Source organism: Roseibium sp. FZY0029, assembly GCF_036350355.1.
GTDB lineage: Bacteria > Pseudomonadota > Alphaproteobacteria > Rhizobiales > Stappiaceae > Roseibium.
In genome coordinates, this window is record NZ_JAZDVZ010000003.1 from 113,962 (window position 1) to 229,304 (window position 115,343).

99 protein-coding genes (2 of these 99 only partly in view) are annotated in these 115,343 nt (G+C 57.8%); 49 read left to right on the forward strand and 50 right to left on the reverse strand.

Annotated features, from left to right (window positions below; all coding sequences use genetic code 11):
* Together V1T76_RS09015 and V1T76_RS09020 are read left to right on the forward strand one after the other, a co-directional pair.
* On the forward strand, positions 1 to 475 hold the 3' end of the coding sequence (locus V1T76_RS09015; protein WP_330560336.1) for an HD-GYP domain-containing protein. 887 nt of this gene lie to the left of the window's left edge; only the last 475 of its 1,362 coding nucleotides appear in the window; its start codon lies beyond the left edge, outside the window; its stop codon occupies positions 473 to 475.
* Positions 476 to 547: 72 nt separating this feature from the next.
* A complete protein-coding gene (locus V1T76_RS09020) occupies positions 548 to 1,264 on the forward strand; it encodes an endonuclease/exonuclease/phosphatase family protein (protein WP_330560337.1) in 717 nt (238 codons plus the stop codon).
* Positions 1,265 to 1,275: 11 nt separating this feature from the next.
* Here the strand turns inward: V1T76_RS09020 and V1T76_RS09025 are convergent, their stop codons facing one another.
* The 12 genes from V1T76_RS09025 to V1T76_RS09080 form a co-directional block, all read right to left on the reverse strand.
* Complete coding sequence (locus V1T76_RS09025; RefSeq protein ID WP_330560338.1) at positions 1,276 to 2,766, reverse strand: inorganic phosphate transporter; 1,491 nt, start codon at positions 2,764 to 2,766, stop codon at positions 1,276 to 1,278.
* Positions 2,767 to 2,886: 120 nt separating this feature from the next.
* Positions 2,887 to 3,372 (reverse strand): NUDIX hydrolase, encoded by a 486-nt coding sequence (locus V1T76_RS09030; RefSeq protein WP_330560339.1) that lies wholly within the window; start codon positions 3,370 to 3,372, stop codon positions 2,887 to 2,889.
* A 124-nt stretch (positions 3,373 to 3,496) separates the two neighbouring features.
* A complete protein-coding gene (locus V1T76_RS09035) occupies positions 3,497 to 5,005 on the reverse strand; it encodes an inorganic phosphate transporter (protein ID WP_330560340.1) in 1,509 nt (502 codons plus the stop codon).
* Positions 5,006 to 5,037: 32 nt separating this feature from the next.
* Entirely contained in the window at positions 5,038 to 5,463 is a 426-nt protein-coding gene (locus V1T76_RS09040) for an NUDIX hydrolase (RefSeq protein ID WP_330560341.1), read from the reverse strand.
* Positions 5,464 to 5,637: 174 nt separating this feature from the next.
* On the reverse strand, positions 5,638 to 6,528 hold the full coding sequence (locus V1T76_RS09045) for a nitrilase-related carbon-nitrogen hydrolase (RefSeq protein ID WP_330560342.1): 891 nt from the start codon (positions 6,526 to 6,528) through the stop codon (positions 5,638 to 5,640).
* 119 nt (positions 6,529 to 6,647) lie between these two features.
* Positions 6,648 to 6,839 (reverse strand): hypothetical protein, encoded by a 192-nt coding sequence (locus V1T76_RS09050; protein ID WP_330560343.1) that lies wholly within the window; start codon positions 6,837 to 6,839, stop codon positions 6,648 to 6,650.
* Positions 6,840 to 6,924: 85 nt separating this feature from the next.
* Positions 6,925 to 8,742, reverse strand: a complete 1,818-nt coding sequence (gene recJ, locus V1T76_RS09055; protein ID WP_330560344.1) for a single-stranded-DNA-specific exonuclease RecJ — start codon at positions 8,740 to 8,742, stop codon at positions 6,925 to 6,927.
* A 10-nt stretch (positions 8,743 to 8,752) separates the two neighbouring features.
* Positions 8,753 to 9,748: a class II fructose-bisphosphatase gene (gene glpX, locus V1T76_RS09060; protein ID WP_040439531.1), complete on the reverse strand. Its 996-nt coding sequence runs from the start codon at positions 9,746 to 9,748 to the stop codon at positions 8,753 to 8,755.
* 51 nt (positions 9,749 to 9,799) lie between these two features.
* The gene (locus V1T76_RS09065; RefSeq protein WP_330560345.1) at positions 9,800 to 11,122 is read right to left on the reverse strand and encodes a homoserine dehydrogenase; all 1,323 of its coding nucleotides are present in this window, start codon (positions 11,120 to 11,122) and stop codon (positions 9,800 to 9,802) included.
* Between the two features lie 22 nt (positions 11,123 to 11,144).
* Positions 11,145 to 12,362, reverse strand: coding sequence for an LL-diaminopimelate aminotransferase (locus tag V1T76_RS09070; protein WP_330560346.1), 1,218 nt, complete (start codon positions 12,360 to 12,362; stop codon positions 11,145 to 11,147).
* A gap of 343 nt (positions 12,363 to 12,705) precedes the next feature.
* Positions 12,706 to 13,941 carry a GGDEF domain-containing protein gene (locus tag V1T76_RS09075; RefSeq protein WP_330560347.1) on the reverse strand — a complete coding sequence of 412 codons (1,236 nt, stop codon included), beginning with the start codon at positions 13,939 to 13,941 and terminating at the stop codon, positions 12,706 to 12,708.
* 140 nt (positions 13,942 to 14,081) lie between these two features.
* On the reverse strand, positions 14,082 to 14,345 hold the full coding sequence (locus V1T76_RS09080; protein ID WP_330560348.1) for a hypothetical protein: 264 nt from the start codon (positions 14,343 to 14,345) through the stop codon (positions 14,082 to 14,084).
* Positions 14,346 to 14,565: 220 nt separating this feature from the next.
* Between V1T76_RS09080 and V1T76_RS09085 the strand changes: the two genes are divergently transcribed.
* Both V1T76_RS09085 and V1T76_RS09090 read left to right on the forward strand, forming a co-directional pair.
* Complete coding sequence (locus tag V1T76_RS09085) at positions 14,566 to 16,371, forward strand: PHA/PHB synthase family protein (protein ID WP_330560349.1); 1,806 nt, start codon at positions 14,566 to 14,568, stop codon at positions 16,369 to 16,371.
* Positions 16,372 to 16,488: 117 nt separating this feature from the next.
* Positions 16,489 to 17,070: a hypothetical protein gene (locus V1T76_RS09090; RefSeq protein WP_330560350.1), complete on the forward strand. Its 582-nt coding sequence runs from the start codon at positions 16,489 to 16,491 to the stop codon at positions 17,068 to 17,070.
* A gap of 29 nt (positions 17,071 to 17,099) precedes the next feature.
* On the opposite strand, the gene V1T76_RS09095 is transcribed toward V1T76_RS09090, so the two are convergent.
* On the reverse strand, positions 17,100 to 19,388 hold the full coding sequence (locus V1T76_RS09095; protein WP_330560351.1) for a sensor domain-containing protein: 2,289 nt from the start codon (positions 19,386 to 19,388) through the stop codon (positions 17,100 to 17,102).
* Positions 19,389 to 19,768: 380 nt separating this feature from the next.
* Here V1T76_RS09095 and V1T76_RS09100 point away from each other — a divergent pair, with 380 nt between their 5' ends.
* The gene (locus tag V1T76_RS09100; RefSeq protein ID WP_330560352.1) at positions 19,769 to 20,353 is read left to right on the forward strand and encodes a DUF6653 family protein; all 585 of its coding nucleotides are present in this window, start codon (positions 19,769 to 19,771) and stop codon (positions 20,351 to 20,353) included.
* Between the two features lie 43 nt (positions 20,354 to 20,396).
* On the opposite strand, the gene V1T76_RS09105 is transcribed toward V1T76_RS09100, so the two are convergent.
* On the reverse strand, positions 20,397 to 20,921 hold the full coding sequence (locus V1T76_RS09105) for a hypothetical protein (RefSeq protein ID WP_330560353.1): 525 nt from the start codon (positions 20,919 to 20,921) through the stop codon (positions 20,397 to 20,399).
* A 139-nt stretch (positions 20,922 to 21,060) separates the two neighbouring features.
* Entirely contained in the window at positions 21,061 to 22,023 is a 963-nt protein-coding gene (gene speB / locus V1T76_RS09110) for an agmatinase (protein WP_330560354.1), read from the reverse strand.
* Positions 22,024 to 22,309: 286 nt separating this feature from the next.
* On the opposite strand from speB, the gene V1T76_RS09115 reads away from it, so the two are divergent.
* The 3 genes from V1T76_RS09115 to guaD all read left to right on the forward strand — a co-directional run bounded on the left by V1T76_RS09115 (position 22,310) and on the right by guaD (position 25,020).
* Positions 22,310 to 23,263, forward strand: coding sequence for a cation diffusion facilitator family transporter (locus V1T76_RS09115; RefSeq protein WP_330560355.1), 954 nt, complete (start codon positions 22,310 to 22,312; stop codon positions 23,261 to 23,263).
* 95 nt (positions 23,264 to 23,358) lie between these two features.
* Positions 23,359 to 23,544 carry a hypothetical protein gene (locus V1T76_RS09120; RefSeq protein ID WP_330560356.1) on the forward strand — a complete coding sequence of 62 codons (186 nt, stop codon included), beginning with the start codon at positions 23,359 to 23,361 and terminating at the stop codon, positions 23,542 to 23,544.
* Between the two features lie 171 nt (positions 23,545 to 23,715).
* Positions 23,716 to 25,020, forward strand: coding sequence for a guanine deaminase (gene guaD / locus V1T76_RS09125; protein ID WP_330560357.1), 1,305 nt, complete (start codon positions 23,716 to 23,718; stop codon positions 25,018 to 25,020).
* 13 nt (positions 25,021 to 25,033) lie between these two features.
* On the opposite strand, the gene V1T76_RS09130 is transcribed toward guaD, so the two are convergent.
* Positions 25,034 to 26,257 carry an MFS transporter gene (locus V1T76_RS09130; RefSeq protein ID WP_330560358.1) on the reverse strand — a complete coding sequence of 408 codons (1,224 nt, stop codon included), beginning with the start codon at positions 26,255 to 26,257 and terminating at the stop codon, positions 25,034 to 25,036.
* Positions 26,258 to 26,337: 80 nt separating this feature from the next.
* Between V1T76_RS09130 and V1T76_RS09135 the strand changes: the two genes are divergently transcribed.
* Complete coding sequence (locus V1T76_RS09135) at positions 26,338 to 26,814, forward strand: helix-turn-helix domain-containing protein (RefSeq protein WP_442970101.1); 477 nt, start codon at positions 26,338 to 26,340, stop codon at positions 26,812 to 26,814.
* Here V1T76_RS09135 and V1T76_RS09140 read toward each other — a convergent pair.
* The 4 genes from V1T76_RS09140 to V1T76_RS09155 all read right to left on the reverse strand — a co-directional run bounded on the left by V1T76_RS09140 (position 26,784) and on the right by V1T76_RS09155 (position 30,181).
* Complete coding sequence (locus V1T76_RS09140; protein WP_330560360.1) at positions 26,784 to 28,199, reverse strand: MATE family efflux transporter; 1,416 nt, start codon at positions 28,197 to 28,199, stop codon at positions 26,784 to 26,786. The genes V1T76_RS09135 and V1T76_RS09140 overlap by 31 nt on opposite strands.
* A gap of 135 nt (positions 28,200 to 28,334) precedes the next feature.
* Positions 28,335 to 28,811, reverse strand: a complete 477-nt coding sequence (gene rpsI / locus V1T76_RS09145; protein WP_006935156.1) for a 30S ribosomal protein S9 — start codon at positions 28,809 to 28,811, stop codon at positions 28,335 to 28,337.
* 2 nt (positions 28,812 to 28,813) lie between these two features.
* Positions 28,814 to 29,281: a 50S ribosomal protein L13 gene (rplM, locus tag V1T76_RS09150; RefSeq protein WP_330560361.1), complete on the reverse strand. Its 468-nt coding sequence runs from the start codon at positions 29,279 to 29,281 to the stop codon at positions 28,814 to 28,816.
* A gap of 474 nt (positions 29,282 to 29,755) precedes the next feature.
* Positions 29,756 to 30,181, reverse strand: coding sequence for a PaaI family thioesterase (locus V1T76_RS09155; RefSeq protein WP_330560362.1), 426 nt, complete (start codon positions 30,179 to 30,181; stop codon positions 29,756 to 29,758).
* Positions 30,182 to 30,339: 158 nt separating this feature from the next.
* Here V1T76_RS09155 and V1T76_RS09160 point away from each other — a divergent pair, with 158 nt between their 5' ends.
* A complete protein-coding gene (locus V1T76_RS09160) occupies positions 30,340 to 31,338 on the forward strand; it encodes a hypothetical protein (RefSeq protein ID WP_330560363.1) in 999 nt (332 codons plus the stop codon).
* A 112-nt stretch (positions 31,339 to 31,450) separates the two neighbouring features.
* On the opposite strand, the gene bmt is transcribed toward V1T76_RS09160, so the two are convergent.
* Positions 31,451 to 32,479 carry a betaine--homocysteine S-methyltransferase gene (gene bmt, locus V1T76_RS09165; RefSeq protein WP_330560364.1) on the reverse strand — a complete coding sequence of 343 codons (1,029 nt, stop codon included), beginning with the start codon at positions 32,477 to 32,479 and terminating at the stop codon, positions 31,451 to 31,453.
* Between the two features lie 380 nt (positions 32,480 to 32,859).
* On the opposite strand from bmt, the gene V1T76_RS09170 reads away from it, so the two are divergent.
* The 3 genes from V1T76_RS09170 (at position 32,860) to V1T76_RS09180 (ending at position 43,761) form a co-directional block, all read left to right on the forward strand.
* Positions 32,860 to 34,398: a trimethylamine methyltransferase family protein gene (locus V1T76_RS09170; RefSeq protein WP_330560365.1), complete on the forward strand. Its 1,539-nt coding sequence runs from the start codon at positions 32,860 to 32,862 to the stop codon at positions 34,396 to 34,398.
* A gap of 370 nt (positions 34,399 to 34,768) precedes the next feature.
* Positions 34,769 to 42,379, forward strand: a complete 7,611-nt coding sequence (locus V1T76_RS09175) for an SDR family NAD(P)-dependent oxidoreductase (protein WP_330560366.1) — start codon at positions 34,769 to 34,771, stop codon at positions 42,377 to 42,379.
* Positions 42,380 to 42,405: 26 nt separating this feature from the next.
* Entirely contained in the window at positions 42,406 to 43,761 is a 1,356-nt protein-coding gene (locus V1T76_RS09180) for an aminotransferase class I/II-fold pyridoxal phosphate-dependent enzyme (RefSeq protein ID WP_330560367.1), read from the forward strand.
* Positions 43,762 to 43,833: 72 nt separating this feature from the next.
* On the opposite strand, the gene V1T76_RS09185 is transcribed toward V1T76_RS09180, so the two are convergent.
* The 5 genes from V1T76_RS09185 to V1T76_RS09205 all read right to left on the reverse strand — a co-directional run bounded on the left by V1T76_RS09185 (position 43,834) and on the right by V1T76_RS09205 (position 50,259).
* Positions 43,834 to 44,643 carry an SDR family NAD(P)-dependent oxidoreductase gene (locus V1T76_RS09185; RefSeq protein WP_330560368.1) on the reverse strand — a complete coding sequence of 270 codons (810 nt, stop codon included), beginning with the start codon at positions 44,641 to 44,643 and terminating at the stop codon, positions 43,834 to 43,836.
* 20 nt (positions 44,644 to 44,663) lie between these two features.
* A complete protein-coding gene (locus V1T76_RS09190) occupies positions 44,664 to 46,403 on the reverse strand; it encodes a capsular polysaccharide export protein, LipB/KpsS family (protein WP_330560369.1) in 1,740 nt (579 codons plus the stop codon).
* Positions 46,400 to 47,479, reverse strand: coding sequence for a capsular biosynthesis protein (locus V1T76_RS09195; protein ID WP_330560370.1), 1,080 nt, complete (start codon positions 47,477 to 47,479; stop codon positions 46,400 to 46,402). Before V1T76_RS09195 ends, V1T76_RS09190 begins: the two co-directional genes overlap by 4 nt.
* 226 nt (positions 47,480 to 47,705) lie before the next feature.
* Positions 47,706 to 49,055, reverse strand: a complete 1,350-nt coding sequence (locus tag V1T76_RS09200) for a capsule biosynthesis protein (RefSeq protein ID WP_330560371.1) — start codon at positions 49,053 to 49,055, stop codon at positions 47,706 to 47,708.
* A 73-nt stretch (positions 49,056 to 49,128) separates the two neighbouring features.
* Entirely contained in the window at positions 49,129 to 50,259 is a 1,131-nt protein-coding gene (locus V1T76_RS09205; protein ID WP_330560372.1) for a polysaccharide biosynthesis/export family protein, read from the reverse strand.
* A gap of 321 nt (positions 50,260 to 50,580) precedes the next feature.
* Between V1T76_RS09205 and V1T76_RS09210 the strand changes: the two genes are divergently transcribed.
* The 6 genes from V1T76_RS09210 (at position 50,581) to V1T76_RS09235 (ending at position 61,779) form a co-directional block, all read left to right on the forward strand.
* Positions 50,581 to 51,681: an AGE family epimerase/isomerase gene (locus tag V1T76_RS09210; RefSeq protein WP_330560373.1), complete on the forward strand. Its 1,101-nt coding sequence runs from the start codon at positions 50,581 to 50,583 to the stop codon at positions 51,679 to 51,681.
* 136 nt (positions 51,682 to 51,817) lie between these two features.
* Positions 51,818 to 52,729: a bifunctional methylenetetrahydrofolate dehydrogenase/methenyltetrahydrofolate cyclohydrolase FolD gene (folD, locus tag V1T76_RS09215; protein ID WP_330560374.1), complete on the forward strand. Its 912-nt coding sequence runs from the start codon at positions 51,818 to 51,820 to the stop codon at positions 52,727 to 52,729.
* Positions 52,730 to 53,094: 365 nt separating this feature from the next.
* Positions 53,095 to 54,951, forward strand: coding sequence for an autotransporter assembly complex protein TamA (locus tag V1T76_RS09220; RefSeq protein ID WP_330560375.1), 1,857 nt, complete (start codon positions 53,095 to 53,097; stop codon positions 54,949 to 54,951).
* A 5-nt stretch (positions 54,952 to 54,956) separates the two neighbouring features.
* Positions 54,957 to 59,303: a translocation/assembly module TamB domain-containing protein gene (locus tag V1T76_RS09225; RefSeq protein WP_330560376.1), complete on the forward strand. Its 4,347-nt coding sequence runs from the start codon at positions 54,957 to 54,959 to the stop codon at positions 59,301 to 59,303.
* 215 nt (positions 59,304 to 59,518) lie between these two features.
* Positions 59,519 to 59,872: a helix-turn-helix domain-containing protein gene (locus V1T76_RS09230; protein WP_330560377.1), complete on the forward strand. Its 354-nt coding sequence runs from the start codon at positions 59,519 to 59,521 to the stop codon at positions 59,870 to 59,872.
* 449 nt (positions 59,873 to 60,321) lie between these two features.
* Positions 60,322 to 61,779, forward strand: a complete 1,458-nt coding sequence (locus V1T76_RS09235; RefSeq protein WP_330560378.1) for an NAD-dependent succinate-semialdehyde dehydrogenase — start codon at positions 60,322 to 60,324, stop codon at positions 61,777 to 61,779.
* Between the two features lie 34 nt (positions 61,780 to 61,813).
* On the opposite strand, the gene V1T76_RS09240 is transcribed toward V1T76_RS09235, so the two are convergent.
* The 4 genes from V1T76_RS09240 to V1T76_RS09255 all read right to left on the reverse strand — a co-directional run bounded on the left by V1T76_RS09240 (position 61,814) and on the right by V1T76_RS09255 (position 68,200).
* Positions 61,814 to 64,579 (reverse strand): EAL domain-containing protein, encoded by a 2,766-nt coding sequence (locus tag V1T76_RS09240; protein WP_330560379.1) that lies wholly within the window; start codon positions 64,577 to 64,579, stop codon positions 61,814 to 61,816.
* Positions 64,580 to 64,658: 79 nt separating this feature from the next.
* Complete coding sequence (locus V1T76_RS09245) at positions 64,659 to 65,684, reverse strand: FecR family protein (protein ID WP_330560380.1); 1,026 nt, start codon at positions 65,682 to 65,684, stop codon at positions 64,659 to 64,661.
* 330 nt (positions 65,685 to 66,014) lie between these two features.
* Entirely contained in the window at positions 66,015 to 67,112 is a 1,098-nt protein-coding gene (locus tag V1T76_RS09250) for a FecR domain-containing protein (RefSeq protein WP_330560381.1), read from the reverse strand.
* A 368-nt stretch (positions 67,113 to 67,480) separates the two neighbouring features.
* A complete protein-coding gene (locus V1T76_RS09255) occupies positions 67,481 to 68,200 on the reverse strand; it encodes a glycerophosphodiester phosphodiesterase family protein (RefSeq protein WP_330560382.1) in 720 nt (239 codons plus the stop codon).
* Between the two features lie 423 nt (positions 68,201 to 68,623).
* Between V1T76_RS09255 and V1T76_RS09260 the strand changes: the two genes are divergently transcribed.
* From V1T76_RS09260 to V1T76_RS09280, 5 genes are all read left to right on the forward strand, one after another.
* On the forward strand, positions 68,624 to 69,208 hold the full coding sequence (locus V1T76_RS09260; RefSeq protein WP_330560383.1) for a YceI family protein: 585 nt from the start codon (positions 68,624 to 68,626) through the stop codon (positions 69,206 to 69,208).
* A 52-nt stretch (positions 69,209 to 69,260) separates the two neighbouring features.
* Positions 69,261 to 69,845 (forward strand): cytochrome b, encoded by a 585-nt coding sequence (locus V1T76_RS09265; RefSeq protein ID WP_330560384.1) that lies wholly within the window; start codon positions 69,261 to 69,263, stop codon positions 69,843 to 69,845.
* Positions 69,846 to 69,868: 23 nt separating this feature from the next.
* Positions 69,869 to 70,426: a YceI family protein gene (locus V1T76_RS09270; RefSeq protein WP_330560385.1), complete on the forward strand. Its 558-nt coding sequence runs from the start codon at positions 69,869 to 69,871 to the stop codon at positions 70,424 to 70,426.
* A gap of 151 nt (positions 70,427 to 70,577) precedes the next feature.
* Positions 70,578 to 72,215, forward strand: coding sequence for a fumarate hydratase (locus V1T76_RS09275; RefSeq protein ID WP_330560386.1), 1,638 nt, complete (start codon positions 70,578 to 70,580; stop codon positions 72,213 to 72,215).
* A gap of 437 nt (positions 72,216 to 72,652) precedes the next feature.
* Positions 72,653 to 73,246: a L,D-transpeptidase gene (locus V1T76_RS09280; protein WP_330560387.1), complete on the forward strand. Its 594-nt coding sequence runs from the start codon at positions 72,653 to 72,655 to the stop codon at positions 73,244 to 73,246.
* 131 nt (positions 73,247 to 73,377) lie between these two features.
* Here the strand turns inward: V1T76_RS09280 and V1T76_RS09285 are convergent, their stop codons facing one another.
* Positions 73,378 to 73,947: a TetR/AcrR family transcriptional regulator gene (locus tag V1T76_RS09285; RefSeq protein WP_330560388.1), complete on the reverse strand. Its 570-nt coding sequence runs from the start codon at positions 73,945 to 73,947 to the stop codon at positions 73,378 to 73,380.
* 395 nt (positions 73,948 to 74,342) lie between these two features.
* On the opposite strand from V1T76_RS09285, the gene V1T76_RS09290 reads away from it, so the two are divergent.
* On the forward strand, positions 74,343 to 74,813 hold the full coding sequence (locus tag V1T76_RS09290; protein WP_330560389.1) for a nuclear transport factor 2 family protein: 471 nt from the start codon (positions 74,343 to 74,345) through the stop codon (positions 74,811 to 74,813).
* A gap of 112 nt (positions 74,814 to 74,925) precedes the next feature.
* Here V1T76_RS09290 and V1T76_RS09295 read toward each other — a convergent pair whose 3' ends face one another.
* The 3 genes from V1T76_RS09295 to V1T76_RS09305 form a co-directional block, all read right to left on the reverse strand.
* A complete protein-coding gene (locus V1T76_RS09295) occupies positions 74,926 to 75,636 on the reverse strand; it encodes a DNA helicase (RefSeq protein ID WP_330560390.1) in 711 nt (236 codons plus the stop codon).
* A gap of 187 nt (positions 75,637 to 75,823) precedes the next feature.
* Positions 75,824 to 76,192 (reverse strand): DUF971 domain-containing protein, encoded by a 369-nt coding sequence (locus tag V1T76_RS09300; protein ID WP_330560391.1) that lies wholly within the window; start codon positions 76,190 to 76,192, stop codon positions 75,824 to 75,826.
* Between the two features lie 74 nt (positions 76,193 to 76,266).
* A complete protein-coding gene (locus V1T76_RS09305; protein WP_330560392.1) occupies positions 76,267 to 77,703 on the reverse strand; it encodes a cryptochrome/photolyase family protein in 1,437 nt (478 codons plus the stop codon).
* 318 nt (positions 77,704 to 78,021) lie between these two features.
* On the opposite strand from V1T76_RS09305, the gene moaA reads away from it, so the two are divergent.
* The gene (gene moaA, locus V1T76_RS09310) at positions 78,022 to 79,092 is read left to right on the forward strand and encodes a GTP 3',8-cyclase MoaA (RefSeq protein ID WP_442970102.1); all 1,071 of its coding nucleotides are present in this window, start codon (positions 78,022 to 78,024) and stop codon (positions 79,090 to 79,092) included.
* A 62-nt stretch (positions 79,093 to 79,154) separates the two neighbouring features.
* Here moaA and V1T76_RS09315 read toward each other — a convergent pair whose 3' ends face one another.
* Both V1T76_RS09315 and V1T76_RS09320 read right to left on the reverse strand, forming a co-directional pair.
* Complete coding sequence (locus V1T76_RS09315) at positions 79,155 to 80,333, reverse strand: multidrug effflux MFS transporter (protein ID WP_330560393.1); 1,179 nt, start codon at positions 80,331 to 80,333, stop codon at positions 79,155 to 79,157.
* 422 nt (positions 80,334 to 80,755) lie between these two features.
* The gene (locus V1T76_RS09320) at positions 80,756 to 81,910 is read right to left on the reverse strand and encodes an Mrp/NBP35 family ATP-binding protein (protein WP_330560394.1); all 1,155 of its coding nucleotides are present in this window, start codon (positions 81,908 to 81,910) and stop codon (positions 80,756 to 80,758) included.
* Positions 81,911 to 82,340: 430 nt separating this feature from the next.
* Between V1T76_RS09320 and V1T76_RS09325 the strand changes: the two genes are divergently transcribed.
* A complete protein-coding gene (locus V1T76_RS09325) occupies positions 82,341 to 83,021 on the forward strand; it encodes an SDR family oxidoreductase (protein ID WP_330560395.1) in 681 nt (226 codons plus the stop codon).
* Positions 83,022 to 83,541: 520 nt separating this feature from the next.
* Positions 83,542 to 84,000, forward strand: coding sequence for a BLUF domain-containing protein (locus tag V1T76_RS09330; RefSeq protein WP_330560396.1), 459 nt, complete (start codon positions 83,542 to 83,544; stop codon positions 83,998 to 84,000).
* A gap of 10 nt (positions 84,001 to 84,010) precedes the next feature.
* Here V1T76_RS09330 and V1T76_RS09335 read toward each other — a convergent pair whose 3' ends face one another.
* The gene (locus tag V1T76_RS09335; RefSeq protein ID WP_330560397.1) at positions 84,011 to 84,424 is read right to left on the reverse strand and encodes a hypothetical protein; all 414 of its coding nucleotides are present in this window, start codon (positions 84,422 to 84,424) and stop codon (positions 84,011 to 84,013) included.
* Positions 84,425 to 84,577: 153 nt separating this feature from the next.
* Here V1T76_RS09335 and fdhD point away from each other — a divergent pair, with 153 nt between their 5' ends.
* Genes fdhD through V1T76_RS09355 form a run of 4 tightly spaced genes read left to right on the forward strand, consistent with a single transcriptional unit; the run spans position 84,578 to position 87,883 of the window.
* A complete protein-coding gene (gene fdhD / locus V1T76_RS09340) occupies positions 84,578 to 85,441 on the forward strand; it encodes a formate dehydrogenase accessory sulfurtransferase FdhD (RefSeq protein WP_330560398.1) in 864 nt (287 codons plus the stop codon).
* Positions 85,438 to 86,091 carry a molybdenum cofactor guanylyltransferase MobA gene (mobA, locus tag V1T76_RS09345; protein ID WP_330560399.1) on the forward strand — a complete coding sequence of 218 codons (654 nt, stop codon included), beginning with the start codon at positions 85,438 to 85,440 and terminating at the stop codon, positions 86,089 to 86,091. Before fdhD ends, mobA begins: the two co-directional genes overlap by 4 nt.
* Positions 86,088 to 86,609, forward strand: a complete 522-nt coding sequence (gene mobB / locus V1T76_RS09350; protein WP_330560400.1) for a molybdopterin-guanine dinucleotide biosynthesis protein B — start codon at positions 86,088 to 86,090, stop codon at positions 86,607 to 86,609. Before mobA ends, mobB begins: the two co-directional genes overlap by 4 nt.
* Entirely contained in the window at positions 86,606 to 87,883 is a 1,278-nt protein-coding gene (locus tag V1T76_RS09355) for a molybdopterin molybdotransferase MoeA (protein WP_330560401.1), read from the forward strand. The genes mobB and V1T76_RS09355 overlap by 4 nt, the downstream gene beginning before the upstream one ends.
* A gap of 36 nt (positions 87,884 to 87,919) precedes the next feature.
* On the opposite strand, the gene V1T76_RS09360 is transcribed toward V1T76_RS09355, so the two are convergent.
* The gene (locus V1T76_RS09360) at positions 87,920 to 88,915 is read right to left on the reverse strand and encodes an MBL fold metallo-hydrolase (protein ID WP_330560402.1); all 996 of its coding nucleotides are present in this window, start codon (positions 88,913 to 88,915) and stop codon (positions 87,920 to 87,922) included.
* Between the two features lie 180 nt (positions 88,916 to 89,095).
* Here V1T76_RS09360 and V1T76_RS09365 point away from each other — a divergent pair, with 180 nt between their 5' ends.
* On the forward strand, positions 89,096 to 90,010 hold the full coding sequence (locus V1T76_RS09365) for a LysR family transcriptional regulator (RefSeq protein WP_330560403.1): 915 nt from the start codon (positions 89,096 to 89,098) through the stop codon (positions 90,008 to 90,010).
* A gap of 109 nt (positions 90,011 to 90,119) precedes the next feature.
* Here the strand turns inward: V1T76_RS09365 and V1T76_RS09370 are convergent, their stop codons facing one another.
* Positions 90,120 to 90,761 carry a glutathione S-transferase family protein gene (locus tag V1T76_RS09370; RefSeq protein ID WP_330560404.1) on the reverse strand — a complete coding sequence of 214 codons (642 nt, stop codon included), beginning with the start codon at positions 90,759 to 90,761 and terminating at the stop codon, positions 90,120 to 90,122.
* Positions 90,762 to 90,947: 186 nt separating this feature from the next.
* Here V1T76_RS09370 and V1T76_RS09375 point away from each other — a divergent pair, with 186 nt between their 5' ends.
* From V1T76_RS09375 to V1T76_RS09395, 5 genes are all read left to right on the forward strand, one after another.
* Positions 90,948 to 91,361, forward strand: a complete 414-nt coding sequence (locus tag V1T76_RS09375) for a hypothetical protein (RefSeq protein ID WP_330560405.1) — start codon at positions 90,948 to 90,950, stop codon at positions 91,359 to 91,361.
* Between the two features lie 262 nt (positions 91,362 to 91,623).
* Positions 91,624 to 92,400 carry an ABC transporter substrate-binding protein gene (locus V1T76_RS09380; RefSeq protein WP_330560406.1) on the forward strand — a complete coding sequence of 259 codons (777 nt, stop codon included), beginning with the start codon at positions 91,624 to 91,626 and terminating at the stop codon, positions 92,398 to 92,400.
* A gap of 127 nt (positions 92,401 to 92,527) precedes the next feature.
* Positions 92,528 to 93,241: an ABC transporter permease gene (locus V1T76_RS09385; RefSeq protein WP_330560407.1), complete on the forward strand. Its 714-nt coding sequence runs from the start codon at positions 92,528 to 92,530 to the stop codon at positions 93,239 to 93,241.
* Positions 93,241 to 94,068: an ABC transporter permease gene (locus V1T76_RS09390; protein WP_330560809.1), complete on the forward strand. Its 828-nt coding sequence runs from the start codon at positions 93,241 to 93,243 to the stop codon at positions 94,066 to 94,068. The genes V1T76_RS09385 and V1T76_RS09390 overlap by 1 nt, the downstream gene beginning before the upstream one ends.
* Before the next feature lie 185 nt (positions 94,069 to 94,253).
* Positions 94,254 to 95,420, forward strand: a complete 1,167-nt coding sequence (locus V1T76_RS09395) for a trans-sulfuration enzyme family protein (RefSeq protein WP_330560408.1) — start codon at positions 94,254 to 94,256, stop codon at positions 95,418 to 95,420.
* 6 nt (positions 95,421 to 95,426) lie between these two features.
* Here V1T76_RS09395 and V1T76_RS09400 read toward each other — a convergent pair whose 3' ends face one another.
* Positions 95,427 to 96,317 carry a LysR substrate-binding domain-containing protein gene (locus tag V1T76_RS09400; protein ID WP_330560409.1) on the reverse strand — a complete coding sequence of 297 codons (891 nt, stop codon included), beginning with the start codon at positions 96,315 to 96,317 and terminating at the stop codon, positions 95,427 to 95,429.
* A gap of 99 nt (positions 96,318 to 96,416) precedes the next feature.
* Here V1T76_RS09400 and V1T76_RS09405 point away from each other — a divergent pair, with 99 nt between their 5' ends.
* The 3 genes from V1T76_RS09405 (at position 96,417) to V1T76_RS09415 (ending at position 98,274) form a co-directional block, all read left to right on the forward strand.
* Positions 96,417 to 96,569: a hypothetical protein gene (locus tag V1T76_RS09405; RefSeq protein ID WP_330560410.1), complete on the forward strand. Its 153-nt coding sequence runs from the start codon at positions 96,417 to 96,419 to the stop codon at positions 96,567 to 96,569.
* A 97-nt stretch (positions 96,570 to 96,666) separates the two neighbouring features.
* Positions 96,667 to 97,548 carry an NAD(P)-dependent oxidoreductase gene (locus tag V1T76_RS09410; protein WP_330560411.1) on the forward strand — a complete coding sequence of 294 codons (882 nt, stop codon included), beginning with the start codon at positions 96,667 to 96,669 and terminating at the stop codon, positions 97,546 to 97,548.
* A gap of 15 nt (positions 97,549 to 97,563) precedes the next feature.
* Positions 97,564 to 98,274 carry a DNA alkylation repair protein gene (locus V1T76_RS09415; protein WP_330560412.1) on the forward strand — a complete coding sequence of 237 codons (711 nt, stop codon included), beginning with the start codon at positions 97,564 to 97,566 and terminating at the stop codon, positions 98,272 to 98,274.
* Positions 98,275 to 98,308: 34 nt separating this feature from the next.
* Here V1T76_RS09415 and V1T76_RS09420 read toward each other — a convergent pair whose 3' ends face one another.
* The 4 genes from V1T76_RS09420 to V1T76_RS09435 all read right to left on the reverse strand — a co-directional run bounded on the left by V1T76_RS09420 (position 98,309) and on the right by V1T76_RS09435 (position 103,406).
* The gene (locus V1T76_RS09420) at positions 98,309 to 98,809 is read right to left on the reverse strand and encodes a DUF302 domain-containing protein (RefSeq protein ID WP_330560413.1); all 501 of its coding nucleotides are present in this window, start codon (positions 98,807 to 98,809) and stop codon (positions 98,309 to 98,311) included.
* Positions 98,810 to 98,908: 99 nt separating this feature from the next.
* A complete protein-coding gene (locus V1T76_RS09425; protein WP_330560414.1) occupies positions 98,909 to 99,982 on the reverse strand; it encodes a hybrid-cluster NAD(P)-dependent oxidoreductase in 1,074 nt (357 codons plus the stop codon).
* Positions 99,983 to 99,986: 4 nt separating this feature from the next.
* Complete coding sequence (locus V1T76_RS09430) at positions 99,987 to 101,222, reverse strand: aromatic ring-hydroxylating oxygenase subunit alpha (protein ID WP_330560415.1); 1,236 nt, start codon at positions 101,220 to 101,222, stop codon at positions 99,987 to 99,989.
* A gap of 147 nt (positions 101,223 to 101,369) precedes the next feature.
* On the reverse strand, positions 101,370 to 103,406 hold the full coding sequence (locus V1T76_RS09435) for an NADH:flavin oxidoreductase (protein ID WP_330560416.1): 2,037 nt from the start codon (positions 103,404 to 103,406) through the stop codon (positions 101,370 to 101,372).
* A gap of 169 nt (positions 103,407 to 103,575) precedes the next feature.
* Here V1T76_RS09435 and V1T76_RS09440 point away from each other — a divergent pair, with 169 nt between their 5' ends.
* The 3 genes from V1T76_RS09440 (at position 103,576) to V1T76_RS09450 (ending at position 105,625) form a co-directional block, all read left to right on the forward strand.
* On the forward strand, positions 103,576 to 104,229 hold the full coding sequence (locus tag V1T76_RS09440) for a TetR/AcrR family transcriptional regulator (protein WP_330560417.1): 654 nt from the start codon (positions 103,576 to 103,578) through the stop codon (positions 104,227 to 104,229).
* 55 nt (positions 104,230 to 104,284) lie between these two features.
* Positions 104,285 to 105,148 (forward strand): helix-turn-helix domain-containing protein, encoded by an 864-nt coding sequence (locus V1T76_RS09445; RefSeq protein ID WP_330560418.1) that lies wholly within the window; start codon positions 104,285 to 104,287, stop codon positions 105,146 to 105,148.
* 66 nt (positions 105,149 to 105,214) lie between these two features.
* On the forward strand, positions 105,215 to 105,625 hold the full coding sequence (locus V1T76_RS09450) for a VOC family protein (RefSeq protein ID WP_330560419.1): 411 nt from the start codon (positions 105,215 to 105,217) through the stop codon (positions 105,623 to 105,625).
* 66 nt (positions 105,626 to 105,691) lie between these two features.
* Here V1T76_RS09450 and V1T76_RS09455 read toward each other — a convergent pair whose 3' ends face one another.
* Both V1T76_RS09455 and V1T76_RS09460 read right to left on the reverse strand, forming a co-directional pair.
* Positions 105,692 to 106,183 carry an Lrp/AsnC family transcriptional regulator gene (locus tag V1T76_RS09455; protein WP_208983979.1) on the reverse strand — a complete coding sequence of 164 codons (492 nt, stop codon included), beginning with the start codon at positions 106,181 to 106,183 and terminating at the stop codon, positions 105,692 to 105,694.
* 158 nt (positions 106,184 to 106,341) lie between these two features.
* Positions 106,342 to 106,986, reverse strand: a complete 645-nt coding sequence (locus V1T76_RS09460) for a uracil-DNA glycosylase family protein (RefSeq protein WP_330560420.1) — start codon at positions 106,984 to 106,986, stop codon at positions 106,342 to 106,344.
* 130 nt (positions 106,987 to 107,116) lie between these two features.
* Here V1T76_RS09460 and V1T76_RS09465 point away from each other — a divergent pair, with 130 nt between their 5' ends.
* Positions 107,117 to 108,673 carry a sensor histidine kinase gene (locus V1T76_RS09465; protein WP_330560421.1) on the forward strand — a complete coding sequence of 519 codons (1,557 nt, stop codon included), beginning with the start codon at positions 107,117 to 107,119 and terminating at the stop codon, positions 108,671 to 108,673.
* A gap of 60 nt (positions 108,674 to 108,733) precedes the next feature.
* Here V1T76_RS09465 and cobT read toward each other — a convergent pair whose 3' ends face one another.
* A complete protein-coding gene (gene cobT / locus V1T76_RS09470; RefSeq protein ID WP_330560422.1) occupies positions 108,734 to 109,759 on the reverse strand; it encodes a nicotinate-nucleotide--dimethylbenzimidazole phosphoribosyltransferase in 1,026 nt (341 codons plus the stop codon).
* A 107-nt stretch (positions 109,760 to 109,866) separates the two neighbouring features.
* Between cobT and V1T76_RS09475 the strand changes: the two genes are divergently transcribed.
* The 4 genes from V1T76_RS09475 to V1T76_RS09490 all read left to right on the forward strand — a co-directional run bounded on the left by V1T76_RS09475 (position 109,867) and on the right by V1T76_RS09490 (position 112,948).
* Positions 109,867 to 110,739, forward strand: coding sequence for an adenosylcobinamide-GDP ribazoletransferase (locus V1T76_RS09475; protein WP_330560423.1), 873 nt, complete (start codon positions 109,867 to 109,869; stop codon positions 110,737 to 110,739).
* Positions 110,740 to 110,777: 38 nt separating this feature from the next.
* Entirely contained in the window at positions 110,778 to 111,983 is a 1,206-nt protein-coding gene (locus V1T76_RS09480) for an alpha/beta hydrolase (protein ID WP_330560424.1), read from the forward strand.
* A 72-nt stretch (positions 111,984 to 112,055) separates the two neighbouring features.
* The gene (locus V1T76_RS09485) at positions 112,056 to 112,238 is read left to right on the forward strand and encodes a DUF1289 domain-containing protein (protein WP_330560425.1); all 183 of its coding nucleotides are present in this window, start codon (positions 112,056 to 112,058) and stop codon (positions 112,236 to 112,238) included.
* Positions 112,235 to 112,948: a retropepsin-like aspartic protease family protein gene (locus V1T76_RS09490; protein ID WP_330560426.1), complete on the forward strand. Its 714-nt coding sequence runs from the start codon at positions 112,235 to 112,237 to the stop codon at positions 112,946 to 112,948. Before V1T76_RS09485 ends, V1T76_RS09490 begins: the two co-directional genes overlap by 4 nt.
* A gap of 25 nt (positions 112,949 to 112,973) precedes the next feature.
* Here V1T76_RS09490 and dusA read toward each other — a convergent pair whose 3' ends face one another.
* The 3 genes from dusA to V1T76_RS09505 all read right to left on the reverse strand — a co-directional run.
* Complete coding sequence (gene dusA, locus V1T76_RS09495) at positions 112,974 to 113,975, reverse strand: tRNA dihydrouridine(20/20a) synthase DusA (RefSeq protein ID WP_330560427.1); 1,002 nt, start codon at positions 113,973 to 113,975, stop codon at positions 112,974 to 112,976.
* A 132-nt stretch (positions 113,976 to 114,107) separates the two neighbouring features.
* Entirely contained in the window at positions 114,108 to 114,641 is a 534-nt protein-coding gene (locus V1T76_RS09500; RefSeq protein WP_330560428.1) for a 4'-phosphopantetheinyl transferase family protein, read from the reverse strand.
* A 275-nt stretch (positions 114,642 to 114,916) separates the two neighbouring features.
* Positions 114,917 to 115,343, reverse strand: the final stretch of a protein-coding gene (locus tag V1T76_RS09505) for a cyclic peptide export ABC transporter (RefSeq protein ID WP_330560429.1). 1,214 nt of this gene lie beyond the right edge of the window; only the last 427 of its 1,641 coding nucleotides appear in the window; the start codon falls outside the window, past its right edge; its stop codon occupies positions 114,917 to 114,919.

Sequence of the window (115,343 nt, forward strand, 5' to 3'; positions counted from 1 at the left end):
GATCGCCGAGGAGCTGGGATACGGCATCCGCGACCGTCAGTTGCTGAAGCGTGCGGCGCTGCTGCATGACATCGGAAAGCTTGGTGTCAGCAATTCCGTTCTCGACAAACCAGGCAAGCTTGATGATCTGGAGTGGGAACAAATCCGGATGCACCCCGTTTACTCGGACGAAATCCTATCGAGGATCGACACTTTCAAGGAGCTTTCGCCGATTGCGCGGGGCCATCACGAAAAACTGGACGGCCGCGGTTATCCGGACGGACTGACAGCAAGCAGGATTTCCATGGAAACGCGGATCGTTACCACTGCAGATATTTTCGATGCCTTGACCGCGTCGCGGCCGTATCGCGGCCCCATGCCAATGGCGAAAGCTCTCAGCATTATGGAAGGTGACACCGGCACGGCGCTCGACCCCAAATGCTTTGCTGCGCTGAAACGGGCAACGGAACGCATGGAGCATTCCTGCGCTGCCTAAATTGAACGCACAGAAGCCCGAAACAATCTGTTACTCTTGCTTCCTTTCCCGCAAGGTCCTCACTCTGCGCTCATGCTGAAAATCGGTTCTTACAACATACAGAAATCAATAGGCGTTGACGCGCGCAGGCGGCCCGACCGGACACTCAAGGTGATCCAGGAGCTGGACTGCGATATCCTGGCGCTGCAAGAGGCCGACAAACGTTTTGGACCCCGCGAAAGCACCCTCGACAGAGATACCATTCTGCACGAAACGGACTATCGTCCCGTGCCCTTCGCCACCGGAGACAAAAGCCTCGGCTGGCACGGAAACGCCATTCTTGTGCGCAATTCCATCGGCATTCTGGATCACCGTCGGCTGGATCTGCCGACGCTGGAACCCCGTGGAGCCGTTGCCGTGGACCTTCTGGTGGCCGGTGAAAAAATCCGTGTGGCGGCCATGCACCTGAGCCTGATCGGCCACTTTCGCAAGAAACAGATAACGTCACTGATGCACCAGCTCCACGAGCATCTCGACTATTTGCCGACCGTGCTCATCGGCGATCTGAACGAATGGCGCGATTCGGCAGACAGCATCAAACTTTTTGAGGAACGCTACGAGGTGACGACACCAGGCCGGAGCTTCCCTAGCCCCCTGCCCGTCGGTAGCCTGGATCGGATCATCACCAGCCCGGAATTCATCGTCCGGCAGGCCGGTGTCCACAAATCCAAAACGGCACGTATCGCATCGGATCACTTGCCAGTCTGGGCCAACCTCACTTTGGAGCCGGCCGGACATCTACCCGGTTAGAGCCGCTGCAATCAGGCGATCAGCTTGACCATGACAAAGTAGAGCCCCGCTGACAGGACGGCTGCGGCCGGAACTGTAACGACCCAGGCGGCAATAATGGTCATGAAATGCGCCCGGCGGACAAGGTGGCGGCGGGCCTGCTCCTCGCGGTTGCGGACAGGCCTGACAACATTGCCGTTGGCCTGCATCTTGTTCACATAGTCCAGCCGCCGTTTAGAGCGTTCCGTGTACCACTCCCGAAAGAACCCAACGCCAAAAACCGCCCCCACCGCGATATGAGTCGAACTCACCGGCAGACCAAAGCCCGATGCGACAATCACCGTGATGGCAGCGGACAGCGACACGCAGTAGGCCCGCATCGGATTGAGCTTGGTGATTTGCTGGCCGACCATTTCGATCAAGCGGGGCCCGAACAGCAACAGACCGAAGGAAATGCCGAAGGCACCGACCGCCATCACCCAGAGAGGTATGCTCACCTTGGCGGCAACGTCGCCAAGTTCCGCCGTATGCACAATAGCGGCCAGCGGCCCAACGGCGTTTGCAACGTCGTTGGCTCCGTGAGCGAAGGACAGCAATGCCGCCGAGCACACAAGCGGCACGGAAAACAGGATGCGGAGCGACTGGTTGCGGTTTTCCAACCCTTCCGACTGACGCCGGATTAGCGGACGAACAATCGCCCAGACGGCGAGCCCGACGACAACCCCAAGCACCAGCGACATCGGCATGTCGATCTTCACGATCTTCTTCAGGCCCTTGAGAGCCAGATAGCTGGCAAAGGTTCCGGACATCACCCCGATCAGAACCGGAACCCATTTGCGGGCCGCGGCGATCTTGTCGTCCTGATAGATGATGAAGGTCTTGATGAAGGCCAGGAAAGCTGCGGCGATCAAGCCGCCAAGAAAGGGCGAAATGACCCAGCTTGCTGCAATGCCGCCCATCGTTGCCCAATTGACAGCGCTGAAACCTGCCGCCGCAATACCGGCTCCCATGACACCACCCACAATCGAATGGGTGGTCGAGACAGGGGCGCCGATCCAGGTGGCAAGGTTGATCCAGAGTGCGGAGGACACCAGAGCTGCCATCATTGCCGCCATAAAGACGTTGGCATCGGCAACCGAAGCAGGATCGATGATCCCCTTCGAGATCGTGCTGACGACGTCTCCACCTGCGATAAGGGCGCCGGCACTTTCGAAGACGGCCGCTATTATCAGGGCTGTCAGAAGCGTCATGGCCCGCGACCCCACGGCGGGGCCGACATTGTTGGCTACATCGTTGGCGCCGATGTTGAGCGCCATATAGGCGCCGATGGCGGCGGCCGCGACGATAATGACCGTTCCTGGCGCTCCCGACATGGAGGCACCTGCGCCAAGCGCACATAGAACGATAAAGACCAGAGCAATACCTGGCGCAATTAAACCGCGGCCAAGAGACCCGGCGGCCTCTTCCATGTAGCTCAGTTTGTCGAGATCTTTATCGAGGGTTGGCTTTTTCAAATTCGGCATGGGCGTTCCAGTCGGGAAGTCCTTTGAAGGCAAGTCTTGCAAGCCAAGCGTCTTCTGGCGCCTGCCTTAAACAATCGTCCGAAAAGGTCAACCGAAACGGCCCTAATTGGCCAATATTTCTTAGTTGGGTAAACTTTCCAGCTTTCGAAGCACCTTCGCCAAGCCAGGATCGCTGGCAAGCCGGGCAGCTTCCTGTATCGGAAGCCAACGGACGTCCCGCTCCTCCTTGTCTGGAAAACTGCTCGTCGTGCTCTCAACGTCCACCAGAAAGACAAGCACTTCGGTTCTCAAACGCAAGCCGCCTTCACCGCCCTTGTGTGACTGGAAGCTGGCAAAAGGTTTCTTCAGAGCGGTTCCGATGACGCCTGCTTCCTCGAAAGCTTCCACCGCTGCGGTGTGATGCGCATTCAGCGAAAGGATTGGCCAGCCTTTGGGAAGAATCCAGCGTTGCGTGGACTTGGTAGTCACGAGCAGAACTTCCCGCTGCCCGTCGCGCAAACGATGACACAGCGCTGCGATCTGCAATCTCGAGGGACGTCTGAACAACAGAAGAAGGTTCTGGAGCCAGGAAGTCTGCCCGTCGATTGCTGAATAAAGCTGCGCCATAGTGCCCTTTCCCGGACGTTGAGAAGAGAATCAGGATACGTCGCAAAGACACGCCTGTCCAGAAAACGCGCACTGTGTGCTGTTACTTATCCTGGTAACTTGTTTGCGAAGGATCGGGATTGTCTTACGACAAGACCAGTTTGAGCGCCGTAAAAAGCACCGCGGCCAGAAGCGCCGACGCCGGAACAGTGACAACCCACGCTGCGATGATGGTGATCAGGCTTGATCGGCGGACAAGCAGGCGTCTGCGGCGTTCTTCCCTGTTTTTCATCATCTTGCGCGGTTTCATCACGCCGCCTTCAGCAACATACTTGTTGCGATACCATTCCCGGTAAAAGCCGACACCGAACAAGGCCCCAACCGCAATATGGGTGGAGGACACCGGTAATCCGGCCCCTGACGCCGTCAGCACGGTAGCTGCCGTCGCCAATGTGATGCAGAAGGCCCGCACGGGACTGAGTTTGGTGATCTTCTTGCCGACAACGGTCACCAGGCGCCTTCCGAACAGCAGAAGACCTGCGGAAATGCCAAAAGCCCCGACGGCACTCACCCAGATCGGCACTTCGGGGTTCAGCGCTCCCAGATACCAGAACACCAGGTCCGGAAAATCGTTCGACTGGCTCATCACGATCGCCGCCAGCGGTCCGATGGCATTGGCAACGTCATTTGCACCATGGGCAAAAGACAACAGGCCTGCCGCCACCATGAGGGGCACCGCGAACAGATTGCGCAACGCGCGCGCGCTGTTTTCCAGCGTGAGCGTCTGGGCAATGATCACGTGACAATAGATTCGCCAGACGACGAAGCCGACAGTTAGCGACAGGACGATGGCGAGCCATTCTGGAACGGAAAGCAGCCTATCGGAAATTTTCAGCAGAAGGTAACCGGTGAAGGTCGCCCCCATGAGGCCTAGGAGGATGGGAAGCCAGTAACGGGCTGCTTTCAGACGGTCGGGCGTATAAACGACCCTTGTGTTGATAAAGGCCATGATCCCGGCCCCGACGAGCCCCCCCAGCACCGGCGACAAAACCCAGGAAACGGCAATTGTGGACATGGTGGTCCAGTTGATGGCAGCAAAACCGCTTGCAGCGATACCGGCCCCGACGACCCCACCGATAATCGAATGGGTTGTCGAAACTGGTGCGCCGATCACGGTAGCAAAGTTGATCCACAAGGCAGATGCAGCCATTGCGGTCAGCATCGCCAGCATGAATTCCGAACTGTTGCGGACATCACCAGGGCTCAGGATGTCGCCGGAAACGGTCGACACTACATCGGTCCCGGCCAGCAATGCGCCTGCGCTTTCGCAAACGGCGGCAATCAGCAGGGCTCCAGTGAGGCTGACGACGCGCGCGCCGACGGCCGGACCGACATTGTTGGCAACGTCGTTGGCGCCGATGTTCATTGCCATGTAGCCACCGATGGCGCTGGCAGCAACAAGGATGACGATGTGGGAGAAACCGCTGGCCGACACCTGAAATGCTGCCACACAGGCACAGATCATCAGGAAAACCAGTGCAAGCCCTGGACCGACGAGGCGCCGGCCCATGGCCTCTGCCGCCTCACTGACAAAGCTGATCTTGTCGAGATCCTTGTCCAGTGCCTTCTTTTTCAAGTCCTTGCTGGTCAGCACTCAAACACGCCTCGCTATCCCGCAGGAAATGTCTAACTGATTTGCGATTTGTGCCGCCGTAAAAACCGCTTCAGCGCCGGCTCTTCCACTGTTTCGATTGCCTTTGTGAACGGCAGCCACACCGTTTTGCGTTGTCCGAGTTCGGGATATTCCTTCAGCTGCTTTTCAAAACGGATCTTGAAGACGACCACCTTGGTACGGATCTTCAATCCGTCGGCAAGCCCCTTGAAGGATCGGAAGCTGCCAATGGCCCGTGGCTCGGCTTTGCCGACAATACCCGCTTCCTCGTAGGCCTCGATCAACGCCGTTTCAAAAGCTGGCTTGTCTTTTTCCGGCCAGCCTTTGGGCAGGATCAACCGGCCCGTGTCGCGTGTCGAAACAAGCAGGACTTCGGGTTCGGTTTCGCCCGGACGCACGCACAGAGCCGCAATCTGCAAACGGAGCGGTTTGATGAACAAACCTGTAATCCCGTGCAGCCACGATGCATCCCGCGCTGTGAGTGACTTAGCGAATCCCATCTCCACACCATGTTGTTCTGGAACATGGGTTGTATAGGGATTTCCCTTAGGGACGTCTATAGAAAAGTGCACTTGGTGCGCGCACAATTTTATTACAAATATTACAATTTGCCGTCATGCGGCCGTTACGGAAACATGATCGGCAGTCCATGCGCCCGGCCAAACCTCGGCCTTGCCTGACTTCAGCGCGCGCAGCTCATCGAGTGGAACAGAAGCGACCAGAAACGGTTCTTCGCCATTGCTTCCGGAAGTCGCGACTACCTCTGCGGCAACACCTGAAAAACCGAACTCCTCTTCACAAGGCAGATAGAGTGCGGCGCCTGAAACGTTGGTATCGTTCTGTGTTGTTCCCTTCGATGTCCCGACCACTCCGCAAACGGCAACCGCGCACATGAGTTCGACCGCCCGCGCCTTGGCACAGCCGAACACGCGGTGGTAGCCGGAGAGTTTTTCCGTCATCGACGGGACAAGAAGAAGGTCCAGGTCCTGCTTCGCCAGCAGGCTGCTGAGTGCCGGCATTTCCACATCCAGACAGATCAGGATCGCCATTTTGAGGCCATCGAGCTCGAAGGTCTTCAACTCGGCTCCCGGCACCAGATGCCAGATTTCCGGATCCTGCTCGAAGGGGGTGAGACACAATTTGTCCTGGCGGATCTCGCGACCGTCGGCCGTCAGCAGGACAGCCGTGTTGGTGAAGCCTTGAGCGGTGTGAACAGGCATCGATCCGGCAATCAGCGACACGCCGTATTTCTCCGGCAAGGGTGCAAGCTGATCGATCAGGTCCGCTCCGACTTCTGCCAGGTATTCCATTTCCCGGTCAGGCGGCAGCCCTTCCGGTTTGAAAGCCAGACAGCATTCCACCAGATATTCCGGCAGCATCAGGAGCTTCGCACCGTGTGCGGCGGCGCGTTTCAAGCCTTCTTCAATCTGCGCTGCGAAAGCAGCAACCGAAGTCGGAGCGCGGCCGAGGTTAAAAGACCAAAGTGCTACGGGATAATCTGTCATGGCGTCCGGTGTCTCGTTCAAATCAGACGCCAGACTTAAGAGCAGCCCGGGGAGCGTTTCAAGCCCCAGTCTGTCTTAGATTTCCGCAAATGCCGAAGGTTAGCGGTTTTCAGCCAGGTTCAGTCGATGAACAGTCCGATGAAGGTCATCAGGACAATCAGAAATCCGGTTCCCACAAGAGCTGCTTTCGGCTCCTGCGGCAGGGCGGTCAGTTTTGGGGAACGTCTTACTTCCCGAATCCCTTTCAGAGCCCGGTCGGTTCGCCTGTCAATTTCCGCGAAATACGGCGAAAGCTCATTCTGAGCGCGCATGCCTGATCCTCACGATTTCTTCGTAGGATCAAAGTGTAGGCCTGCTGCCTTAGCGTTTCGTTAATTTGAACTTACAGGAACGGGGTCAAAGCCGGGTTTTCTGCGGATCCGCGACATCCAGAATACGCAACTGCACCTTGGGCGTGCCTTGCCAGGTGTCGATCGAGAGCGTGCCTGCCACATGCAGCGATTGCCCCCTGCCCTGCAGGAGCATCTGGCCATGCGGTTTGTCATCCGCCTTGAAACAGATCGCCTTCAGCGCCGTTCCGTCACCCGACGTGATCGAGGCCCTGACGTGTCCCTTGCCAACCACATCGGCAAAGGAGATCCGGTGCGCGGGAAAGGCGAAGACGGGCTCTGAATGGCCGGCCCCATAGGGCCCTGCCTTTTCCAGCAGTTCGAGAAGGTCGAGATTCGCCCCGGTTGCCGTCAATGCTGCATCGATCTTCAATTCCCTGTTGGCGCTCGCGGCCTCAACATCATCTTTGAGGACATCGTTGAAGTAGGCCTCCAGATCAGCTCTTTTTTCGCTCAACACGGTCAGTCCCGCCGCCATGGCGTGACCGCCTCCTTTTTCCAGCAAACCCAGGTCGACCGCACTGCGAACGGCCTTGCCGAGATCGACACCGGGGATCGAGCGTCCAGAGCCGGTGCCTTTGCCGGTTTCGTCGAAGGCTATTGCGAAGGCCGGCCTGCGGTGAGCTTCCTTGAGGCGGGAAGCAATCAGGCCAACGATACCCGGGTGCCAGTCGTCCGAACCGGTCAGGAGCACCGCAGGATCGCGCGCCTGGATTGCCATTTCAGCTTCGGCGCCTGCCTGCTCCAGCATCACCGCTTCCATGGCCTGACGTTCGGTGTTGAGCTGGTCCAGCCGCTCGGCGATAGCGCGCGCCTCGTGTGGATCTTCCGTTGTCAGAAGCCTGGCTCCCAGAGCGGCGTCGCCGATGCGGCCACCCGCATTGATCCGTGGCCCAATCAGGAACCCGAGATGATAGGGAGCAGGCTTTCCGCTAACGCGGGCAGTGTCGGCAAGGGCTGTCAGGCCGTAGTTCCGGCGCTGGTGCATTACCGCAAGACCACGTGTGACATAGGCGCGGTTCAGCCCCTGCAAGGGAACGACGTCACAGACGGTGCCGAGTGCGACAAGATCGAGCAGAGCCATGAGATCCGGCTGCTGCGCGCCCTGGAAAACTCCGCGCCGCCGCAACTCGCGGTTCAGACCGACAAGAAACAGAAACGTCACGCCGACGGCCGCCAGATGCCCCTGCCCGGACAGATCGTCCTGCCGGTTCGGATTGACGAGCGCTTCGACAGTCGGCAGCGTTTCGCCGACCTGGTGGTGGTCAATCACCACAACGTCTAGATCAAGCTGCCGGGCGGTTTCAAAAGCTTCGAAAGACGTGCTTCCGCAGTCGAGGGTCACCAGCAGGTCTGCCCCACCCTGCCGAAGATGCTCGATGGCCGGACCGTTGGGTCCATAACCTTCGATGATCCTGTCCGGAATATGGATCACGGGATCAAGGCCAAGCCACTGCAGATATTTGGCAAAAATCGCCGAAGAGGTTGCGCCGTCGACGTCATAATCGCCGAAGATCGCAATCTTGCGGCCAGCCTGAACCGCATCCGCAACTCTCGCCACAGCGGCGTCCATGTCAACCAGGCTGGAAGGGTCGGGCATCAGCAGCTTGAGCGACGGATCCAGGAAGCCTGTCGCCTCGTCGGCCTGCACGCCGCGGGCTGCCATGACACGTGCGAGCACGTCCGGAAGGCCGTGAACCTGCGAAATCGCCATCGCGGTTCGCAGGTCGGCGGCGCTCAGACGCTCGCGCCAAGCGTTGTCATTTGCGGAACGGGCGACCCCGAGGACGAGGCGCCTGTCATCTTCTCCGGATTGTCCCAGCATTCAGCCGCGCTTAGTCCAGATGAAATTTCTCAAGATCCGTGTGCTGGGCCTTGATGTAGCGCACCGTGCCCGTGGAGGACCGCATGACAACGGTGTGCGTGGTGATGTGATGACGGCCAAAGCGGACGCCCTGCAGGAAGTTGCCGTCGGTCACGCCCGTTGCAGCAAACAGCACGTCCGGACCGGCCATTTCTTCAAGCGTGTATTTCTTCTTGATGTCCTCGATGCCCATGCGATGCGCCCGCTCGACCTGCTCTTCACGGGTGATCACGAGACGGGACTGCATCTGACCACCGATACAACGCAGCGCAGCAGCGGCGAGCACACCTTCCGGAGCACCACCGATACCCGCGTAGATATCGATGCCGGTTTCATCCGGATCGGTGGTGTGAATGACGCCGGCAACGTCGCCATCACCGATCAGGCGGATCGCAGCGCCGGTCGCCCGGATTTCCTCGATCAGCCGCGCGTGGCGCGGACGGTCGAGAACGCAGGCGGTCACTTCACTGACCTTGACGCCTTTTTCCTTGGCGACGGCTGCAATGTTTTCGGCAATCGGCGCATCCAGATCGATCAAACCGGCCTTGTAGCCCGGGCCGATGGCGATCTTGTCCATGTAGCTGTCAGGCGCGTTCAGAAGATCACCTGCCGGAGCCAGCGCAATTACCGCAAGGGAGTTCGGCAGGTTCTTGGCGCAGATGGTAGTGCCTTCAAGAGGGTCGAGAGCAATGTCGACCTTTGGCCCCTGCTTTGTGCCGACGTTTTCACCGATGTAGAGCATCGGAGCTTCGTCGCGCTCGCCCTCACCGATAACCACAGTGCCGTCGATGGGCAGCCGGTTCAGTTCCCGCCGCATTGCGTCCACTGCTGCCTGGTCGGCGGCCATTTCGTCGCCGTGACCGCGCAACCGGGCCGCCGATACAGCCGCTCTTTCGCTGACGCGGGCCAGCTCGAGCGTCAGAATACGGTCCAGGCCGCTCGACGGTTGTTTATCAGTATTGGACATCAACATCTCCAGTCTCTCCCCCCGCAACACGCCTCGGCGGGCACTCACTCGTCAATTCAGTTTTTCAATCCGGATCATCTGGGGCTGTTCGGACACGACCCCCTTTGACATGATCACGTCCAGCGCCTCTTTGATCGCCACTTCAGTCGTTTCATACGTGATCAGGATGACAGGTTGAGGCATGTCCGCATCAAATTTCACAGGAACATCCTTATTTGCATGACGTTTCTGGACAATCGATTCCAGCGAGATACCGGCTTCGCCCATACATTTGGCGATTTCGGCAAAAGCGCCAGGCCTATCGTAAACGGACAGGCGGATGTAGTAACCGCCTTCATGCAGCCGCATGCGGGCACGCTGGTAGCTGTTCAGCTCCGCCGCAGGCATGCCGAGAACGGGCGTTTCATCGCCGCGAGCAATATCGGTGAGGTCGGCAACAACGGATGACGCTGTGGCGTTGCCACCTGCCCCTGGCCCGACAAGCACGATTTCACCGACGAAGTCGCCATCCACCGCCACGGCGTTCAATACGCCGTCGATCCGTGCAATCGCAGAGGATTTCGGCACCATTGTCGGATGGACCCGCTGTTCGATGCCCGTATCGGTGCGTTGCGCAACGCCCAGGAGCTTGATGCGGAAGCCGAGCTCGTCAGCCGCCTGAATATCGGCAGTCGTGATGGAGGTGATGCCTTCGACATAAATGTCGTCACTCGAGATTTCCGTGCCGAAGGCCAGGCTGGTCAGAATGGCAAGCTTGTGCGCAGTGTCGTTGCCTTCGATGTCGAAAGTCGGATCCGCTTCTGCATAGCCGAGCCGCTGTGCATCCGACAGGCAGTCCTGAAAGCTGATGCCCTCGGCTTCCATCCGGGTCAGGATGTAATTGCAGGTGCCGTTCAGGATACCGTAGATGCGGCTGATCTCGTTGCTGGCCATGGATTCGCGCAGCGTCTTGACGATCGGAATACCGCCTGCAACCGCTGCCTCGTAATTGAGGCAGGCGTCATTGGCTTCCGCCAGCGCCGCAAGTTCCACGCCATGTCGTGCCAGCAGCGCCTTGTTGGCCGTCACAACATGAATGCCGCGCGACAGGGCAGCGCGCACGCTTTCCTCTGCCGGACCGTTGTCACCGCCGATCAGTTCGACGAAAATGTCGACGTCCGCCGTGCGGGCAAGCTCCACCGGATCGGTGAACCATTCAAATGCCGAAACATCAATGCCCCGGTCCCGTGTGCGATCACGGGCGCTGACCGCTGTCACGGTCACCGCACGCCCGGTTTTCGTTGCAATCTGTCCGCCGTGTTTTGAAAGGAGCCGCACCACGGCCGCCCCCACGGTGCCAAGGCCAGCGATGCCTACCTTCAATGCGTCTGCCATACGGAAATGAGTCCAGTTCTTATCAACCTTTGGTCCCGAGCGGGATGACGTTGTGCAGCTTTTGGTCGGCCGTTTCAAGGAAGCGGCGGATATTTCTGGCTGCCTGACGCAGTCTTTGTTCGTTTTCCACCAGTCCGATGCGGACGTAATCGTCGCCATGCTCACCGAAACCAATGCCCGGTGCAACGGCCACTTCTGCCTGCTCCAGCAGCAGCTTCGAGTATTCCAGACTGCCGAGCGACCGGAATTTTTCAGGGATAGGAGCCCAGCAGAACATGCTAGCTTCCGGTGCCGGAATGTCCCATCCGGCCCTACCGAAGGTGTCAACGACCACATCACGACGCTTCTTGTAGATTTCGCGCGTCTGACGGATGCAGTCATCGGGTCCGTTCAAGGCAGCGGTGGCGGCCACCTGAATGGGCGTGAAGGCGCCGTAATCGAGATAGGATTTCACCCGCGACAGCGCCGCAATCAGCCGCTCGTTGCCGACGGCAAAGCCCATGCGCCAGCCCGGCATGGAGAATGTCTTGGAAAGCGACGTGAACTCGACAGTTACATCCATCGCACCCGGCACCTGAAGAACCGATGGCGGTGGTGTCGCGCCGAAATAGATCTCGGAATACGCCAGGTCCGACAGAATGAAGATCTCGTGCTTGCGGGCGAATGCAACCACGTCCTTATAGAAGTCGAGATCCGCGCAATAGGACGTCGGGTTGGCCGGGTAGCACAGGATGATGGCGATCGGCTTTGGCACGGAGTGGATCACCGCACGTTCCAGCGCGTCGAAGAACCCCTGTCCCGGTTCTGCGGGAATGTTGCGGATCGAGGCACCAGCCATCAGAAAGCCGAAAGTATGGATCGGATAGCTCGGATTAGGGCTCAGAATCACATCCCCGGGTGCGGAGATCGCCTGCGCCATGTTGGCAAAGCCCTCCTTCGAGCCAAGCGTCGCGATAATCTGCGTCTCGGGATCGAGTTTGACACCGAACCGGCGGCCGTAATAAGCCGCCTGAGCCTTGCGCAGGCCACCAATCCCCTTGGATGCGGAGTAACGGTGCGTGCGCGGGTCCTGCACGACTTCCGTGAGTTTGTCGACGATGTGCTTGGGTGTAGGCAGGTCCGGGTTACCCATGCCGAGATCGATGATGTCCGCCCCCGCCGCGCGCGCCTTCGCCTTCAAACGGTTCACCTGTTCGAACACATACGGCGGCAGCCGCTTGATCTTATGGAATTCCTCCATGACGCGAATCCTTGCGAGTTGACAGTATCAGCTGCACGCCCATGCCAGGCGCGACGACAGCGCAGCGGGGCTCTTTTAGCAGTCCGGAAAAAAATGCGCACCCGTCTTTGCGTCGCTAGCCGACTAAATTTGTAGCGTTTTTTAGAACATGATTGCTCTTACAGCGGGATGAGCCTCCCCACGCCTGTGAACAGGCGGAAATGTCCTACAAATACGAGACGCATGAGCGCAACGCAGGACGCGAAGATAACGCTCTTTGCGTCCCGACACCCAAACATGTCCGAGCCGATCATCGCCGCATTGCCTCGGGCAGGAACAGCGGCGGTTCAGGAACGGAAAACGATCAGGCCGCCTTTTTGCGCAGGACCGAGAAACCAGCTCTTTTTGCATCCTTGATAAGCCGCCCGTTGGGTGCCAGGTCCATGGTGACGATTTGGGCGCGGCCCTGCTTCTTGGCGCGGTGCAGGCCGCCTTCAGCCGCTTCCATGGCCCGCTCCAACGGCGTCGAGACCCCAGCGCTGACAAGTCCGACACTTGCCGTCACGATCAGCCGACCGCCGGATGCTTCCTGACACTCCAGTCCGAAGCGGCGGCAGATTCTCTGAGCGGTCAAATGGGCCAGTTCCTTGTTTCCCTCCGGCAGGAACACGGCAAATTCCGCACCACCGACGCGGCCGGGAACAGCACCTTCGGCCAAAGTGTCCTTCAGGATACGCGCAAAGAGCTGCAGCAGTGCATCACCCATTGCCTGGTTGAAACGCTCGTTGACCGTCTTGAACTGGTCCATATCGAACAGGATGAGGCTATACATGCCTGACGGCGACGGACTTGACGAAATCCACCCCTCGGCATCGTTGAGAAACGCGCGCCGGTTCGGCAGGCCGGTGAGCTCGTCCTGAAGAGCCTGTTCCCTGAAACCGTGCAGGGAGCGTTCGATCACCATGGAGGCCGGCAACACGATGGTCATGATGATCGAGAACATGATGACCAGCAGATAGACGCTCATGAAGTCTTCCGTGAAGCTCGACTGGAAGGACGGCAAAAGCAGAATGTTCTGGTTCACGGTATACCACATGAAGCCGGCGGCTTCGACGAGTGTCGTCATGCCTAGCATTCGGACGGAATAGAGTTTTTCCCGGTTTTCGAAAAACGCCATCCAGACAACCCAGAGAGCGCTCAGGATCAGAACCGACTGAACAAAATTCACGCGGGCAATGAGGTCGTCTCGAAATTCCGGAAACTGGTACAGAACGATCCAGGCAAATGCGATCGTGGCGAACAACCACACATGACTGCTGCGCCCCAGAAACACGGCGACCCCGCTGCGCCTCATTCCTGTACCGAGAATGAGCAGGAAATTGGCGGCAACGATGCTCAAGAGATCCGGAACCGATCCGCGTATTGCGAAGAGAACCGTGCCACAACCGGCCAGGAACATTCCGGTGGACCACAAGGCCAGGCTTCTTGCACAGGCTACGCTTCGGCCCGGCCAGAACAGGTAAAAAACCAACAGGATGACGCTGCCGGCAAACTCGGCAATCATAATGCAGGTAAACAATGTCGGTATATCGAGCGTCATGAAAAAGAGGGCCTTGCGATCAAGGCTTGCAGCCTAGATCCTCAGTCGTAAAGGAATGATTTAATCAGTAAAATTGCCGATATTTCGTCATCTTTATTTGCCGTGTGCTTTCACGGCTCGATTCCCAATAGGCCCGTGCGTCACTGCGACGCAAGCGTCTCCAGATAAGCCTGCGTCTCTTTCCGTTCCTCTGGGTTGATCAGTCCGGAAGACTCGCCGGGATTGACGATTGCACCATAGCCTTTGGGCGCCGGAACGTTGCCGTTGCCCTTGCCGGGCTGGGTCTTCATCGCATCAATCAAGGGTGTTCCAGGCCCGACCGCACAGGCCGACAGACCCAGGAGCAAAAAGAGACATCCACCCAGAGCGAGCACGTTCCGCTTGCTGATCAACCGTTCCTCCACCAATTCGGCTCCTCGTCCTTTCGATTGTCACAAAGTTACACTAGCCAGAGCGCATGACCGTGGATTGAAATCCAATCGACGGAGTGGTTACCTTGTGTCATAAATAGCCGATACTTCAAAATATCGGCTAAAAAATAACAAGATAACGCGATTGAACAATAAGGGCCCACAGGTTTTCCGTGGGCTGAACGGGGCAACTAACCGGAGGAAACCCCTGCCTATGGCTGATGAGCGCGACCATCCCATGTTGCAGTATATCATCAACAACCCGGAGGCCTTTGCACAGAATCTGGCAAAGACGCTCGAGCAGGCAGGCAAGGCCTTGGCGGCCTACATCGAGCCCCGGGAGCAAGGCAAGATCACGCACGATTCGACCGACGAGCTGACAGGTGTCGTAAAGACCCTGGCGCAGGTTGGCGAATACTGGGCGTCTGATCCGCAGCGTGCCGTTGAAGCGCAGTCGCGCTTGTGGAGCGGCTACATAGATCTCTGGAATTCGTCGCTGAAACGGATGATGGGCGAACCGGCGGCACCGGCTATCGAAACGCCGGCACGGGACAAGCGCTTTGCCGATCCGGAGTGGGAAAAAAACCAGTTCTTCGATTTCATCAAGCAGCTCTATCTGATCACGAGCAAATGGGCGGAGGACATGGTCCATGATGCCCAGGGGCTGGATGAACACACCCGCCACAAGGCAGAGTTCTACGTCACCCAGATTGCCAACGCCGTCTCCCCTTCCAACTTCGTTCTGACGAACCCGGAACTGCTGCGCCTGACACTGGAAAGCAACGGCGAAAACCTGGTCAAAGGCATGCGGCATCTGGTCGAAGACCTGAAGACCGGCAAGGGCGACTTGAAGATCCGCCAGACAGATCCAACCAAGTTCAAGCTCGGCGAGAACCTCGGCACCACCCCCGGCAAGGTGATCTCGCAGAACGACGTCTGTCAGGTGATCCAGTATTCGCCGTCTACCGAAGAGGTTCTCAAACGCCCTCTCCTGATCGTTCCGCCCTGGATCAACAAGTTCTATATTCTCGACCTCAATCCGGAAAAATCCTTCATCAAGTGGGCAGTCGACCAGGGCCACACGGTGTTCGTCATTTCGTGGGTGAACCCGGACGAACGGCAGGCTCAAAAGAGCTTCGAGCACTACATGAAGGAAGGCATTCTCAATACGCTCGACCTGATCAAGCGGGCAACCCGACAGGAAGAAGTCAACGCCATCGGCTATTGCGTCGGCGGAACCCTGCTTGCGGTCACGCTCGCCTACATGGCGAAGATCGGTGACGAGCGGATCAAGACCGCGACCTTCTTCACCACGCAGGTGGATTTCACCTTTGCCGGTGACCTGAAGGTGTTCGTCGATGAGGAACAGATCTCGGTGCTTGAAAAGAGGATGGCCGAGCACGGCTACCTGGACGGCTCCAAGATGTCGTCCGCCTTCAACATGCTGCGCTCGAATGACCTGATCTGGTCCTATGTGGTCAACAACTACCTGAAGGGCCAGGATCCCTTCCCGTTCGATTTGCTGTACTGGAATTCCGATTCCACGCGCATGCCTGCTGCTAACCACTCGTTCTATCTGCGCAACTGCTACCTGGACAACAAGCTGTCCAAGGGGGAGATGGAAATCGCGGGAGAGCAGCTCGACCTTTCCAAGGTCACGATCCCGATCTTCAACCTGGCAACACGCGAAGACCATATCGCCCCGCCGAAATCGGTGTTTCTGGGCTCAGGCTGCTTCGGCGGTCCGGTCGATTACGTGCTGGCCGGCTCTGGGCATATCGCCGGTGTGGTCAACCCGCCAGCAAAGAAAAAATATCAGTTCTGGACCGGCCCGGAGGCCAAGGGAACGCTGGAAAACTGGCTCAAGAATGCGGAGGAACATCCGGGTTCCTGGTGGCCATACTGGGATCAGTGGATCCGTTCGCATGACGACACCAAGGTGAAGGCCCGCAAACCGGGAGCAAACCGGATCAAGATCCTGGAGGATGCCCCCGGCTCCTATGTCATGACCAAGGTCTAGCGAACCAGCAGAACTTCTCCTGTGCGTAGTTCATTTGGTAGCGCTTAAAATGCATAAAAAATGACCATAATCCATTCTGCAAAATAAATAGAAATCCTGACATCAACGAGAACCGCTTTGCCTTTGTTCAAGTTTTTGGCCGTGTTTCTAGCAGCTTGGTTGATATCCGGCCCATCCGAAGCTTGCGTGTCAGGTCGGGGAACAGAACTTAGAAGTGTGCTGCGTTCAGAGTTTGTGTTCAGAGGCGAATTGCTTGCAGCTGGGCCAATCGTCACCCTCGAAGACGGCTACTTTGAGCAAACCTTATCTTTCCGGATAACCTATTCTTTTATCGGCTCTTTTTCCAAAGGAGATGTCCGAGACATTGCATTTCAGTATCCGCTCAATCCAAACAGACGCAGCACGGGCCCAGAGCCCGAGATACAAATTGGCGAGGGATACACCGTTGTTCTGGACAAGCTTTGGATTCCTAGGCCAATGAATGTGGATACTGCGGCTCCATCCCCAGGCGCCCCTGGTAAAAGTCGAATTGTCCATCGCTGGCATAAATTTCGCTGCGGTGGAGACGGGCTACGTCTGCGAAAGAACTCTCACGATCACGCGAAAGCAATCTGGTGGGTATTCAACGGCGCAAGACATACGCCGGAAATTCGCGCGGACATTCTGACCGAATTTCTAGGCATTGATGGCCGGTTTTGAAACGAAGGGCCTGTAGGTATCTGAATTTCTTACCCGAAATGCGCGTCCAGCGGTGTCAGCGTCATCGCCAGCAGTTTGCCGAACTTGCTCGCCCCCATTGGACGTCCGAAATGGAACCCCTGGACAACTTCACAGCGGCAACTGGCGAGAAACGCCTGCTGCTTTGCCGTCTCGACGCCTTCAGCCACCACGCAAAGGCCTAGCTCCCTTCCAAGAGAGATGATCGCCTTTGCGATACAGCGGTCACTTTCGTCAAAGTCCAGATCGCTGATGAAGCTGCGGTCAATCTTGAGCCGTGTCAGCGGAAAGATCTTCAATGCTGTGAGACTTGAATACCCAGTGCCGAAGTCATCTATCGCGAGCTTCACACCCAGCCTGCGGAAATCGTCCATCAGCTCGACGGCCTGGTCCGCATTCTGAATCAACAGACTTTCCGTCAGTTCCAGTTCCAGATATGTCGCCCCGAGACCCGTTTCCCGCAGCGCCTCGCGGACATCAGATATCAGGCCGCGGTCCCGGAACTGCCGGGCAGACACGTTGACGCCGACCGTAATCGGCAACAGACCGCTATCTTGCCACTCCTTGTTCTGCCTGCAGGCTTCCCGCGTCACCCATCTGCCGAGAGGCACGATCAGGCCGCTTTCTTCGGCCAGAGTAATGAATTCGCCAGGCATCATGCGACCAAGGACCGGATGCTGCCACCGGACAAGCGCTTCCGCACCGATAATGCGTCCGCTGACCAGATTATACTGCGGCTGATACTCGAGGAAGAATTCGCCGGTCTCGATGCCCTTCCGCATTTCCTCCAGAAGCGTCAGTTTGTTGACCGAACGTTCCGGGCGGGTCTTCTCAAAGATCTTGTAGCTGTCACGACCTGCGGACTTCGCTTCGAACATGGCCTTGTCGGCATTTCTCAATAGCTGAGCTGCATTTTCTGCATCCTGCGGATAACAGGCAGCGCCGATGCTGCAGGTCACGTGGAATGACAGGTCATCAATCTGGATCGTCTTGGTAATCTCGTTGCGCAGTCTCGCCATGAACTCGTTCAGCGCGGATTTCTGCGCCGTCTCACCATCGACGATCAGGACAAATTCATCCCCGCCGAACCGGATAGCCTGGTGAGCGCCGTTGTGAACGGACATGATGCGCTCGGCGACTATCATCAGCACCTGATCGCCGATGCCATGCCCGAAGCTGTCGTTGACGAACTTGAAATTATCAAGGTCGACAAAAACGACAGCAACCGGCGCGCCGGTTCTGTCGCATTCAGAAACCTTCTCTTCCAGCTTGGTCTTGAACTCCTGCCGGTTGGGCAGGCCAGTCAGAACATCGTGGTTGGCCAGATACCGGATCTTGCGCTCGGCGCGGTCCCGCTCGACCGCCACGGCCGCGAGTCGGGCCGCTTCGAGTGCCAGTTTCAACTCGTGATCGGTCGGGCTGCGTGTTGACTTTGTGTAGAGCCCGAAGGTGCCCAGAACCTTGCTGTCCTTGCCGAAGAACGGCACCGACCAGCAGGACCGCAGTTCGTATGGCGCAATGAGGTCGCGCACATCCTCCCAAAGGGTGTCTTTCATGACATCCTCGACGATCACGCTTTCGCGACGGAAAACAGCGGTACCGCAAGACCCCATTTTGGGGCTCACAGGAATACCGTCGGTCAGGTCGAGATAAGCTTGAGGCAGGTTGGGGCCGACGGTCGCCAAAAGGTGCTCGCCGGCATCATCGACCAGCATGATCGACCCCATGACACCATCCAGCTGGTCTTCGATGGTCAGCACCAGGGTTGTCAGCACCTGTTCCAGCGGCTTGCCGGCAGCAATTTCCTGCAGGACCTTGTTTTGCCCCTGTTGCAGCAGCAAGGCTCTCTTGCGTTCGGTTATGTCCCTCGACAAACCGATGATGCCGACAACCTTACCTTCGCTGTTTGTGACCGGATACTTGGATGAGGAGAACCATTTCCGCTTGCCGTTTTCCAGGATCAAGGGCTCTTCGAAATCGATGCGCGGAATATTCGACGCCATGATCTCCTGTTCGATGGCGTGGAACTTCAAACCGGTCTCTTTCGGGTGAAGGTCCAGATCCGTCTTGCCGATCAACTGCGAGACTTCAAGGAGACCGACATCCAGCGCAACCTGCTGGTTCGCCATGACGAAGCGTGAATTCCGGTCCTTGACGTAGAGGTAATCGGAAACCTCGTTAAGCAGCGTGTGAAGGGAGTCCTTGCTCAGCCGGAGTTCATCGCTTGCGGACAACTTTGCAATGCGATTTAGCCGATCCAGTTCGGAGCCCAGAGACGAAATAATGTCGCTGTTTTCCACGCCCCCTTCATCTTGGCTCGTTTGTAAGACCATGCCTCAGCCCAATTGATTGGAATTAACAAACTCAAGTATTTGGCTATTTTCACTGATTTGAGACTAAAAAACAATGAACCGAACAGAACCAGGGCTGTTTAGACCCCGTGCTATTCATACTTTATTCAAGCAATCGGCAATTCTGGCCGACCTTTTTGGAAAAACACCGAATCCCCTACCCGATAACGAACGCAATACTTTCCTGCACGAGATATTCGTATTGTGAATTTTACGTAAATTGATGTTGCTTGAGACAGATTGTCGTTTGCCAAGCGCCCATCTCGCCGGGTAAGATTAATGCATATTGGAAAGGCTGGCTGCAGCATATGCAAACCTCGCGACGTCACTTGAGTCCTCTTGCCCGTCCGGCATTGAAAGATGCCAATGGCCTGAAGGGCCCTGTTCTTTTGCCGAAAGCAGCCACGGGCAAGCCGGCACCGGCCCTGTCGACATTAATGAAGATCGTTGCACCGGGCCTGCTGACAGCGGCCTTGTGGACACAGGTCTGGCTTGGAATTTGGGGTGCGCTTCTGGTTGCTATCGGGGTTCTGGCATGTGTCATCACCCTTCCGACTCTCGTTGGAGAAACCGGCAAGACAACCGCTTGGGCCAAACAGGTGAGTTTCGGCGAGAAGGTCTGGCTCAACAGACTGTTCCTTCCGGTTCCGGCCACTGACAGTGCCAGGCTGACGACACTTTACCTCGTGTTCTGGATGGGTGGGCTGATCGCCCTGCTGGGCGGCTTCCTGATGTCGCCAATCCTTTCGCTGACCGGTCTGCTCGTCGCCCACGCGGCCCAGTTCGTCAGCTTCGTCAAGTTGGTTCAGCTTTACCGGACCATGAAGGACAAAACTCCGCTTTATCGCTTCTGGACGGCCATTCCGCAAAACGACAATCTTCCGAAAACCGTCGCGCACAGCAACCGGCGCTAAACCCGCTTCGCTTTCAGGTCCCGTCAGAGGGAAATACGCTGGTTCAGTCGGCAGTGCTCAGGTCAAGGCTCACAATGGCGACCAACCCGAGGCAAGCCAGAGCGATCAGGTTGTCCGTGCCCGCGAGTTCCAGCCGGCCATTTTGTTGCTGAACTTCGAGCACCCAGTCCCTGCCAGTGACAAACCTTTTCAGCCCCGACAGCAACCCGGCCCTCTTGCCGTCTGACTGGTCCCGGTGTTTGCGGGTCAATGTTCCTGCTAGGTCTTCTTTTTCCAACAGCACCAATGCTTCCGTATCACCGCCCAGCATGGTTCGAACGGTCTGTCTGGCGATGCGGTCAGGATCGGCAAGTTCATAATGCGCACCGCCACCCGGCAGCTCAAGTTTCCAGCCCTTTCTCAATGATCCGGGTCCCGAGATCCACCCGATGCGGACACCGGTTTCGGATTTCAGATCCCAGCTTCCTGTGCCGGCCCTGGCTGTGCATTCGAGTGACCAATCTGGTCCTGCCTCAAGGTGAATGCTGGTGACGCTCCTCATGTGTGCCTTGTCCAGATCAAAAGTCATCGCGGGAGCGCCATCCACGCTCTGTTCCCCCAAGTACACCTTGAACTGTCTGGAGATACCGGGCGGCAAGGGAATGCTGCCCGGCGTCTTCACAAACCGCAAACTGAGGACCTTTTCCACGTTGCAGCCCCACTCTGGCTTAACCAGCCTGTTTGCGCTTTTCCGCAAGCAGGCCGATGTAGGTCAGTGCAACGCTAGCGCCGGCGATGGAGGTGATGTCCGCATGGTCATAGGCCGGAGCGACTTCAACAACATCACCGCCCACAAAGTTCAACGATCCCAGCCCGCGCAGGACCGAGAGTGCCTCGCGGGACGACAAGCCACCTGCCACCGGCGTTCCGGTGCCGGGGGCAAAGGCGGGGTCCAGACAGTCGATGTCGAAGGTCATATAGGCCGGACCGGAACCGACCCGTTCCTTGATCCTGTCTATCACGCCGCCGATGCCCAACTGATCCATCTGGTATCCGTAAATGATATCAAGCCCGCAGGTTTCAGGCGCATGGGTCCGGATGCCGATCTGGATCGACCTGTCCGGATCGATCAGGCCTTCGCGAACGGCTCGTCCGGTAAAGGTTCCATGGTCGATCCGGTCTCCTTCATCGTTCCAGGTGTCCTGGTGAGCATCGAACTGAACCAGGGCAAGCGGTCCATGCTCGGCCACATGGGCCTTGAGCAGCGGATAGGTGACGAAATGGTCGCCGCCGATGGAAAACAAATGAGCCCCTGAGGCAAGAATATCGGCTGCCTGGGCCTGAATGTGTCCGGGAATGTCGGCGTTGCGGCCATAATCGAAAACACAATCGCCATAGTCCACGCAGGCGAGCACCTCGAAGGGATCCATCTCGAAAGGGTACTGCGGATCGCCATCGAAAATAGCGGATGCACGGCGAACGCCCTGCGGTCCGAACCGGGCGCCAGGGCGATTGGAAACGGAAGCATCGAACGGGATGCCCCAAACGGCCAGGTCAATCCCCGTCAGGTCGCGGCTGTAGCGGCGGCGCATGAAGGACAGCGCACCGGCATACGTCGGTTCATGCGAACCACCCTTGACCGATTTCCCCAGAAATGCGTTGTCGGTTTCCCGAGGCAATTCTGCTGACATGACATTTTCCTTGAAGTCTGGTGTGGCAGGATCTTGGTGTACCGCGGCGAATCAAGCGGTACGAGCTGCCGGGTGTGTCATTTACCGGACACCCGAGGACGGTGTTTCAGGTTTTACCAGCGATGTCTCGTCGCGCCAATCCCGTGCGGCAAAGCCCATCGCATTGTCTTGCTCCCGAGTTGTCCCCTTGCGATGCGGGGCCAGTCCGGCTGCGGTTCTTGTCAACCGGCGGTATATGTCGAAAGATTGCGCGATCTCTTCAGCCTGCGACCAAAGGAAATCTGCCATGAGCGACAGTGGCCATCACGACCATGCCGAGAGTGCCCCCCATGGCCATTCTCATGGTCCAAGCCACGATCACGGTCATGGCCACGGTCACGACCACGCGCCGGAGGTGACCGACAGGAACGCGCGCGCCGTTGCATGGGCTGGCCTGCTGATCGCCGCCTTCATGTTTGCCGAACTGGTGGGAGGGTGGCTTGCGGGGTCCCTGGCGCTGATGGCAGACGCCGTCCACATGGTTACGGACGCCGCCTCGCTGGGGCTGGCCTGGTGGGCGTTTCAGCAATCCAAGAAACCTGCAGATGCCCGGCTCACCTATGGCCGTGACCGTTTGCCGGTGCTGATTGCCTTTGCCAATTCCATTTTCCTGCTGGTGGTGACAGGCTGGATCTGCGTTGAAGCCGCCGGACGGTTTGTGGAACCCGAGACCGTGCTTGCCGGACCGATGTTCATTATCGCCGTTATCGGCCTTTTGGTGAACATAGGTGCGTTTTTCATCCTTCAGCGCGGCGGCGACGGATCACTCAACATGCGATCCGCGATCCTGCACGTGCTTGGCGACCTCCTCGGCTCGGTTGCAGCGATTGCTGCCGCCGTCGTGATCTACTTCACAGGCTGGTATCCCATCGACCCGATCCTCTCGGTGTTCGTGGCGCTGCTGATTGTGCGCTCTGCCGTCTCGGTCATGCGCCAGTCCGCCCATATTCTGCTTGAAGGAGCTCCGGCCGACATCGACAGGGACACGTTGAAAACCGATTTGCTGAACGCCGTACCGGGTCTGGTCGACGTGTATCATATCCATCTCTGGTCGCTTGCCGAGGGCAAGGTCAACGCAACGATGCATGCCACATTGAAGCCGGAAGACGACACGGAAAACGTGCTCAGGCAGATCCGCGAGCGGTTGAAATCCAGGCACGGCATAGGCCACGTGACGATCGAGATTACCGAAGGCTCTTGAGGTTCAAGACCAAGGCTTCGTCGGCACTACGTGTTCGGCCCAAAATTCAGCCTGTTTACGCCGGATTATATCTTGGCGGGTAAGGTACGGGCAGGATGACTGGCTATGACAGAAATTCGGCGCAGGACCCGGCACCTCCGGCCTGGAACGCCAGAAGCGAGAACACCGCTCCCACGGACGGTGCACCGGGCATATTTACGATCTACGTGTGCCTTGCCATTCTGGGAACGCTCGCAGCCCTCGGCGGTGCACTCTCTGCCATGACCGGCTTCGGTTCGTAACCCCTGCGTGCCACGCAACGTCTTGTCCTCAGAAATATTGTCCGACATCCCGGACGTGCGCCTATTTCCCTTTGGCAAACAGCGTTGGGGCGTTGTCGCCTCCGGCCCCCGGGACTAAAACGGGGAACCAGACCGGCGAACGCCGGCCCATTTCCATGAGGATTTCCTGCCGTGGCAGACAAGACCCAGAAGATCCTGCGCGGCAGGCTACTCTCCTTTTCAGCTGCCCCAAAGGGGCCGGATGATACAGAGGCTTACACCTATATCGAGGATGGTGCCCTACTGATTGACGGCGGCAGGATTGCAGAGTGTGGAAGCTTTCAGGAGGTGGTTTCCGCGGCAAGGGAAGATACGGCCGTCATCGATCACCGGCCGCATCTGATCCTGCCCGGCTTCATCGACACGCATATTCATTTTCCGCAAGCACAGGTGATCGCCTCCTGGGCCGATCAACTTCTGGACTGGCTGAACGACTACACCTTTCCAGCGGAAATGAAGTTTGCGGACAAAACGCACGCGGACCGGATCGCGGGTGCCTTTTATGACGCGCTTGCTGCTCATGGCACCACCACGGCGTCTGCCTATTGTTCCAGCCATCCTGCCTCGGTCGACGCTTATTTCGAGGAGGCCGAGCGGCGCGGCATGCTGATGCTGGGCGGCAAGACGATGATGGACCGGAACGCACCGGCCGACCTGTGTGACACCGCTCAAAGCGGCTATGACGACAGCAAGGCTTTGCTGGAGAAGTGGCACGGACGCGGTCGAGCGCAGTATGTCATCACCCCGCGCTTTGCAATCACGTCGACACCCGAGCAGCTCGAAGCCGCCGGAGCTCTTTTAAAGGAATATCCCGACTGCCACTTGCAGACACACATCAACGAGAACCACAACGAAATCGCCTACACGCTGGAGCTCTATCCAGAAGCTGCGGACTATCTTGGTGTTTACGAAGGGTTTGGCCTGCTCGGCCGCAAGACCTTGCTCGGTCACTGCATCCATATGAACGACCGCGAACTGGGTGTCATGCGGGAGACCGGTTCTGTTGCCGTATTCTGCCCGACATCCAACCTTTTCCTGGGCAGTGGTCTCTTCAACAAGGCAGGGCTGGAGCAGGCCGGTGTTCGCACGGCCATTGCCACCGATGTCGGCGGCGGCACCAACTATTCGATGCTGCGCACCCTTGATGAAGGCTACAAGGTGCTGCAGCTCCAGCGCCAACGCCTCCACCCGCTAGTCTGCTTCCACTGGATGACGCTCGGCAACGCCGAAGCGCTGTCTCTGCAGGACAGGATCGGTACCCTTGAGCCTGGCACCGATGCCGACCTTGTGGTCCTGAATGCGCGTGCGACCCAACCGATGGCCTTGCGAATGGAAACTGCTGAAACTCTGTCCGAAGAGCTTTTCGTGCTGCAAACCCTTGGCGATGACCGTGCTGTCGTTGAAACCTATGCAGCAGGTAAAGCCTTGAAGTCCTGACACGTTGGCCGCCTCAGCCAGCGTGCCGCGCCCTGAATGGGCGGAACAGCAACAGGCTGAACCCGGTTGCGGCAAACAGGAACAGCGCCAGCGCCGTTCCACGGTAGACAGCGGCGAAACCGAAGTACTGAATGGGCATGGTCAGGAGTAGCGGCGAGACGACCTGGCCCAGAAACATCGCCGTTGTCACGATGCCCGAAACACTGCCACGCCGTTCTTCCGGGGCGACTTGCAAGGCAAGCAGCAGAAACGACGGCTGAACCAGAGAATACCCCGCCCCGACCAGCGCAGAACCACCGAGAATGAGCGGCCAGATGGCGTCGAGCGAAAGAACGGCAAAGCCCAACCCCATCAACGCGAAGCCGATACCGAACGCAGCAGACAGGCCAACAATAGAGCTGATCCGACGATAGGCGATCGCGACGACACCTCCGGTGAGCGTCAGTGCTCCCAGCCCCATCGCTGTGCCTGAAGCGCTCTCAATGCCGTTTTCATCGAGATAAAAGGGCAACTGACTGGGCATCAGGAAAAAGAACATGACGGTGACCATCGTCAGGAACCCAACCGCCAGAGCGGGAATTAGCCAGCCTTTTTGCGGTATAAAGGCCCTGATTTTGGTTTTTTCGGCAATGCTGTCGCGCCGCGAGTTTCTTTCCCGTTTCAGGATCGGCAACAGCAGCGGTACAAGCAGGACCGGCAAAATATAGACCAGGAACGGCAATCGGGGAGACAGACCGGCGAGCCAGCCGGCAAAGCCAATGAACAGGAAGCCACTGAAATTGATCGCCGCGGTCTGCCATCCCATGAAGGCACTTCGGCGCTGACCGGAAAACAGGTCTCCGACCAGCGCAACCTGGGCCGTCATCGTCAGGGCGACCGCTACACCCAGCAACAGACGACTTGCCAGGATCGACTGCAGATCCGGAAGATAAGCGCCGGCGCTGCCGGCAAAGGCAAACAGAAGAACGCCCGCCAGAAGGAGCGGACCTCTGCCGAACCTGTCGGCGCTGAGACCCGCAAACGGTGCGACCAGGACAACAGACAGCGACGGAGCTGCGACCAGAAAGCGGGTCAAATAAGCTGCCGTCGGTTCATCCGGGAAACTGGCTTCTAGCGCCGGCAAGGCCGGGCTGATGGTGGCATTGGCCATGATCTTCAAAGTAGCCGTCATCAGCAGCGCGATTGCCACCGTTTCCAGCAAGAGCGGCCGCTCCGACGATGAAGCTTTGTCCGACATGATTGTTTTTTCCTTGCGTTTTGAAAGCCAGGAGCACAGCCTACAAATTCAAGTCGACTTGAGGTCAATAGATGAAATTCATGGATATTTCTGAAGTGTCGAAGCAGACCGGAATCGCAGCGTCCGCCATTCGCCACTATGAGGAAAAAGGCCTGATCACGTCGGTGGGGCGCCGAGGGCTGAAACGTCTGTTCGGGCCCGACGTTCTGGACCAGCTCGCGCTGATCACGCTTGGCAAGACCGGCGGGTTTTCACTGGAAGAGATCAAGGCGATGTTCGGACCTGACGGTCGACCCGCCCTCTCCCGGCCAGGCCTTCACCAGAAAGCTGATGACCTCGACAGGCAGATCCAGACCCTTGAAGCCCTTCGAGACATGATCCGTCACGTCGCCGACTGTCCGGCTCCGTCACACATGGAATGCCCGAAGTTTCAGCAATTGATCCGGATCAGCGGGCGAAGAAAGCGAGGCGAGCGGTCTGCTCGCCATGCGAAACCATCCGATCGTTTCCCGCTCGCCGCAGATCATCACCGTCTTGAAAAGAACAAGATGAGCTGACGCGCCTGCCGCTGGAAGAGCCCGCGTTTCGGTGGTTTTTCGTGATGTTCTTCGACCGACCGGATGACACTGCGTACGATCAGGATAGCGGCAATGCCAAACAGAACACCTCCGGCCGCCTGCCCGATCAGAACCCCGGGTGCTCCGAAAAGCATTCCACCGATCCAGACAAAGGGAATGGTACCGGCCGTGTGCCGCCCCCAGTTAAGCATGGTGGAGTAGAATGGACGGCCCAGGTTGTTGAAACAGGCGTTCGCTACAAAAATCGTGCCGTTGAAAAAGAACGCCAGGGCCAGCGGACCACAAAAAAGGTATATCAGCGTCAGGGCGACGCCGTCGGCTTCGAACAGATGCGCAATTGGCCCCCGCAGCAAGAACAGAACAAGCGCGGCAAGGCCGACCACAAGTGCCGTAAATAGAAGCGCTTCGCGCAATGTGCCACGTACACGGTCGAACCTGCCGGCCCCGTAGTTCTGGCCCACAATCGGTCCGACAGCCCCTGACAGGGCAAAGATGGTCGCAAACGCCAGTGGTGTCATACGGGCGACCACCGCCATACCGGCCACGGCCTCCTCTCCGAATTCAGCCATGGACCGGGTAACCCAGGCCTGCCCGACAGGTGTCGCAAGCTGGGTGAGAATTGCGGGACATGCAATAGCTGCAATCGACGGCATCCCCCTGAAAAGAGCCATTGGCTGCGGCAGAGACAGACCACCATGGAAACGAAAGATCGGCACCAGCGCGAAAACGGCGATGGCTACGCGGGACGCTGCACTGGCAATCGCTGCGCCAGTCAGTTCCATGTCGAATCCGAAGATCAGGATCGGATCGAGCACCGCATTCACCAGTCCGCCGATGATGGTCGACATCATTGCCCAACGGGCATCGCCATGTGCCCTCAGAACAGCCCCACCTGCCATGCCGAGCAACAGCAGAGGCAATGTAGGTACGATGATTGCCAGGTAGTGAACCGCAAGATCATGCGTCCGTCCCGATGCGCCGATCAACGTGGCGAGCGGACCCAGGGAAAACCAGACAGCCACGGCAAAGACTGCGCTAAAGAAAACGCCAACTGTCAGGGCATTGGAGGCCTGCTGCCTTGCGTCCTCTTTGTCCCCTGCCCCCAGCGCCCTGGACACAAGCGCACCCGCAGCAATGGCAACCCCGATGTTGAACGAGGTCGTGAAGAAGAGGATCGCGCCGGCATATCCGACGGCCGCCGCCAGTTCCGCCTTGCCCAGCATGGAGATGAAGATCATGTCGACAAAGTCGACCGCAAAGATCGCCATCAGGCCAACAGAAGCGGTCAGGGACATCACGGTCACATGGCGAAACAGACTGCCGGACAGGAATTTTGCCTCTGTCGCGGGCTCCTGATCTTTCACACTCGAATTCAGCGGTTTGTCCTCGTCATGCGTGACACCAAACGATCTAAAGCCCTAGCAGCTATTGATGCCAACAAAAAACCCGCCGGAATGATCCGGCGGGTTTTTCGAACTGGTAACTTCCAGGTCCAGCGATTAACGCTTGGAGAACTGGAACGACCGGCGTGCCTTGCGCTTACCAAACTTCTTACGTTCAACAACGCGGCTGTCGCGGGTCAGGAAGCCGTTCTTCTTCAGAACGCCACGCAGTTCCGGCTCGTAATGGGTCAGAGCCTTGGACAGGCCGTGGCGCACGGCGCCAGCCTGACCGGACAGACCACCGCCGGTAACCGTTGCGATAACGTCGTACTGGCCTGCACGGTCAGTCAGCATGATCGGCTGCTGAAGGATCATCTGAAGAACCGGACGAGCGAAATACTCGGTGTAGTCCTTCTTGTTGATCACGATCTTGCCGGTGCCCGGCTTGATCCAGACGCGTGCAATAGCGTCCTTACGCTTGCCAGTTGCATAGGCCCGGCCATTGGCGTCCAACTTCTGGACATGGACCGGAGCTTCGGGGGCAGCGGTTTCGACCGCACCGCCCAGTTCTTCCAGGGATTGCAGCTCAGCCATCGTTAAGCCCTCTTGCCATCATTCTTTGCGTTGAGGCCCTTGACGTCGACGAGTTCCGGCGACTGAGCTTCATGCGGGTGGTTCGGACCAGCGTAGACCTTGAGGTTCTTAAGCTGCTTGTTGGACAGAGGGCCGCCCGGCATCATGCGCTGTACGGCTTTTTCCAGAACGCGCTCCGGGAAACGACCTTCGAGGATTGCACGTGCGGTGCGCTCCTTGATGCCGCCCGGGTGGCCGGTGTGCCAGTAGTACTTCTTGTTGTCGTACTTGCGGCCGGTGAACACAACCTTGTCGGCATTGATGACGATGACGTTGTCACCAGTGTCAATATGAGGCGTGAAGGTCGGCAGATGCTTGCCGCGCAGGTGATTGGCGATGAATGCGGCAAGACGGCCGACAACCATTCCTTCTGCGTCGATCAAGATCCACTTTTTCTCGACCTCAGCCGGCTTGGCAGAGAAGGTCTTCATGAGATTGATCCGTACTGGTCGGTTAAAGAAAAGGCCCGCGCGGCCTGTATCAAGCCAGCGAACGGACCAAAATTTCGTTCGGTGGCGCTTATACGCTCACCCAGAATGAGCGTCAAGCACCTTATATTCGACAGTGCTCTTAATTTCTTATATTTTTCAATACGTTAAAAAAACGGTATCATAATACCGCATAAATTTGCCTTTTTAAACGCCTCAACACCCCTCGATTCCAGGCAACCCGCGTCTTCAGGAGCGTCCTCCCCCTAAAATTGAGCAGTATTGCGGTGGCTTTTGGCCTCGAACCAAACCTGAAAATTGCGCTGCGGCCTTTTATTGAAACGAGACCAGCTCTGTCGAAAAGCGAATGATCGCCCTACACGGCGGTTCCTTCTTGAGAGGAACCGTTTTGTTGAATTGACAGAACTCGACTTCTGCCGAGCGAACCGGGGTCAACACCAACAAGACAATGCGCAGTCAGCGCGGCGGAACGGAATAGGTTGCCGTCGCGTGGGCAACGAGCTCTTCCTGCCCCTCACCGGCAATTGCGCAATCAACCACCGCAAGACGCTTGCCGAGCTTAAGAAGCCGGCACGTGGCCAGAAGATCCCCCACGTCCGGTTTGCGCAGGAAATTGATGTTCAGGTTTGTGGTGACTGCAAGCGCGACCGGGCCGATGTGAGCCAGAATCACGACATAGGCGGCAAGGTCGGCAAGAGCCATCATTGAGGGACCGGAAACGGTGCCACCTGGCCTCAGATGCAACTCATTTGCGGACAGACGCACCACCGCCTCTCCGGGCGAGACACTGTCGATCGCGTAAACGCGCCCACCGGCATGAATTTGCGGGAACTCCCTGTCCAGCATCTCCATGATTTCAGGCCCTGTCATAACCGGCGTCATTCAGCCCCTCCCTATCCTTCTCTTTTTCAACCTATAATCTGATTTTATCTTACGTTTGCGTCAATTTGTTTCTTGGGCAAAACCAATTCCGGTCACACAAGTGCCTCACTTCCAGCCGTTGTCGGGTTGTGTTCATTTTCAGACAAAGGGGTCTTCTGTTGACCAAACTGATTGCAGCCTTGCGCAAAGTCTTTTCCGTTCGCGGCCTGCGCTGCTTGCCACCGTTTTTAGCAGTGGTGTCCGCCGCAACCTTCCCTCAGGCCGCCTTGGCCGAGATCAAGCATTATCTCTACACAAGCGAGGGCGCGTTTTCCCAGACACGGAAACTGCTGGAAAACCCTCAGATTTCCGGCGTTCAGATCCTTTACAACTGGCGAATGCTCGAACCAGAAAAAGGGCGTTACGACTTCTCGGCAATCGAACGCGACCTGGCCATTGCAGAAAAGTATGACAAGGCATTCTTCCTTCAGCTTCAGGACCGTTTTTTCCGGGAAGACGCCCGCTACGTGCCAGACTACCTTCTGGAGGCCCCTGTCTATGCAGGAGGCCTGGCCCGCCAGGTCGATGACGGCGAGGCAAAGGAACCGAAGCCGGAAGGGTGGGTCGCCATTCAGTGGAACGAAGCCGTACGCGGGCGGTTTCAGGCCCTTCTGAATGCGCTGGCGGAAAATTTCGACGGCCGCATCGAAGGCCTCAATCTGCCGGAAAGTGCCGTGAACATCGATCAGCGCAAGGATGAAACAGGATTCACCTGTGATGCCTATTTCAATGCGACCCTGGAGAACATGGCCTTTGCCCGAAGCGCCTTCCAGAAGTCGCAAGTGGTGCAATACATAAACTTCTGGCCCTGCGAATGGGCAAACAGCGAAGGCTACATGCAGCGCAGTTTTGAGAAGGCAGCAGAACTGGGCATTGGTCTGGGTGGGCCGGACATCGTGCCAAACCGAAAGGCGCAGATGAAAAACTCCTACCCTTTCTTCCACCAGTATCAGGACAAATTGCCGGTGATCGCGATGGCGATTCAGGAGCCCACCCTGCAATACGTCAATCCGGACACGGGCAAGGCGTTTACCCGGTCGGAATTTGTCGAATATGCCACCGGATATCTCGGTGTCGACATCATCTTCTGGAGCACGTCGGCTCCTTGGCTGCAGTGAAGCCAGCAGCACGATTGCAGCTCTTTCGCAGTTCGTGAACCGGACGAAAAAAGCCCTCGCTTCTGGCTGTCTCCAGAAGCGAGGGCTTTGTTATTCAGCTGACAGGCGGCCTCTAACCGCGCCGGCGGCCCCTGCGCCGTCCGGAACCAGAGGCATCGTTTTCCGCGCGGGCTGCGTCAGCTTCCTTGTTCGGTGGGGACACAAGCGGGCCGATTTCGGCAATAACCTCATCGAGCGTGGGCCGGACGCCTGCCTGATGCGCATCGACAGCCGCACGCATTGCCGCGAGATGGACTGGCGACGTGCCGCAGCAACCACCGACAATCCGCGCGCCCGCATCGAGTGCCATATGGGCGTATTTTGCCATCAGTTCCGGGGTGCCCGTGTAAATCACCTCATCGCCCTTGATCTGAGGAATGCCACAGTTGGCTTTCGCAACGACGATGGCATCCGGATAGGCTTCAGTGATGTCCATGATGGCCGCCAGCAGATCCGAGGCGCCGACACCGCAATTGGAACCGATTGCAACGGGCGTACAGGCAAATTGCGCCTGAAGGTCGCCGAGCCCCTTTGGAGAAAGACCCATCATTGTCTTGCCGGCCGTGTCGAAACTGGCGGTAATGACCAGAGGCACGTCGAAATTCTGCGCGGCTTCCGCGGCCGCCTTCATCTCTTCGACGGCAGACATGGTTTCCACCCACAGAATGTCGGCGCCACCTGCCACAAGCCCTGCCATCTGCTCCTTGAAGGCAGCGACACCCTCTTCGTAGCTGAGCGCACCGAGAGGTTGAAAAAGCTCCCCCGTCGGTCCGACAGACCCGCCGATCAGAACCGTGCGCCCTGAGGCTTCCGCAACATCCCGCGCCAGTTTTACGGCGGCAATATTGAGTTCCCTCACGCGGTCTTCCGACTTGTGGAGCTTCAGCCGATGACGATTGCAGCCGAAGGTGTTCGTCAGAATGATATCGGATCCGGCATCGACAAAGGACTTGTGAAGCGCGGTGATCTTTTCCGGTTCGTCAATGTTCCACAGTTCCGGTGCATCACCGGAAACCAGGCCCATTTCAAACAGATTGGTTCCGGTTGCACCGTCGGCAAGCAACGCTCCCTTTTTTGCAAGAAGCTCTTCAAGCTTGGACATTCAGTCGTCTTTCGTCTGTTGGTGTGATTTGTTCCCGATACAGGGCTTGTTCCTGCAATAGCAGATCACGGAAGGAAATCCATACGCAGCCATTTTCTTCCAAGGCGCCCGGCCGCGCTTGCGGTGGCCGGTTGAGCCCTTTTTACAGCGGATCGCTCCGCTGAAAGATGGCAGAGCCCTGTCTGAAACGAACGTCTTCCCTCGCCTGCCTGCCCTTTCCGAAATCACTTTTAAGGGGCCAAAGTCAATGGACTTTCCAGCCAAAATGAAGCAACAAAGCGCCATGACGCTTTTACGGTATTGTGCGACGGTTATGGAGCCGGGTTGTCAGGGCTCCTGAGAAAGACTAAGCGCAACCAAACTCATCTTGGGAGCATAAGATGTCAGACGCCGCCCCATCTGGCCGTCGAGGAAGAAGCGCACGCCGCGAACGCCGGCAAGCCGGCCCCGCCAGCCTGGCCATTCCATATATTTCGCGCAACATTCCGAACTTCGACATTCTGAGCGACGAAGGCGCGGAACGGATCGAAGCCAATACCGACCGTATCCTTGCCGAAATCGGCCTTGAATTCCGTGACGATCCGGAAGTCATCAGCATCTGGAAGGAAGCGGGTGCCGAAATCGACGGCGAACGCGTCCGCTTTCCCAAAGGCATGCTGCAGGAGCTGGTGAAAACGGCTCCCTCGCAATTCACCCAGCACGCGCGCAATCCTGCCCGCAACGTTGAGATTGGCGGCAACAATCTCGTCTTTGCTCCGGTCTACGGGCCTCCCTTCGTCACCGATCTCGACAAGGGCCGGCGGTATGGCACGATTGAAGATTTCCGCAACTTCGTGAAACTCGCCTACATGTCGCCCTGGATGCACCATTCCGGAGGCACCGTGTGCGAACCTGTCGACCTGCCGGTCAACAAGCGCCATTTCGATATGGTCTATTCCCATATCAAATACTCTGACAAACCGTTCATGGGCTCCGTCACCGCGCCGGAGCGCGCCGAAGATTCCGTCAAAATGGCGCAGATCACCTTCGGAGAGGAGTTCGTGGACCAGAATTGCGTGATGATCCAGTTGATCAATGCCAATTCACCTCTGGTCTATGATGCGACCATGCTTGGCGCTCTCAAGGTCTACGCCCGGCACAACCAGGCCTGTATCGTTTCACCGTTCATCCTGGCTGGCGCCATGAGCCCGGTGACGGTTGCCGGTACGCTGTCGCAGGTGCTGGCCGAAGCTCTGGCAGGCTGTGCGCTGACCCAGTTGATTCGTCCCGGTGCTCCGGTCGTATTCGGTGCGTTCGTCAGCTCGATTTCCATGCAGTCCGGCGCTCCGACCTTTGGCAGCCCGGAAGGCTCCCTGCTTCTCAATGGTGCTGCAAAGCTCGCGCGCAGGCATAATCTGCCATTCCGCTCGGGCGGCTCGTTCACAGCCTCGAAGACCCCGGATGCCCAATCCGCGCAGGAATCGGCCCAGACCATTCTGGCCACAGTGCAATCCGGTGTGAATTTCTGTCTGCATGCGGCCGGATGGCTGGAAGGCGGCCTGTGCTCGTCTTACGAAAAATTCGTGATGGATGCGGATCAACTCGGCATGATGCATGTGCTGGCCAAGGGCATCGAGATTTCTGATGAAACCCTTGCGATGGACGCGCTTCAGGAAGTCGGGCCCGGTGGTCACTTCCTTGGGGCCGCACACACCCAGCGCAATTTCGAGAGCGCTTTCTTCAGGTCCTCCATCGCGGACAACAACTCCTATGAGCAGTGGCTCGCCGATGGGCAACTGAATGCCGCGCAACGGGCCAACGCCCGCTGGAAAGAACAGTTGGCGGGCTATACCGGCCCTGAACTGGACCCAGCCATTGACGAGGCCCTGATAGCGTTCATGACCGAGCGCAAAGCCTCCTTCCCAGACAGCAACGTCTGACACTCTGCTCAATAAACCAGCAACGCCCCGCGATTTCGCGGGGCGTTTGTTTTCATGGTGAATTTCTAAATCTGCTCTTGCAAAGCTGCCACGCTTTTTAACAACACTCAGAAGAACTACGTTTTTTTATGTATGTAGCCTTTTCCAGCAATTCTGCATGGGATAAAGGTTGCCAAACCCTGCGTTCGCAAGGTAGCTGGAAACGCTGTTTGGCATGGGATAAGCTTACGCAAGGCAGCACTGGGACTGGGTCGCGCCGGTCTTCGAATTATCTCGAGGGAGCTTGCACGAATGACTGTTTACAATTTTTAAGTTTCCTCATGTAACTCAATAGCTTGACTGTTCCTAACTAATAAAAACAGGTTGTTCTGTGGCGTCGCTTACATCAAACATCGATATTCTTGGTTATTCTACTCGGCTCCCCGGCGCCAATGATTCTGCCGAATTCTGGTCGCTATTGAAAAACGGCAAATGTGCCGTCACAACAGTATCCAATGACCGCTGGCCCCTTGCCCGGTTCGGCCACCCGGTTCAAAGCACTTCGGGCAAAAGCTACACCTGGGCCGCCGGTCAGCTCGATGACGTCTGGGGATTTGACCCGTCATTTTTCGGTGTCTCCCCGCGTGAAGCCGTGCAGATGGATCCGCAGCAGCGCCTGCTGCTGCAGCTGGTCTGGGAAGCTCTGGAGCACGCGAACATCCGCCCGAGCGACCTGGCGGGATCAAATACCGGCGTCTATGTAGGTGCGTCCTCACTGGATTACCACCATCGCTTCCTGGTCGATCCGGCCATGGCTGACATGCAGTTCATGACCGGCAACACGCTGTCGATCGTTTCCAACCGTATTTCCTACATCTACGACCTTCGTGGCCCGAGCTTCACGGTCGACACCGCCTGCTCCTCGTCCATCGTTGCCCTGCATGAAGCTGTTTCGGCCATTGAGTCCGGTCAGATAGACACCGCCATCGTCTGCGGCGTCAGTCTTCTGCTCAGCCCGTTCGCCTTCGTCGGCTTCTCCCGCGCCACGATGCTGTCTCCGACCGGCCTGTGCCAGGCGTTCGATGCCAATGGAGACGGTTACGTGCGCTCGGAAGGCGGTGCAGTTGTTGTTCTTCGCGCCGCCCGTGCGGGCATCCCGCAAGGCGCAAAAAGCCACGGCAAGCTTCTGGCAACCGGCATCAACGCAGACGGACGAACCGTCGGCTTGTCGCTGCCCTCCCCCTACGCACAGGCAGATCTTCTGCGCGAAATCTACGAAGGCCTGGAAATCAATCCGGAGGACCTCGCTTTCGTTGAGGCGCATGGCACAGGGACCCGCGTTGGTGATCCCGCGGAAGCTGACGCTCTTGGCAAGGTTATCGGCCAGAAGCGCGAAAAGGCGCTGCCCATCGGGTCTGTGAAGACCAATGTCGGTCACCTTGAGCCTGTGTCGGGCCTCGTCGGTCTTCTGAAGGCGCTGATGGCTCTGCGGGAAGACCTGCTGCCGCAGTCGCTTCACTTCAGAAATCCCAACCCGGATATTCCCTTTGACGAGCTGAACCTCAAGGTCGCCGGCGAAAACATTGCCCTTGAGCGCGACGGCAACCGCAGACTTGCGGGCGTCAATTCCTTCGGCTTTGGCGGTACCAATGCGCACGCCGTTATCGGCGATCCGGACCCCGTCATCGACGCAACTTCAGCGGCACCGGTCGAAGCGCCGCTCGTGATCAGCGCCCGGTCCAAAGAAGCCCTGCAACAACTCGCCGGAAAATTTGCCGACCGTCTAGACAGCGAAGCGGATGAAACCGCGGGGAACGTCATTGCCTCGAGCGCTCATGGCCGCGACCTGCTGTCCGAGCGTCTGGTCGTGCTCGGCAAGACGAAAGCCGAAAAACTCGACGCACTGCGTTCGTTCGCCGAAACCGGCGATGAAAATAACGATCTGGTGTCTGGAAGCGTCATCAAGGCAAACGCGAAGGTTGGGTTTGTCTTTTCCGGGAACGGCTCTCAGTGGGCCGGCATGGGTCAGGAAGCCTATCAGGCCGATACGGCGTTCCGGACCGCTTTCGACAAGGTCGACAAGATATTCATGGGCCTGAGCGGATGGTCTCTCGTCACGACGCTTTTTGCAGAAGACCTTGAATCCGATCTCGAGCGCTCTGAGATCGCCCAGCCGCTTCTGTTCGCAATTCAGGTCGGGATTGTGGAATCCTTGCGCCAGCGGGGCATTACCGCAGCCGGTACAGCGGGCCATTCGGTCGGCGAAGTGGCCGCTGCCTGGTGCGCAGGTGCTCTGGACCTCGAACAGGCGGTACGCGTCATCCGTGCCCGTTCCAGTGAACAGGAAGTCGTTCGCGATCTTGGGTCGATGGCGGCCCTGCTTCTGCCGGCGGACCAGGCGGTTGCCGCGATCAAGGAAAGCGGTCTGCCGAAGCTTGAGCTCGCCGCAGACAACAGCCCGCGCAGCGTCACCATTTCCGGCGACAGCGAAAGCCTCGATGCATTCGCAAAATTTGCCCGCAAGAAAAAATGGGCCATGCGCCGCCTCAACCTGGCGTATCCCTTCCACAGCGCCCTGGTCGACCCGATCGAGAAGCCGCTTCTGGCTGCACTGGAAGGCCTTTCGCCCACCGCCGCTTCCCTGCCGTTTTATTCGACCGTCACGCCGGATGAGCGCGATGTGTGCGTTGATGCCGAATATTGGTGGCACAATGTCCGTCAACCTGTCCGCTTTGCTGCCGCTATGGAAAACATGGCTGCGGATGATTTCTCCGTCCTGATCGAGATCGGTCCGAAGCCTGTCCTCGGCACTTATGTGAACGATGTTCTCCGTGCGAAGGGCAAAAAGGCCAAGGTGCTGGAGACGCTGAAGGAACCCTCCAAAAAGGCGGTTGCGAGCCAAGGCAATCCGCTCGACCGGATTGCAGCGTCCGTTCTCGCCCATGGCGGTCAGACCGATCTGGTCCGTTTCGTCGGGGAACGGCCGGGTCATCTGGCTCCTCTGCCGTCCTATCCTTGGCAGAATTCCGAGTATCGTCCGGAAAACAGCCCCGAGCGCGTCGATTTCATGTTTGGCCAGACCTGGCCGCTGCTCGGATACCGGCTGCGACAGGATACGGCCGAGTGGTTCAGCCATATCGACAGCGGCTCCCTGCCCTTCCTGCAAGACCACAAGGTCGAGGAAAGCATCGTCTTTCCGGCTGCGGGCTACATCGAGATGAGCCTGCGCGCCGCGCTCCGCTGGAGCCGGAGCGACCAGATCGAACTGCGCGATTTCGATATTCTGCGGCCGCTGGTGATCGAAGGTGATGAAGTGTGGGAGACCCAGGTCCGCATTTCGCCCGATGACCATGTGATCGAGATCCTGTCGCGTCCGCGCCTTTCCGACAATGACTGGTCGCTGAACGCCCGCGGAACTTTTCTGACGCCCTCGACGACATCCAGAACCCCATGGGTGAAGACAGGTGACGGCGTCGTTTCAGAACTCGATCACGAGACACTTTATACGGTCACCAAGAGCTTCGGCCTGAACTATGGGCCAGCGTTCCGCCGTGCCGAGAAAGTCGTCAAGCACTCGAACACCAGTGCTACCGTGACGTTGCTGCCGCAGGACGAGAGCCTGGCCGAATACTCCTTCTCTCTCTGTCCGACGTTGGTGGATGCCGGTTTCCACGGCCTGTTTGCGTTGCTGGACGGCGTCAAAGATGTGCCGCAAAACACCTCTTTCCTGCCGATCCGTCTCGGCACCTTGCGTCTTCTGGCACCGGAAACCCTTCCGGCTTCCGTGCGCATCGAGGTGACCAAGGCCTCACCGCGTTCGATCGAAGCAAGCTTCGAGTTCCTGGACGCCGAAGGCCTAGTAATCGCCCGCCTCACCAAAACCCGCTTCAAAGCAGTAACCCTTGGTCAGGACACGCGCCCCGACGATCTCGTCTACCGGCAGATTGCGACGCTATTGCCTGCGCAGGACCGCGTCTCCCCGCTTCAGGAAACTTTTGAAGGTTTGCCAGCATTGGCCGGCAATCTCGATCTGCTGGGCTCGGACGACCAGGAACTCGACGACAGCAGGGTTCTTATCGAAGCTCTTGGCCGTACGATTGCGCACAAGGCACTTTACGATCTCTTTGCGGATCGACAGGTCGTCCTTGGCGCGCTCGTCGAAGCTGGAGAGTTGCACGAAAGCGCAATCCCTCTGGCGGCAAGCCTTTTCGGCTGGCTGGTCGAGAGCGGCGTGTGCACGGAAAGCGACGACGGTTTCGAGCTGTCTGACCCGTCTGGCAACCCGGATGCATCCGAGCTTCTGCAAGCCCTGACCGATGGTGGCGGCGAGCATATTGCCGAAGCAGCCTTGCTGGCGCGCCTTTGGACCGGTTTGCCAGATATTCTCAAGTTCGGCCTGCAGGAAGCATCCGGCAAGGAATATTCTTCAAGCCTGTTCGAGGCCTACCGCACCTCGTCTCCGGCAAAACGCGCTCTTTCATCCGCCTTGCAGGCGGGCGTTGAAAGCCTGATCACCGGCTGGCCAAGTGACCAGGCACTCAGAGTGCTTCTGGTTGGAGCCAACAGCGGAGTTGCGGCAGCAATCGACGCTGCGCTCGATCCGACATACATGGCGCTGACTGTGACGGATGCTACATCGTCTGCAGTCGGTCGCGGTGAGCGGCTTTGGCAGGGCAGCTCGGCGACGGAGTTCGTCGAACCGGGAGAGATTTCCTTCACCTTCGACAGGCATTTCGACATCGTATTGTTCGATACGTCTCTTGCCGAAATCGACGCCGATACGCTGAAGCGTTTCACGAAATCCATCGTCCCTGGCGGGCTTGTGCTGGGTGCAGAGCCGCTGCCGCACCCGCTCACCGACCTCATCATGGGTGTCGGTTCTTCGTGGTGGGACGAAGGCGCAACTGCCGAATTCCCGATTTCGAAACAGCAGGCAGACTGGACAAAGGCGCTGGAAGCTGCAGGCCTGACGGACGTTCAGACCGTGCCGCTGAAGAGCGCATTGATAGAAGCTGATCTGATCTGCGCGCGTGCAGGCGAGCGTGCCGAGGAAGTGGCGGACAATACAGGCGAGGAAGCACCGGAAGCTGAGGCCGAGCAGAAAAAATACCTGCTTCTGACCAGCTCCGAGGGCGCGTCTCACCGCCTTGCAGAAGGCCTGAAGGCCTGCCTGAACCGTAAAGGGCATGCGGCCACTCTTCTGGTTCCAGGAGAAGTTACAGAACAACTCGGCGACGACATCTGGAGCGTTGCGCTTGGCGATAAGGGCGACGCCCACGCGCAAGACGACGCGCTCAACGCACTCGTCGCGGAACACAATGGCCGTGTCGTTCATCTGCTTGGCGCCTATGCTGCTCCGGCCGATGCTCTCGCCTCCGTCGATAGTCGTGCGTTCAGCCTGATGACCCTGCTCAAGGCACTGGGTCCAAATGGTGGTGAATTCACGCTTCTGGCGCCCGCCGGTGCACAGGATATCGCAGGCGGCAAACCCGCTGCACCCGAGCAAGCCGGTATCTGGGCTTTCGGCCGCGTGGTCATGAACGAATACCCGGACGCGAACCTGAAGCTGATCGACGTTTCGCCGGATCTGGAACCGGGGATAGCCGCCGCCCGTGTGGCCGACGAAATCCTGGTTGCCAATTGCGAACGGGAAATCGTTCTCGACAGCAAGACCCGCTCCGGCATCCGCCTTGTCAAGGGTGGTGTCCTTTCAAGCGTCACGTTGCCGGAAGGCGCAAAACCGGCCATGCGGCTGGATATTCTGCGCCAAGGGTCCCTGGACCAGCTCGCCTGGCATGCCGTTGAGCGCAAGCCGCTCGAAGGCAAGGATGTGGAAATCGCCGTTGAAGCCAGCGGCCTCAATTTCCGCGATGTGATGTGGGCACTTGGCCTGCTCCCGGAAGAAGCACTCGAAGATGGCTTTGCCGGACCGACACTGGGCATGGAATGCTGCGGTCATGTTGTGGGCTGCGGTCCGGACGTGACGCGGTTCCGACCGGGCGACAAGGTCATCACCTTCGCTCCGGCCTGCTTTGCCTCTCATGTTACCGTCGACGAAAGTGGCTGCGCACCGATGCCGAGCACGGTTTCCGCAGAAGAAGCCGCGACCATCCCGGTTACATTCCTCACAGCCTATTATGCCCTTGTGCATCTGGCAGCCCTCTCCGAGGGCGAGACGGTCCTGATCCACGGCGGCGCCGGTGGTGTCGGCCTGGCAGCCTTGCAGATCGCCAAATGGCGCGGTGCTAAAATCATCGCCACTGCCGGATCGGAAGACAAACGCAACACGCTGAAACTGCTTGGGGCCGACGTTGTTCTGGATTCGCGGAGCCTGGCGTTCGTTGATGCCGTCATGGAGGAAACGTCCGGCGAAGGCGTCGACGTGGTTCTCAACTCGCTGTTTGGCGAGGCTATGGAACGCAGCATCGAGGTTCTAAAACCGTTCGGCCGCTTCCTGGAACTGGGCAAACGCGATTATTACGGCAATACCCGCATCGGCCTGCGTCCGTTCCGACAGAACCTGACCTACTTCGGCATCGACGCCGACCAGCTTCTAACGCGTCAGCCCAAACTGGCCGTCGATCTGTTCGTCAAGCTTGTCGAACTCTTCGAAGCCGGAACGCTACGGCCCTTGCCGCATCGCCTCTTCGAAGCGGCAGATGTGGTCGATGCATTCCGCCTGATGCAGCAGGCCGGACATATCGGCAAGATCGTCATCCGCCCGCCGGCAGTTCCCGAAAACGTTCCGACCAAGCGTGAAATCTCGTTTGACGGCGACGCAGTCTATCTTGTTGCCGGCGGTTTCGGCGGCTTCGGTGCGGCACTGCTTCATCGCCTTGCCGACCATGGCGCAAAATCGCTTGCGGTTCTCAGCCGCCGAGGCGCTTCCAGCGAAGAAGCTCAGGAAGTCATCGAGCAACTGTCCAAGCGCGGTGTCTCCATCAAGGGCTATGCTTGCGACATCACCGACGAAGCTGCTGTCAAGAAAGCGCTTTCGGAGATACGGGTCGACGGACGTCCGGTCAAAGGCGTGTTCCACACTGCAATGGTACTGAATGACGTTCTGATCGCCAACATGGATCACGACGGCCTGACCAGAGTTCTGGCCCCCAAGGTGCGCGGCGCGGAGCTTCTGGACAGGCTGACGGCTGACGATCCGCTCGACCATTTCGTGCTGTACTCGTCCGCCACGACGCTTGTCGGTAATCCCGGGCAAGCCAACTATGTTGCCGCCAACGGTTACCTGGAAGGGCTTGCACGCAAACGCCGTGCCGAAGGCCGTCCGGGGCTTGCCGTTGCCTGGGGAGCAATCTCCGATGCCGGCTATCTTGCCCGCAACGAAGATGTCAACGAGATGCTGTCCCGCAAGCTCGGACGCCACGCCCTGACCGCCAAGGAAGCACTCGATGGCCTGATGGCGCTTATGGTGCAGCCGTCACAGGAAAACATCGGCCTTGCCGCACTTGGCTATGCCCGTATCGATTGGCAGGCAGCGCGGAAAGATCTGGCTCTCGTCGGCACGCCTCTGGTCGGTTTGCTCGGTCTTGGAGACGAAGACGAAACCGGTGCGGATGGAGCGATCAACCTGGCAGCCATGCTGGAAGGGATGGATCAGGTCACCGCCGCGCAGACAGTTGCAAAGCTCCTGGCTGCGGAAATCGGCAAGATCCTGCGAATTGCTCCCGAAGAAATTGATCCGCACAAGCCGCTGTCCGATATCGGCATGGACTCTCTGATGGCACTTGAACTGCGCATGAGCGCGGAACGCCAGCTTGGCATCGACATTCCGTTGATGTCACTGGCGAACGGTGCAACTCTGATCGACTTGTCTGGCCGAGTTGCCAACCGGGTTCTGGGCGAAGAAAATGCCTCCGGAATTTCGGATGAGGCCCAGCAACTCGCAAGCCTGCATGTGGATGACCAGCGTCAAGAAACGGAAGACCTTTCCGATATCGCCACTGAAGTTGAGAACAAGAGCCGCGAACTTGGTTCGTTCCTGTAAGCGGCCTCATAAAAGGAATGACTGGTATGGGCGCTGATGATCGCGCCAAGCTGATGGACAGCTTGAAAGCCAACCGCCGTTCAGCGCGCGGACGAACGGCGTCTTCGACGTCGCGTCCGCAACCAGCGCCGAAGCGCAAAGTCTATGATTTCAAGGAGCTTCCGCAGGTCAAGCAGTTGCAAATGCACCGGGCTGCGGCGGACATGATGGGCATTGAAAACCCGTTCTTCCGGCCGCACGACGGGCTTGCTGCAGGAACGAGTTTCATCAACGGCAGCAACTACGACAATTTCGCCTCCTACAACTATCTTGGCCTCAACGGGCATCCCAAGGTCAATGAAGCTGCAAAAGCCTATGTCGACAAGTTCGGCACCAGCGTTTCCGCAAGCCGGATTGTTGCGGGTGAACGGCCGTTCCATGCAGAGCTGGAAGCAGCCCTGGCCAGAATTCACGGCGTCGAATCAGCGATCGTGATGGTGTCAGGGCACGCCACAAACGTCACGACAATTGGCCACCTGGTACACAAAGGCGATCTGGTTCTGACAGATTCCTTTGTCCACAACTCCATCGCCGAAGGCGTTCGCTTGTCCGGCGCCACCCGCATGAATTTTCCGCACGATGACCTCGATGCATTGGAAAAGATGCTCGCAGATCATCGGCACAAGTTCGACAAGGTACTGGTTGTCGTGGAAGGTCTCTATTCGATGGATGGAGATTTCCCGGATCTGAAACGTGTCGTGAAGCTTAAACAGGCCTACGACGCCTGGCTGATGGTTGATGAAGCCCATTCCATCGGCGTTCTCGGCAAGACCGGCAAGGGCATTGCCGAACATTTTGGAATAGATCCCACGGAAGTCGAGATCTGGATGGGCACCCTCTCCAAGACCTTCTCGTCCTGTGGTGGCTATATCGCCGGATCAAAGGTGCTGTGCGACTACCTCAAGGTATCGGCTCCGGGTTTCGTGTTTTCCGTCGGCCTTTCCGCTGCGCTTGCCGGGGCGGCGATTGCCTCTGCAGAACTGCTTGAGCAGGAACCGGAGCGGGTGGAAAAACTGCAGAAGAACGGCGCTCTCTTCCTCAAGCTCGCCAAGGAAGCCGGACTGAATACCGGCCCTAGTGCCGGCTATGCGGTCGTTCCGGTGATCGTTGGCGATTCTGCAAGTGCGGCAACGCTTTCCAACCGTTTGCTTGCAAAGGGAATCAACGCTCTTCCGATCATTTTTCCAGCAGTTCCGGAAAAGTCCGCGCGCATCCGGTTCTTCATCACGAGCCAACATACCGAAGACCAGATCCGTCGTGCCGTTGAAACCACCGCTACGGAACTGGACGCCATGCGTGCAGACGGAACAGCCGTTGACAGGCTGATCAAGGCGACACGCTAAACTTAAAGCGGGTGGTCCCCTGGCGGGATTCCCGGACACGGCGTCTTTGTCGTGTCCGGACTGATCCAGAAGCTACTTGTCCGTACCTTCCCGGTAGCGCGGATCCTGATCGATCGTCACCTCAAAACCGCCCATGAACAGATCTCCGATCCTTGTCGGTAACAGGTTTTGAAGCCGAATTCCCCAGGCAAGCAAAAACGGAAATGCGTAAAACGGCTTGCGTCGTTCGATGGCTCGCCGCATCAACATTGCGGCTTTCGAGGCCGGCATTTCAAAAGGCTTTGCCCCCTTGTGGCGGGCCGACATTGGTGAGGTGACGAAGCCCGGGCAGATGATCGTCACAGAGACACCGAAGGGCTTCAACCAGCCACGCAGCGAATGGCCATAGCCAATAAGCGCTGCCTTGGAACCGCTGTAACTCGGCATATCCGGCAAGGCGCGCATTCCTGCCAGTGAGGAAATGAGCACCAGCTGTCCCTTGCGGCGTTTCTGCATCCCATCGACGACACCGGAAATGGTGTTGACCACGCCGCGGTAGTTCACGTCGATCTGCCGATCACTGTCTGCGTCCGATTCCCGCGTTCTGTCCGGACCGAGCCCTGCCGTAACGCCGGCATTTGCAATAACCAGATCCAGCGGATGCCGCTTGTCCAGATCGCTCAGGTAACCGTGCAGTGCGTCGCGGTCACGAATGTCGACAGCGCTGATTTCTCCGTCAGCGCCAAGCGCGCGGATTTCCTTCAGAAGCGCATCAAGCCGCGCTTGGTCGCGGGCAATCAGGGCGAAATAAATGCCAGGGCCGGCGAATTCACGCGCAAGCGCCTGACCTATGCCTCCACTGGCACCGGTCAGTACGATGACCTTTTGCGTTTCACCTGCCATTCTCGCCTCTCCCATAAGGATTAGATTCCAAGTTTTCTACCCAGCCAAGACGAATGCCGCTTGATCGAGTTCACCAGAAGATGGCGCTTGTCCGTCCGCTGCTCTGCAAGTCTCGTTACCAGAAATTCAGGCGTGCACGGCAACAGGGACACCGGATCGATCGTACGGGCGTATTTTACAAGCGCCAGATAGACCAGTTCGGGCAGCGTGCGGTTCCTGCCCCTGCCCTCTATTGCCGTCAGGTCTTCGCAAAGCCCCCAACCTGCATAAAAGGGCGCTCCATGAACGCACACCTTCTTGCCTCTCAACAGGGCTTCGAAGCCAGATAGCGACGAAAAGGTCTCAATGACGTCCACGGCCTCGATGAGATCGATGATATTTGCGTCTTCAGCAATGTCATCGGCGTATTGCAGAGCGGTCTCGCGAGGCACACGCCCCTTGCGCAAACCTGTTTCGACATCGGGATGCGGTTTGAATACCAGAAACGCGTCCGGGTGACGATCGCGCGCGAGACGCAACAGATCTAGATTGACATTCGGGGTGTTGGCGCAATCGATTGTCGCAGACCTGGACTTCCTGATAGCCGCATCGTCAGCCACCTGCCCTGGAACAAGGATCTTTTCCCTGTCGGCCGGATAGGTAAATTCCTGCGATTTGCCGAAATTGTATTTCGAAACCCGAGCGCGAATGATGAGGTCGATCAGCGCTTCGCCCCGCTGCCGTTCGGCAGGCGAAAGCTCGTATTCCTTCAACAGAACTTCGAGCCGACTGGGCCGTGAAGGGTCATAGTAGATCCCGAGATCATCGACCGCCAGCATTGCACCTCTCGCGAGGCCAGCGCCTAGACCGACAGAACGCAAAAAGCCATCCTCAATGCGCGACAGCGGCACTGCATTGCGTTTGCAAAGCGTCTCGAAGGCCGGATCGGTTCGACCTGCCCAGGAGTATATGTGCCCACCATCGGTTCGGGCAGCTGATACGCCGTCCTCCTGGGTATCGTGAAACGTGACAGCCCCGCCTTTTCCGGAAAAGGTGGCGTTGATGGAGGGATGGTTCCAATACTGCGCGCCGTAACAATGCGCGGGTACCGAATTTTCCTGCCAGTGCTTCTGCATCAGCGTGAAGACCTCTAATGCGTCTTCAGCGCGCAGAAGATCTTTCGTATAAGGCGAGAACCAGGCGGTACGGCGCGAAAGAAGCCAGTTCAACAGGTCGTCGATGGCTATCTGCTCATGAGCCGCCTTTTGCAAAAGTTCGCGCCAGAACGCCACGTCCTCAGATTGATTTTCTCCGCCAGCCAGGATCTGCTCCAGATAAAGCCCATCGACACCCAGCCTTGTGGTTTCGCCCGCCGCCGTGCAGGAAAGCGACTGCTCACGCCATATCCTCGTGAAGTCGCAGACCGACGCGTTGTTTTCACCCGCTTTGTTGAACTGCCGGAGCAGCGCGTCACAGGCAGCGCCTATCAGTGACCGATCTTTCTTCTCCGGATTTTTCACCGGCACCAGAATGAGGCTGGACGGAAGGCGACGGGCTTGAGGCGGTGTTGGCCCCTCCAGAATCAGGAGTGCTCCACCGGCATCAGAAGTCGCCTTGCCGGTCGGATCGGCATTCCTCAGCCAGCTGGCTTGAAACGGTTTGGCGCCGATGCCCTCAACAAGTCCAGCCTCTACAGCCGCCCGCAGTCGATCTGCCAATGGACGAAGGTCAGGGTCGACGATCTTGACCATCGTCCCTTGCCGTTTCAACCGACCGATCATAACGGCACCCCAAGCGAACGCGCCTTTGCGAGCCTCGGCGGCGGATCGACAAAGGCCCCGAAGGCATTCAAGTCCCTTGAAGCAACCTTGCGGGCGATATTGTCCGCGGCAACCGACACACCTTCGGCATTGTGGATCGACCCGCGTACCTGTGTCGAAGCTGCAAGAGCCTGGATGTATGCAGAAAGCAGGTCTTTGTCCGGATAGTCCGGGTCACGCCAGAAGGTTGCGAGATCGGCCTGGTGGGTCAGGCCAGCGATGTCATAGTGGGCCGGTACCAGTGTTTTCACCGGCAGGCCAGCTTGCAAGGCTTCGAGGCCGGCAGTTGAATTCAGTGTCACGACACCCAGGGCTTCTTCAAATGGCTTTGCGAGACCTCCGCCATCGAGAAAATGAACCCTGCCCCCAACGCCAAAGCGGTCCGCCAACCTTTTTGAAACACCCGGCCAGTCTTCAAAGCCGACATCAAGAGGGTGGCTTTTCAGAACAATATGGACGTCTTCCGGCGCTTCTTCGCCCAAGGATTTGAACACGATCGAAAGTACCTGTTCGAAACTGTCAAATGGCGAATGTCTACGAAGCTGGAAATCACCTTCAAGCTGTAATGGCAGAACGTAGTAGCGAACCGCTTTTTCCCGCAAAGCTGCCAGCAGGCGTTCCGCAGCCTGGTTTCTCCGTTTTTCCGTTAATAGCCTCACCGCCCCCTTCAGATATTCCTGGATGGGCGGATAAATCGTATGGCGCTGGTAGGCCGGATACAGAGGCTTCAGAAACACATTCGTCAGATTGTAGACGACATCAGGCGCTGTCTGTAGCCAAAAGCTCGAAGGAAACTTTGGAGCGAGATCCACAGGCCCTGAGGCTTCGGCAACGCGCCTTATCAATGCAGGATCAGAGGGAAAGTGACTAAGGGTGGAAAGACCATTGCGTTCCAGCGTCATCCAGCCGGGCCGCAAAGCCCCAAGTTCCGTGACCGCGACATAGACATCCTGCTTTATGGCTTTTTCAATTGCGAGGCGATGGTAAAGGCGCTGATCTCCGTGCAGGACGAGATCCGTTATTGCGTGAGTGCGCATATAGCCTTCGATAAAGGCCGGCCAGTCGGACGCAGACTTCCTGTAGCTGACGCAGCCCTTTCCGTGCCAATGAAGCCAATCTCCCGCGCAGAAGTTGATCCGGTGAACACCGAAGCCCAGGGCTTTGAGACGATCCCCCGTCAGCTTGTAGAGTGGAGATAAAGGTCCTTGCAGAAAAAGAACTCGTCTTTCAGCGTTCGAGCGAGCTTCCGTAGCCGGAGAGTGCTCAGCCACGCCAGACATGCGTCCACCTTTCGGTCTTGCCGCGGCGTTCCAGCTGTTCGGAAAAGGTGGTCGCAATCCCTCTCGCTTGTGCTTTTCGCAAGCGCGGCGGTGTTTCGCAGAAGGCTTGTGGCAAATTTACCGTGCCGGCAATCATCCGCTCCGCCATGAGATCGGCGGCCGCTTCCCGTCCTTCCCTGGTATAGAAACACCCCTTGACCTGAATGGACGCTGCGAGCAGCCGTTCGAGCGCGTCCAGCAGTTCCTGATCCGGCATCGTCGGGTTCCGCCAGAAATCATCGAGAGGGTTCTGACAAGTCAGACCTGCGATGTCGTAAAGCGCGATCCCGAGAACTTTCGTGGGGCAATTCGCTCTGAGAGCGTGCAACCCGGTGGTGCTGTTGATCGTCAGGGAACCAGCTGCGTGTTCCAGAAGTCGGTTCAGGTTGCCCCCATCCACGAGCAACACACGCTTTTTCACCCGATACTTTTTGGCAAGTGTCCGCAGGATACGACCCCAAGGCTCCATGCCATTGTCCAGAGGGTGCACCTTGAAAACCAGGCGTGCCGAGGACGGGGCGTTTGCGGCAAACGACTTGATCACTTCTTCCGCTGCATCGGCGATATGGTCGTACTGGGAATTGTAGCGAAGCTGATAGTCGCTCTGAAGCTGGAGAGGAAAGACGTAATAGGGCAAGCCGGTTGCGATGATATCATCGATCACGTGGTAGGCGTGCCTGTTGCGGCTCTTTGCCCGTGCGAACCGCGGAATGTTGCTCAGGTAATCGATGAGCGGATGATACAGTTTATCGCGGACATATCGGGGATAGGACAACGCAAAGATCACGTTGGCCATATTGTAGGTGACCTCGTTCACCGCTTCGTTGATGAACGGGTATTTATAGAGTGGCTGACGGTCGATGTCCGGAAGGCTGCTGCCCACCTGCATGATGAGTTTGGGATCGTCGGGAAACCTGGAATGTGCAGACATTCCGCATTGTTCCAGCGTTATCCAGTCCGGACGCAGATATCCGTTTTCAAAGGTCAGGCAGGTAATTCCGAGTTCCGCCCCCACTTCCGCCGCGGCCACGTGATACGGCACGCGGTCTGCGTAATAAACGATGTGGGTGATCTTCTGTTCCTGGCAGTAGGCTCGCAGCCAATCGGGCCAATTGCGCAAGGACCCTCTATAGGACGTGCACCTGCGGTCGTGCCAAGCGAGCCAGTCGCCGGCACACAGGTTGACCCTGCGTGTCGACGCTCCCGCCTTTTCAAGACTGTCGGCAATGGTTCGCGCAAAAACACCAGGCGGTCCTTGCAGAAACAGCACCACCATTGAACTGACTGAAACCATGCAATCTGCCAACCTACCGGCTTTAACGGCCCACTTTGTTTATCTGAGCCGTTAAATCTTCGTACGGCAACTGTTAATCCGTGATGTTACTTACCACAGAGTAGTTGCTTATGAGCGGCGCGATGATTTGCAGGAACTTGCCAAGCTCAGCAGTCGGATGGTTCGAAACGAACAGGATGTCCTTGTCCCGCATCTCGAATTTCTGCGACATGAAGAAACCTTTGGGGTCGCGAAGGCTCAACTTGTAGACAAGTGGCACGCTCTGTCTGCCGGTCAACTTGTCGGCAAGAAGCGGCTTAAGCTGCCGCACGAGTGCAGCGTCCTCGAAGCGGAACAGGAAAACGCCGTTCGCATCCGCACGGTCATCGCGCAGACCACCCACTGTCGCCAGGGCTTCGGCCATGGTCACCGTTTTTGTTTTGAACGGAACAAGCTGGTTGGCCTTGAGAGCTCCGAATGCGGAGAAAGTGCGCGGGCGGTGCGACAGCAAAATATTGTCGTTAGGAGCGACCAGAACGTTGTTTTCCGGATAATCGATCAGGTCTTCCAGACGGGTTGTGCCAGACCGGTTACCCCGTTTCAGGGTCACCACGGTTTCGTACGTCGCATCACGCGCGCCGCCTGCTTGCGCGACAAGGTCCAGCAGCCGCGTGTTTCGGAGCGGTAGCGGATAAACGCCAGGCTTTGCGACATCGCCGACGACAACAGCCGTGGAACTCAACTTGTCCCGAAGAGAAATGAGAACCTGAGGTTCAACGGCCTTCCCGACAAGTTTCTGCTGCACCGACTGGCGCAGACCTTCGATGCTCAGACCGGCTGCGCGGATACGACCAGCATAGGGGACGAATATGTAGCCGCTCTCGTCAACGACGGAGGGAATATTGCTCGAACCGCCGCCGCCACTGCTGAAAAGACCGTCTGGCGACGCTTCCCAGATTGTCACGTTCAACGTATCACCGACGCCAAGCAAGGTCGACGAACCGCCACTTCCCACCCCGTGGAACTGATTGGCGAACGCAAGCGGACGGTAATTCTTGATGGTGTCAATATTGGTGGGGTCAACAACGACGACGGTATAATCACCAGCCTGCGCGCTGTTCTCGACGTCTTGCGACGAAATATTTATCGCAGCCGGGCCTTCGCCCGGCAGGGCGGAGCATCCAAACAGAACTCCGGCAGCCGCCAATACTGACAAAAAACGCATTAGTACCCAATCCACCCAAATTGCTGCCAAGTCTGGTAACACCCTCTTGCAAGGTTGTCCAAGACGCATCGCAGCTTTCCCCGGGAGAAACCTCCCACCTGTGACTTTGCTGTAACACTACACCTGCTTTTCCTAGTGAATTGATAAAATTCCAATTTATCGTCTTCTGTTCGGCATGTGAGCGTCGATAATCAAAATGACCGTCCGAGCTTCCACCTTCTCTTTTCGGGGTATCTAATGACCGCAAGCAACCGGCACGACGACATTAACAACATAAAAAACCTATCGTCAGAATTAACAGGCTGGCTTCGGGATTCGGCCTTGCCACTCTGGTCAACCGCAGGCATCGACCAGCAAACCAACACAAGCCTTGATGTCATCGACCTCGAGACCCTTGCCGGACTTCCGGTGGTGCGGCGTGCAAGGGTCGTAAACAGGCAGATCTATTCGTTTCTAGAAGGCAAAAAACTCGGATGGTCCGGCCCGGCCGAGGACATCGCGACTTCGCTTTTCGATTGGTACACGACTACTTTTTTGATGCCGGAAGGACATTACGCCGCCAGCGTCGACATCGACAACAAGGTCACCGATCCAAGCTTCGACCTCTACAACCAGTCGTTTTCTCTTTTCGGCTTCGCGCAGATCGCTGCGAATGCACCGGCCCGCAGGGAGAGCGCTATAGATCATGCGGAGAATTTGCTGCACCACCTGATGACGACCTATCGCCATCCGGAAGCCGGTTTTGAGGAAGCCTCGCCCAGCCGGGTACCGCTGTGTTCAAACCCCCATATGCACATGTTCGAAGCTTGCCTTGCGTGGGAAACCGTTTCAGAAAACGCCGGCTGGGCAGACCTGGCCGATGAAATTGCCGAACTCGCCTTGACACGCTTCATTGATCCGGTTTCCGGAGGCCTGCGGGAATTCTTCAACAGCGACTGGACCCCGTTTGATGGGGATAAGGGCCGTGTCATGGAGCCTGGCCATCAGTTTGAATGGGCCTGGCTGCTGGCGAAATGGGGACAGTCGCGAAAGGACGCAGGTGCCTTGATCGCGGCACGCCGCCTTTACGATATCGCTTGGACTTACGGGATAGACGAAAGCCGCGGCGTTGCCTTCATGGCCCTGAACGACGATTTTTCCGTCCGTGATCCGATGGCCCGCCTCTGGGGCCAGACGGAATGGATCAAAGCGGCGATCGTCCTTGCAGAGGTTTCCACCGGCACGGAGAAGGATGCTTATCTTGCTGACATCCCGGAAGCCATCCGGGCGCTGCAGATCTACTTTGAAGGTGTTCCAGCCGGCCTCTGGCGCGACAAACTGGCGTCCGACGGAAGCTTTACCGACGAGGCTGCACCGGCAAGTTCGCTCTATCATATCGTCTGCGCGATTGCTGAACTCCACCACTTCGCGGAGACGCTTTGACCTGTCAGGGTGCCTCAAACAACTGACATGGCGAAACCAGAGCAGGAAAAGACGCATTCGGTCTTTTTCATTTCGAGACAGACCACTATAGCTTATCGCCGGTTTTAGATAAGTGCGCGACCAATGAGGAGGCCGAATGCCCAAGGCTCAGATCATCGATGGCAAGGCCATCGCGGAAAGTGTCAGGCAAGAAATCACCAACCGGGCAGCCAAGCTGCTGGAAACCAGTGGCAAACGCCCCGGTTTGGCGGTCGTCCTCGTAGGGGAAGACCCCGCTAGCCAGGTCTATGTACGCAACAAGGACAGGGCGGCGGAGGCCTGCGGCTTTCACTCGGTCAAACACACCCTGGCGGCCGATACCAGCGAAGCCGACGTGCTGGCGCTTGTCGACAAGCTCAACAACGACGCCGACATTCATGGCATTCTGGTGCAGTTGCCTTTGCCGGACCATATCGATGAAAGCAAGGTCCTGCGGCTGATCCGCCCGGAGAAGGATGTCGACGGCTTTCATCCGGTCAATGTCGGCCTGCTGACTGCGGGCGAGCGGGACAGCGCGCTGGTCCCCTGCACCCCGGCCGGCAGCCTCATCCTGCTGAAGCGCACCCTCGGCGGTACGCTCTCCGGACTTAACGCAGTGGTGGTCGGCCGCTCCAACATCGTCGGAAAACCCATGGCCAGCCTCCTGCTGCAGGAAAGCTGCACGGTTACAATCGCCCATAGCCGCACCAGGGATCTGCCGGATGTGGTTCGCTCGGCGGACATCGTCGTTGCAGCGGTGGGCCGGCCGGAAATGATCAAGGGCGACTGGATCAAGCCAGGTGCGACCGTTATTGATGTCGGTATCAACAGGATTCCGGCGCCGGAACTTGGCGAAGGCAAGTCGCGGCTTGTGGGCGATGTCGCATTTTCTGAAGCTGTCGAAGTTGCCGGTGCAATCACGCCGGTTCCTGGTGGCGTCGGCCCCATGACAATCGCCATGCTGATGGTCAACACCTTGACGGCTGCCCGCCGTCTACTTGGCCTTCCAGAGGAAGAAGCGCTTTTTTGAGTATTCACTCACTGACAAAAATACGCATGCAAGAAATAGCTGCTCGACCTATGAGCTCATCCTCTAAAGTGTTGTGCCACCTTCTCTCTTGAACTCGCTCCGGTGCCATGGTCTATCGTGTTTGTATTCGCTTAACCATGGCCCTTTAAGGTGTGTAACGTAGGGGCTGCAAAAGCAGATTGTTGAATTGCTCAGTGACCAGACGCAATTCAACATGCCAATTCAACAGGCGGCAGTGAGTGAAGGGTCTACCGTCTTGCAAGTCCGGCTTAGTCGTCGGCACGCGTTTCAACGCATTGTCTTCATTGGCAGCCTGGTTGGCTGGCGGTGTTTCTTTTGTTGCCTTGCGCCCGGTGGGTGCGAGCTTGGCCTGTGCCCTTCTTCTGGCAGGCTCCCTTCCCGCAAGTTCCTTTGAAATTTTCGGCTGGAAATTCTTCGAATCAGCGGAAGACGAAGCCAACGCGGTTCCCGATCCCCTGCCCTATGAAGCAGACCTTTCCATTTCCGATGGTGCCGATGACCTCACCGAGGAGTTGAAAGGTGCTTCACTGCTGATACAGCAGCAGAATAAGCCGCCCTCGGGTGAAGCCGGTCTGCTTGCACGCTCTCTTTCCGACCGGGAACGACTTGTTGCCCAACTCTATGCCGACGGCCGATACGGTGGCACTGTCGACATTACTCTTGCGGGTATTCCCCTGGAAACCGCTCTTGAGCAGAGCGACCTTCCGGATGAGCGCCCCGTGAAGGTGGAAATTCTGGTCAATCCGGGCCCGGTTTTCACCTTTGGCAACATCGATGTGTCTTCCGAGCACGGTGACCTTTCGACCGATCCGGCCTATTGGGGACTGACCAAGGGCGACGTTGCGGCCTCCGGCAAGATCCTCACGGCGGAAAAGCGCATGATCGGGGTTCTGCGGGATCGTGGATATCCGAAAGCTCGGATTGCTGAACGCAGGATCACCGCTGATCACAGCACCAAAACACTTGCCGTTACACTCATTGCCGACGCGGGCTACCAGGCCCGGTTCGGTCCTGTCACCGTCAAAGGTACGGAAGTTACCAAGCCGGACTTCGTCGTCCAGCAAGCGATGCTGCCGGTCGGAAGCGTCTATTCGCCTGAAGATCTCGCGCGGGCACGCAAGCGCCTGAACGAACTTGGTATCTTCTCGTCCATCCGTCTCGTGGAAGGAGAAATCGAAGGCCCCGACGGAACCATGCCGGTCACTATCGAGGTGAGCGAACGCAAGCGCCATGTCATTGGTGCCGGCGCTTCCTGGTCGAGCACCGAAGGCTTCGGTGTCGAATCCTATTGGCGGAGACGCAACCTGTTCGGAAGAGGCGAGCTGCTCTCCGTAGAAGGCTCTGTCGGCAGAATCGGCAATGAGAGCGTCCTCGACATGGAGTATTCCGCCAGAATTGCCTTTGAAAAGCCGGGCGTCTTCGGTCCACTTACAAGTTTTTCGACCAGCCTGCAGGCACGCCAGGAACACCCCGACGCCTACAAGAGCCGGTCAATCACGTATGACGCCTTTCTCAACCGGGAATTTTCAGAGCAGTTGAAGGGTCGCGCAGGAGCGGAAATCTACTACGCCAACGAGGAAGATGCCTTCGGAAATGAGGATTATCTGCTGGTTGGCCTGCCTGCTGAACTGACGTTCGACAATCGCGACGACAAGCTCAATCCGTCAAAGGGCGTCTTCGCAGCGCTGTTTGCCGAACCCGCTTATGATGCCCTGAACAGCAATCCGATGGGTTTCATCAAGGGGACTGTCTCCAGTTACTACGCGCTTGATGAAGCCAAACGCTTTATTCTTGCAGGCCGCGTCTCTACCGGCACCATTCTGGCGCCGTCCGTGGAATCCGTCCCTGCCAGCCGGCGTTTCATTGCAGGTGGTGGCGGCTCCATCAGAGGCTACGCCTATCGCAACGTTGGTCCACGCAAGGACGGCGAAATTATCGGCGGCCGCTCGATCATCGAGCTTTCCGGCGAAGTACGGGTTATGGTAACCGAAACCATTGGAATTGTTGGATTTGTCGACGCAGGCAATGCGTATGAAGACAGCATTCCCGATTTTTCCGAGAGCCTTAAGGTGGGCGTTGGCGCTGGTCTGCGCTACTTTACACCAATAGGCCCGCTTCGAGTCGATGCTGCGGTGCCTCTGGATCCGGAACAGGACGATCCGGACTTCGCCCTTTATGTCGGTTTGAGCCAGGCTTTCTAACGCACATGCGTTTTATAAAACTTTCCTTACGGATCTTCGGATTCCTGATCGCGCTCGCGATTGCTGTTCCCGTGCTCGCCATCTGCGCCCTGCAGGTGCCCGCGGGCCGCACCTTCGTGTCGAACGTTGTCAGCTCTCTTGCCTCTTCCGACAGTCAGACCATCACGATCGAAGATCTCTACATCAGTTTCGGGCTGAAGGCCGAAGTCGCCAAGGTTACGCTGGCGGACCGGGAAGGCATCTGGCTGAATGCCGAAGATATTGCAGCCGACTGGCATCCGATGCGGCTCCTGTCCGGCAATCTCGACATCTCTTCTCTTTCCGCACATCGGATCGACCTGGAGAGGCCGCCTGTTCCGTTGCCTGCCGAAGAAACGCAAGCCGCTGCGGAAAGCAGCGCGACTGGTGGTTTATCACTGCCCTTCAACGTCACCCTCGACCGCCTGAGCCTAGACGAAATCAATCTCGGAGCTCCGCTTCTGGGTGTCCCGGTGTCCCTCACGGCTGCCGGGTCAGGCTCGTTCGCACTCGATCCGGCCCTTGTGACTGCCGATCTTGACGTCCACCGGATCGACGGTATCGAAGCCGGTCTCATGGCCAAAGCGCAGTTTGAGCCTGCCGCTGAAACGCTTGCCTTCGACATCAAAGTTTCTGAGCCGCGCGGAGGCCTGGCGGCACGACTGCTTGAAGTACCTGACCTTCCGGCGCTGGACCTCTCCCTCAAAGGCGATGGTCCGCTGACCGACTGGGCGGCAAAGCTGAGTCTTGCCCTTGATGGCAGAACCACAGTGACGGGCTCTGCCCGGATCGAGGAAAGCGCCTCTGAACGGCATCTGGCCTTCGATCTGGACGGAGATCTCGCTCCCCTTGCCCCGCCCGCAGCGCAAGCCTTTCTTCTTGGTACGACGAATGCGAAAGGCTCTGCCCGGTTCTCGACGGAGTTTGCGCCTCTGGCAGCAAACCTCACACTGAAAACGCAGACCGTTTCCCTGGACGCGAAGGCGGATCTGGAAAACGAAGCCGTAAACGCGACAGCAGATCTTTCCGTCAGTGCCGGAAACGATGCTGTGATCGCGCTTGACCTGGGCGAAAGGCGCATTGCGTTTGGCCCACTGGATGGGTCCGTTCGTGTTTCGGGGCAACGCTCGTCAGTCGACTGGCAGACAAAGGTCGATCTGAAGTCTCTCCAGACAACGGAAGCCAAAACCGAAGCTCTCTCGCTGACAGCCTTCGGAAACGGCGCAGATCTGTCCGAAGAGGTGCTGACCTCGCCCTTCGCGCTGACGCTCGCCATCGACAAATTGGACGGCATCACGCCGCAGACAGAGCCGTTGTCGGGCCCACTCGAATTGAAAACCAACGGAACCCTGGATGGCACAGCCCAATCGGCCGACATCAGGGACCTGACCCTGTCGACCGCAGTTGGCCGGCTTGCCCTTTCGGACACTAGCCTTTCGGCCGACAGTGTTGATGGATCCGGCAGGCTGTCCGTTACCGACCTGTCTCCTCTGTCCGGCCTCGCAGGCCGCCACCTGACAGGTGCATTGGACGGCACATTCTCGGTGGATCTTGATCCCGCTCAACTGTCAGGCACGATCACCAGTGCCATCGTCGCCAATAACATCACCACGGCAATCCCCCAGGCCGACGCCCTTCTGGAAGGGGAAACGCGCATCGACGTTTCTGTCGATCTTCAAGGTATGGACGATATTTCCGTAACCAGCCTTGCCGTTTCCAACAAGGCGCTGGACGCCAAGGGGAACGCCCGTTACCAGCAGAACGAACTCAGTTCCAGCCTGACAGCAAGCCTTGCCGATCTTTCCAAAGTAGATCCACAACTTGCAGGCGCGCTCGAACTTGACGCCAGCACAGCCGGGCCGCTCAGCGCGCTCGAAGTGCAGGCTGCCGCCTCTTCGAAACAGATCATGCTTGCCGGCACGCCTTTGGACGACCTTGACCTTTCTGCCGAGGCAACCGCCAACCCGGCCGCTCCGACGGCGAAGATAACCAGCAGTGCCAGCCTGAACGGGCAGCCCATCGCAGTCGATGTCGAGCTGACCAGCAAGGACGGAGGGGCAAGTATCAGTCCGCTTTCCGTCAAGCTGGCCGGCAATACGGTGACCGGCTCCCTCTCCCTTGCAGACCTCAACAAGCCAGTTGAGACGCTTAAAGGCACCTTGAACATCGACGCTCCCGATCTTGCGTCTCTTTCTCCGCTCCTCCTCACGGAAATTGCCGGGCAAATTCAGGGAACAGTGACCGCGACCCCGGAGACGCAGCAACTTGCGCTCGATATCTCCGGCAAAGATATCAGTGTGCCCTCGGTCAGCCTCGGCAGCGTAAAGCTGAAGGCCAACCTCAAGGCACCTTACGCGCCCGAAACCGTCACCGCGGATATCGATCTGTCCGATATACTGACCGACGCCACGCCAGTTCATGCCGTGAAGCTTCAGGCTCAGCCGCAAAATGGTGGAACGGCGATCACGGCGGACGTGAAGCTGGACAAGAACGGCAAGGATGGTGTGACGCTGGCCGCGCAAGTGAATGAACCTGAAGCCGGTTCTTACGTCGTTGCCCTCTCGGACCTTGCCATGCGCTATCAGGGCATTGCCAGCCAGTTGAAACAGCCGACAACGATTTCCTATGCAGGCGGCGAAGCGACAATCGAGCCCCTGGAACTTCAGCTTGGCAACGGGTCTCTTGCGGTTTCCGGCAAGGCGGGTAAAACGCTTGACCTGACTGCGGACCTGAAGTCCATCCCGCTCAATCTGGCCAACGCTTTTGTTCCATCGCTGGGGCTTGGCGGGTCACTCTCAGGCAACGTTTCCGCCAGCGGCAGCTCGTCTGCGCCGGAAGCGAAATGGACGATTTCCGGTGCCGGCTTGACGGCAAACGAATTGCGCAGAAACGGGCTGGCAGCGCTCAGCCTGTCAACGTCCGGAACGCTGAAGAACAACAAGATCAACCAGACAACCAAAGTTAGCGATCCCAATGGCCTGAACCTGACTGCTGCTGGCACTGTCGGGGTGCAGAAACCCAATCCTATCTCGCTCACCCTCAACGGGACCATTCCTACCGCAGCAATCAGACGCCCAATGATCGAGGCCGGGCTGCGGGGCGAAGGCACAATTGCCTTGAACGGTAACGTCGGTGGTACGGCGGCAGCGCCCACCTATCAGGTGACGGCGACGCCAAACGGCTTGAAGATCACCAGCCTGTCGACGGGTATCACGGTGCAAAATTTCCGTGGCACGGCCTCTGTCAGCCAGAACCAGGCCTCGCTCAATGGCATTGCAGGCGACCTCGCGACGGGCGGTTCGATGTCTGCTTCCGGAACCGTGGGCATGAAGGACGGATTTCCGGCTGACCTCAGCCTCAAACTGGACAATGGACGCTATGTCGATCCCGGACTGGTAACGGCAGAAGTCGATGCAGACCTCAAGGTTTCGGGGCCGCTTGCGTCCACCAGCGCCTCAGCTCTCATCAGCGGGAAGGTATTGATCAAAAAGGCAGACGTCTCCATTCCCGAATATCTGCCCGGGGCGATCCCCCCTGTCGATGTCCGGCATATCAATGCCTCCAAGGCTGTCCAGCAGCAGGTTGCCGAACTGGGTGGGGACGTGCCGCAAACGCAAACCCAGCAGAAGACATTTCCCCCGCGTCTGGACATTGTCCTGTCAGCGCCTGGACGGATCTTCATTCGCGGCCGCGGCCTCGACGCGGAGCTGCAGGGGGACCTGAAGATTGTCGGCACGACGGCGTCTCCGCAAGCCATTGGCGCATTCGGACTAAAACGCGGTCAACTCGAGATCCTCACGCGCCGACTGATTTTCTCGCGCGGCAACGCCACGTTCGAGGGATCGCTGACCCCCATCCTGGATTTTGCGGCGGCGACCGTGGTCAGCGACACAACCATTACCGTCACCGTAGCCGGTCAGGCAGACGATCCTCAGATCGCGTTCTCATCGTCGCCCGAGTTGCCACAGGACGAAGTGCTCGCACTGCTTCTGTTTGGCAAAAGCGTCGGCAACCTGTCCCCCACACAGGTGGCCCGCCTTGCTGCGGCCATCGCCACGCTCACGGGCGGCAGTGACAACGGCCCGCTCGCCACGATCCGGAAGTCCCTCGGACTCGATGCCATCGATATCAACACGGACGGAGAAAACGGCCCCTCGGTCGCGGTCGGCAAATACATAAATGACAACATTTATGTTGGCGTCGAACAGGGGACGGGAACAGGCTCCAGCCGGGTCAAGGTCGATATCGACCTCGATCGCGGGTTGAAGGTGCGCGGTGAAGTCGGTGCAGACGGGTCTTCTAAAGCCGGCATCTTTTTTGAACGCGAATACTGAAGCCACCCGCCCCTGCAATTCTGACAGTGTCCAAGCGTCTAGCCGCCGCAGGAAACCGCTATTGCGACAAATTGCCAGCCGGCGGTTGCGGTTGACTCGCGTCTCGTGCGAGTGTGGCCCCCATGATCAAACAAAATGGAAGAAACACTCCGTCCCATCCGGAGGAAACCGTTTTTTCGGTGACGGAGACAGCCGGGAATGACGGGGGTGACATCATGTCGGTGAACAGCAGTGACTACACTCTGGGAGAGCGGATCTGCAAGGCGCGGGATGCCTCCAGTCTTTCGACTGCCCAGCTTGCGCGTCGCCTGGGCATCAAGACATCCACTCTGCAGAGTTGGGAAAGCGACCGTTCGGAGCCACGTTCCAACAAGCTTGTGCTGCTTGCCGGCGTTCTGAATGTCAGCCCGACCTGGCTGCTTGTGGGCCGGGGTACCCCCCCGTTTTCGGAAACAACCTCGACAACATCAGACCTCGACAGCATGCGCGTCGCCCTCGACCGCGTGCAACGCCAGGCTCAAGCGCTTGCCGATGAGATCGCCGCACTTCAGGACCGGCTCGACGGCTGATCCATTCTTCTGTCCGCTCATTTCCTGAAATTCCGCTCGCCGCCTCTCAGGTGAGCGGATGAAGAGCGGTGTTTAGACGGACAGAAAGCCTACGTGAGACTTCAAGTCGAGGTCTTCAGCAGTCCGAGATGGTGTTCAGCACCCTTTGGGACATAGGCAGTCTGCCCGCACGTGATCAGTCATTTGCTGACAGAACTGTTTTCGGCGTCTTATCTTGTCTTTCATTTTTCGCAGACCCGTACCCATAGCAGGGAAAAGCGCTTGCCAGACCTCGCGCCTCCCCCCTATCTCTATGGTCAACGATCTCCAGGCGGGCTCAAGGGACTTTCCGGAAACTGGCTCAGCCAGACTTTCTGGCTCCGCTTTCTGTGTTCGACAGAGCGCACTACTCGCCGGGAGATTTTTCAGACCACCAGCGTCTGCCCCTACCACGGTTCAGGAACCTACCCATGTCATTGAATGCTGCTCTCTTGAAGGAAAAGGTGTTTATCGGCGGAGCATGGAGCGACGCTGACAGCGGCCAGACCGTTGCCGTTACCAACCCTGCGACCGGAGAGACAATCGGAACCGTGCCCTACTGCGGCCGGCCTGAAACCGCCAGAGCGATTGCAGCGGCCGAAGCCGCCCTTCCCGCCTGGAAGGCGCTCACCGCAGAGGCCCGTGCCAACCACATGCATGCGCTGTGCGATGCTATCATGGCCAACCTGGATGATCTGGCTGTCCTTCTGACCACTGAAATGGGCAAGCCGCTGGCCGAGGCCAAGGGTGAAATCACGCTTGGGGTGAAATACATCCGTTTCTTTGCCGAGGAAGGCAAGCGGATCTACGGCGATACCATTCCCTCGCCCTGGGCAGATCGCCGTATTCTCGTCACCAAGGAACCGGTTGGTGTCGTCGGCTCGATTACGCCGTGGAATTTTCCGAATTCCATGATCGCCCGCAAGCTTGGGGCAGCTCTTGCCGCAGGCTGTACCATGGTCATGAAGCCAGCCGAGTTTACGCCGTTCTCCGCGCTGGTCTACGGCGTGATGGCGGAAAAGGCCGGGCTTCCGAAGGGCGTGATCAACATCGTCACCGGCGATGCCCCGGCAATCGGCGAGGAAATGTGCGAGAATCCTTCGCTACGCAAACTCACCTTCACCGGCTCGACCCGTGTCGGCAAGTTGCTGGCAGGTAATGCCGGTCGCAACATGAAAAAGATCTCGATGGAGCTGGGCGGCAACGCACCCTTTATCGTTTTCGATGACGCCGATCTCGACCGGGCGGTCGAGGGAGCGATTGCCAGCAAGTTCCGCAACTCCGGACAGACATGCGTCTGTGCCAACAGGCTCTATGTGCAGGCTGGTGTCTACGATGCGTTCGCGCAGAAGCTCAAGGCAGCTATGGATGCGCAGCTGAAGGTTGGAAACGGACTTGATGACGGTGTCACACAGGGTCCGTTGATCAACGAAGCCGCGGTCGACAAGGTTGCCAGCCACGTGGAAGACGCCCTTTCGAAGGGTGGTGACCTGGTGACAGGTGGGCGCCGCCCGAATGGCCCAGGCACGTTTTTCGAACCGACGCTGATCACCAACGCAAGCTCCGACATGAAAGTGGCGCGTGAAGAGACCTTCGGCCCGCTCGCCGTCCTCTTCAAGTTCGACACGGAAGAAGAGGCCATCCGTCTTGCAAACGACACGGAATTCGGCCTCGCTTGCTACTTCTATTCCAAGGATCTTGGCCGCGCCTTCCGCGTCATGGAGCAGCTTCAGTATGGTCTTGTCGGGGTCAATGAAGGTGTCATCACCACAGAAGTCGCACCATTCGGCGGCGTCAAGGACAGCGGTATGGGCAACGAAGGCTCAAAATACGGCCTGGATGACTATCTGAACGTCAAATACAGCTGCATCGGCGGCCTCGGCCTCTAATTCTTTAGTGTCCCGGCCTCGTGCCGGGACATCTCTATGCGGCCTGGAGCAGCAACGACTGAAGCTGGGCGGAACTCATGGGACGTCCGAAGAAATACCCCTGGCCGTAAACGCAGCCCATTTCGCGAAGCCTGTCTGCCTGCTCGGCAGTTTCGATACCTTCGACAATGACCGACATTTCGTGACCTTTGGCCATATGGAGCACGGCCTCAATCACCGAAACATCCTGTTTTTTGGCGATGGTTTCGCGCACGAAGGTCTTGTCGAGCTTGATTTTCGTAAACGGATATTTCGGCAGATACCCGAGCGAAGAATAGCCGGTTCCGAAATCATCCAGCGAGAAGTTGCAGCCAAAGGCTCGCATTTCCTCCATCGCAAATTGCAGATCGAGGGTTTCATCGATGAACAGGGATTCCGTGATCTCAAGATCCAGACGCTCGGACGGGAACCCCGTTCTCTGCAAGGCTTCCCCGACAGTGGCAACGAGATTGCCGCGGCTGAACTGTATCGCGGACACATTGATGGACAGCCTGAGATGGTTCGACCAGGTCATCGCTTCTTTCATGGCCCTGTTCAGTGCCCAGGCCCCAAGCTCGACGATGTATCCGTTTTCCTCGGCAATGGGCACGAATTCGACGGGCGAGATCGGCCCGAGTTCACGGTGGTCCCACCTCAGCAGGGCCTCGACACCGAAGATTGACCCGTCGGAGAGATTGGTCAACGGCTGATAGACCATGTGCAGTTCGTCACGGGCTATCGCCTTGAAGAGTTCGGTTTCCAGTTGGCGGCGCCGTTGCAGTGCCACATCCATTTCCGGCAGAAAGCGCAAGACAGGCGAACGGTTGTCGCGACGAACCTTGGCCAGTGCGTTGCCGGACTTCTTCATAAGACGCTCAGGCGTGATATCGCCGTCGGAGACTATGTACCCGAACTTGAGCTGTACCGAGATCCTGGCGCCTTCTATCTTGTAGTCCTCGCCGATGACCTCCTGAAGCAACTCGATCAGGGCCAGATCCTGGTCCCGCTCGCATCGAAAGACGCCCGCGAATACATCTGCGGTCATGGCGCCCCATGTCGCCCGTGCCGAGAGGTGGCTTTTCAGGCGCATTGCCACTGTTTCACGAAGCTGGTCACCGTAGGAAAACCCGAGCGATGCAACAATCTGGTCAAAGTTGGCAATCGCGAACTGCACCAGGCAGATGTCCTCGTCCGTCCCGCGGGCAAGGTTGAGTGTTGCGGCAACCTCTTCTTCAAAACCGTTCCGGTTGAACAGTCCCGTGCTCGGATCGAACCGGGCAAGATAGGCAAGTCGCTCAGCGGATTCCTTTTCTTCCGTCACGTCCCGGCATGTGAGGCAGGCCACCGCTTCGGTTTCCACATCGCTCAGCTTCTTCGTTTTCGCGACGGTATGCTCCGAGCGCGTGACCACATATTCGATGAACCGTCGGCGCCCGTCATCCAGGCGCATATCCAGGACCTTGGTCACCGGCTGCCGGCTCCCCGAACTGGAAAGCACAGAGAGAGCCTCTTCAACCAGCTCCAGCGGCAGGACAGTCCTTGCTGCCTTGCCGACAAGGGTTTCACTCTGAAACAGCTTGCGCGCCATCTGGCTGGCGGCAGACACACGGCCATCGCTCTGCAGAACGACAATTGCATCGAAGCTGTCGTCAAACACCTGACCTAGCATGCGCTCGCTGTTGCGGCGCTTGACGTTGGCAATATGCGAGAGAAATTTGTGAAAGCCGAGTTCTCGCATAACGATGCTGGCGGCCGCCAGGATGAGGATCAGATGGGCGCTTGCAGTCGGTAAAAGAATGGGAGACGACTTCTGAATAGCAATGGCTGCGATTTCGAACATGATCGCGCACAGCGAAAGAATGCTGATCTTGAGCGCCCAGCCTTCGACCTTGGTCAGCAGGAGGACAAAAAAGACAAAAACCGCGAGGAGAACCGCGATCCACTCGCCCCGAATTTCGATCGCCCGGTTCTGCAAAAGCGTTTCGACCCCAAGAGCCTGAATAACACTGCCAGGCAGCACGTCGTAGACAGGTACGGGAAAGAGGTCGCGAAGCTCCTGCGCGCTTGCGCCCACGATCACTTTCTTGTCTAGAAAAAGGCCGGGGGCCGTGGTGCCTTTAAGGACGTCAACGAGGGAAACTCGATCCAGGCCTTCCAGGGAGATACTGTAGTCGAGACCAAAACTTCCGGATGCCTTTCCGGTGTGTTCCCCCAGGAGCGCGGCTGCTGAAATTTCCGAATTGCCGTTGATCTCATAACCGTAGAGGTTCCGCCAGATGCGGCTGTCGGTTTCCATCGGCACCATGACGACGACCGGCCAGGCCGCCTTCAGCAGTTCGTCGATGGGCTGGTTGACGACTTCACCGGCATTTTGCTCGGCTGAAGCAGCTTGCTGAAACATGGCAAGGCTGACGTTACCGGCGCGCTCGATGGCGTCCGCGAACAACGCGTCGTCTTCCGGATTGGAGGCAGAACTGAAGTCGATATCGAAGACGATGTCGCGGGCACCAGCTTCGGCCAGATGGTCCGTGAGTTCTGCGTAAAGGCGGCGCGGCAGCGGCCATACACCGAGTTCGTTCAAGCTTTTGGCGTCAATATCGACGACCACCAAATCGCCGGTGACCGGCCGTTGGATGGTTTGAAAGCGGACTTCCCAGAGAAACCGGTCAAAGGCAGTGGTCAGAGCGACGGATCGTAGAACAGCGACGGCAGCGATGACGCCGATCACGATAAAATTCGCGCTCGCAATCCTTTTTCGCTGCTCCGAGCTAACGATCAGCACACTCACCGCCCCACTTTCTCATTCAGTTCTCACTCAGGAGACAACAGCACTGCGACGCCTGGGTGCTTCCTGAATATCGTCAATTCCTGTTTTTTCCGTTTCCGTTGCCAGAATTACCGTTGCCATTCCCGCCGGCATTGCTGTTGCCGTTGCCGCCGGAATTACCGTTGCCATTGCCGCCAGAATTGCCGTTACCGTTGCCACCGGAGTTGCCATTGCCATTGCCACCGGAATTGCCGTTGCCGTTGCCACCGGAATTGCCGTTACCGTTGCCACCGGAATTGCCGTTACCGCCGGAATTACCGTTGCCATTGCCACCAGAATTGCCGTTACCGTTGCCACCGGAATTGCCGTTGGCGTTTCCTCTGCCATTGCCAATTGCTTTGTCGTTGCCTTTGCGGGCGCTCTTGTCGGAATTGGCAGATTTCGCAGCCGCTGCATTTGGCGGCACGTTCTTGACCGCAGGTGTTTCAAAAACAGGTGCACGCTTCGCACCTGGTTTCACAGAAGGCTTGGTGCGTCCGCCAACAGATAGACCAACCCTGCTTGACGGGGCGCTGGAGGCTGATTGGCCCGCTGTCAGGTCCACCCTGTCGCCTGAGGCAAAGTCTTCCACCGCGACCACGCCGCGATCGACGGAAACGCGGGCCTGCTTTGCCTGTACAGTGATTTCAAAGCGTGTGCCTTTGACGACTGCGGCGAAGAACGGGGTTTCAACGGTAAAATGCGGTTGCCGCCGCTTTTGTACATCGACTTCGATCGTCCCTTTTCGCTGCAGCAAGGTGGTCTTCACCCCTGAGCTTCGAAAGGTTGACATGGCGAAGGTGGTGTTCGGCCCGACGGCGATGGTTTCACCGCCTCTCGCAATCAGGGCGCGGGCGCCAGCTCGTGTGCCGATGGTGTAGCCTTTTTTGAACACCATGCCCTGTTTGACGCGGAAGGCTTCCACGCCGGGTGCGACAAAATAAACGATGCCTGATACACGTTTCACGACCCAGTCTGATGCATTCGCAGAAGCAGGATGCAGGACCAGAGCTGCAAGCAAGAGTATACATAGCAGTGAAGCTGCTCTTCCCTTTGCTGAATACATACCGTCTTTTTTCATCGTACTCTTCTACACGTTGCGACTGACCATGAATGCCGTCCGGAAATCCCGCGGACATTTTCAAACGCCACACAAACCGTGTAGCATCTTAGCGCTTAACCTAACGTGAAGACAGGCGGCAAATATTACCTATGCTCGTCACTATTAGGGATAAACACACTCTTCAAAGAAAAAAGGAACTAAGTATTCTTTTGTAATTAACTGAACTACTCGGCTCGCTTCATACCCGGACGGAAACAAATAAGTTTACCTGGGTACTCAGCGCTGGACCCCACCGAACAAGCGGTTCAAACGAGCGCGTGCTGCAAACCAATCAAGGGCCAGGGCCTGTTAACGCCCCTTACCCTTTCCGTTTCCACCGGCATTGCCGTTGCCATTTCCATTGCCACCAGCATTGCCGTTGCCATGGCCGGAATTGCCGCCGGAGTTGCTGTTGTTACCGGAATGACCGTTTCCGTTTCCGTTGCCTCCGGAATTGCTGTTTCCGGAGTTACCATTGCCGTTGCCGTGCCCACCCGAATTGCCGTTGCCGGAGTTACCATTGCCGTTCCCGTTGCCGTGACCACCCGAGTTGCCATTGCCACCCGAGTTGCCTTTGTTGCCGGAGTTGCCATTGGTGCCTGAGCGGGCAATGCCGGCGTTGCCGCGGCTGATACCATTGGCAGCTTTTGCCTGAGCGTTAGATGCTGGAACGTTCTTCACGACACGTGTTTGAAAGGCCGGCGCCCGCTTGGGTCCGGCTTCCACCTCCGGTTTGGTTTTCCCGCTGACGGACAGTCCGACGCGGCGCGAAGGGTTGGTGGCAGCAGCTTGACCTGCGCCAACGTTCGCCCGCTCCCCTGACGCAAAGTCGTGAACACCGACAACGCCCCGGCCAACCTTGACCGACGCCGTCCTGTTTCCAACCCGAACGGAGAAACGGGTCCCTTTTACGACGGCAGCCAGAAACGGCGTTTCCACCTTGAAATGCCTGTACCACCGGCGCTGGACGTCAACATCCACCTGGCCGCGGTCCTGGTAGACGACCATCCGTTTGATCAGCACGCCTTTTGGTTCAAGCGTTACGACCGAGTTTGGCGAAACGACAAAGGTCTCCTTGCCCCGGCTGACGACAACACGTCCGCCGCCGGTCTTTAACTTCCAACCTTTTCGGACTGTCATCCCGCGCTTGAGGGCAAAGGTTTCGCCTTCACGTGTCTCAACCATCACGCGGCCGCTGACGCGTTCGACGGACCAGTGCCAATGCGCACCATCTGCGTCCGTGTCTTGAGAAAATGCCTGTTGCGAGAACCAGAAGATTGCGAGGGCTGCAAGCAAGAATGAGGCAGTAACGCGGAGCTTGATTTCCCAAAAATGTCCAGCACGTCCAGCAATTGCCGCAGTGCAACCTGCCTGGTTTGCGCGATTGACGATGTTGCGACTGGACATAAGAGCCCCCTTTTGGCCCGGATTTCTAAACCCGGCACGCTATTCTGGGCCCGTTAACAAGACTTGAATTGAAAAGGGAAATCTTGTTGTTTCATTTTTTTAGTAAAAATTGTTCTTTCTTCTACCGTTTCCGGTCTTTTCAAACATTCTCTAAAATTTTAATTTTAAAACTATTCAAGATTGTTTTTTTGGACTTCTGGTGAGGTTCGGCAATCCTAGATACCTGCTCGCAACTGTCTAAATGGTGTTCTGTGCTGCGAAATATTTTTTTCCATCCTGTCGCTGCAGAGTGGCCCGAGCCCCTGAAAATTCGGGCCACAGCAGTCCATGGCAGGTAAATTTGCGCAATTTCGGATCATCTGCGGACGTCAAACGGGTGCCAGGATTTCTCTTTCGACGGCTCTGAAGACTTCCACCTGATCGATGTTCATTTGCTCAATGCCGCAACGGACGGCTTTTTCGAAGACGGCACGGTCAGAACCGGCATAGAACATCTGCGTAATCAGACCAGCCTGCTTCGCCTCGCAGATCAAGCCTTCTTCAAGATCGTCTTCATGGAACTCCAGAATGTGGGCATCAAGTGCAACGGCGCGTTCAACAGAGCCAACGTGGGCGTAGAGAACCATCCGCCTCAGGTCTGGCACTTTTGCGCGCGCTTCAGCGCGGATTGCCTGGTCGAAAGAAAAAGTCCAAGCATCGGCCAGCATGCCCCGGGCCGCCAGCATATCGCGGATTTCTGCAGGATCACCTTCCTTGATTTCAACATAGGTGCCGATACGACCCTTGCAGGCATCCAGAAAGGCATCCAGCCTCGGAACACGCTGTCCTGCGAATGCCGCATCGAACCAGGAACCGGCATCAAGACGATCGATCTCTTCGGAGGTCATGTCCGAAATGCGTCCGGTGCCATTTGTCGTCCGGTCGACGGTCGCATCATGCATCACATAAAGCACACCATCCTTCGACGGCCGCACGTCGAACTCCACAACCTCGGCGCCGAGTGCGATGGCTCCTTCCAGAGAAGCGATCGTGTTTTCCGGCGCCTGAAGGCTGGCTCCGCGGTGACACACAACGATGGCTTGTTTCACGTTTATATCTCCTGAGTCTCCAGATCATTGCCCGGAGCTTGAACGGGGATGGCAGACCCCAATTTTAAGAGGGAAGTTGACGTGATAGGTGCCTGAAATTCTTGATGAAATGATGACAGTTCAACTTTCACCGCGATTTCATACGCTTACCGACAAAAACAACTCTTAATTGCGCGAAGTTTTTACTCGCCTCCAGCTCAGGATCTTATCCCGATTCTTTCGAAATACGGCAGGGCAGCCGAGCGCAAGCTGCTTCAATTGACGTAAAGCAAGAAGGCAAAGGGTTAACAACGAAGAAATCAACTGAATTATTGTTCAGCTTTACCGAACAGTCAGTCAAGTTGCACCGCACAATTTTGGACCTATCTTTCTGCTGCAGCGTTCATGAGCGAACGCCCCTGAAAACATCCATGAGGTTTGATCATGATCCGTCTTGCAGCTTCTGCACTTGCCCTCTCCCTCGTTGCGGGCACCGCCCTCGCCGAGCCTGTTGCCTACGACTTCGACAAGTCCCACGCCAACCTGTCATTCTCTTATAACCACCTCGGTTATTCCACGACCGAAGGCCGGTTCGGTGAATGGGAAGGCACGCTGCTGATCGACAAGGATAAGCCTGAGAATTCTTCCATCGAATTCACCATTGATGTCGGCAGCCTCGACACCTTCTGGGCAGAGCGCAACCAGCACTTCCTGAGCGCGGATTTCTTTGACGCGGAGAATTTCCCGAAAGCGACCTTCAAGAGCACCAAGGTCGAGAAAACCGGCGACAACCAGCTGGAAGTCACCGGCGACCTGACCATCAAGGACATCACCAAGCCGGTGACCCTGACCGTTGACGTGACCGCATTCGGCGAGCACCCGATGGCCAAGAAAGAAGCTGCCGGTTTTGCCGTATCCACAGTGCTGAAGCGCTCTGACTATGGAATGGACATGTATGTTCCCTATGTAGGGGACGAAGTTACCGTGACCTTCCATTCCGAAGCGCTCAAGGCTGACGCGACCAACTGATAAAACACCAACGGAGGCCGGGCTGACCGGCCTCCGCTTTCCAGGAGCTGCCATGCTGCGCAACACCTCAACCGGGTATGGAAGGATCGCAATTGCGTTCCACTGGACGATGGCCCTTTTGATCATCGGCATGCTGGGCCTCGGCCTTTACATGCAGCAGTTGCCCCAGACCGAGCAGGCGACGTTTGAACTCTACCAGCTTCACAAGTCCATTGGCTTTGTCGTGCTGGCTCTTGCCGTCTTCCGTCTGTTCTGGCGCCTTCTCAACCCTTCACCGAAACCGCCCGACAATATGCACCCGCTTGAAAAAGCAGGCGCGCATCTGGGTCATGTCGGCCTTTACGCGCTCCTGTTCGCGCTGCCGCTGACCGGCTGGTTCATGGTGTCTGCGTCGCCCTGGGGAATCCCGACCGTCCTGTTCAATGTCTTGCCTGTGCCGCATCTTCCAGTGCCGGGGGTGCTTGGCTCGCAGGAGGAAGCAGAAAGCTTCTTCAAGCTTCTGCATGAATACGGCGCCTATCTGCTGATCGCGCTGATCGTGGTTCACGTCGCCGCAGCGCTGAAACACCACTTCATCGCGCGCGATGCCACATTGAAGCGCATGATTTCGACGGCTCCCGCCAGAGCCGACAGCTGATAAAACGAATTGGAAATCTGAAGATGACTTTGAAGCATTTCTCTTACGCCGTAGCTGTCCTGTCGGCGACAACCTTCACCGCACCGGCCTTTGCCGACACCTGGAAAGTCGATCCGGACCAGAGCAAGCTCGGTTTCGAAGTCAAGCAGGGTGGCGGCACGCTGACGGGTGTGTTCGCGTCCTGGGAAGCTGACATCGATTTTGACCCGGAAGCTCCCGAAACCGCGAAAATCAGCGCTGAAATCAAACCGATGAGCGCAACGACCGGAAACGCCCAGTTCGACGGAACGCTGCCGGGCAAGGACTGGTTCAATACGGGAGACTTCCCGACCGCTGAATTCAGGTCGGATTCTGTCGAGCTTGTCGAAGGCAACAGCTATCGGGCCGCGGGGACGCTTTCCATCAAGGGCATATCCCAGCCTGTCGAAATGGATTTCACCCTGGACATTGAAGGCGATACCGCAACGGCCAAGGGCACGGCGATCGTCAACAGGCTCGACTATCAGCTTGGCAGCGGCGTCGGCACCGACACTGTCGGCGACATCGTTACCGTGACCCTGGATCTCACGGCGATCCGCTGACATCCTGTCGGGTACTCAAGACTTTCGGTTCCGACCATTTGATCAGGCTGCGGCACTTGGCGTCCGCAGCCTTTTTGCCGTATGAGAACAGCACTCAACGTTCCAGCGCTTCCGAAAGTAAAGGGAAGCAGCCAGATCAGGAAAGCCTCCTATGAACGCTCCGCTCACACCTCCCGCCTATCAGCACAGCGCTCTTTTCCCCCAGGGTGAAGACAAAACGCCTTACCGCAAACTAACGTCTGACCACGTCAAGACAGCCGAGTTCAACGGCGAAGAGGTGCTGGTGGTTGAGGCGGAAGGCCTCCGCCTGCTTGCCGAAGAGGCTTTCAAGGACATCAACCATTTCCTGCGTCCCGGGCACCTGGAGCAACTTAAGAAAATCCTCGAAGACCCGGAAGCGACCGAGAACGACAAGTTCGTCGCCTTCGATCTTCTGAAGAACGCGAATATCGCCTCTCATGGCGTTCTGCCAATGTGCCAGGACACGGGCACCGCGATCATCATGGGCAAGAAGGGCCGCAGGGTCTGGACCGATGGCTCCGACGAGGCTGCTCTCGGCGAAGGCTCCCGCGACGCCTACTTCAAGAAGAACCTGCGATATTCCCAGCTCGCGCCTCTTTCCATGTTCGAGGAAAAGAACACCAGCAACAACATGCCGGCACAGATCGAGCTCTATGCCGAAGGCGAAGCTGCCTATAAATTCCTGTTCATGGCCAAGGGTGGCGGCTCGGCCAACAAGACGTTCCTGTTCCAGGGCACGCCCTCGCTGCTGACCCATAACCGGCTCGTCGAGTTCCTGAAGGAAAAGATCCTCACGCTGGGCACCGCAGCCTGCCCGCCCTATCACCTTGCCATCGTCATCGGCGGTACGTCCGCAGAAATGAATCTGAAGACGGCAAAGCTGGCCTCCGCGCGCTATCTCGACGGACTGCCGACGCAAGGCTCGGAACTGGGACACGCCTTCCGCGATCTTGAAATGGAAGAAGAGATCCACAAACTGACCCAGGCTACGGGCGTCGGCGCCCAGTTCGGCGGTAAATATTTCTGCCACGACGTGCGTGTCATCCGTCTGCCGCGTCACGGCGCTTCGCTGCCGATCGGTTTGGCCGTATCCTGCTCGGCAGACCGCCAGGCCGTCGGCAAGATCACGAAAGACGGCATCTTCCTGGAACAGCTCGAGATGCACCCGGAAAAGTATCTGCCCGAGGTGACCGACGAGCATCTGTCCGACAATGTGGTGAAGATCGATCTTACCCGGCCGATGTCTGAAATTCTGGGCGAACTTTCCAAGCACCCGATCAAGACCCGCCTGTCGCTCACCGGTCCGTTGATCGTGGCCCGAGATCTGGCCCATTCCAAGCTGCGTGACCGGCTGGAAAGCGGCGAGCCCCTGCCCGACTATTTCAAGAACCACCCGATCTATTATGCGGGCCCTGCCAAGACGCCGGAGGGGATGCCGTCCGGGTCTTTCGGTCCGACAACGGCCGGACGCATGGACGCTTATGTCGACCAGTTTCAGGCTGCAGGCGGGTCCATGGTGATGCTGGCCAAAGGCAACCGGTCCGCACAGGTGCGCCGCGCCTGTCAGGCCCATGGCGGCTTCTATCTCGGTTCCATCGGTGGACCGGCCGCGCGTCTGGCGCAGGACTGCATCAAGAAGGTGGAAGTCGTCGAGTTCGAGGAACTCGGCATGGAAGCCGTTTGGCGAATCGAAGTCGAGGATTTCCCGGCCTTCATCGTCGTCGACGACAAGGGCAACGACTTCTTCAAGGAGCTGAACCTCAGCTAAGTGACGTCTCCTGCCGGAAAGCCAGACCCGCGGCCTCGCCGCGGGTTCTTTTTTTGCCTATCGTTCAGCCGTGATTTGCAGGCAGTCTGCGGTCTCCGATACCCTTGCAAAGGTGCAAGGCATCCCACGTCCATTCGAATCGATTGTGACGGCAACACATTCAAAATCCGAGCAAAAATTGCCATCGACCTTTGCCAGGCCTGAAAATTTCCACAATCTCAGCGGGCGTCCGCAGCGCTAACGCGTTTTTCACGAAAAATTCGTTGCAAATTCGGCACATAAGCCAGACTTGAACCACGCTCACATCAACGTGAGATTTTCCCGAACACCGTTTTGCGACATAATCATTAAGAGTGAAGCAAGGACATTTTCGTAACGTCACTTTGATTGTAAATCGCATCGCTGGGGCACAAGCCCGATGCTGATGGGGGATCGGAATGAAGAAACTTCTTTTTGTAATGGTTGCGGTTCTGGCGGGCGCATTTGCGCTGACCGCTCAGGCTGCTCCGCGATATGGCTACTTTGACCACAGCACGAACACCTGGGTCACACCGAAATATCACCCGGGCGGACCGTCTCCGGTCAAACGCAAGCGTGTGAAATATGACGGCCCCTACCCTGCGGGCACGATCATCATCGATACCTCCGAACGCAGACTGTATCATGTCCTCCCTGGCGGCAAGGCAATGAAATACGGTGTCGGCGTCGGCAAGGAAGGTTTCCAGTGGGCCGGAACGCACCGTATCACCCGCAAGGCTGAATGGCCGAGCTGGACCCCGCCCTCACAGATGCGTGCTCGTGAGCGGGCAAAGGGTCGTATCCTGCCGGCCTACATGCCGGGTGGTCCGAACAATCCGATGGGTGCACGGGCCATGTATATCGGCTCTACCCTGTACCGCATTCACGGCACAACCGAGCCGTGGACGATCGGTTCAGCCGTTTCCTCGGGCTGCATCCGTCTTGCAAACGAAGACGTGATCCACCTCTACAACAACGTCACCGTTGGGTCGAAAGTCATCGTCAAGCGCTAAGCCCGCTTGCATCGATTGACGCAAACAAAAAGCCGGGGCATTCCCGGCTTTTTCATTTTGAGACCTATCAGCCTTATCAGACCATCGCCGGCAGAGGGCGTTTCCGCGACCCACTAAAGGTCAGCCTCCGCTCACGCGTCCGGAATATGAGCCTCAATCAAGACCGATGCGGCCTCCCTGGCTGCGCCTGCAGGATCCGGATCGAACCCCATCTGCGCTGCGACGATCGCCCCCTCCTTGAGCAGAAGAAGTTGACGTGCCAGCAAGTCCGGCTTTCGCGCTCCTGCATTCTCCGCAAGGCTTCTGAACGCCGACAAAAGCAAGCGTTTGTGCTCGCTTGATTGGGCGTGGGCCGGGTGAGCGGGGTCCTGAAATTCCGCGGATGCCTTGATGAACATACATCCTCTGAACCCCGTTTCTTCAAACCACTCCTCCAGAATATCGAAAATCGCCAGCAGTTTTTGCCTCGGGGGAAGATCGCGTTCATCAAGCCTGCGCAGGAACCAGTTGCGAAAGGTTTCGTCCCGGTACCGCAACACCGCGAGGATCAGATCGTCCTTGGTTCTGAAATGCTTGAACATCGTGGTCTTCGATATGCCCGTTTCGGCAACAAGCGTGTCCATACCGGTCGCGTGGAAACCGTCCCTGTAAAAGACAGCCTGCGACTTTCGCACCAGTTCATCGCGTTTGCTTGGTCGCATGAATTTCCTTTCTGTACTGACCAGTAAATAGACATCTACTGACAACCGTTCAAGTCAGATCTGGAAAGCGGCACTTTTTCGCCTCGTTACACACTGAAATCACATTTATATGACCCGGCCTTGCGCCTTCGAGCCTTGCAAACATGAACAGATCGGTACACATATCGAACCGTAACTGAACAGATCGGTACACTTAAAATCTGTTTAACATTGCGAGGCAGACCCATGTTCTCTCCAAGACCTGCATATCCACGTGGTTTTTATCTCTTTGGTGCGTTCGTCGCCGGAGCGCTTCTGATCACATCGGCCCTGCGTCCTGCCCCTCAGGCAGTGGATGAACGCCTTCACGCGGGACTGTCCTCGTCTCCTCAAATCTACGCTCTGGAGCTTGCCCGATGACAGAACAGCGCCCGCCTCTGCCTCCCTTTACCCTGGAAACAGCCCGCCAGAAGGTGCGTGCCGCGGAGGATGGCTGGAACAGCCGCAACCCGGATAAAGTCTCGCTTGCCTACACCCCGGACACGATCTGGCGAAACCGGTCGGATTTTCCGGTCGGTCGCCAGCAAGTGTTGGAATTCCTGACCAACAAGTGGCAACGGGAGCATGAGTACCGGTTGATCAAGGAACTGTGGACCTTTGCCGGTAACCGCATAGCCGTACGCTTTGCCTATGAATGGCACGATGCGGCAGGACAGTGGTACCGTTCCTATGGCAACGAGAATTGGGAATTTGCCCCGAACGGCCTGATGCATCGCCGCTTTGCAAGCATCAACGATCTCGCCATTTCGGCAAACGAGCGAAAAATGCATTGGCCTCTGGGACCGCGCCCGGCAGACCACCCCGGCCTGAGTGAGCTGGGGCTCTAATCAGCGAAAGTTCTTGCGACAAAGCCCCATCAGAACCTGCTGAAACAGCATCCACCGGTGCCTGGCCATCGGCCGGGCACCGGCGGACAATCTTCCTGGCAGCCATCACTGCTCAATGCCTGGAGAGGATCATCTCGCCGTGATGCAGGAAACAGCCCTTGTCGAAATGAGACAGATCGACCGGGTTGGTCGTCCGTATGTCGTTGAACCCCGGCAGAGGTCGAATCTTTGGATCAAAGTTTCTATGGACCTGCGACAGGAAGACAAGCGTCGTACGCCGCGTTTTTGCGAACCGTCTCAAGTCTTCGACCTGATCGCCGAGCGGCGGCTGTGAACGGAGCTGATCCATGACCTGAAGATAGTCGATTACGGCTAAGGTGCCCGGCGCCGAACCAGCAAGTGTTTCCTTAACTTGCCCGGCGCACACGCTGTCGGAAAGAACCATTTGAAACTTTTCCGAGTTTTCCAGGTCGGGATACCCGCTGCCGGAAAGCTTCGAGCTCACATCGCAATAAGTGCATTCAGATGAAAACAACACGGAAGGTCTTCCGCTCATTGCCGCTTCAGCGAGCAACTCGATACCCAGAACCGTTTTACCCTGACCGGGCCTCGCCCCAAGGATTACCATATCACCGGGCTCCAACGCCGACAGAAGCCTGATCGAAGGGCTCTGGTCACGAGCGACAGATGCGAGATGGCTCCAGCTTCTGAAGCCTTCACGAACCGCAATTTCGTCCAACGCCCGGTTCAACGCGATGGTCTTGCTTCGGGCGAGCGTCCGGGCTTCACGCTTCAGGCGGAAAACAGGTGCAGAGAGTTTCATATTGCGACCTCCAGATCGCGTGCATCAACCGCAGTCCCTCCATATGCGAACGCACGATTACCTGGTTGCCAGTATGAATTGACCCTGCAGTTCGGCTGCTGCTCCATTTGGAGGGGGATGGCGTGGGTCGAGCCGATCTCTTTTTACCTGATTCCCGCTGAAGCCAGCCAGCCCGGGCAATCCTTGATCAACGATCCCGGCTCAGGCCCTTCTGCGCCAGTTCCTCCAGGTACACACCCCAATGGGCGTCCGGGTCTCTGCCAAGCTCGAGGAAATAGGTCCAGGTGAAAATCCCGGAATTATGCATGTCGTCGAAATGGATACGGACAGCATAGTTGCCGACAGGCTCAATCTTCATGATTTCGACATTGCGCTTGCCGGGCACCGTCTGTTTTTGCGACGGGTTGTGCCCTTTCACTTCCGCCGAAGGCGAGCACACCCGCAGATACTCGGCGGACAATTCGTGCCGTTCGCCCGTGTTGAACGCAACTGTCAGGCTCTTCCTGTCTTTCGAAACCCGTAGTTCGGTCGGCCAGGGTGCCGTCGGGTCGGTCATGTCCGGATCCTTTGATTCCACCCGGCCAACACACCGGGACTTGCGCGCGGACGATACTGACCGCGCAGACACCGTCAAGCGTCGTCTTGTCCCGCCTGTTTCACGGCTTCGTAGCCTTCGAGCGCCGCCTCGCGGGCCTTGGCATGATCAACCAGCGGCTTCGGGTAGGTTTCGCCGAGCTCGATACCGGCTTTTTCCAAAGCTTCGGCAGGTGCGTCGAAGGGGGCAAAGATGTATTGCGTTTCCAGCTTACGCAGTTCGGGGACCCACTGACGGATATAGGCTCCGTCGGGATCGAACTTTTCGCCCTGGGTGATCGGATTGAACACCCGGAAATAGGGAGCGGCATCCGCGCCTGATCCCGCGACCCACTGCCAGCCGGCGGAATTGTTTGCAAGGTCCGCATCCACAAGCGTATCCCGGAACCAGGCCTCGCCATGACGCCAGTGAAGACGGAGATGCTTGATCAGAAAGCTTGCGGCGATCATGCGCACGCGGTTGTGCATGTACCCGGTTTGCCAGAGTTCGCGCATGCCGGCGTCAACAATCGGATAGCCCGTTTGTCCTTTCTGCCATTTCTCAAGCTCACCATCCGGCTCCTTCCAGGGATATTCATCAAAGGTGGATCGCCAGTTTTCGGATGGCAATTTCGGGAAGTGGTACAACAGGTTATGGGAAAATTCGCGCCAGGCGATCTCGGACAGGAATTTCATTCCATCGTCACCGAGCGACGATTTCCTGTCCATGACGTCCTGCGTTGCATGCCAGATCTGACGGGGCGAGATTTCCCCGAAATGAAGATGTGGCGACAGGCGCGAGACGTTCGGCAGATCCGGGCGGTTCCGAAGCTTGCCATAGCCCTTTAGCCCCTCCTCCAGAAAACAGCCGAGCCGTTCTGAAGCGCCTGCTTCGCCCGGTGTCCAGAGATCGTCCCAGCCCTTTGCCCAGTTTGGTTTTTTCGGCAGAAGGTCTAGACTCTCCAGTTCCTCCCCACCGTCATAGTCGGCGATTTCCAGCTTGTCCGGCGCCGGAAAGGCATCATCGATCTCAATCTGCCGCGCAGCTTTCCAGAAGGGCGAATAGACCTTGTAGGGGCCGCCTGACTGCGTCTCTATTTCCCAGGGCTCGTACAGCAGCGAGGCCTTGAAACTTTTGACCTCGTATCCGTCTTCTTTCAGCGACGATTTCAGATCGGTGTCCCGCTCGATCGCATGTGGCTCGTAGCATCTGTTCCAGAAGACAGCCTCAACGCCAACGTCCTTCGCAACCTCGGGAATCAGATGTCTTGCACTGCCCTTGAGCAAGACCAGTCCTGGCAGGTCCTCCTGCAAGGCTTTCAGACTGTGATGAAGCCACCAGCGGCTGGCGCTGCCTAACGGGTGTGTTTCGCCGGTCTGCTCTACAGGCTCCAGAATGAAAACCGGCAGGACACGTCCGCTCTTCGCCGCTTCGAACAAGGCGGGATTGTCCTTGATGCGCAAATCCTGCCGAAACCAAACGAGTGTTGTCATGCTGCTCCTACCGCTTTCCACTGGTCAGATACGCCGCAAAGCGCCAACGGATCAACGATGTAAGGGTTTTGTCGTTCCTCAGGAGGTAGAACAGCGGCTCAGCAGCTTTCGTCAGAGGGTGAGCAGACACTGTGCCCGCCGCAACAGGCGTCAACATCTCTTGCTTGTTGAAATACAGGTCGTGCTGCGCCATTTCTCCCCTTGATTTGACAAGAGTACACCGACAAGTTTACCTGATACCGTAAACCGGATATCTGCAGTCCGGTTTCAATTGATCTTGTCCGCATCAACGCCATATGATCTGGATAAGAAAAAATCATGGGAGAGCGAAACGTGACAGACGGCAAGATTGTGGTCCCGGCACAAGCGGCAATCGGACAGTTGGAGACGCAAGCTCCGATGATCGATCCCTTTGGCCGTGCCGTCACCTATCTTCGCGTCTCCGTGACCGACCGGTGCGATTTCCGTTGTGTCTATTGCATGGCAGAAGACATGACCTTCCTGCCCAAAAGAGAAGTCCTGAGCCTGGAAGAACTCGACCGCCTGTGCACTGCCTTCATCGAAAAAGGTGTCCGGAAACTGCGCCTTACCGGCGGCGAACCCCTGGTGCGCAAGAACATCATGAGCTTGATCCGCAGCCTTGGCCGGCATCTGGACAGCGGTGCTCTTGAAGAACTGACCTTGACCACCAACGGCTCACAGCTCGCCCGCTATGCGCAGGAGCTCTACGATTGCGGTGTACGCCGGATAAACGTGTCGATCGATACGCTCGATCCACAGAAGTTCAAGACCGTTACCCGCTGGGGCGATCTTGGAAAGGTGATGGACGGGATCCGCGCCGCAACTGCCGCCGGCCTTCAGATCAAGATCAACATGGTTGCGCTCAAGGATGTGAATGAGCACGAGATCGTGACCATGCTGAAGTGGTGTCACGAGCACGGCCATGACCTCACCCTGATCGAAACGATGCCTCTGGGCGAGATCGACGGGGATCGCACCGACCAGTATCTGCCTCTGTCGACCGTGCGTACACGCCTTGCTGAGGAGTTCACGCTGACAGACATCCCTTACAAGACCGGCGGACCGGCCCGATATGTAACAATCGAGGAAACCGGTGGTCGTCTCGGTTTCATCACGCCGATGACCCATAACTTCTGCGAAAGTTGCAACCGTGTACGCGTCACCTGTACCGGACAGCTTTATATGTGCCTTGGCCAGGAGGACATGTCGGACCTGCGCGCGCCACTGCGTGCCTCGGAAGGCAACGACCTCTTGAATGCGGCGATAGACGAAGCCATTGGCCGCAAGCCCAAGGGGCATGATTTCGTGATCGACCGGAACCGCAATCAACCTGCCGTTTCCAGGCATATGAGCGTTACGGGCGGCTAAGGCTTCCAGAGTTTTTCCAAATTTAACCCACCAGGCACCAGCGCGTTGATGGAGCGGCAGCGCTACTCTGCCGCTACCATATCGGAGCGTGCGGTGTAGAACCGGATGCTCAGGGCTGCGATCAGGCTGAAGCCGATCCCGACACCCATCACCAGGATCATTCCCCAGGGCGACCCAGCCAGAAAGCCGTGGGCATAAAGCCAGGCAACGACTGATCCCGCCAGCGCCCCCATGGAAACCTGGAAGGACGCGGTCATTCCGGAAGCCGCTCCGGTCAGCTCCGGCCGTACGCTTGCCGCGCCGGACAACGCGCTTGGCAGGCAGACACCATTGCCAAGGCCGAGCAGGAACATGGGCAGGAACAGACTGGGTGCGCTTAGAGCGCCGAAATAGGTAAACCCTGCAATGACGGCCACACAGACAATCGCGATGAGCGTTCCCGCCAGGATCATGGGAAACAGGCCGACCCGTTCGGAATACCTGCCGGATATGAAGTTGCCGGCGATATAGCCGAGCGCAACGAACATGAAATAGAAGCCCATTTCACCGGCACTCAGGGACAGAAGATCGGCAGCAATGAAGGGAGCGCCACCAAGGTATGCGAAATAGGCAAGCGCACTGAAAGCGGCGGTCAGCGTGTAGCACCAGTAGAGCGGTTCGCGGCACAGCGTTGCATAGGCTTTGAAGATCTGGCGCCCGCCAACCGGATTGCGGTTCATGTGGGTTTCCGGCAGGAGGAAAACGCTCGCCCAAAGAGTAGCAACCCCGAAAACCAGGAGCAGCATGAAGCCCCCCTGCCATCCGTAATAATGATCCAGCAAGCCGCCGATAGCCGGCCCTACGGTCGGCATCACTGCCATGCCCATGGTGACATAGCCGATCATGCTGGCCGCTTGCTTGGGGCTATATAGGTCGCGGAGAATTGCTCGGCCGAGCACCAGTCCCGTGCAGCCGCCTGCTGCTTGAATCACGCGAGCGGCGATCAGCGCTTCGATGCTTTGTGCGAACAGACAAAACACGGTGCCAATCACGAAAAGCACTGAGCCGAGTATGATGACCGGCCGTCTGCCGAACTGGTCCGACAAGGGGCCCCAGAAGAGCTGGAATACGGCAACCGCGATGAAGAAAGCGGACATGGATAACTGTATCTCGCCCGCGGTCGCGGAAAACACCAGCATCATTCCTGCCAGGGATGGCAGGTAGATTTGCATGGCAAGCGGGCTGACAGATGAAATCGCCATAAGCACCGCAAGCGAAGGTTTCGCACCGGTGCTGGAAGTTTGGGATTTGCTTGTAACCATGCCCGGGCAGGAACCTTTTTATCGTCATCCCTTGCGGGCTAAACATTCAACTTTGAATATGTATATTGGTTCCGTGACCCGGGCGTGAAAACTTCAATTGTTACAGTCAATAGCCGCGCGATGACAAAAAAAATCAGCAATTTCAGGCAATTGATACATGAATTTCATCCCCCACGAATCCGTATCAGGTGCGAGATTTGATGTCCGCGGACGGCAACGTTTCATGCGTTGGCGCGCCATCTTCAGCAGCGGTTACCGACTTGGACACGGGTATAAAAAACAGGCTCGGCGTAAGTCGTGCCTGTTTTCGTTTTATCGGCCTGCTGCGGGTCTTCCTCGGCTGGCGAATGGCTCTTCTCGGTTCAGTCGAAGACGATTTTCGGGGCGGCGCGGGCTGGTTCCGCACTTTCGCGCTCGATGCTGGCGAGCACCTTGGCGGCAATGTCCTTATAGATACCCGCAACCGCGCCTTCCGGATCGGAAACAACAACCGGCGTACCGGCATCGGACGTTTCACGGATCTTCATGGTCAGGGGAACTTCGCCCAGGAAAGGCACGTCCAGCCGATCTGCTTCCGCCCGTGCACCGCCATGGCCGAAAATGTCGTGGCGACCGCCGCAATCCGGACACAGGAAATAGCTCATGTTCTCCACGATCCCCAGCACGGGAACGTCGACGCGTTTGAACATGTTGAGGCCCTTGCGGGCATCGATCAGGGCGAGGTCCTGCGGTGTCGACACGATCACCGCACCGGCCAGGGGCACCTGTTGAGCCATGGTGAGCTGAGCGTCGCCGGTTCCAGGCGGCATGTCGACCACCAGGACGTCCAGTTCTCCCCAGGCCACTTCGCGAAGCATTTGGGTAAGCGCGGAAATGACCATTGGCCCGCGCCAGATCATGGGCGTTTCTTCTTCCACCATGAAGCCCATGGACATCACCTTGATGCCATAGCCTTCCAATGGCTTGAGCATCCTTCCCGACAGAGCTTCCGGACGGCCGGAGACGTTGAAGAGCCTCGGCACGGACGGGCCGTAGATATCGGCGTCCAGAACCCCGACCCTTTTGCCGAGCGCTGCCATCGCCAGGGCAAGGTTTGCCGTCGTCGTGGACTTGCCAACGCCGCCCTTGCCAGAGGCAACGGCAACAATGTGCTTGATGCCCGGCACACCGGGTTTTGCCGGAGCCTGTTCTTCGGCGGCGCGCCGCGACTGCTGCGGAGCAGGTTTCGGGGCCGATTGAGGCGGTGTGTTGCGGGCGCCGCCTGCCGCGCGTTCTGCCGTGAGGGCAACCATCACGGTTTCAACGCCCTCCACTTCCTTCACCACCTTTTCCGCGGCCTGACGCAGAGGCTCAAGTTCCTGCGCGCGCTCAGCGGGAACGGTAATGGAGAAAACAACGCGGCCATCGGACACGAACACGTCGGAAACGAGGCCCAACGAAACGATATCGCCCTCAAGGTCCGGTCCCTTGATCTGCCTTAATCGTTCCATGACTGCGCTTTTTATGGTGTCGGTCATTCTTCGGTCCTGTTTCGTACACCGGCCACTGCGCGACCGGTTTATCCGGTGCGAAATCTAGTTCGCCGCCTCACGGAGGCAAGCTGCCAAAATGAAGCACGGCACGTTCCGCTTTCTGACCGCAAGTCATAGAAGGGGTAATTTTACGACACAAGCCCAACCACTCAACAGATGACATCAAGGCTGCTTTGTGCGCCTGCAGCATTTCGAATGTCTCATTGGGTCTTCAGATTGCTTTTGCCGGTTTACAAGGCTGCTTCTGGCCTTGGTGCCCCTTCCCCCTGACATGCAGCTGCCTGCAATTGGAACCGAAATTGTCACCCAGCCTCCGCAGGGACAAAGTTTTCGTTGAACCGGGGCACAGGCCGGGTAACTTGGAGATGCCTCTCTCCATCTCTCTTCCAAGTTATTCCAGTCTCAGGAACCCGACATGCCAACCTGCCTCATCACCGCAGCCAATCGCGGGATCGGATTCGAGCTTGCCCGCGCAGCACTCGAAAGCGGCTGGACCGTTTACGGTTCGGTCCGCACGCAGCAAGCGGCGAACGAGACGGCCGAACGGTTCGGCAAAGGTTTTCATCCGCTTGTTTTCGATGTCACGGATCATGCTTCTGTTCGTTCTGTTGCAAGCGGCCTCGACAGCCCGCTCGAGCTGCTGATCAACAATGCCGGTATCATCACTCCGGAACGTCAGAGCGCTCTGGACATGGATTTCGAGGGCTTTGCCGAAACGCTCGCAGTCAACACCCTTGCACCTTTGGCGGTCTCTCAAGCGTTCCTGCCGCATTTGCGCCGGTCAGGGGCCGGCCGGATCCTGACCATTTCCAGCCAGATGGCCTGGATGGGATACAGGAAGTCTGACACCCTCGCCTACCGCGCCTCAAAGGCAGCGGTGAACAAGGTGATGCAGGGCCTTGCAACCGATCTGGAACCGGAGGGCATTCCAGTCGCGCTGATCGATCCCGGCTGGGTGCGCACTGACATGGGTGGACCACAAGCAGACAATGACCCGGCGGACGTCGCACGGGGCATTTTGAAGATCGGCAGTTCTCTCGCCGTTGCCGACACCGGAAAGTTTTTCAAATGGAGCGGTGAAGAGCGCCCGTTCTGACCCGCCAATATGGCCTGAGAAACTGGATTGCCCGGCCCCACCCCGTAACCCTGAAGGGCAAGAGTGGTACACTTATGCCGTTGAGCGGGACCCACGCTGCCTAACTGGCGGAAACGCCCGCCGACCGTGAGTTGCGGTCGCCGTGATCGACCGGCGGCTAACGCCGACGGGCACGGTGCCAAGCTGGACGAAGTGCTGCGCTCTCACCAGCGCTCGCTCAACGGGACGCCCGTGGTGCGGTGGTTTATTCGATTCTTCATTTCGAGTAGCCCGCCCTAAAAAACGGCTTCTATTTCAAGCGTGAAGAAGGTTCTCAGCTATCTTTTCCACACAAAGAAGTGCTTAGTTGTTTTGCACAGTTTTCTAGTTCTGACCATCCGGCTGCGAAGCACACATTTGCAGAGGACTTGGCGACGCTTCGGTAACACAGGCTGCTCTTCTTCCCATTTGATTCAAATTTTAAGCAAATGTGAGGAATTGGAGCGCAGGCTGGATTCATCGGCAAAAGGATGGACACGCCATGGAACTTTACCGCGCCTGCTATCGAAGCAAGATCAACTGGGGCAAGATGCGTCTTCCCCTGCCGGATGAAATCGACAAGACGTTGCTGCGCATTCGTCGGATCAACAGAAAGGCCGGCGTAACCGGTGCGCTTCTGCTGGTTGATCAGCACATCATTCAGGTTCTGGAAGGTCAGACCGGCCCGGTGCTGGATACCGTCTATTGCGTGATGAATGATCCACGCCTGGAAGCCATAGAGGGCATCATTCACGAACCGGCGGATTTCCGTCTTTTCCCGAATTCGCTCATGTTCTTCCGGGACCTGACCGATGGCCTTGCCGCTTCCCAGCACGACGTTCTGCGACCGCTGCTTGACCACCCGGCAGACATTACCCGGGAAGAAGCCTACCGGGCGTTCGGACATTTTGCGCAGGAGCTTCAGGAAGGTCGCCTGACCAACGAGATGCTGATGATCTGAGCTGCTCCGGTCATGCGGTGCACCTTGGCTCATCGCCGGTTTTGCAATTGAAGTCGTAGATTGCACTATGGCCGGACACGATCACCGTCAGGTCGATATTGTACGCCGCACAAAAAACGTTGGCAGACCATAGCGACCCGTTTCGGCGGTTCACGGGTAATGTCGACAGCGCGTGTGATGCAAGGCTTTCGAGCTTGTCCATTTCCCGTTGCCTTAACCGGGCCTGTGCACGGAGCAATGCCGTCTTTTCAGTGCCTTGTCCCTCTTCATCGTAACGATGATATCCCAGCGCAGTGCAGATGCTGTCAGACGCAAGCTCCCCGTACCGATTGCTGAGGTCTTTTTCCTTAGAACAGCCAACTGATTTCCTGCACATTGATACAGCGCCAGCATCACTTTCGTTTGGAAGGTGTTCCGCATCCATTTTTTCATTCCCCGGGCACACGTCGCAGTCTCAGCTTCACGGCCTGCTCGCGAACCAAAACCCGGAAGTAACACCTTGCCCCCCGGCAATCGCGTCCCATAGTGTTGAGACAATCGAAGCAAGTGGAGTCGTTTGCCTGTGTCAGGCCCATATGTGCTGCAACCAGACCCGGAAGATTCGCGCCTTTCGACGTCCGTAACCGGTATCGATCAGGATGGACAGCCGGTCGAAACACGTGTCGTGACGGAAAAACCGCTGACGCTCTACCTGAATTCTCAGGAAGTGGTCACCATGATGACCATTGGCGATCATCCGGACCTACTGGCCGTCGGTTATCTCAAGAACCAGAACATGCTGGCCGATGACGATGTCATAACCGGTATCGACCATGACGATGATCTGGATGTTGTCGTGGTTCGCACCGAGCGTGAGACCAACTTCGAGGAAAAGCTGAAAAAGAAGGTGCGCACCTCCGGCTGTGCCCAGGGCACGGTGTTCGGTGATGTCATGGAGGGGTTCGAGACCGTGCAACTGGCTGAGGACGCCCGCCTCAACACCTCGTGGCTTTATGCGCTGACAAAAACAATCAACACAACGCCTTCCCTCTATCTAGAGGCTGGGGCTATCCACGGCTGTGTTCTGTGTCAGGAAGATCGCCCACTTGTCTACATGGAAGACGTTGGCCGCCATAATGCTGTCGACAAGATCGCAGGCTGGATGGTCCTGAACGATATCCCCGCGCACGACAAGATTTTCTACACCACAGGCCGGTTGACCTCCGAGATGGTGATCAAGACCGTGATGATGGGCATCCCGATCCTCGTCTCAAGATCGGGCTTTACCGCATGGGGTGTTGACCTTGCGCGTCAGGCCGGCTTGACCTTGATCGGACGAGCGCGCGGCAAACGGTTCGTGGCTCTGTCCGGTCACGACAGGATCGTGTTCGATATGTCAGCGAGCGACATGGAAGACGAACCGGAGACCGCCCGCAGAAAAGGGAGCATGCCGGCAGCATGACGAGACACGAGAAGCCGCTTCAAAGCAACAAAGTGCTGGGATGCATCCTTGCCGGTGGGCAGTCCCGCAGGATGGGCGGTGGTGACAAGAGTCTGATGGATCTTGGCGGCAAGACCATGCTTGACCTGATCCTTGCCAGGCTGAAACCACAGCTTGACGACATCATTCTGAACGCCAACGGTGACCCGGACCGGTTTGCACGCTTTGACTTGCCAGTGGCAGCCGATCCCGTTGGCGACTTTGCCGGACCTCTCGCAGGCGTTCTGGCCGGAATGACCTATGCCCATGCCGAGAGACCGGACGTCACTCATGTCGTTACGGTTGCCGGAGACACCCCCTTTTTTCCGACCAGTCTTGTCGCCCGGTTCTGCGCTGCCGTGCCGGCCGACAGACCGGTGATCGCACTGGCCTCCTCCGCTGACAAACTGCATCCGGTTTTCGGACTTTGGCCAGTCAGCTTGAAGTCGGATCTTGAAGATTGGCTGCGCTCCGGCAAGACCGGAAAGGTGCTTGCCTTTGTCGACTGCTACGACAGCGTCGAAGTCTCTTTCGACCCAGACCCCGCCAGCGGATTGGACCCCTTCTTCAATGCAAACAAACCTGACGATCTGGCTACCGTCAGGGATGCGCTGAGTTACGCTCCCAGATGATTACCACCCCCGTATTCGGAATTACCGGCTGGAAGAACTCCGGCAAGACCCAGCTTGTGGCCAGTCTCGTGGCCGAGTTCACTGCCCGTGGCCTCAGGGTCTCAACCGTCAAGCATGCCCATCATGGTTTCGATGTCGACAAGCCCGGCACGGACAGCTTCCGCCACCGGGAGGCCGGTGCCGTGGAAGTTGCGCTCGTCTCCGGGCGTCGTTGGGCATTGATGCACGAGCTTAAACAGGAAGACGAACCGCCGCTGGAAGAAGTTCTGGAACGGCTTGCACCATGCGACCTGATCCTGATCGAAGGCTACAAGAAGGAACCCCATCCGAAGATCGAGGCGCGCAGAACCGAAGCGAGCGAACGTGGCCCGTTGGCCGTCTCCGACCCGAACATTCTGGCCATCGCGACGGATCACGAGTTGCCTGATGAGGTCTTGCCGGTGTTTCATCTGGACGACATAGGTGCGATGGCGGATTTCATCGAAACCCATCTCGGTCTGAAGAGGTCTTCAGAATGACCGGCAAACAACTCCTGGACGACTGTTTCCTGCACGACAAGCACCGTTTGCGCCACCACGACGCACTGGCCATCCTGAAGGAACGGCTTCACTGCATAGCGGAGACCGAAACCGTGCGTCTGGAAGAAGCTGCCGAGCGCATCCTTGCCGAGGCGGTAAAGGCTCCTCGCAATGTTCCGCTGGCCGACAATTCGGCCGTTGACGGCTATGCCTTCCGCAACGCCGACTTTGAGGAAGCCGGTGGTTTTTTCCGCCTGGAACAAAGGATTGCCGCCGGGCATGCCAGCAACGCCGATCTCGGTCCTTGGGCGGCTGCCCGGATCTTCACCGGCGCGGTGATGCCGCCGGGGGCCGACACGGTCGCCATGCAGGAAGATTGCGAAACGCACCAGCAGGACGGTCAGGATTTCGTGATCGTGCCGCAGGGCCTGAAAACGGGCGCCAACCGCCGCAAGGCGGGTGAGGACGTGGCAGAAGGGACGACGCTTCTGAGCCCGGGTCAGCGGCTGCGCCCGCAAGATGTCGCGGCCATTGCCTCCACCGGACAGGCCGAGGTCTCCGTTTTCCGGAAACTGAGGGTCGCCCTGGTGTCCACGGGCGACGAGCTTCGCCGGCCCGGCGATCTCATCACCCTGGGTGATGTGTATGATTCCAATCACTTTCTTCTGCGCAGCCTGTGCGCGACGCTGCCTGTCGAGATCGATGATCTGGGCATTTTGAAAGACGATGCGGGCAGGCTTGAAGACACTCTGGCAAAAGCCGCGGCCAGCCATGACGTGATCCTGACCACAGGCGGTGCAAGCCGCGGTGAGGAAGATCACATGCTCAAGGTTCTGGACAAGCTCGGCACACGCCACATGTGGCAGCTTGCAATCAAACCGGGCCGCCCGATGATGTTTGGCAATATCGGGTCCTGCGTCGTTCTCGGACTGCCTGGAAACCCGGTAGCGGCCATGGTCTGTTTTCTGCTTTACGCACGTCCGGTCTTCAGCCTTCTCGGCGGAGGTGCGTTTGTGGAACCGCAGGCGTTTCAGGTTCCGGCCGCCTTTGAAGTTCCCAAGAAAAAGCCTGACCGGCGCGAGTTCTACCGCGCTTTTCTGGAACCTCGCCCTGATGGCGTACTGGCCGCGCAAAAATTCCAGCGCGACGGGTCCGGACTGATAACGGGCTTGCGCGAGGCAGACGGTCTGGTCGAGATCCCCGAAGACGTCACCTCGATCCGGAAGGGGGACATGGTCTCGTTCCTGCCCTTTTCCGGCTTCGGATTGCGCTGACCCGGCGCTTTCTCCGGGTCAGCAAGGCCAATTTCCTCAGTAGGCGTAGGGCCAGTTGGCAGCGACAAAGCGGTAGCCCTCGCCGTCCTTGGCAACGCGGCCCATACCTGGAAAGGGAATGTGAGCGCCTGCAAAGAACAACTTGTCGGCGGCAGCCTGATCCAGAAACGCCTTGCGGGTCGTTACCGCCTGGCCCGGATCGATATCGAACCCGATGCCCCAATCCGGCCGGCTGAACTGATAGACGGCCATATGAACGATATCGCCTGCAATCACGAGGGTTTCGCCGTTGCTGTCGAACAGGTAGCCGGTGTGCCCAGGAGTATGACCAGGCAGAGCCATTGAGCGGATGCCGGGCAGGACTTCCTTGTCACCGGAAATCAGCGTCTGGCTATCCTTGTAGGCATCAGCTGCCTTCCGTGCCCCGACGAAGAACGGCTTGAATTGTTCGGGGGCCCCATTCATGGCCGCGTCATCGAACCAGAAGGCCTTGTCGACTTCCGGCAGGATCAATTCTGCGTTCTTGAACACCTTGTTGCCGCCACCATCAATGACGCCGAAAAGGTGATCCGGGTGCATGTGGGTGATCAACAGCGTGTCGACCTGATCGGGCGTTACGCCGGCAGCAGCCAGGGCATCGGGCAACCGTCCCATTGTCGGACCGAGGGCATCCGAAGTGCCGGCATCCACCAGGATCAACCGGTCACCCGTATTTACGAGGTAGGCATTGACGGGAATGCGCAGCGCCTCTCCCTCGACCATGGCAGTGTCCCTGAGGCGCTGACCTTCCGAGGCTTCGTAGCCGATGACCAGCTCCGGGGTTACATCGAGATACCCGTCGAGCAAGGCGGTGATTTCGAGATCGCCGACCTTGTAGCGAAGCGCTCCGGCCATGGGTTTGCCAGCCTTCGTGACGGCGGCCTGCGCGGGTGTGGCAAGGAATGAAACACCGCCGGCAGCGGCAAACGCCCCTGCCCCGGCAGCAGCACCGAGAAGTGTTCGTCTGGAAACGGAAATCTGAGAAGTGGTCATATGGGGCCTCCCGGCTCGACCTGATGGAAAACTTTCATGCCCGAACCTTCGGGATCGGTTCGGCAGCCTTAAAGGTGTTTCATTCGCGTCGATTTTGAAGCGCTTAATATCTTATATTACTCATAAACCGTGCTTATGTATCCGGTCATACCGGTTTTCTCTCACCAACCCGAGGCCGTTTTGGACAAGCTTTCCTCTCTTTCCGGCTTTGTGCAGGCCGTAAATTCGGGCAGTTTTTCAGCGGCCGCAAAGCACCTTGGCATTTCCCAGCCTGCTGTCAGCCAGCAAGTGCGCGCGCTGGAAGACGAATTGGGTATCAGGCTTCTCAACAGGACAACGCGCCAACTCAGCCTGACCGAGGCTGGCGAACGATATTATGCCTATGCGCGGGATATCCTGGAACGTCTCGCCGAAGCCGACCGGTCGGTTCAGAGCGAGGAAGCGCAAATGTCCGGCCCTCTGTCGGTGGGGCTGCCGCTGGGGTTTGCCGAAACGGTTCTGTCGGACTTCCTGATCCGCTTCAAGCTGGATCATCCGGGCATCTTGCTGGATGTGTCGCTGTCAGATCAGTTTGTCGATGTGATCCAGCAGCGCCTCGATGTGGCAATCCGTATGGGCGATATCGAAGACGATCGCCTGATCGTGAGACGGCTAGGGCTCGCGCAGCGGTGCCTGGTCGCATCGCCCGACTATCTCGACAAACGCGGACGGCCTGCACACCCTGACGACCTCAAGAACCACGACTATCTGCTTTACAAGAACATCTCGACCGGAACCCGGGTTCCATTCATCAGTCCGGTCGGTGAAAAACTCTCGGTCATGATCACACCGACGATGCTCGTCAACAACTCCTCGACCCTGCGCCGGGCGGCGATGGCAGGCCTCGGCATTGCGCTTTCCAACCGGTGGCTGATCGAGCCCCTTCTGCGCAACGGCGACCTGGAGGTTGTTCTGCCGCAATGGCAGTATCCGCCGCACCCTGTGCATGCGGTCTATCCTTCCAACCGGTTCATCCCGCTTAAGGTCCGGAGGTTTGTCGACAGCCTGTTCAGCTTTTTCGAAAAGGAAGGGGCTTTCCAGTACAGGGGCCTTTAAGCAGCCGAGGGCGTTGGCGGGCAGCAAAATGAAGACACGTTTCTGCCGAAACCCTCGACAGTGGCATCACAAGCGGCCCGGCCGTGATCGATCGCCGGGCCGGTAGTCCCTACTCGGTGTCGACCACCCAGGTTTCCTTGAGCGCGGCCTCTTCCCAGATCTTCCAGGCGGGCGTTGCCGTCATCGCTTCACTGTATTTGCGAACCACAGGATCGGTCGAAAGCTGATAGGTTTCGAGCCGGCTGACGACAGGTGCATACATGGCGTCGGCTATCGTGAAGTCGCCGAAGAGGAACGGACCACTGGAGGCTTCGAGACACTCTTTCCAGATGGTCACGATCCGCGTGACGTCGCTTTTCACAGCCTCACTGACAGGTTTGGGCGCTGCAGGGCGCTGCATGTTCATCGAGCACTCGCTGCGAAGAGCAGAAAAGCCGGAATGCATCTCTGCCGAGATGGACCGGGCCCAGGCACGCTGTGCCTTGTCCTGCGGCCACAGGCCCTTGTCCGGAAAGCAGTCGGCCAGATATTCCAGGATTGCGAGACTGTCCCAGACCGTCAGGCTGCCGTCTTTGAGAACCGGCACTTTTCCTGTTGGCGAGAACGCTGCGAATTCCGGATTGCCATTCTCGAAATCAAATGGAACCAGCGTTTCCCGGAACGGAATCTCCTTGTGCTTGAGGGCTATCCACGGCCTTAGAGACCAGGAAGAATAATTCTTGTTGCCGATAAACAGTTCATAGTCCGACATCTCACTGCCCTTTTCCGAACCCCGGCACAAATCTCCATGTGAAACCGGGCAAACTTTTCCTAAGCGCAACGGCTTCCGGCATCAAATTCAATAAGTTCATGAAATTCATCAGTGTTTTTAATGACCCTTCCCGGCACAATTATTGCTTGCATTTTTGACGATACCCGCAGCCAGAACGAGGATCTGATGTCGTCTGCACTTTCACCCGTGTCCACCGTGTCGCCGCAAACCTCCAAAACACCGCAACAACAACCGAGCGAGACCGAAAACCAGTTCCTGCAGTTCCGGACCTTTCTCGCCGAACAATATCAAGACTGGCGGCAACTTCCCGAAGAACAACGCATTCGGCACGAGTATCTTGAAGAACACGGACTGACCGAACTCAGCCTGGACAACCTCTCCCCCAGAAACCGGGCAATCCACGAAGAAAAGATTGCCGAGTTGACCAAGCAGCCGATTTTGTCACCGACACCCTATCGAGGTTCAAAGGCCGGTGACGCGCTATCCCGTCCGGTCATCACCCTGCAATCCGTCCTTGAGGTCTACGACGCCTCTCAGGAAGTCGATGCTGCCGACGTGACAGCCGACTCAAAAGCCTGATGCCCGAGTTGTGCCGGGCATTCGGACCTGACGCGCGCTTGTTAGAGCCGCTTCGACTGCCCGGCAGACCTGTCATGTTTCCACAGTGGCTTGCCCCTTCCCCGACGACACACCGAAAAAAGTGAGAATTCGGCAAAATCACGCAGTGTTTTTTTCGCCTGTCTGCTTGAAATTTGACCCGAAGTGTATGGAATAGTGCGTTCGGGCAAGAAGGTGGGAAGAACCCGCTTGCGCCGCGAAGATAATATTAGGGGAACAAAATATGCGTGTTTTGCGTATGGCTGCTGCAGCTGTAGCAGTATTGGCTGCCGTGAGTGGCGCTGAGGCGAAAGACTGGTCGAAAGTGCGTATCGGCACCGAAGGCGCTTATCCTCCTTTCAACTCCCTGACTGCTGATGGCGAGCTGGTTGGCTTCGACGTCGATATTGCCAAGGCACTCTGCGAAGAAATGAAAGTCGAATGCGAATTCGTCACACAGGATTGGGACGGCATGATTCCAGCCCTGCAGGCCGGCAAATTCGACGCCGTGATCGCGTCCATGTCGATCACCGACGAGCGTAAGGAAAAGGTCGACTTCACCAACAAGTACTACAACACCCCGCCGGCAATTGCCGTGCCGAAGGATTCCACTCTGAAGGGTACCTCAGACGAAGACCTCAAGGGTATTACGCTTGGTGCACAGTCCTCCACCACCCATTCCAACTACGCTGAAGAAAAACTGCCTTCCGCAGACCTGAAGCTTTATCCGACGCCGGACGAGTACAAGCTCGATGTCGCCAGTGGCCGCGTTGATGCAGTCATCGACGACGTTGTGGTGCTCTCCGATTGGCTGGCAACCGATGATGGTGCTTGCTGCAAGCTGCTTGGCACCCTGACGCCGGATCCGGTGATCAACGGCGAAGGCGCCGGTATTGCCATTCGCAAGGACGATGGCGAGCTGAAGGAAATGTTCAACAAGGCCATCGAAGGCATCCTGGCGAACGGCAAGTACAAGGAAATCAACGACAAGTACTTCACGTTCGACGTTTACGGCGGCTGAGCGGCCTCCTGTCGAAAGACCATCGGTGCGGCGCCCCGAGTGCCGCACCGCCTGCAGGGAAAAATCCCGCAGTACGGCCGTAGGGGCGGTCGGAATAACAACAACAAACAGAAAGAAGCGCCGGCTTATGGACGAAGCTTTGACGCTACTCTCCTTCGGACCAGAGGGCTGGGGAGACGAGATTGCCTGGGGCGTGGTCGTGACCGTTTGCCTGGCGATCGTAACCTTGCCGTTCGGCTTGTTTCTGGGATTTCTGATTGCGCTTGCGAAAAAGTCATCGGAACCCAGTCTGCGACTGGCGGCCAATATCTACACCACCCTCTTTCGCGGCTTGCCGGAACTTCTGACCTTGTTCCTGGTCTATTTCGGCCTGCAGATCGCGGTACAAGTTTTGCTGAAGATGGCCGGCTTCGACTTTTATTTCGAAGTCAATTCGTTCGTCGCCGGTGTCATCGCCCTTTCCTTCGTCTTTTCTTCCTACGCTTCCGAAGCATTTCTGTCTGCTTTTCGCGGCATCCCGCAGGGACAATACGAAGGCGGATATGCGCTTGGTCTTTCCAGGGGCAAAACACTTCGGCTTGTGGTCCTGCCGCAGTTGATCCGCCTGGCGCTTCCGGCTCTTGGAAATAGCTGGCTCGTCCTGCTGAAGGACACGTCCCTTGTTTCCGTGGTCGGTTTGTCTGACGTGATGCGACAGTCCGGGATCGCGGCGCGCGTGACCAAGGAACCATTCATGTTCTTTGGTGTCGCCTGTCTGATCTACCTCGTCCTGGCGATGATTTCGTCCACCGGCCTTGTGCGCATCGAGCGCTGGAGCAAACGGGGAGAGGCAACGCGATGATGATCTCTGCCAACCCCGCCACCGGTCTGAAGCGCCCGCCCGCGCCACCTCGTCGCTGGACAAAGACACGGATCCTCGGCCATGTCCTGATGGCGCTCTGGATAGTCTCGGGTGCATGGCTGCTTTATTATCTGGCGATAAACATCGCCAGCCCGTTCGTCCTCAAGTATTGGCCCGAGTATCTCAGCGGGTTCGTCGTTACCCTTCAAATCGTCGGCCTGTCCCTGCTGATTGGCGCTCTATTGAGTGTCCCTATCGCGGCTGCCAGAGCCTCGAAATGGTGGCTCATATCAAAGCCCGCCTATTGCTACGTCTATTTCTTCCGCGGCACACCGCTGCTGGCGCAGACGTTCCTTGTCTACTACGGCGCGGGAACATTCCAGCCGCAGCTGGAGGCAATAGGCCTTTGGGGCTTCTTCAGGGAAGCCTGGTTCTGCGTGATCTTTGCGTTTTCGCTGAACACCTCTGCTTACCAGGCAGAGATCCTTCGCGGTGCCATCCAGAACGTGTCGAGAGGCCAATGGGAAGGCGCAGCGGCCCTTGGCATCAACAAGAAGATTACCTTCTTCAAGGTCATCCTGCCTCAGGCGCTGATTGTGGCCCTGCGCCCGTATGGCAATGAGATCATCCTCATGCTGAAGGGGTCTGCCATCGCGGCCATCGTGACCGTGTTCGACCTCTTTGGAGAAACGAGACGGGCCTACTCGAGATCATACGATTTCCAGGCCTACATCTGGGCAGCTGTTATCTACCTGTTCCTGGTGGAGATGCTGCGCCGGCTCTGGGACAGAATTGAAACGCGCCTGACGCGTCACCTGATCCGCTGAGCCTGATATACACCCTCATTCAGTTTGGGCCGGGCTTTTCGAGCTCGGCCCAAATTTCGGCTGCATCTTCCCATTTCCCGCGGCTAGTCGGGCCCGCATCCGCTTTTTTCAAACTGCTTGTTTTCATTTGATTATTCTTAGCGCGCGCGATAACCCGGAAGGGCACCCAATCACGGAGCTCCCCCATGCCGAAAACGCCCTCCATCGCCCATGGTCTTCACCTCGACAGCCTGCTTGCCCATGGAGGCGGCGGTTTTGATGCGGCAACGGGTGCTGTCGTGCCGCCAATCCAGACGGCAACCACGTTCGTGCGTGACGAAAACTATGAGCTGATCAATCCGGGTCATATCTACAGCCGTGACGACAATGCGCTTTACAAGAAGACCGAAAAGCTGATTGCCGCTCTTGAAGGTGGCGAGGACAGCCGTCTGTTCGCTTCCGGCATGGCCGCGGTCGCGGCTGTCGCCCGCCTCGTCAAGCCGGGAGGCACGCTGCTTGTTCAGTCAGGCATCTACTGGGGCACCACCCTGTTTCTGCGCAAACTCTGCGCGCGCAACAAGATCGCGCTGGTGGAAGCCGATGCCAGTGATCTTCAGGCGTTTCAGGACGAACTGGCCGTGACACGACCGGATCTGGTGTGGCTGGAAGTTCCCAGCAACCCGTTCCTGAAAGTCGCCGATATCAAGAGCATTGCCAGCCAGTGCAAAGAGGTGGACGCCGTGCTCGCCGTCGATGCCACGGCGGCGACCCCGCTGATCCTCAAGCCGCTGTCACTCGGCGCCGATCTCGTGATGCATTCAGCCACCAAGGCGCTCAATGGTCATTCCGACCTCTTGGGCGGTGTCGTGACGACCAATGACGCCGGTAGCGAAGCCTGGGCGTTTCTGACCGAAGAGCGCAAACTGGCAGGCGCCGTTCTCGGGTCTTTCGAAACCTGGCTCTTGCTGCGGGGCATGAGAACGCTTGGGCTGCGCGTTGAGCGGATGAACAGCACGGCGCAGGCATTTGCGGAGCATTTCGAGAAGCACCCGAACGTGGAAGCGGTGCTTTATCCCGGCGTCGAAAGCCACCCGCACCATGAGCTTGCAAAGAGCCAGATGACAGGCGGCTTCGGCTCATTGATGTCCATTCTGGTCAAGGGCGGCAAGAGTGAAGCGCTGAAGGTCACAGGTGCACTCGCCCTGTTCCAGCGGGCAACCTCCCTTGGCGGCACGGAAAGTCTCGTCGAACACCGCTACACTATAGAAGGCGAAGGTTCCGGGATTCCGGAAAACCTGTTGCGCCTGTCCATAGGCATCGAGAATTGCGACGATCTGATTGCGGACATGGATCAGGCCCTCGCTGCGACTTGATCTGCCCTAGTCCACAAGCTGCTCGGCCCGCATGCTGCGCAGCCAGCTCATGAAGGCCTTTAGAGGCGGACGATCGACACCCGGACGGGTCACCAGATGGTACCCGGTTCCGGGATAGACGCCATCTTCAAAAAGAACCCTGAGGTTGCCGGCCTCGATTTCCGGTTCGACGAAGGTTTTCGCGGTGGCTGAAATGCCATGGCCCCGCCGCAGCCCTTCCAGCACCATGTAGCCAGGCAAATGGGTGATGTTCAGCTTGCCCTTGGGCACGACACCCTGGCGCTCCATCCAGATGGCCAATTCATTGGTGCCGTATTCCTGAAGCCACGGAAACTCCAGAAGGTCTTCGGGACTTTCAATCTTTTTATCGCCGATCAGGCAACTTGCACCGATGACCGCAAAGTTCGTCGGAATGAAAAGTTCCGATTCAAGTCCTGTCCAATCGCCCTTGCCGAAGCGGATGGCAAGATCAACGCCACCAGGCTTGAGTTCAACCACTTCAGCCGTCGGATTAAGCATCAGCTCGACATCCGGATGCTTATGCCGGAAGTCGCTGATCCTCGGCATCAGCCAGCTTATGGCAAAGGACGGTGTCATGGTGATGTTGAGCGGGCGAACAAGGTCTTCACGCGTCAGTTCATCGACCGTCTCGTGGATGATCTCGAAGCCTTCGCTCAACCCTTCGAACAGTTGCTTGCCTTCGGGCGTCAGCGCAATTCCCCTACCCTCACGAACAATCAGCTTCAACCCCAGAAACTGCTCGAGAGCCTTGACCTGCTGGCTGACAGCCGCGTGCGTGACGTTCAACTCTCGTCCGGCGGCCGACAGGCTGCAGGTTTCGGCAACGGCAGTAAAGGTTCGAAGGCTGTTGAGGGAAGGAAGTGAGCGCCAATCCATATGTAATATTTCCTTACATTTCAAAAATCTTCCTGACTGGCATCTTTCGCCATTACCAGCCACATTCTCCTCACACACACAGCGAGAGGATGTAAGCACATGTTTGGTATTTACGCACGTAGCTTTCTGGAAGCAACCCGCTTTACCAGCAACACCCGCCCTGACACGCGTACCCAGCAACACCTGGACGCTCAGTCGAAAAAGCGGGATCGCCATTTCCGGCTCTGGCAGCGCGCCCCCTACTGGATCTAAGCTGACAGCACGCGGCAAATAGCCTAAAACCATGATGAACCAGTTCAGTTGAAGGCCCGGCTTGTACCGGGCCTTCGCATGCGAAGGGAGCGTCGTCATGGCAAAGGTTGCATTCATAGGTCTGGGCGTCATGGGGTATCCGATGGCGGGACACCTGAAAATCAAGGGCGGCCACGACGTTACAGTCTATAACCGGACCTCCGCGAAGGCCGAAAAATGGGCCTCCGAGTTTGGCGGGAACTTCGCCAAGACCCCCAAGGAAGCGGCTGAAGGTTGCGAATTCGTTTTTGCCTGCGTCGGCAATGACGACGACCTTCGCTCCGTCACGACCGGTGCGGATGGCGCCTTTCACGGCTTGAAGGAAGGCGCAATCTTCATCGACAACACCACCGCCTCTGCCGAAGTTGCCCGCGAGCTTTATGCGGCGGCGAGGGAAAAGGGCTGCGGCTTCATCGATGCGCCGGTTTCCGGTGGCCAGGCAGGCGCTGAAAACGGCGTTCTGACCGTGATGTGCGGCGGCGACCAGGACGCTTTCGACAAGGCCAAACCGATCATCGAATGTTTTGCCAAGTTCGCCGGCCTGATGGGCGAAAGCGGCGCGGGTCAACTGACCAAGATGGTCAACCAGATCTGCATTGCCGGGCTGGTGCAGGGCCTTTCCGAAGCCATTCACTTTGCCAAGAAAGCGGATCTAGACGTTGCCAAGGTTATCTCCGCAATCAAGGGCGGTGCTGCCCAGTCCTGGCAGATGGAAAACCGTTGGGAGACCATGAACGACGGCAAGTTCGACTACGGCTTTGCGGTCGACTGGATGCGCAAGGATCTCGGCATCTGCCTGAAGACCGCCAATGAAACCGGTGCGCGCCTGCCCGTCACGGCATTGGTCGATCAGTTTTACGCCGAAGTTCAGGCCATGGGTGGCAAGCGTTGGGATACGTCCAGCCTGATCGCTCGTCTGGAAAACGCCGACAAGTCATAGCCGGGCGTATTTTTCATGCCCCGCTCTCCGGAAATGACCTTCACGCTTGAAAGCGTATTGAACGATCTGCGTGACGCGGGAACCGAAGCGAACCGTGCCGGAATGGCGCGGTTCGGCATTGAAACCGACCGAGCCTTCGGCGTCCCACTTTCGGTGCTGCGCCCTTTGGCCCGGTCGATTGGCGCGAGCCCGGACCTAGCCAGGGAACTTTGGGACAGCGGTTTTCACGAGGCTCGCCTGCTTGCCATTCTTCTGACACCGCCCAGGCACCTCGCACCGGAACTTGCCCTTGAGTGGCTGAACGACATTGGCTCCTGGGATCTGTGCGATCAGCTCACGAACGTGCTCGCCCGCCGGGCGGGGTCGAACGAACTGGTCCCGGCTCTTGCCGCCGACGAGAGAGAATTTGTCCGCCGAGCTGCCTTTGCCCTGATTGCCTGGCGCGCCGTTCACGCCAAGACGGCTCCTGACAGCGAATTTCTGAGCTATCTGCCCCTGATCCGGACCGCGGCCACAGACCAGAGGAATTTCGTCTGGAAAGCGGTGCACTGGGCGCTGCGTCAGATCGGCAAGCGCTCATTGCCTTTGCACAGCGCCGCGCTTGCGGTTGCCGAAGATCTGGCGGTTTCCAACAACCGGACGGCACGCAAGGTCGGCAACGCGGCCGTGCGTGAGCTTTCGTCCGAGAAGGTGCTGAGCCGCCTGAACAAGGCGCAGGATGTCTAGCCATTTGCCGCAGGAGAGAGCAAAGCTGCACACTCTACTGGCCAGTCGCTTCCTTTGCTATGGCATCCAGCAAGGCATTCACTTCGCCGATCGCCGCCTTGGAGGCGTCCGAGCCTGTCTCGCCCAGGTGACGGTATCCGACCGTTACCGTACCGGGCTGGTCGGGTGTCTCGAAAACGAAAACCGAATAAGGGCAATAGGCGATATTGGCAGCATCGGCTTCCATCACCTTGCGGGACAGGTTGGCCGAACAGAACAGCATGGACTGGGCATTGACGAATATCTGCTTCTTGCCGCCGACATCTTCGGACGTGCGATCCAGCATATCGCCGATATGCGACACATAATCGATGACGAGACCGTGGTTGACGATGGCGTTTTCAAGATCGAAACGCACGTCATCGAAGGCTGCCGAAACCTGATAGGCGGTTACGCCTTCCGGCATGTTCTGTGCGCTTGCGCCCAACGTGCTGCAAGCTGCGATACCAGCGAAGGCGATTGCGATGTGAAGCGGTTTCCTGAAATTGTCAAACATGCGACGTCCTCCCGAGCATGAAGGCCAGAATACTCCGCTCTTCATGCCCGCGCCATTGATACATCGCAAATTTTGAATATTTCCTAGGCTATCGACGCCTCAGATGTCGACCTCGATCGTGCCGATCGGATTCGAGCAACACGCCAGGATGAATCCGGCCTCGATATCCTCGTCGCTGATGCCCCCGGAATGGACCATGTGCACATCCCCGGAGAGCTTCTTCACCTTACATGTGCCGCAGACACCAAATGTGCAGCCGGAGGGAATATTGAGCCCTGCGTCCTTGGCAACCGCCAGCACAGTGTCGGTTTGCGAACACCAGGCCGACACTTCGGACCCTGCAAAGACAATCTGCGCCTGCACATCGTCCTGTGGCACGACATCGTCGAATTCGGTGAGTTCCGCCTTGGTTTCGGCTGGAGCCTGAAAGCTTTCCTGGAAATAGTTTTCCATGTTGAAGCCGAGCGAATTCAGGATCTCGCGCACGGATTCCATGAAGCCTTCCGGACCGCAGCAATAGACCTCGCGTTCCAGATAATCGTTGCACATCAGGCCCAGCATCAGCTGGTTGAAGTGTCCGCGATATCCGGTCCAGACCTCATAAGGTTCGGTGTCGGTGACCACGAAATGCAATTGAAGGCCGTTGACGCGGCTCGCCATATATTCAAGCCGCTTGCGGAAGATGAGATCCACGGGCCGCCTTGCGCACTGGATAAAGCAGATATCCGGATCCTCACCGCGCTCGAACAGTGTTGTCGCCATGGACATCATGGGCGTGACACCGGAACCGGCGGAAATGAACAGATATTTGCTGTCCGGATTGCGCGGCAAATGGAACAGACCGGCCGGTCCATAGGCCTTGATACGCATGCCGGGCCTGAGGTTTTCCAGCATCCACTTCGTGCCGATGCTGTCTTTCTGAACCTTTACCGTCACAGATATGTAGGCATTCGTCACGGGCGACGAGGAAATCGTGTAGGTGCGCTGAATATTTCCGCCAGGCACCGGCAGATCCAGCGTGATGAACTGACCGGCTCGATAGACGAAGGTTGCGCCGGACGGCGGGCGGAAGGTGAACGTTTTCACCCCCGGCGCTTCGGGCAAAACGCTGACGCATTCCAGAACTTCATTGTCGGACCAGACCGGCGTATCGCGTCCGGGCATAGGGATCATGGCTCTACTCCGCCGCGACACGGAAACGGCCCATCAGACCGTTTTCCAGGGTTCTCGCATACCAGTCGACAAACTGAATGACGCCGCTTTCCTGAGCCGGCGAATAGGGCCCTGGTTCGTAAGCCGGCGACTTGATGCCGATCTGGTTTTCCTCGACGATCTGACGATCCTCGTCATTCGTGTGGATCCAGACCTCAGTCAGCCGTTTGAGATCGTAGTCGACCCCTTCCTGGGCATCCTTGTGCACCAGCCACGTGGTTGTTACCTCGGTTTCCATGGGGCTGATCGGCAAAACGCGGAATGTCAGCACCTGATCGGAAAGGAAATGGTTCCAGGTGTTGGGATAGTGGAAGAACAGACAGGAGCCGGCATTGTCGAAAGGAACAGACCCGATCCTCTTGGAAACAGCCGCCTTGCCGTCCATCGTGTAGCTGACCGCATCGCCCAGGAACGGAATACGCACGAAACGCCATTGTTCGTTTGGCGAGATCAGATACCTGGACGGAAGGCCTGCGTTTTCACAGCGCTCCACATGGGCCTTGCCGACATTGGACGAGGTTGAATCGTCGCCGCCCACAAGATTGGGATCGTCGGGGAACGTCCGGCACAGCGAAGGATGCGACCCGGAGCAGTGATAACACTCGCGGTTGTTTTCCAGGACAAGCTTCCAGTTGCCCTGCTCGATGATGGTCGACTGGTGCGCGACCTTGAGGTTGGAAAGGTCGTGCGGAGCAAGATAGCGTTCCGCCTGCTTTTGCAGTTCCGTGGTGTCGGGAGCAACCGCTGCAAGGCAGATGAAAACCATTCCGGATACGGTCACGCAGTGAACGGTCTTCAGGCCGTGGTTTTCCGGCTTGAATTCCGGCCCCATTTCACGCGCCCACAACAGCTTGCCGTCGAGTTCGTAGGTCCACTGGTGATAGGGACAGACCAGCTTTGGAGCTGATCCCCTGGACGCTGCGCAGATACGGCTACCGCGGTGCCGGCAAGAATTGTGGAAAGCGCGGACGACGCCGTCGGCACTACGCACGATGATGACGGAAAAATCGCCGATCTGAAGTGTGACGTAATTGCCGGTCTTCGGCAGTTCAGCCGACGCAACGGCGAAGATCCATTCCTTCTGCCAGATATTTTTCAGATCCGCCTGGTAGACATCGGCATCCGTATAGAAGGCCTGAGGCAAAGAATAGCCGGCGCGGCGGCCCATCAAAAGTGACAGAATTTCTGCATCGTTGAACATGGTGACACATCCTTATTGGCCGAGTCGCCCGGCCCTCTTTGCCCGGCACGTTAGGCGCACTCCTACCCACCGCCATAGCGCAAAAGCGTCATTTGCTTATCCGTGTAAGACGTTGCCTAATTTTTCCGCGTGCAGTGCAGCATCATATCAAATGTCCTTGACCAATCGTAACGCATCGTAGATCGCCGCGTGAGTGTTTCGTGCCGAAACAGCGTCGCCAATGCGATAAAGCGCGAAAGCGCCTTCCGGGTTGGCATCGAGCGGTTGCGGACGGCCGAAAATCAACGCTTCCTGCTGAACCGCACCAAGGTTTTTCGACAGCGGCTTCAGCTCGAAATAGAGTTCGTCCATCGGAATCGTACCGTGATTGACGACGATCTGGTCGAATTCCCGCTCTTCGGTGTGACTTGAATAGTCCGTTCCGACAACCGCTGTAATCATGTTGCCGGAGCGTTTTGCCGCTTTCAAACGGTAGGTGACGGTGAAGCGAACATCCTTGTCCTGCAAGGAGCGCATGTACGGCACCAGGTTCATGGCCATCACATCCGGAGCAAAGGATCTGTCCGGCGTCATGATCTCCACGTGGGCACCCGACTTTGCGATGATTTCGGCAGCCTGAAGTGCGGGATGATCGCCAGCATCGTCGTAAACGAGAACGCGTTTGCCCGGTTTGACATCGCCTGCGATGATATCCCAGGCCGACACGACGAGGTCATTGCCTTCACTCAGCACCTCCGTGTGCGGCAAACCACCCGTCGCGACGATGACGACGTCCGGATTTTCCTCCGTGATATCATATGCCTCGGCAAAAGTATTGAAGCGGAACTTTACTCCTTTTGCCTGGCATTGCTCCAGACGCCAGTCGATGATCGAGATCATCTCCCGCCGGCGTTCGGACTGTGCGGTGAGCCGTATCTGGCCCCCAGCGTGCGGAGCTGCTTCGAGGACGGTCACATCGTGACCGCGTTCGCCGGCGACACGCGCAGCTTCCATGCCGGCCGGACCAGCTCCAACGACAACCACCTTCTTTTTCGCATCAGCGGGCGGGATTTCATGCGGCATGGTCAGTTCCCGGCCAGTTGCCGGGTTGTGAATGCAAAGCGCTTCGCCGCCCTGATAAATCCGGTCGAGGCAATAGGTTGCCCCAACGCAGGGACGAATGTCGCCTTCCCGCTTTTCGGTGATCTTCTTGACGACCATCGGGTCTGCCATATGAGCCCGCGTCATGCCCACCATGTCCAACAGGCCTTCGGCAATGGCATGGCGAGCTGTTGCGACATCGGGGATCTTGGACGCGTGGAAGGTCGGCATGCCGATTTCCTTCTTGATGCGCCCGGCGAAATCCAGATGCGGTGCATTGCGCATTCCCTGTACAGGAATCACATCGGTCAACCCCGGGTCGGTGTCGATATGTCCGCGGATGACATTCAGAAAGTCGATCTTACCAGACGCCTTCAGCCGCCGGGCAATTTCCAGCCCTTCGTCTTCGGTGATGCCGCCTTCCAGGGTTTCATCCGCGGTGAAACGAATCCCCAGGATGAAGTCGTCACCGACCCTTTTTCGAATGGCGTCGATTACCTCAAGCGAAAACCGCATGCGGTTGTCGAGGGAACCTCCGTAGGGGCCGTCCAGCGTGTTGGTGACCGGTGACCAGAACTGGTCCATCAGATGCCCGTAGGCCTCCAATTCGATGCCGTCCATCCCACCCGTCTTCATCCGCTCCGCCGCATCGGCGTAGTCGGCGATGATGCGAGCGATGTCCCAGTCTTCCACCTGTTTGGGAAAGGCCCTGTGCGCCGCTTCACGTTCGTGGCTGGCGGATACCGCCGGCAACCAGTCTCCCTTGTTCCAGTGCGTACGGCGGCCAAGATGGGTTAGCTGGATCATCACGGCGCAGCCGTGCTCATGACAGGCGTCCGTCATCCGCTTGAGCCACGGCACCACCTCGTCCTTGTAGGCAAGGATGTTGTTGAACACGGGCGGTGAGTTTCGCGACACTGCGGCGGAGCCTGCCGTCATCGTCAGCGCGACACCGGCTTTCGCCCGAACTTCGTGATAGGCCCGATACCGATCCTTGGGCATGCCTTCTTCAGGATAGGCAGGCTCGTGCGAGGTGATCATGATCCGGTTTTTCAGCGTCAGATGCTTGAGCTGATAGGGCTGCAACAACGGATCTTTCGACATCTCTTCCCTCTCCAGGCATTCCACCGGATCAACGGTTTCCTCAGGTTTAAGCAGGTTAAGTCCCACCGAACGCCTTTGGAAAGTCTGAAAAGCGACACATGTGTCGGTTTTGTCGACATTAGTGTCTATTTCGATTGCCGGAGGCAAGGCGCTTTGTTATCGCAGGCTAATGAGCGACACATTGATGGAAAAGACATCCGGTTGGCGCGGCACACGCGAGGTCTGGATCGAAGCTGCCTACCAGGCGCTGATCGAACACGGCATAGAAGCCGTCAAGGTGATGCCGCTGGCAGACAGGCTGGGCCTGTCGAGAACCAGTTTCTACGGTCATTTTTCAGACCGGAAAGACCTGCTCGACGCCCTGATCACCCAATGGCAATCGAAAAACACCGGCAATCTGATCAAGCGAACCGAGGACTATGCGGAGACGATTACCGAAGCGCTGCTGAACCTGTTCGATTTGTGGCTGCTGCCGGAGCTGTTCGATTCCCGGCTGGAATTTGCCATGCGCAACTGGGCTCATGCGGACACCAGCCTTACACCGATGCTGGAAGAAGCCGACCGGGTGCGGATCGAAGCCTTCACAGCGATGTTCGAACGTTTCGGCTATGAACACGCCTCTGCTGGCGTGAGAGCCAACACCATGTATCTGACGCAGATCGGCTATATTTCGATCGTCAAGGACCGTCCAAACGAACCACTTGGCCCCAGGCTTCAGCGCATGCCCCATTACATCGAGATCTTCACCGGCAAAACCGTCTCCAAAGCAGAATTTGCGCGGTTCCTTGCGCGTCATCCGCTGCCGTCCGCCCAATCTGCGTAAATGAGGATGACCGCGTTCGAAGTTGATCCTATCCTGCCTCTTTGAAGGAAGGATCATGACGACGTCGCAAGCCCCCACTCCACCAGCCTCGTCGGCTCCGTCCGGCATAGATGCCGGGTTCTGGCGCCGAACGGCACCGGCGAGCTTGCGTGGCCTTTTTATGGACATTGTGGGCTATGAAGAACGGCACCCCCGGACGAACCGGCAGGTAGAAACCGCGTCCCTGACCATTCCCCTTATCCTGAGTTTCGGCGATCCGTTTGAAATCGCACTCGGCCATCGTCCGACGGCTGAAAATGCGCTTCCGAGCTTTGTGGCCGGGCTCAGCAGGTCACCGGCCTATATTCAGTCGAACGGGCGGGCAAAGTGTCTGCAGATCAATTTCACGCCCCTCGGGGCACGGCACTTTTTCCGATTTCCCATGGACCTCCTGACAGACCGAATGCTGCCATTTGCCGATATTGCCGAAGCCGATCTCTCTGAATTCGTCCGGCGGCTTGAGGATATGACGAGCTGGGAGGCCCGCCTTGACCATGCCCTTGCCTTCGTCACGCGGCGCATGCGGCAGGAAGCGGCTCAGTTGACGCCCGCCGATCATGTCCTCGCCAGGCTCATGCAGACAGGTGGGCGCGCCTCGGTCCGAACTCTGGCGATGGAAATCGGTTGGAGCAGAAAACATCTTGCCGAAAAATTTCGAAAGGATATCGGCCTTCGGCCCAAGATGGCGGCACGTGTCATTCGGTTCGGCCAGGTGCTGAAACAGGCGCAAAACAGCCACGATATCGATTGGGCGGGACTGGCTATCGATTGTGGCTACGCCGATCAGGCCCATCTCATTCGAGACTTTGCAGAGTTCTCCGGCAGCTCCCCGGAAGCCTGGCGTACACGGCTCCTCAATGGATCTGCCGGTGCGTGGTAGGTAACAAAACTTCAATCCAGCCAGAGCGCGAAGAGGTATCTCCTTTGTCATCAAAGGAGATGAGTCATGTCTTACGAAGCAAGCAGAATTTATCCCGTTTTCCGGTTCGGCAATGCCAATTCGATGATTGCCTGGCTCTGCGACACCTTGGGGTTCACCGAACACGAGGTTTACAGAGACGACCAGGGTGCCGTGGTGCACGGCGAACTGGCGTTCGGCTCGGCGTTGATCATGATCGGCCAGGCCAGAGACGATGCCTTTGCCAAGATCATCGGCGATCCGGACAGTCCTTGTGGCAAAGCCATCTATCTGGCTGTGGAGGACGCCGACATGCTTTTTGAACGGGCCACTGCGGCGGGAGCGACCATTCTGGAAGGCCTGACCGACCGGGACTATGGCAGCCGGGAATTCACTTGCCAGGACCCGGAAGAAAACATCTGGTGCATTGGAACCTATTGGCCAAAGACCAACACTTGACGAAGTCAGCGCGATGATTGAGCCGGCAGGGTTCGCTGGCCGGAACGGATTTTATCTCCGGCCAGTTCAATTGTCCCGATCAGGCTTAGGCTTTTCCGTTGCCACATAGCTGAGCGGAAGCGCCGTTGTGTTCTTGATCTGCTCCATGGCAAAGGTGGTCGACACGTCAGAGATGTCGATCCTGGCAATCAGCTTTTTGTAAAAGGCGTCATAAGCCTCGATGTCCGGCACGGCGACACGCAGCAGATAGTCCACCTGCCCTGCCATCCGGTAAAATTCGACCACTTCGGGAAACTCGCGGATGACATCGGCGAATTTCTTCAGCCAGTCTTCGGAATGCTGACTTGTGGTGATGGCAACGAACGCGGTTACCTTGGCATTGACCTTCGCCGGGTCCAGCAATGCTACGCGGCCGGTGATGACCCCGTCTTCTTCCATCTTCTGGATGCGGCGCCAGCAAGGCGTGGTCGACAAACCGACCCTGCGGCCGATCTCGGCCACCGGCACGGTGCAATCTTCCTGGAGAATGGAGAGGATGCGACGGTCGATACGATCAATCATATGTTCAAGATCCGGCCTGGAGCCACAGACTTTCCCGACCGCGCAGACCGCACCAAGTTGGGAAATCATTTTCAATAAAGATAAAAACTCGTAACGGAGTTTCAATGAAAATGTCAATTCTCACCGAATTGAGAATTATTTTCGAATTTTGGCATTTATGCCGTCTCTGTGAGGCGCTGCACCTCTTCCCTTAGAACCGGCAACAGATCTGTTTCAAACCAGGGATTTTTCCGAAGCCACGCATTGTTACGCCACGATGGGTGCGGAAGCGGCAAAACCGCTGGCTTCCCGGCTTCCCGTTTGTCGAAATGCTGGCGCCAGTTCGACACTGTCTCCGTCAGGGATTTCTGCCGGTTGGGGCCCAAATGATAGGCTTGGGCATATTGGCCGATGACGAGTACCAGTTCGATTTGTGGCATGGCGGCGAATAAACGGTCATGCCAGGCCTTGCGGCATTCCGGGCGCGGCGGCAGGTCTCCGCCTTTGGCGTCCAGTCCCGGAAAACAGAATCCCATCGGTACGATCGCCAATTTGCCGGCGTCGTAGAAAATTTCTTCGTCAATGCCCATCCAGCTCCGCAACCGGTCTCCTGAAGGGTCGGTGAACGGCCGACCGCTCTGGTGAACCCGCGTTCCGGGCGCCTGCCCACACACGCAAAGCCTTGCTGTTCCAGACACTTGCAACACTGGTCTGGGCTCATGCGGCAACGCCGACCTTTCCGGTTTCTCAACGCAGATACGGCACGCCCGCACCTTGGCGGCAAGTGTGTCGAGCGTTTCTGAATTCGTCTTTTCTGACAATGAGTTGCACCTTGGCACATCCGGTTAACGGTTCACTTACCACGATCTTGAGGACGATCTTAAGGAATGGTGAGTCAAGGTGAATAAACACGCAGTAGTGCGATAACAAAATCAAAACTTTGGGCGGCAAATGGGATCCGTTGCGTCAGAAACCGGCGACGACACAGTCACCATCAACGAACAGCGCGCCAAGCGCCGTCGGGAGATGGCGCGGTCTGTCAACGATGTGCGCAGCCGCCTCGGCGCGCCCGACAACTGGTACACGACCTTCGATCTGGAACGCCAGCATCTCTTTGCCGATACGCGCATCAACGCCGCTTATGCGGTGCCGCTGCTGGCCTTGATCGTAGCGGCCATATCCGTCCTGTGGATCAACCCGCTCTTCATCGGCGCGTGGTTCGCGGTCACGCTCTGCACCCACTTCATGATGGTGGTCACAAGCCATTCCTATGAGAAGGCGCCTTCGGACCAGAAGGCCCGAATATACTGGCGCCGCAGGTTCGCTTTTGGCGATTTCATTTACGGCTGCAGCTGGGCCAGCTTCTTTCTGCTGCCGCAGACAAGCGAATCCGGCGACGGGTTTGTCATCTTTCATTTCGCGACGCTTCTGATCGTCGTCGCCATGAATACGATGCAATCAGCAACCTTGCCGAAATGCCTGCTGGCCAGCACCTTGCCCATGACCCTGATCGTCACCGTCAGCTTCCTGCAGCAGGTAACCCCGATCCATTACACGCTCGCTGCCATGGCAATCGGGGCGCAAGGCTTTTTCCTGATCCTGGGCAACCAGCTTTTGAAGAATGCCAACACGATGCTGGAGTACCGGGCCGACAAGGATCACCTGATCGTCGAACTGGAAAGCGCGAATGCGATGTCGGATGAAGCCCGCCGCCGGGCGGAAGCCGCCAACCTTGCCAAGTCCCGTTTTCTGGCCACGATGAGCCATGAACTGCGCACCCCGCTCAACGCCATCCTCGGGTTTTCCGAAATCATGAAGGATGAAGTGCTCGGCAAGATGCACAACAAGAACTACCAGTCCTATGCCGAAGACATTCACGGCTCTGGACAGCACCTGCTCAACCTGATCAACGAAATTCTGGACCTGTCCCGCATTGAGGCCGGCCGGCACGAATTGCATGAGGAACCGATCTTTCTGGACGACATCGTCGAGGAATGCGGAACCATGATGAAGGTCCGGGCAAAGGCAAAGAGGATCACCCTGCACCACACGCACGAGCCGGATCTGCCCCGCGTGTGGGCGGACGAGCGCGCCCTGCGTCAGGTCGTGCTCAATCTCCTGTCCAACTCGGTGAAATTCACCCCTGTGAATGGCGAAGTCTGGATCAAGGTCGGTCCGACCTCAGACGGTGGGCAATATGTATCGATCAAGGATACCGGCCCCGGCATTCCGGAAGACGAAATTCCAACCGTTCTGGAAGCCTTTGGCCAAGGCTCGCATGCCATCAAGACGGCAGAACCGGGGACGGGCCTCGGCCTGTCCATCGTGCAGGCCCTCATCGCCATGCATGACGGCAAGTTCTCGCTGAATTCCAAGCCGGGAGAAGGCACAGAGGTGATCGTGACCCTGCCAAGGGCGCGGATCATGAACTATTCGCCGGATGTCATCTGGGTGGATCCGAACGACAAGGACAACAGCTTCCCGTCAGGCAAGGCAAGATCGGCCTGAACCAACCCGCATCTGCGCATCGGGCCGTTTCAAACGGCTCAACGCCTATCAGCCCGTTGGTCAGTCGTCCTTTTCAGAGACACCGGCATCGGCGAATGTGGCCATGCCGGAATGCATTTCGGCAGCTGCCTTGGCAATGCCGGCCGCCAGCGCGGCGCCCGAGCCCTCTCCGAGCCGCATGCCGAAATCGAGCAGCGCTTCCTTGCCCATGTGATCCAGCACTTTTCCATGTGCCTGTTCTGCGGAAACATGAGCGAACAGGCAGTGATCGAGACCTGCCGGATCCATTGCGTAGACGACAGCCGCAGCCGCCGTCGTTACGAAACCATCGACGATCACCGGAACGCGCTGCAGGCGTGCGGCAATGATGAGGCCGGTCATGGCTGCAATCTCGCGGCCACCGATGCGGCGCAAGATTTCCAGCGGATCCCGCTCGCCGTTCAACCGTGCGACGGCTTTTTCGACCGCGTCACGCTTGCGTGCAAGGCCCTCATCATCGACGCCGGTGCCACGGCCGATCCAGTCCTCGGCCTTGCCGCCGAAAAGCGCGTTGATAACCGCAGCGGCGACGGTGGTGTTGCCGATCCCCATTTCACCAAGGCAGATGAGGTCAATGCCTCCGGCCAGCGCTTCCATGCCGTAAGCCATGGTCGCGGCGCAATTGGCCTCGTCCATCGCGTCTTCCCGCGTGATGCTGGGCGTCGGCATGTCGACCGCCAGATCAAAAACCTTCAGGCCGATGTCATATGCTCGGCAAAGCTGGTTGATCGCAGCCCCACCTGCCGCAAAGTTCTCAACCATCTGCCGATTGACCGCACTCGGAAAGGCAGACACGCCTTCGTCCGCGACGCCGTGGGCGGTCGCGAAGATGCCGACCATCGGCCGTGTGATCTTCGGCGGCGCCTTGCCGGACCATGCCGCCAGCCACTCGGCTATTTCCTCAAGCTTTCCGAGCGAACCGGCAGGCTTGGTCAGCTCCGCATCGCGCGCTTTCACTTTCGCAAGGGCGTCCTCATCCGGACCTGGCATGGACTTCACCAGATTGCGGATATCGTCAAAAGGCAGCGCGGTCTCGGAGAGGGACATGTTTTTTCAGGTTCCGGTTGTTCGCGGCCGTCAAGCGGCCACTTGGTCTGGCTTTGCCGCTGTTCTATAACTTCGCCCTGCTAAAACTCAAGCACGGGACCGGCCTGATGAGCTCTGAAACCGACCAAGGGCCTGATTCACAGGTGAAATCGCGGTCCAAGAAAACATGGGATCGAAACCAGGCCGCACTGCGCGGGCTGACGGAGCTCGCCGCGGACACCGCAGCCTGCGTACGATTCTTCTCGCGCCTGTCGATGCCAGCGGTCAACGCGCTCGACAATCCGATGGCACCACCCGACTTTGTGCGCATTGCCCGCGCAGCCCCTCTGGCGGGGGCCGTCATTGCCCTGCCCGCGGCCGGCGTCGGTGTTGCGCTCGGTTTCACGCAGTTGCCGCTTCTGGTCGTCGCCATCCTCCTGACCGGCGTCCTTGCCGCAACGACAGGTGCTCTTCACGAGGACGGGCTGAGCGATGTTGCCGACGGCTTCTTTGGCGGGCCAACACGCGAAAGACGGCTCGACATCATGAAGGACAGCCGGATCGGAGCCTTCGGCGCCCTTGCCATGATGGTCTCGGTGCTGCTGCGCGTCGCGCTGCTTGCAGCGCTGTGGCAGAGGTTCGATCCGGCAGATGCCGCGCTGCTGTTTCTGGCTGGTGAGGCTCTCAGCCGTATGCTGCTTGTCTGGCAGTGGCAATATCTGCCGTCAGCCAGGCCAGGCGGGCTCGGAGCGCGCTTCGGCAAACCATCCCGCACGACGGTGCTCCAGGCGTTTTTGGTCACGCTTCCCCTGCTGCTGCCAGCCCTCCTTTTGCTTTCCTTGCCCTCCCTGCTGCTTGCCGTTTTTGTTGCTTTTTCGGCGGCATACGCCACCGGTCGGCTTGCCCTATCGAAAATCGGCGGAACTACGGGCGATGTTTTAGGCGCGGTTCAACAACTCAGCGGCCTTGGCTTTCTGACAGGGATGCTTATGGTGCCTTGAGAAACGGATATTCAGGCAAGGGCCTGGGCGACACGGGAATGGCTCACATGTTGGTATCGGGCAGTTCAATTGAACGCCAGGGATGGTGGCTGCGGACCACAGTCCTGCTGATCGTTCTTGCCGTCTTGTCCGCGTGCTCCGGACGGCCCGACGTTGGCGTTCTCGCTCTCAACGAAGAACCTGCTGCCGGTGCCAGGGTGAGCGATATTCTGATTGTCACCACCCGCAAGCGGGACGAGCGACCGGACACCTATTTCAGCGGAGAGCGTGCTTCGGAGATCAATTACGCGGAAGCTTCGATTTCCGTACCGCCGTCTCACAAGCCCGGTCAGATCGAATGGCCGGAGAAATCACCCGGGAACCCCAAGACCGACTTCGTCGCGCGTGAGGCGAGCTATATCGCGGACAAGGCAGCCTTCCGGAAATCGGTCAATGACCGACTTGCCGCCCTGCCGCGTGGCAAGCGCGACATCATCCTGTTCATTCATGGCTACAACACGCGTTTTGCGGAAGGGCTTTACCGCTTCGTCCAGATCGTCAACGACAGTCAGTTCAAAGGTGTACCTGTCCTGTTTACCTGGGCCTCGCGTGGCAATCTGACAGACTATGTCTATGACCTGAACAGTGCTGCGATTGCGCGCGGCGCACTTGAAGAAACCCTGGTCGAACTGTCCAAGACCAAGGCCGACAACATAACTGTCCTGGCACACTCCATGGGCAATTGGCTGTTGATGGAAACCGCGGTCCAGGCACGGACGGAGAACCGCCGGCTGATCGCGCAACACGTCGACGACATCGTCATGGCTGCACCGGACATCGACATTGACCTATTCAAGTCCCAACTGAAACGGCTTGGTCCACAACCCCGGCCTTTTACGGTTATCGTTTCCCAAGACGACAAGGCTCTGCGTATTTCGCGCGCCATTGCCGGCGGCAAGGAACGTGTCGGCTCCTATTCGGACGATCTGGAGCTTGCAGAACTCGGCGCGGTGGTGATTGACGTGACCGAGCTTCAATCGCTCGACAGCACCAACCACTCGAAGTTCGCGCAGCTTGCGCAACTCAGGCCGGAACTGCGCAAAGCGCTCGGAAGTTCTGCGCTTGGTTCCAATGCAGACCAGCAACGGGGTGCCAATCTGGGTGACGACCTGGGGTCCTTTGTCGGCACGACGGCACAAGCGGCGGTTACCTTGCCGATCAAGGTCATCACCGCACCGTTCACCTATGCGTCAGGCGGCTTTTGATGCCGCCCTATTTCGCAGCTTTCCGCCCATTCTAGTCTTGGCAACGCCATAATCTGCCGCCATATGCGCTTCATGAAATCACCCTGCATCAACATCTGCCAGATCGACGCCAAATCAGGCCTGTGCACAGGTTGCCTGCGCACCCTGGACGAAATCGCATCCTGGGCGGGTTACACGGACGCCAAGCGCAGCCAGATCCTTGCGGAATTGCCAAACCGGACCGTGCACCATCCGCAGGCTGGAGAGCGCGAATGAACACCCCGAAGCGCTTCCGTGGGCTGATGGTCGTCATACTGGTTCTGGTGATGGCCGGTGCCGCATTCTATGCCTTTTTTGGTGACCCGACCGACCCGGCCAATGTCAATTTCGATGACAGCGGCCCCCGGGTCGTGGCCCTGTCCGCGCTTGCCTTCGTATTTCTGGCCAGTTTCCTGTTCGGCCAGCCGAAAGCGCGCGAGATCCTGCACGGAACGGTCTTCTGGGGCGGGTTCTGTGCTCTGCTCGTCGTCGGTTATGTCTACAAGGCGGACCTGGTTCAGGCCGGCTACCGGGTTCTTGGCGCACTGGCGCCTGGCCTCGCCGTCACCCAGCCGGATGGGACCATTTTGATTGTCCGGGACGCCGGCGGGCACTTTGTGCTGGATGGACGCATCAATGGCGCCCGCGCCGAGTTTCTGCTGGATACAGGCGCCAGTGCCGTCGTCCTGACCTACGAGGACGCGATACGGGCGGGGTACCGTCCACAAGATCTGACTTTCTCCGTGCCTGTTTCAACCGCCAACGGGCGCGCGCTCGTTGCCCCGGTCAAGATCGACTCAATCACCATCGGCGATCACACGCTGCGCAACATCCGGGGCTTCGTCGGCCGGCAAGGCACGCTCGATTCCAGCCTCTTCGGCATGACAGCTCTCGACCATCTGCGCAGTTGGCGGATTGAGGGCGACAAGCTTATTATGACGCCCTGAACGGATTGGGACCTTCGCTGTAGCCCTATTCGGCTGCCGCCAGGTCGGCTCCGGCCGGACTGACCGCAGCCAGCGCCTTCTCGACCACTTCAAGGCCAGCACCCGGCTTGATCGCTTCCACCGTCAGAATCCGCCGCCAGGACCGGGCGCCAGGGCGCCCGTGGAACAGGCCCAGCATGTGCCGTGTCATATGCGCCAGCTTCACGCCCTTTGTCAGTTGCGCTTCCAGATAAGGCATATGTGCCTTGACCGCGTCCCAGGGCGAAATATCCGGCCCTGACGCGCCATAAAGCCGCCGGTCGACCTCTCCCATGACCTGTGGGGTGTGATAGGCAGCACGGCCGAACATCAGTCCATCAAGTGTTTCCAGAAACGGTTCCGCCTGATCCAGCGTCTGCAGTCCACCATTAAGGCCTATGAACCTGTCCGGCAGGCGCTGCTTCAACCGCAGCACCCGCTCATAGTCGAGCGGCGGAATATCCCGGTTTTCCTTGGGGCTGAGCCCTTTGAGCCAGGCCTTGCGCGCATGCACCCACAAGGCATCCGCGCCGGACGCAAATACGGCATCCGCCATGGCATCAAGTGCCACTTCAGGATCCTGCTCGTCCACACCGATCCGGCATTTCACGGTCACGGGAAAATCGACGGCAGCCTTCATTGTCTCGACGCACGCGGCCACCAAGGCCGGTTCTTCCATCAGGCAAGCGCCAAAGCGGCCGGACTGAACCCTGTCCGACGGGCAGCCGACATTAATATTGACCTCGTCATAGCCGAAATCGGCAACGATCCGTGCCGCTTCCGCCATGTCCTTCGGATCCGATCCGCCCAACTGGCAGGCAACCGGATGCTCGATATCGGAAAAGCCCAGGAGATGTTCCCGGTCGCCATGGATCACCGCGCCAGTCGTCACCATCTCCGTGTAGAGCAGCGCACGCCGCGTCAGTTGCCGATGGAATGCACGGCAATGACGATCGGTCCACTCCATCATCGGAGCGATGGAAAATTTATGCTCTTGATACTTTTGCATTTTTCTTCAACTGCACGGAACTGGTACCGGATATCCATCATCCGGTTGGGACAATTGCCATTGGGCGTTGTCCGAGTTTGATCTCATTTGGATCATGTCGAGTTGACGCGAGATAGCAAATTTGGACGCTTTTCAAAAGCTCCGGTTTGCAGAAAGACTCATTTCAATGTCCCTTGCGTCAACTTCGCCAAAGACCGCCAGCGCGACACGCCACTGACCTGGACACCTGCAGATCTGGAAGGAACTGTTCGGACGAGCAAGGTCTGGTGGGGCAGAGAGCGCGATGTCGCGGTCCCCGACCAAGTTAAAGCTGACAGTGGTGAGGTCGGCGGTAATACCCAATCCACCTGCCTTCAGAAACGCCTCTTTCAGCGTCCAGAAATCGAGAAATCTTGAGGTTTTGTCGGAACCTTCACGTGTCGAAAGGTCCCGTCTTTCACCGGGTGAACACACGTCTCGCATCAACTGATCCACCTCAATCGCGCGCTGATCCGTTTCCGCGTCTATGCCGATAGCGCCTTCCTTCGTTGCGGCACAAGCGACCAGTCCGCGTGTGTGCGTCAGACTGAAGTCGAGGTCTGGTCGGCCTGCAACGGCAGGCTTGCCGGAAGCCAAGGACGCAAACTGCCAGTCGCGCGGTGCCGTGACAGGTTCCAGATCGCTCAAGGTTCGCCGCAGCAAGGCGTGCGCACATGCGTAATCCTTCCGGTCCTGATCAAAATGTAATGCCCGGAACCGCTGCAATTCTTCCTGAGACAGAGTTTGCAAAGCGGCGTTAAGATCATCTGCCCCGCAGCTATCCGTCTCCAAAATGCTTACGCTGGCGTTCGGCAAGTTCTCTCCAGGATAGCTGGTCGTCGGCATCGTTTCCCGGTCAGATCGCCTCGGAAGAAGGGTGTGCCCCCCGGTTGCGCCCGGTTTGCCTGCCCTCGCCCATCGCCTTAAGCCGTGGCATCAGCCGGACTAGACACCTTGCTGATCCTGCCCTCTTCCATCCAGACGATCTTGTCGGCGACATCGAAGTATCGGTCGTCATGCGTGATCGCGATGACGGTGCGGCCTTCTTTCTTCAGCTTCGTCAGGAAATCGGTATAGAACCAGCGCCGGTATTCCGGGTCCTGATCGGCAGCCCATTCGTCGAACAGGTAGACATCCCTGTCTTCCAGCAGGGCAACCACCATGGCAAGTCGCTTTCTCTGGCCAGTGGACAGGTTTGTCGTGCTGAACCGGTTGTTCCGGTAGTGAACCTTCTCGTCCAGCTTCATGTCTTCCAGCAGATCATAAAGCTTCTGCTCGTCCGTCAGATCCACGCCGTAGAGCCGGTCGAACAGGTGGAAGTCGGAAAAGATGACGGAGAACAGGCTTCGG

What these genes read in the sequence shown, in the direction of transcription:
- V1T76_RS09020 (WP_330560337.1), top strand. Translation starts at nt 548, where the DNA reads ATGCTGAAAATCGGTTCTTACAACATACAGAAATCAATAGGCGTTGAC.
- V1T76_RS09025 (WP_330560338.1), bottom strand. Translation starts at nt 2,766, where the DNA reads ATGCCGAATTTGAAAAAGCCAACCCTCGATAAAGATCTCGACAAACTG.
- V1T76_RS09030 (WP_330560339.1), bottom strand. Translation starts at nt 3,372, where the DNA reads ATGGCGCAGCTTTATTCAGCAATCGACGGGCAGACTTCCTGGCTCCAG.
- V1T76_RS09045 (WP_330560342.1), bottom strand. Translation starts at nt 6,528, where the DNA reads ATGACAGATTATCCCGTAGCACTTTGGTCTTTTAACCTCGGCCGCGCT.
- V1T76_RS09050 (WP_330560343.1), bottom strand. Translation starts at nt 6,839, where the DNA reads ATGCGCGCTCAGAATGAGCTTTCGCCGTATTTCGCGGAAATTGACAGG.
- recJ (WP_330560344.1), bottom strand. Translation starts at nt 8,742, where the DNA reads ATGCTGGGACAATCCGGAGAAGATGACAGGCGCCTCGTCCTCGGGGTC.
- glpX (WP_040439531.1), bottom strand. Translation starts at nt 9,748, where the DNA reads ATGTCCAATACTGATAAACAACCGTCGAGCGGCCTGGACCGTATTCTG.
- V1T76_RS09065 (WP_330560345.1), bottom strand. Translation starts at nt 11,122, where the DNA reads ATGGCAGACGCATTGAAGGTAGGCATCGCTGGCCTTGGCACCGTGGGG.
- V1T76_RS09070 (WP_330560346.1), bottom strand. Translation starts at nt 12,362, where the DNA reads ATGGAGGAATTCCATAAGATCAAGCGGCTGCCGCCGTATGTGTTCGAA.
- V1T76_RS09075 (WP_330560347.1), bottom strand. Translation starts at nt 13,941, where the DNA reads ATGACGCTCGATATACCGACATTGTTTACCTGCATTATGATTGCCGAG.
- V1T76_RS09085 (WP_330560349.1), top strand. Translation starts at nt 14,566, where the DNA reads ATGGCTGATGAGCGCGACCATCCCATGTTGCAGTATATCATCAACAAC.
- V1T76_RS09105 (WP_330560353.1), bottom strand. Translation starts at nt 20,921, where the DNA reads ATGACTTTTGATCTGGACAAGGCACACATGAGGAGCGTCACCAGCATT.
- speB (WP_330560354.1), bottom strand. Translation starts at nt 22,023, where the DNA reads ATGTCAGCAGAATTGCCTCGGGAAACCGACAACGCATTTCTGGGGAAA.
- V1T76_RS09115 (WP_330560355.1), top strand. Translation starts at nt 22,310, where the DNA reads ATGAGCGACAGTGGCCATCACGACCATGCCGAGAGTGCCCCCCATGGC.
- V1T76_RS09120 (WP_330560356.1), top strand. Translation starts at nt 23,359, where the DNA reads ATGACTGGCTATGACAGAAATTCGGCGCAGGACCCGGCACCTCCGGCC.
- V1T76_RS09130 (WP_330560358.1), bottom strand. Translation starts at nt 26,257, where the DNA reads ATGTCGGACAAAGCTTCATCGTCGGAGCGGCCGCTCTTGCTGGAAACG.
- V1T76_RS09135 (WP_442970101.1), top strand. Translation starts at nt 26,338, where the DNA reads ATGGATATTTCTGAAGTGTCGAAGCAGACCGGAATCGCAGCGTCCGCC.
- rpsI (WP_006935156.1), bottom strand. Translation starts at nt 28,811, where the DNA reads ATGGCTGAGCTGCAATCCCTGGAAGAACTGGGCGGTGCGGTCGAAACC.
- rplM (WP_330560361.1), bottom strand. Translation starts at nt 29,281, where the DNA reads ATGAAGACCTTCTCTGCCAAGCCGGCTGAGGTCGAGAAAAAGTGGATC.
- V1T76_RS09155 (WP_330560362.1), bottom strand. Translation starts at nt 30,181, where the DNA reads ATGACGCCGGTTATGACAGGGCCTGAAATCATGGAGATGCTGGACAGG.
- bmt (WP_330560364.1), bottom strand. Translation starts at nt 32,479, where the DNA reads ATGTCCAAGCTTGAAGAGCTTCTTGCAAAAAAGGGAGCGTTGCTTGCC.
- V1T76_RS09170 (WP_330560365.1), top strand. Translation starts at nt 32,860, where the DNA reads ATGTCAGACGCCGCCCCATCTGGCCGTCGAGGAAGAAGCGCACGCCGC.
- V1T76_RS09180 (WP_330560367.1), top strand. Translation starts at nt 42,406, where the DNA reads ATGGGCGCTGATGATCGCGCCAAGCTGATGGACAGCTTGAAAGCCAAC.
- V1T76_RS09185 (WP_330560368.1), bottom strand. Translation starts at nt 44,643, where the DNA reads ATGGCAGGTGAAACGCAAAAGGTCATCGTACTGACCGGTGCCAGTGGA.
- V1T76_RS09190 (WP_330560369.1), bottom strand. Translation starts at nt 46,403, where the DNA reads ATGATCGGTCGGTTGAAACGGCAAGGGACGATGGTCAAGATCGTCGAC.
- V1T76_RS09195 (WP_330560370.1), bottom strand. Translation starts at nt 47,479, where the DNA reads ATGCGCACTCACGCAATAACGGATCTCGTCCTGCACGGAGATCAGCGC.
- V1T76_RS09200 (WP_330560371.1), bottom strand. Translation starts at nt 49,055, where the DNA reads ATGGTTTCAGTCAGTTCAATGGTGGTGCTGTTTCTGCAAGGACCGCCT.
- V1T76_RS09205 (WP_330560372.1), bottom strand. Translation starts at nt 50,259, where the DNA reads ATGCGTTTTTTGTCAGTATTGGCGGCTGCCGGAGTTCTGTTTGGATGC.
- folD (WP_330560374.1), top strand. Translation starts at nt 51,818, where the DNA reads ATGCCCAAGGCTCAGATCATCGATGGCAAGGCCATCGCGGAAAGTGTC.
- V1T76_RS09225 (WP_330560376.1), top strand. Translation starts at nt 54,957, where the DNA reads ATGCGTTTTATAAAACTTTCCTTACGGATCTTCGGATTCCTGATCGCG.
- V1T76_RS09230 (WP_330560377.1), top strand. Translation starts at nt 59,519, where the DNA reads ATGTCGGTGAACAGCAGTGACTACACTCTGGGAGAGCGGATCTGCAAG.
- V1T76_RS09235 (WP_330560378.1), top strand. Translation starts at nt 60,322, where the DNA reads ATGTCATTGAATGCTGCTCTCTTGAAGGAAAAGGTGTTTATCGGCGGA.
- V1T76_RS09245 (WP_330560380.1), bottom strand. Translation starts at nt 65,684, where the DNA reads ATGAAAAAAGACGGTATGTATTCAGCAAAGGGAAGAGCAGCTTCACTG.
- V1T76_RS09250 (WP_330560381.1), bottom strand. Translation starts at nt 67,112, where the DNA reads ATGTCCAGTCGCAACATCGTCAATCGCGCAAACCAGGCAGGTTGCACT.
- V1T76_RS09260 (WP_330560383.1), top strand. Translation starts at nt 68,624, where the DNA reads ATGATCCGTCTTGCAGCTTCTGCACTTGCCCTCTCCCTCGTTGCGGGC.
- V1T76_RS09265 (WP_330560384.1), top strand. Translation starts at nt 69,261, where the DNA reads ATGCTGCGCAACACCTCAACCGGGTATGGAAGGATCGCAATTGCGTTC.
- V1T76_RS09270 (WP_330560385.1), top strand. Translation starts at nt 69,869, where the DNA reads ATGACTTTGAAGCATTTCTCTTACGCCGTAGCTGTCCTGTCGGCGACA.
- V1T76_RS09275 (WP_330560386.1), top strand. Translation starts at nt 70,578, where the DNA reads ATGAACGCTCCGCTCACACCTCCCGCCTATCAGCACAGCGCTCTTTTC.
- V1T76_RS09280 (WP_330560387.1), top strand. Translation starts at nt 72,653, where the DNA reads ATGAAGAAACTTCTTTTTGTAATGGTTGCGGTTCTGGCGGGCGCATTT.
- V1T76_RS09285 (WP_330560388.1), bottom strand. Translation starts at nt 73,947, where the DNA reads ATGCGACCAAGCAAACGCGATGAACTGGTGCGAAAGTCGCAGGCTGTC.
- V1T76_RS09290 (WP_330560389.1), top strand. Translation starts at nt 74,343, where the DNA reads ATGACAGAACAGCGCCCGCCTCTGCCTCCCTTTACCCTGGAAACAGCC.
- V1T76_RS09295 (WP_330560390.1), bottom strand. Translation starts at nt 75,636, where the DNA reads ATGAAACTCTCTGCACCTGTTTTCCGCCTGAAGCGTGAAGCCCGGACG.
- V1T76_RS09300 (WP_330560391.1), bottom strand. Translation starts at nt 76,192, where the DNA reads ATGACCGACCCGACGGCACCCTGGCCGACCGAACTACGGGTTTCGAAA.
- V1T76_RS09305 (WP_330560392.1), bottom strand. Translation starts at nt 77,703, where the DNA reads ATGACAACACTCGTTTGGTTTCGGCAGGATTTGCGCATCAAGGACAAT.
- moaA (WP_442970102.1), top strand. Translation starts at nt 78,022, where the DNA reads ATGGGAGAGCGAAACGTGACAGACGGCAAGATTGTGGTCCCGGCACAA.
- V1T76_RS09315 (WP_330560393.1), bottom strand. Translation starts at nt 80,333, where the DNA reads ATGGCGATTTCATCTGTCAGCCCGCTTGCCATGCAAATCTACCTGCCA.
- V1T76_RS09320 (WP_330560394.1), bottom strand. Translation starts at nt 81,910, where the DNA reads ATGACCGACACCATAAAAAGCGCAGTCATGGAACGATTAAGGCAGATC.
- V1T76_RS09325 (WP_330560395.1), top strand. Translation starts at nt 82,341, where the DNA reads ATGCCAACCTGCCTCATCACCGCAGCCAATCGCGGGATCGGATTCGAG.
- V1T76_RS09330 (WP_330560396.1), top strand. Translation starts at nt 83,542, where the DNA reads ATGGAACTTTACCGCGCCTGCTATCGAAGCAAGATCAACTGGGGCAAG.
- V1T76_RS09335 (WP_330560397.1), bottom strand. Translation starts at nt 84,424, where the DNA reads ATGGATGCGGAACACCTTCCAAACGAAAGTGATGCTGGCGCTGTATCA.
- mobA (WP_330560399.1), top strand. Translation starts at nt 85,438, where the DNA reads ATGACGAGACACGAGAAGCCGCTTCAAAGCAACAAAGTGCTGGGATGC.
- mobB (WP_330560400.1), top strand. Translation starts at nt 86,088, where the DNA reads ATGATTACCACCCCCGTATTCGGAATTACCGGCTGGAAGAACTCCGGC.
- V1T76_RS09355 (WP_330560401.1), top strand. Translation starts at nt 86,606, where the DNA reads ATGACCGGCAAACAACTCCTGGACGACTGTTTCCTGCACGACAAGCAC.
- V1T76_RS09360 (WP_330560402.1), bottom strand. Translation starts at nt 88,915, where the DNA reads ATGACCACTTCTCAGATTTCCGTTTCCAGACGAACACTTCTCGGTGCT.
- V1T76_RS09370 (WP_330560404.1), bottom strand. Translation starts at nt 90,761, where the DNA reads ATGTCGGACTATGAACTGTTTATCGGCAACAAGAATTATTCTTCCTGG.
- V1T76_RS09375 (WP_330560405.1), top strand. Translation starts at nt 90,948, where the DNA reads ATGTCGTCTGCACTTTCACCCGTGTCCACCGTGTCGCCGCAAACCTCC.
- V1T76_RS09380 (WP_330560406.1), top strand. Translation starts at nt 91,624, where the DNA reads ATGCGTGTTTTGCGTATGGCTGCTGCAGCTGTAGCAGTATTGGCTGCC.
- V1T76_RS09385 (WP_330560407.1), top strand. Translation starts at nt 92,528, where the DNA reads ATGGACGAAGCTTTGACGCTACTCTCCTTCGGACCAGAGGGCTGGGGA.
- V1T76_RS09390 (WP_330560809.1), top strand. Translation starts at nt 93,241, where the DNA reads ATGATCTCTGCCAACCCCGCCACCGGTCTGAAGCGCCCGCCCGCGCCA.
- V1T76_RS09395 (WP_330560408.1), top strand. Translation starts at nt 94,254, where the DNA reads ATGCCGAAAACGCCCTCCATCGCCCATGGTCTTCACCTCGACAGCCTG.
- V1T76_RS09400 (WP_330560409.1), bottom strand. Translation starts at nt 96,317, where the DNA reads ATGGATTGGCGCTCACTTCCTTCCCTCAACAGCCTTCGAACCTTTACT.
- V1T76_RS09405 (WP_330560410.1), top strand. Translation starts at nt 96,417, where the DNA reads ATGTTTGGTATTTACGCACGTAGCTTTCTGGAAGCAACCCGCTTTACC.
- V1T76_RS09410 (WP_330560411.1), top strand. Translation starts at nt 96,667, where the DNA reads ATGGCAAAGGTTGCATTCATAGGTCTGGGCGTCATGGGGTATCCGATG.
- V1T76_RS09415 (WP_330560412.1), top strand. Translation starts at nt 97,564, where the DNA reads ATGCCCCGCTCTCCGGAAATGACCTTCACGCTTGAAAGCGTATTGAAC.
- V1T76_RS09420 (WP_330560413.1), bottom strand. Translation starts at nt 98,809, where the DNA reads ATGTTTGACAATTTCAGGAAACCGCTTCACATCGCAATCGCCTTCGCT.
- V1T76_RS09425 (WP_330560414.1), bottom strand. Translation starts at nt 99,982, where the DNA reads ATGATCCCTATGCCCGGACGCGATACGCCGGTCTGGTCCGACAATGAA.
- V1T76_RS09430 (WP_330560415.1), bottom strand. Translation starts at nt 101,222, where the DNA reads ATGTTCAACGATGCAGAAATTCTGTCACTTTTGATGGGCCGCCGCGCC.
- V1T76_RS09435 (WP_330560416.1), bottom strand. Translation starts at nt 103,406, where the DNA reads ATGTCGAAAGATCCGTTGTTGCAGCCCTATCAGCTCAAGCATCTGACG.
- V1T76_RS09440 (WP_330560417.1), top strand. Translation starts at nt 103,576, where the DNA reads ATGAGCGACACATTGATGGAAAAGACATCCGGTTGGCGCGGCACACGC.
- V1T76_RS09445 (WP_330560418.1), top strand. Translation starts at nt 104,285, where the DNA reads ATGACGACGTCGCAAGCCCCCACTCCACCAGCCTCGTCGGCTCCGTCC.
- V1T76_RS09450 (WP_330560419.1), top strand. Translation starts at nt 105,215, where the DNA reads ATGTCTTACGAAGCAAGCAGAATTTATCCCGTTTTCCGGTTCGGCAAT.
- V1T76_RS09465 (WP_330560421.1), top strand. Translation starts at nt 107,117, where the DNA reads ATGGGATCCGTTGCGTCAGAAACCGGCGACGACACAGTCACCATCAAC.
- cobT (WP_330560422.1), bottom strand. Translation starts at nt 109,759, where the DNA reads ATGTCCCTCTCCGAGACCGCGCTGCCTTTTGACGATATCCGCAATCTG.
- V1T76_RS09475 (WP_330560423.1), top strand. Translation starts at nt 109,867, where the DNA reads ATGAGCTCTGAAACCGACCAAGGGCCTGATTCACAGGTGAAATCGCGG.
- V1T76_RS09480 (WP_330560424.1), top strand. Translation starts at nt 110,778, where the DNA reads ATGGCTCACATGTTGGTATCGGGCAGTTCAATTGAACGCCAGGGATGG.
- V1T76_RS09485 (WP_330560425.1), top strand. Translation starts at nt 112,056, where the DNA reads ATGAAATCACCCTGCATCAACATCTGCCAGATCGACGCCAAATCAGGC.
- V1T76_RS09490 (WP_330560426.1), top strand. Translation starts at nt 112,235, where the DNA reads ATGAACACCCCGAAGCGCTTCCGTGGGCTGATGGTCGTCATACTGGTT.
- dusA (WP_330560427.1), bottom strand. Translation starts at nt 113,975, where the DNA reads ATGCAAAAGTATCAAGAGCATAAATTTTCCATCGCTCCGATGATGGAG.